Below are 104,840 nucleotides of genomic sequence, written 5' to 3' on the forward strand. Positions count from 1 at the left end.
CCACGCCTCCCGGGAGGCGTACGGGTCGGGGTGCAGCATGAACTCGTCCGTGCAGACCACCCCGGCCTCGTACGCCTGCTCCAGGGCTTCTTCCCTGGTGGCGGCCGTGGGCGTGCGGAAGCTGTAGTCGTAGAGCAGGAAGAGGGGGGCCACGATGAGCGGGCCGCCCGGCCCCGCCCAGACGGGGTAGGGGTCCTCGGGCGTGTGCACGCCGAAGGAGCGGCAGATCTCGACCAGCCGCCGGTAGCGCGCCTCGCCGCGCAGGGGGTGCGGATCGTCTCGTACGGTCCACAGTTCGTGGTTCCCGGGCGCCCACACCACGGTGGCGTAGCGCCGGGTGAGCAGGTCGAGCACCCAGCGGAGATCGTCCAGCGACTCGCTCACGTCGCCGGCCACGATGAGCCAGTCGGCGGGACTGTCGGGATAGAGCTCCTCGACGATCCGGCGGTTCTCCGGGAATCCGACATGGAGGTCGCTGATACCCATGAGGTTTCCGTGCGGCATTCCGTGAGTGTGCACGGTCGAACACGGCATGAACACCCCTTCCCTACCCCTCAATTGACGGGAACGAACCCCTGTTCGGGCACATGGCAGGGAGATGACAATGCCCGCCCGGTCACCCGGCAGTGCCCCCGCAGGCACCGGCTGTAGGACCCGGTGGATGGCAGCAGCCTGGGAGAGAACCGGGGTTACTCCGGGTCAGTCCGGTTGACCTGGCACTTCGTTCCTGGTCGTGGCGGGGCGACGGCGCGAGCGTGGGAGCTGTCAGACCGAAACAGCGACCCGAGGGAATGCCGTGCTCACAAAGCTCCTGCCCGCGAACGTCGCGACCGCCGAAGCCACCACCGACCCTGCCGACGTCTTCCTCTACCCCGAGGAGGAGCACCTGATCCGCAACGCCGTACCCAAGCGGCGGCTGGAGTTCGGGACCGTCAGGTGGTGCGCCCGTCGCGCCATGGGACAGCTGGGCCTGCCGCCCGCTCCCGTGGTGCCGGGCCGGCGGGGTGTCCCGCAGTGGGCGCCTTCGGTCGTGGGATCCATGACCCACTGCGCCGGTTTCCGGGGTGTGGCCCTCGCCCGCAGCGCCGAGTTCGCCTCCGTGGGCGTCGACGCGGAGCCCAACGCCCCCATGCCGGAAGGCGTCCTCGACTCCATCGCCCTGCCCGATGAGCTCCGCCTCGTACGGGAGCTGGGGCGGGCGGTGCCCGAGGTGGCGTGGGACCGGCTGCTCTTCAGCATCAAGGAGGCCGTCTACAAGACCTGGTTCCCGCTCACGGGCCAGGAACTCGACTTCACCGACGCCCTGGTGAGCGTCGACCCCGGACAGGAGACCTTCCAAGCCCGGCTGTTGCCGGATCCCTCCACGCTCTCCCCGGCCGGGCCGACCGCGTTCAGCGGCCGCTGGTCGGCGGAGAACGGCGTACTGCTGAGTGCCATAGCGGTGCCGGCTGCCCGGCTCGCCGCCGTCGGCGCTCCGGTACGCAGAAGCGCTCCCCGCATCTGCCGTGCGGGGAGCGCTTTCTGAACCGCTAGCCGTGGAGGTCGGTCATCCCCACCGGTCGTCGTCCGGTACGACACCGAAGTCCGGGGTGTCCCCATCGGGCGCGACGGCGGCCACGGACTCGGCGGACGCGTTCGACACCAGCGGGCCCACCATGGCCTGAACTCCCAGCGCTAATACCACACTCGTCACTACAGTCAAGCAAATCGAAGATACCTTAACGGAAATAGTTCTCACGACTTCCCCCAGTCGAAGATCGAGTTCCACTCCACCCGCACCGCCGGACGCTTCCGACTCAGTGGCTCCGGGTGATGCGAACAGACTGCTTGATCTCGATCAGCCACGCCAAGGGCGGTACGTTGGCGTAAAGTTACGTGGCAGCAATTACACCGATCAGCGGGGGCTGGCATGTTTACTGGGGAGGGCTCGGATTCAGGGTTCGCCGAGCTGGACGACATCAGCGCCACCGCGTACGGTCTCGCGGTCGAGCGCGGCCGCTTCGTACGTGATCAGATCGCCGGGCATCTGTCCCTGACGCCCGAAGAAGTCGTACGGGTGGAACAGGTGCTGGTCGGGGTGCGCCTGCTGCAGTCCATGCCGGGGAACGCCGACGAGCTCACCCCCGTCACACCCGATGTCGCGGCCGCCTCTCTGGTGGGGCCCGCCGAACGGCACATACGCGACCTGCAGCAGGCGGTCACCGACGTCCGGGCCAAGCTGCTGTCCCTGACACCCCTGTACTTCGAGGGGCGCCGCCTGCGCAACCGGCTGGAGGCCTTCGACGTCATCACCGACGTCTCCCGGATCCAGGCGATGCTCGACCACCTGAGCCAGAGCTGCAAGAGCGAGCTGCTCACCGTCCAGCCCGGCGGCGCCCGCCCGGCGGATCTGCTCGCGCAGGCCAGGGACTCGGCCCTGTCCACCCTCTCCCGCGGTGTCCGGATCCGGACCATCTACCAGCACACCGCCCGCAATGACCTGCCCACCCGCTCCTACGTCCGCGAGGTCAGCGAACAGGGCGCGGAGATCCGCACCGCGGACGAAGTCATCGACCGGCTGATCATCTACGACCGGGAGGTCGTCTTCCTGCCGGAACGCACCCACGGCAACAGCGCGCCCGGTGCGGCCATCGTCCGCGAGCCCACGCTCGTGGCGTTCCTCTGCTCCGTCTTCGAGTACCTGTGGGACGGCGCGTCCCCCTACGTCGTCGAGTCCCAACGCTCCCCGGCCTCCTCGGACGAGCTCAAGTGGTCGATCATCCGGCTGATGACCAAGGGGTACAAGGACGAGATGGTCGCGCGCCGGCTCGGCATGTCCGTGCGCACCTGCCGCCGCCACATCGCCGAGATCACCGAGGAGCTGGAGGCCACCAGCCGCTTCCAGGCGGGCTACAACGCCGCCCGGCAGGAAATGCTCTCCGGGGGGTCGGTCCCCTCCCTGTCGTGATCCCGGCAGCGTGGTCTCAGCGGCCGCCGCCCTCGACGTGGGGCACCTCGCCGTTCGCCCTCTCCCGGTACGCCCTCTCCTCGTCGGCCGTCTCGTCGAGCGCCTCCGTGATCGCGTCCACGCAGTCCTGGTCGAGCATCGTGGTCACGTGGGCGTCCTGGAGCCGGCCGAAGCCCGCGTCGTACACCGCGGCACTGACGACGTAGCCGTCGGCGACCGGGAACGTACGGAAGATCCACTCGTCCCCGGTCCCCGCGGTCCCGTCCGGCCGCTGGACCCGCACGGCCCTGCCGTCCGGACCGAATCCGAACTCGGTGAACCGGAACTGCATGCCCTGGCCGATGGCCTTGCTGTAGGCCTCCTTGAGGGTCCACAGCCGCACGAGCGCGTCGTTGCGCTCCGCCTCCGGCATCCCGGACAGCAGCACCGACTCGTACGGAGTGCAGATGTGCCGGCCCAGCCCGCCGGCGTGCATCTCGCGGTCGGCCCGCTCCGCGTCCACCCCGATGAGGCCCGTGGTCGTCAGCCCGACGAGCAGCAGGTCCTCGGTGTGGCTGAGGCTGATGTCGATCTGGTCGCAGCCGCGCAGGTACGGGCGTCCGGTCGGCCCGTAGGCCAGTTCCAGGTCCGCGGGATCGCTGTCGAGCACCGCGCTCGCGGCGTACTTCAGGAGCATCCGGGAGGCGGTGTAGCGGCCGCGGACGTCGGCGTGCGTCAGGTCGAGGTAGCGCGTCCAGTCCCGGCCGAGCAGCTCGCGCAGCCCCTCGCCGGACGGCACGCGCGGCTCCAGGTCCCTCAGCCACGCGTAGACCAGCGCCGTCCCGTGGGTGGCGAGGTCCTCCCGTACCCGGTCCCACGAGTCGCCGCCCGGCACCACGGCGACGGGCTCACCGAGCGGGGGGCCGAGCGAGGGGCTGCCCGGGGCAGTCATCCGTACTCCTTCATGAGGGTGTGGATCTCCCGGAGGCGGTGCGCCTCCAGCAGACGGTGTACCGGTACCCGGTGGCCGGACTCCTCCAGGAGGGCCACCAGGCGCAGGAGGTTCAGCGAGTCCCAGCCGGGCAGGTCCACCAGTGCGGTGTCCGCGCCCTCCGGAATCGCGATGTCCAGGCCGAGGTCGTCGCGGACCGTCCGCAGGAACTCGTCGAGGCTATCGAGGCTCATCGGTTCCCCTTCCCCCCGGGGTTTCGGTGATGCGCACGTGCGCGGGTACGTCCGGTACCCGCGCGAGGTCGTGGTGGAACTCCACCGCCGCGCCGGCCGGCCCGCCGGTCCCCACCGGCGTGAAGCCGCAGGACGGGTAGAACTCGCGGGCGCGGTGGTTGCGCGCGGTGGGGACGTACCGGGCGCTCACCCCGGACAGCCCGAGCGCGCGGACCCGGTCCAACAGCACGGCGAGGCAGGCCTGTTCGACCCCGCGGGCGAGCACCCGGCAGCTGAGCCAAATGTTGTCCAGGTGGAGCACTCCTTCCGCGAAGGTCCCGAGCACTGCTCCGACCAGGCCGTTGTCGCCGAACCGGTCCGCGCTGCGGGCGGCGAGCAGCAGCCGTGCCGGGTCGGCGGCCATGGCCCTCAGCTCGGACTCCGGGTGGCCTCCGCCGGCCAGGTTGAACTGGTTGGTGCGCAGGGTCAGCTGGGACATCCGGGCGAACTCGTGCGGGCGGGGCTCGGCGAGGGCGACCCGGACCTCCAGCGCCCGCAGGAACTGCTCGTGCGAGCCCGAACCGGCGTGCAGCTCCCGGCGTTCGCGCTGCCGGTGGTACTCGCCGGGCCGGGCCCGGTCCTCGTCGGTCAGCCGCGGTGTGTCGAACCAGCCGTCGGCCAGCAGCCGGGTCACGTGCAGCGCGGGTTCCTCGTCGAGCGCCACGACGGCCACCCCGGGCGCCCCGTGCCGCACCTGGGCGCGCTCGGCCGGTGAGTCGTCGGCGAAGACGAGGGCGTCCGTGCCGAGGTCCAGCTCTCGTGCGATGTCGGCCAGATTGGCGTCCTTGGGCTCCCAGTTGGCGTTGATCCGTACGAAGTCCCGCTCGCGCAGCACCAGATCGGGGTGGCCGTTCAGCGTCCGCAGGACCGGGCCCTCGTCGTTCTTGCTGCTGACCGCGAGGAGCACGCCTTGGGAGCCGAGCTGTTTGACGCACTTCTGGAAGGCTCCGAAGGCCTCCCCGCGCAGGGTTCCGGCCGCCGCGATGCCCTCGGGCCCCTCCTCGCCGAGCACCCCGTCCCACAGGGTGTTGTCGAGGTCGAGCACCAGGCACTTGCGGACCCGGCCGGCCAGTGCGCGGGCCAGGTGCCCGACCTCGCGGGCGTAGGCGGCGAGGAGTTCCGCACCGAGCCGGACCTTGGCGTGACGGGCCAGCCGCGGGTCGGTGACCGGCCCGCCCTCGCCGATCAGCGGGTCCAGGTCGATCACCACGAGCCGGCCACCGTGATCGGACTCGGTGAGCCGCAGCAGCCGGGCGTTGAACTCCCGCCACACCGCCCCCAGAAGGGCCCGGGAGCGGTGGTCGATCAGCTGGTGGCTGTGGCCGCGCGGCAGCGGGACCGTGTTGAGCACCAGGGTCCCGGGGGCCCCTTCGGCCAGCGCGGCGCAGCGATCCAGCACCTCTTCGGCGGCGCGTTCCACGTCCTCGGGCCGCCACACCGCGGGGACCTGTGCGAAGACGGTCTCGGCGTCCAGCAGACACAGGGTGAGGTCCGGCCGGGCCGTCCACAGCTCGCTGCCGGGGTCGGTCAGGTCGCGCAGGTACGTGCCGTGCTCGCCGAGCACCGGCTTCAGCAGCAGCCCGTGGCGGGCCAGTTCGCCCCGGAGCGGGTCGATGACGTGGCCGACGGTGGACTGGCCGGTGACCGCCACCGTCATGACGGGGGTCCGCGGGTGGTGGGCCAGCACGGCCTCGGCGTCGAGTCCGCCGAGCAGCCGGCCGGCCGCCGCAGCGGACACCGCCCCTCCGCTCGTCCCGGAACCGGCCCCGGCCCCGGGGCCGCCCGGCCCGCTCTCCTGCGCGAGCAGCCCGGGCACCTGGTCGTACGCCATCTCCAGCACACCCTGCGCACGCAGTTCGCGCAGCCGGTCCAGTCCGGTCGTCATCGACGCCTCACACCTTCTCCAGGGCGAACCCGGCCCGGATCCACCTGCTGGACTCCACGCACAGGGCCAGCGCCCGGTCCCCGACCGCGAACTGCGGCAGCAGTCGCTCGAGTTGCAGGAAGGGCAGGGCGTTGCCCGTGTTGCCGGTCTCGGACACGCAGGAGACCTCCCGGGCGGGGCCGGCCGGCAGCCGTTCGACGATGCGCGCGGTCATCCGCTCGGACAGCTGGGGCGGCAGCAGGAAGCCGATGTCGTCGAGGCTCCATCCGAGCCCCCCGAGCAGCTCCCAGAGGATCTCCACGGAGATCTTCGGCACGTGCTCCTCGATCGCCTTGTAGTCCTCGGCCAGCATCCGCCGGTCCGAGTCGCGGTCGGTGGTTCCGTACCAGTCCAGGAGCTGGCCGGGCGGACGGCCCTGCCCGGTCCAGGAGTTCAGCACGGCCCGTACGGCGACCCGCTCGCCCTCCGGCTCGTCCGTGAGGACGGCGGCGCCCGCCCCGTCCCCGAAGAGGACGTAGTTGACCAGTTCCTCGGTGGGCATCCGGGCGGTGTCCCGCCGCGGCGACAGGAACCGGTGCGTGACGTCCCCGCCCAGGATCAGGCCGGCCCGGCGGCCGCCGAGGATCAGGGTGCGGCCCAGGTCGAGGGCCTGGACGGCGCCGGAGCAGCCCGCCTGGATCTGGTAGACCGGCAGGTGGTCGAGGCCCAGCCGGTCGGCGACCTCGCTCGCGGTGGTCGGCAGGAGCAGGTCGGGGGTCGCGGTCGCGAGCACCACGAACTCGATGTCGGCGGGGCCCAGTCCCGCGGCGCTCATGGCCTGGGCGCCGGCTTCGGCGCACAGGTCGGCGAGCGAGCCGCGGACCTCTCCGGTGATCGGGTCCCAGCCGAAGTGCCGGGTCCTGGTGCCGACGAAGAGGTCGATCCACTCCTCGCTCACGCCCAGCAGCGCACCGAGCGCGGTGTTGTCGACGGGGTCGCCGGGCAGCGCCGTGCCGGTCGCCGCGAGGTAGGCCGTGGCGCGGTCGGCCCCGTCGGTCGCGTCCGCCCCGTCCGTCGCCCGCGTCATGCCGACCTCGCCAGGAGCATGTCGTCGAGGAAGGCGGCCAGCGAGCCGACCGAGCGCAGCGCGGGCAGCATCTGCTGGACGGAGACCTCGCCGACGCGTGGCAGCCTGGCCTCCACCTGGTTCTTCAGCTGCATGATCATCACCGAGTCGAAGCCGAGGTCCTCGTAGAGGCGGGCTTCGCGCACGACGCGTTCCGGGGGGTAGCCGCCGACCTCGGTGACGGCCTGGACGACGGCGAGCAGCACCGGATCGTCGTCGTGGGCCCCGGTCCCGGGCGGGGCGGTGACGGACGGGGCGGTGACGGACGGGGCCGTGACGGCCTCCGCGTCGGCCGGCCGGGGGGTGTCGGACCGGGCGGTGCGTACGAGTGCCTGCCGGTCCCAGTGGCGCTGCGCCGACGAGAAGACGTACGGGCTCAGCGCTTCGACGACCCGGTGCCCCGGTGCGTACAGCTCCTCCCAGAGCGGGTCCAGCCCGCCCCGGTACAGGGCGGCGACGGTCTCCGCGAGCTCCCTCCCGGTGGCCTCGGCGCCCGGGGCGGGGTGCAGGAGCTCCGCCCCCGCCGCGCGACCGCCGCGGGCGGCGATCTGCAGGAGCGTGCCGCGCGGGCCGATCTCGATCAGATGGGTGGGGGCGACGTCGGCGACGAGCGCGCCGAGCGCGGAGTCCATGAGCACGGGCTCCTCGATCTGGTCGGCCCAGTAGCCGGCGTCCATGAGCTCGTGGCGCAGCATCCGGCCGTGCCGGGTCGAGGCCACCGGCACGGCGGGCGGCTCGCAGCGCACCGATTCGGTGCGCAGGCCGGCGGCGGCCGGGGCCATCAGGGGCGAGTGGAAGGCGTGGGAGACGGGCAGCGGTTTGACCCGTACGCCGCGGCCCGCGAGCGCCCGCCCGATCCGCTCCAGTGCCTCCAGCGGTCCCGAGACCACGGTGTCCGCAGGGCCGTTGAGCGCCGCGAGGACCGTGTCCGGCTCCCCCGCCAGCAGCTCGGCGAGCCCTTCGGGACCGGTGGCGGCGGCCAGCATGCCGCCGCCCGCGGGCAGTTCGCCCATCAGCGCGCCGCGCCGGACCACCAGGCGGGCCGCCTCGTCGAGGGAGAGGGCCCCGGCGGTCACGGCGGCGGCGTACTCGCCCAGGCTGTGGCCGAGGACGGCCGCCGGGGTGATCCCGAGGGAGGTGAGGGTACGGGCCAGCGCGTAGCCGACGGCGAACAGCGCCGGCTGTGCGAACGCGGGGCGGTGCACCCGTTCGTCGCCGCTGAGGATCAGCTCGCGCACCGACGTGCCGAGGTGTGCGGCGAGCGCCTCGTCGGCCTCGGCGAGATGGCGCCGGTAGGCCGGGGAGTCGCGGTGGAGCCCGGCCGTCATGCCGGGGAACTCGCTGCCCTGGCCGGTGAAGAGGAAGGCCACGACCGGCTTGCCCCACGGGCGCCCGCCGCTCCCGGCCGCGTCCTGGGGGCCCGCCGCGCGGCGCAGCTGGGCCACGAGCTCGTCGGTGTCGCGCACGGGGACCGCGAACCGGTGCGGCAGGCCGGTCTTGATCCGGTTGCTGCTCCAGCACAGGGCGGCCGCGCCGCCGCGCGGCCGGCCGGCCACCGCCTCGGCCTGCGCGGCGAGGTTGCGGCGCAGCGCCTCGGGGGTGTCGCCGGAGACGGTGAAGACGCCGACGGCGTCGCGCGTCCCGCCCGTACGGGCTCCCGCGGCGCGCGGGATCCGGGGCGCCGAGCCGAGCACGGCGTGGGCGTTCGTGCCGCCCATGCCGAAGCTGCTGACGCCGGCCAGGCTCTCCCCGCGCGGCAGCCGCATCGGGGACTTCAGCAGCCGCATGCCGCGTTCGCCCAGGCGCAGCCGCGGGTTCTCGCGGTCGGCGAACAGGCTGGCGGGGACGATCCGGTGGTGCAGGGCCAGCACGGTCTTGATGAGGCCGGCGATGCCGGCCGCGCCCTCGGTGTGGCCCAGGTTGCCCTTGACGGAGCCGATCGCGCAGGGGGTCTCGCGCGGGACGCCGTGGACCGCGCCGAGCGCCGCGCACTCGATGGCGTCGCCGAGTACGGTCCCGGTGCCGTGCGCCTCCACGAAGGCGACCCGGTCGGGGGTGACCCCGGCGCGCCGGTACGCGGAGTCCAGCACGCGCTGCTGCGACCAGCGGTTGGGGGCGATCACCCCGTTGCTGCGGCCGTCCTGGTTGACGGCGCTGCCGCGCAGGACGGCGTAGATCCGCTGTCCGTCGGCGAGGGCGTCCTCCAGCCGGCGCAGCACCACCAGGCCCACGCCGTCGCTGCGGCCGATCCCGTCGGCGTCGGCGCTGAAGGGCTTGCAGCGTCCGTCGGATGCGGCCAGGCCCAGCTGGCCGTAGACCATGCCCAGGGAGGGCGAGAGCACGATGTTGACCCCGCCGGCCAGGGCGGTGTCGCACTCCCCGGTCAGCAGGGAGCCCGCGGCGAGGTGGACGGCGACGAGCGAGGACGAGCAGGCCGTGTCGACGGCCAGGCTCGGTCCGGTGAAGTTGAAGTGGTAGGAGATCCGGTTGGCCGCCATGCCGGCGCTGCTGCCGGCGCCGAGCAGCGGGGTGACGCGGGCGAGGTCGCTCATGGTGAGGCGGCCCCATTCGCCGCCCATCACGCCGACGAACACCCCGGTCTCGGTGCCCGCGAGGTCGCCGGGGGCCAGGCCCGAGTCCTCCAGCGCCCGCCAGGCGCAGGGCAGCAGCAGCCGGTGGTGCGGGTCCATCGCGGCGGCCTCGCGCGGGGTGACGGAGAAGAAGTCGCTGTCGAAGACATCGGCGTCGTCGAGGAAACCGCCGCTGCCGCTGACGGCGGGGAAGTCCCTGGCCTCCCAGCGCTGCGCGGGGACGGGGCCGATGCCGTCGCCGCCGCGCATCAGCAGGTCCCAGTACGCCTGCACGCCCGCCGCCCCGGGGAACGCGCAGTCGATCCCGACGACGGCGATGTCCCCCATCAGTGCCGGCCCTGCGCGTCCGGCGAACCGGCCGGGAGCGCCGTCGACAGGTAGCCGACCAGGCTGGTCACGGTGGGGTGGTCCCAGAGCAGCGTGGGCTCCACCTCCAGGCCGAACTCGTCCTCCAGGTCGCCGCACAGGCTCAGCGCCGCCACCGAGTCCATGCCGTACTCGGCGAGCGGCACGCTCGGGTCGATGGTCTCGGGTGCGCGCCGCAGGTAGAGCGAGAGCCGGGCGTACAGCCACTCGTGCGGCAGCACGCCGTCGATGGCCGCGGCGGGCCGAGCGGTGGGAACGGTCATCGTGGGACTCCTTCAGTGCGTACGGCGCGTCCGCCGGCCGGCCGGGTCGACCGGTCAGCCGGGGATGGGCGTGGAATAGAGGTCGTAGCTGATCTGGGTGCTGAAGCGGAGCTGGACCTCGTGCCGGATCCGGGTCTCGCACTCCCCCGGAAGGTCGGCGACGCGCGTGCCCAGCCGCCGGGCGATGCGGTGGAGTGCGGCGGCGGCCCAGGACGGGTCGGCGAGGAACGGGTCGGGGCCGTAGCGGCCCTGGTCCCACAGCCCCAGCACGGCGGCCGCGGCGAGCAGCAGCGCGTACCGGTCCATGAGGGCGAACTTCGCGGGCTGGGCGGTGGCCGCAGCACCGGCCGCGTCCAGTCGCAGCACCCGGGCCCGTACGTCGCGGAACTCCTCGACGAGCTGCCCGGCGAGCGTGCGCAGGGCGCTCTCGACGGGGCCTGTGCCGTCGATGCCGGCGCTGACGGCGAGCATGGTCGCGCTGAGGGAGTCCCTGCCGCACGCGAGGCTGAGCCGGTCGGTCCGCAGCGGCGGCAGGTCGCCCCGCAGCCGGAACAGCCCGGCGGGCGCTTCGTCCTCGACGAACCAGGAGGCCCGTGCCAGCCGCGGCATCTGCGGGATGACGGTGGCCTGGCAGGCGACGGTCCCGGCGTGGCCGAGGCTGAGCACCGGTACGTCCCTGACGTGCTTCTGGAAGATGCCGAGGGTGCCCTCGCGGGTGTAGAAGCCGGAGCCGAGCACGATGGACAGGTCGTACATGGTCTCGGTGAGCACGCGGGGCAGCAGGTACTTGAGCGCCGCCGAGTAGACGCTGGTCTCGGCGGGCAGCAGGTGCAGGGCCCGGGTGGCGACCACGGCGAGGGCGTCGTACAGCAGCAGGTTGACGAAGGCGTTGGTGAGCGCGGCGCCGGTGCGGCCGCCGTCGCCGCGGCCGCCCGACTGCCAGCCGCCGGAGCGCTCCCGGTCGAAGCGGACGGCGGTGCGCAGGCTGGTGTCGAGGGCCGCGACGGCCGTCGCGGCGATCACGGTCCGGCTGATCTGGAAGGACCGCAGGGCGGTCGTGATCCCGCTGCCCTCCGGGCCGAGCAGGGCGGACCCGGGCACCGGACAGTCGTCGAACTCGACGCCGGCGAACCGGCAGCCGCGCAGCCCGACGGGGGTCCGGCGGGCCGTCACGGCCGCCCGTGCGTCGGTCAGCTGCCCGGGTTCCAGCAGGAGCACCGAGTGGCTGCGGCTGCCGGGGGCCGGGTCGGTACGGCAGAACAGCACCAGCGCCCCGGCCCGCTCCAGGTCGTTGACCATGGGCTTGCCGCCGCTGATCAGATAGCCGTCGCCGCTGCGGCGGGCGGTGACCTGGCTTCGTACGTAGTCGTTGCTGTGGGCGGTCTCGTGCTGTGCGATGGCCGCCTTGCCGCCGTCGCGCAGCAGCCCGGCGAGCCAGTGCCGCTGCCGGGAGCTCCCGGCGGTCCAGACGTCGGAGGCCGCCATGAAGGTGGTCATGCCGTGGCCCATGGCCAGGCCCACGTCCCGGCGGAAGACCGGGCGCATGATCCTGACCAGGGTGTCCATCCCGTCGAGCCGCCCGCCCAGGGCGCGCGGTATGTACTCGTCGGTGATGCCGAACCCGTCGAGCAGCGCCTCGCCGGCGGCGAAGGGCACCGCGGCCCGGTCGGCCTCCAGCAGCGCGGTGTAGCCGACCGGGTTGGCCGGGTCCGAGGGGTCGCCGAACAGCGACTCCAGCTCGGCCACCCGGGCCCGGACGGTCCGCTCGCGCTGCTGGGCCACTGCCTGGTCGCCGAGGAGCGACGTCACCACCGTCTTCCTCCGTCGGCTCCTTCCGGCCGCAGCAGGTCCTCCCCGAACAGCGCGTCCTCGGCGCGGGCCAGCGCGTACACGTCCGGGGTCAGCACCTCGTACTCGCCGCGCAGGACCCCGTCGAGGAAGAGCTTGCGCATCAGGGTGCGCTGGACCTTGCCGCTGCTGGTGCGGCGTACGGTGCCGGGGCGCACCAGGAGCACGTTGCCGGCCGGGATCTCGAACTCCTTGCCGATCAGGGCCTGCATCCGCTGGGCGACGGTGCGCAGTTCGGCGCTGCCCGCCCCGCGCACCTCCTGGACGAGGACGAGCTGCTCGCCGCCGGCGTCCACGGAGAACGCGGCGCCGGCGCCGAAGGTCAGCGCGGGGCTGACGGTCCGGGCGGCCCATTCGATGTCCTGCGGGTACACGTTGCGGCCGTTGATGATGATGACTTCCTTGAGCCGCCCGGTGACGAACAGTTCGCCCTCTTCGAGCATGCCCAGGTCGCCGGTGCGCAGGAAGTTGCTCTCCTCGCCGTTGAGGCTGGCGAGGAAGGTGTGCGCGGTCTCGGTGGGCCGCCGCCAGTAGCCGCGGGCCACGCTGTAGCCGCGCAGCCAGATCTCGCCGACGGCGCCGGCCGGCAGTTCGCGGTGGGTCAGCGGGTCGACGATGCGGACCTCCACGTCGACCGGGGTGCCGCAGCCGATCAGGGTCTTGACGTTCTGTCCGGATCCGGCGCGCAGCACCTGGTCGCGCTGGAGGGCGGTCCGGTCGAAGTCCCTGCGGACGTGCGGGGTGCCGGGGGATCCGCCGGAGACGACGAGGGTCGCCTCGGCCAGTCCGTAGCAGGGGTAGAGGGCCTCGGGGCGGAAGCCGGCCGGGGCGAACCGCTCGGCGAACTCGTCGAGGCTCTCGGGGCGTACGGGTTCGGCGCCGTTGAGGGCCAGGCGCCAGCGGGACAGGTCGAGCGCGGCGATCTGCTCGTCCTTCACGCGGCGTACGCACAGGTCGTAGGAGAAGTTGGGGCCGCCGCCGACGGTGACGCCGTACTCGTCGATGGCCTGGAGCCAGCGCAGCGGGCGCTTGACGAAGGACAGCGGGGTGACCTGGACGCTGTGGCTGCCGAGCCAGAGCGGGTGGAGGAGGTGGGCGACCAGTCCCATGTCGTGGAAGTAGGGCAGCCAGCTGCCGAAGACGTCCTCGCGGGTGGTCCGCAGCACCTTCTGCAGGGCGGCCTGGTTCGCCAGGAGGTTGCGGTGCGAGACGGTGACGCCGCGCGGTTCGGAGACGGAGCCCGAGGTGTACTGGAGGAACACCAGGTCGTCGGGGCGGGCGTTGACGGGCTGGAAGGCGTCGGCGTCGCCGATGCCGGGCACGTCGCTGACCACGCACACCGCGTCGGGGCCGGCGTTGCGGGCGAGCCACAGCGCGACCTCGGGGGCGGCGGCCGTCTCGGTGAGGACCACCTTCGCGGCGGTGTCCTTGAGCACGGCGGTGGTGCGGTTGAGCCGCTTGTCTCGGCCGGCCTCGCCCGGCATGGGTACGGGGACCGCGATGGCGCCGGCGTAGAGGCAGCCGGCGAACGCCTTGAGGAACTCGACGGTGGAGGAGTAGACCAGCAGCACCGGCTGTCCGGTCGCCCCGTGTTCCCGCAGGCAGGCTCCGATCCGTCTGCCCTCGCGGTCCAGTTCGCCGTAGGTGAGGTGCTCGGCCTCCACGCCGCCGGCCGTGTCTCGGAGGAAGACGTGTACGTCCTCGTCGGCGAGTTCAGCCGCCCGAACCCGGAGGAGTTCGGTGAAGGTGGCGAAGCGTGACGGTGACATCCGCGGCATCCCCTCGGGTCAGCGGGCCCGTGGAATGGCGGACCTCGATTCCCCCGGATCCTGCGCGCCCGTGCTTAAGGGGCGCTTGCGCCCGCCGGCCGCGCGGCCAGCGGCAGCCTCGCCCGCCCGCTCCGGGGACCTGCGGACGGCACCCCCTATCCCGTTCAGGGGGGTGGTCGGTGTTCTCCGCGCGCCCCCCGGCCGCCTTCAATGGCGGGCACTGCCCAGGGCCGCCACATGCGCGCCCCGACGGCCGAGGAAACGGGTGGAGCATGACAGTTGCCGATGTCGGTGTCCGAGTGGCCGAGCTAGGAGCGATCAAGGAGTCCGCCGGGCTGGGCCCGTCCCCGAGCGCCTCCGAGGCGCAGCACGCGCGCGGCAAGCTGACCGTGCGCGAGCGCCTCGACCTGCTCTTCGATCCGGGCACCTTCCGCGAGATCGAGCAGTTGCGCCGGCACCGGGCCACCGGTTTCGGCCTGGAGGACCGCAGACCGCACACCGACGGCGTGGTGACCGGCTGGGGCAAGGTCGGGGGCCGCCGGGTGTTCGTGTACGCGCACGACTTCCGGATCTTCGGCGGCTCGCTCGGCGAGGCCCACGCGCAGAAGATCCACAAGGTGATGGACCTCGCGCTGGCGGCCGGCGCCCCGCTGGTGTCGCTCAGCGACGGCGCGGGGGCCCGGATCCAGGAGGGGGTCACCGCGCTCGCCGGGTACGGCGGCATCTTCCGCCGCAACGTGGCGGCGTCCGGGGTGATTCCGCAGATCAGCGTGATGCTCGGGCCGTGCGCCGGCGGGGCCGCGTACTCCCCCGCGCTGACCGACTACGTGTTCATGGTGCGCGACATCGCGCAGATGTACATCACCGGCCCGGACGTGGTGCAGGCGGTGACCGGGGAGCGGATCAGCCACGACGAACTCGGCGGCGCGCAGGTCCACTCCTCCGTCTCCGGCGCGAGCGCCTTCCTCTACGACACCGAGGAGGAGTGCCTGGAGGAGGTACGGCACCTGCTGTCGCTGCTGCCCTCCAACAACCGTGAGATGCCGCCCGCCCTGCCCGCCGGCGACCCGGCCGACCGCCGGACCGGGGCGCTGTCCGAGCTGGTCCCGGCCGACCCGGCACGCTCGTACGACATGCGCGCGGTGATCGAGGAGATCATCGACGACGGCGATCTCTTCGAGGTCCACGCCCACTGGGCGACCAACATCATCTGCGGGCTGGCCCGGCTCGACGGCCACGTGGTGGGGATCGTCGCCAACCAGCCCGCCTCGCTCGCCGGGGTGCTGGACATCCACGCCTCGGAGAAGGCCGCCCGCTTCGTGCAGACCTGCGACGCCTTCAGCATTCCGCTGGTGACGCTGGTGGACGTGCCGGGCTTCCTGCCGGGCAGCGACCAGGAACACGGCGGTGTCATCCGGCACGGCGCGAAACTGCTGTACGCGTACTGCGCGGCCACCGTGCCCCGGGTGCAGGTGATCCTGCGCAAGGCGTACGGCGGTGCCTACATCGTCATGGACTCCCGCTCGATCGGCGCGGACCTGTCGTTCGCGTGGCCCACCAACGAGATCGCCGTCATGGGCGCCGAGGGCGCGGCGGGCATCGTCTTCCGCCGGGAGATCGCCGCCTCGGACGACCCGGAGGCGACGCGCGCGCAGCGCGTCAAGCAGTACCGGCAGGAACTCATGCATCCCTACTACGCCGCCGAGCGCGGCCTCGTCGACGACGTCATCGACCCGGCCACCACCCGGCAGGTGCTCACGGACGCACTCGAGGTCCTGCGGGCGAAGCACGTGCCGCTGCCCGAACGCAAGCACGGCAACCCGCCGTTCTGAGCCCGATGAGCGAGCGGGCCGAACCCGACGTGAAGATCGTGCGCGGCGCACCGGACGGCACCGAACTGGCTGCCGTCCTCCTCGCGCTGCTCGCCGCCGCCCGGCAGCCGGGCGACGGTGGTCCGCAGACCCCGGCGCCTGCGGCCCGGGCCGACTGGGGTCCCGCCCGCGGCTGGCGTCCGCCGGGCACCTGGACCGCCCGGTGAGCCGGACCCACCGCGAGCCGGCCGGACCTCCCGGCCTCCCCCGAAAGGACACCGACCGACGATGACGCGTACGACCCTGACCCCTTCGACCCTGACGGCGACCAGCACCTGGCTGCGCCGCTTCCACCCCGCCGAGGACGCCCCCGTACGGCTGTTCTGCTTCCCGCACGCGGGCGGCTCGGCGAGCTGGTACTTCCCGGTGTCGCGGGCCCTGTCCCCGGACGCCGACGTGCTGGCCGTGCAGTATCCGGGCCGCCAGGACCGCCGCCACGAGCGGTGCGTCGACGATCTGCACGAGCTCGCGGACCGGGTCGTCGCGGAGCTGCGGCCGTGGTGCGACCGGCCGGTGGCGCTGTTCGGGCACAGCCTGGGCGCGTCCCTGGCCTTCGAGGTGGCGCGGCGGATGGAGGCGGCCGGCGATCCCGCACCGGTGGCGCTGTTCGCCTCGGGGCGCCGGGCCCCCTCCCGCCCGCGCGCGAACCAGCTGGTCCACCTGGCCCCCGACGCCGAGCTGCTCGCCAGGATCAAGGGGATGAACGGCACGGACCCGGCGGTCCTGGCCGACGACGAACTGCTGCGCTCGGTGCTCCCGGCGATCCGAGGCGACTACAAGGCCGCCGAGACCTACCGCTACCGCCCCGGCCCCGCCCTGACCTCGCCGATCACGGTGCTCACCGGGGACAGCGACCCCGAGGTGACCGCCGAGGAGGCCGCGGCCTGGGCCGACCACACGGACGGCCCCTTCTCCCTGTACCGCTTCTCCGGCGGCCACTTCTACCTCAACGAGCACGCCACCGAGGTGATCGCCCTGCTCCGGGGCGTGCTCGCGTAGCCCGGCGTTCCGGGACCGGATCGGCGGACAACCCGCACGAGTCGGCGCGTTGGCGTACGCAAAATGATGAAACCCGATCGGCTGTGGGGCGTTAGAGAGGTGGGCCGCCGTTCGCCCGTGGTGCAGACGAGAGTACGAGGAGCACGATGAGAGACCCGAAGCCGGTCGGACGCGGCCGGATGAAGCTGGCAGCCCGATGCCGGGTGGCCACGGAGGCCCCCGCCTTCGGGTTGGTCGTCTTCTGCGCGATCCTGCTCAACGCCGCCCTGATGGGCGTGGAGACGTACAGCGGGCTCGCCGCGGACCACCGGCAGCTGCTGGAGGCCGCGGAGAACTGCTGCCTCGCCCTGTTCAGCCTGGAGATGCTGCTGCGCATCGGCGCGTGCGCGGACCGGCCGAAAGCATTCTTCCGCGACCCGTGGAACCTCTTCGACCTCGCGGTCGTGGCCTCGGCCTTCGTCCCGCTCGTACGGGAGAACACCACCCTGCTGCGGATGCTGCGGCTGGCCCGCGTCCTGCGCACCGCGCGCTTCCTGCCGCACCTGCGCATCCTGCTGATCGCCGTCGGCCGCAGCCTGCCGGGGACGGCCAGCTTCCTGTTCGTCGGCGCGCTGGTGCTGTACGTGTACGCCATGGTCGGCTGGGTCTGCTTCGCCGACTCCGACCCGCAGCACTACGGTTCGGTGGGCCGCGCGATGCTCACGCTGTTCCTGCTGACCACCCTCGACGGCCTGACCGACGCCGTCCGGGCGGGGCTGCAGATCTCCCGGCTCAGCATCATCTACTACGCCTCCTACGCGCTGCTCGCCTCCTTCGTGCTGGTGAACGTCCTCATCGGAGTCGTCCTCAACTCCCTCGACGAGGCGCGCGAGATCGAGGACGCGGCCAACCGCGACCTGAAGCAGCCGGGTCCGCCGCCGACCGACGCGGACGTACGGGACCGCATCGCGACGGCCCGCCGCGCCCTGGACGAGATCGAGGCGACCCTCACCACGGCGGACGGCCGCCCGCCGCGGCAGCTGGAGGCCTCGCACAGCGGGCCCTGAGGGGGCGGGCTCACTCCTTCCCGGAGTCGAGCAGGCGGATGTCCCACGTGCCGTCCGGGCGCATTCGGGTGTCCCAGCGGCCGTGTTGGCCGGTGAGACCGTCGTGCGGGCTCGTCTGGAGCCTCAGGCCCTCGAAACGGACCCGGCCCCGGAACGTGGCTTTCCCGAAGTCCACCGGTCCGTCGAACACGGCACCGGTGGACACCAGCCCCTGCTCCCATGTCGCGGACGCGAAGGAGACGGGTCCGGCGAAACCGGCCCTGCTCAGCCCGGTCAGGCCGCGGAACACGGCGCGGGAGAAATCAGCCCTCCCGGCCACTTGCATCCCGTTGAGGTCGGCCGAGGCCTCCAACACGGCCCGGGCGAAGGAGACCTCGTCCCGGAAGACGCTGCCCGCAAAACCCGCCAGGCCGCCGAAGACCGTACGGCGGAACCTGGTCGCGTGGTGGAAGCGGCAGCGGTCGAAATCGCCGACGCCGAGGAACACCGCACCGTCAAAGGAGGCCGGCCCGGCGAAGGTGGAGCCCCCGAGCCTGGCCCGCCCAGCGAACTGTGCCCGGACGAATGAGGCTCGGGCGAGGAACTCGGCCCCTTCTTCGCTCCAGTCGTCCACGAAGGCCGCGCGGTCGAAGTCCGCCGGACCCAGCCTGACGGGTTGCGAACCCGACTCCCGTAGCACTGCCAGGAGCCGCCGGAGCAGCCCCCGATCGAAGGTGGTGCCCCTGAGGTCCACCGGTGAACCGGGTCCCAAGGTCCCCAGGTACACGTACTCCTCCTGAGGCTCCAGATGGGCCAAGCAGCTGTCGTACCCGGGCAGCCTGATCCCGATGCACCCGGCAGGGAGGGTCTCGGAGACGCCGAGGCCGCAGGTCGGCCAACCGATGCCCTCGACCTGGAGCTCACCCGCTTCCGTCAGGGCGTAGCCGAGTTCGACGGGGTCACCGGTGCACACCCAGCCCTCCGCCTCGCGACCGAGCGGCGCGAGCGAGCGCAGCGCCGTGGGTCCGAGCAGCTCGCCGAGGTCCTCGTACAGGGAGTGGGACAGGGCGATGGCGAGGTCATCCGACAGCAACCGGTGCCGGTTCATCCCGGGGTGTCGGACGATCCGGCGCGCCTCGGACATGATCTGCCCGCGGCTCTCCGTGGCAATGGTCTCAGCCGGCCCCACGGCCACTGCCACACGGACGGAAGGGTGCATGCCCTCCATCCCGCGTCCGCCGAACAGGGCCATGACCCTGGGTAATTCGGACAGCAGCCGTCCGGCCTTGCCGAGGGCACCGGGCGATTCCAGCAGCACGAGCATCGGCGCGCCCTCTTCACCACCGACCAACCGCCCGGGAATGTCCGCGTCCCCCATGAGCCGCATCATGAGTTCTCTCGCCTCCGCGATCGGCGAGCTTCCGATCGGGTACACGCCGTCGTCACCGGGCAGCACCGCCAGGCACACACCGGAGTCCTCCGCCGCGCGGGCCTGCCCGTGCTCGGCCAAGGCGGCCCGGAAGCGCGGGAGTTCCCGCAGGGCGCGGCCCGACAGGAACACCATGCGGTCCGGCCAGACCCCGTGCACGACGCCGACCAGCTCGCCGGCGTGGGAGACCGGGCCGCCGCGGTAGTGCGTCCAGCTCTCGGGCTCGGCGGAGAGCCGGACGAGCTCGCCGTTGCGGGCGCCGTCGTTCGGGACGACCTCGCCCGTCAGCGCCACGGATTCCCCCCGGTCCGTACGGCCGTCGACGCGGACCCGCGCGGTCCCGGTGTCCGCCTCCGCCCAGGGCAACGGCTCCGGCCGGGCGGCCCGGTCCGCCAGGTCCTCGTCGGCCAGCAGCAGGGAGACCCGGGGCAGGGCGTCGTCCCACCACACCGGGCGGCAGGAGACCTCCCGGGCGCCGGCCCGCACCCAGGCGACCGCACCCCGGGAGAGCGGGGCGTCGCCGACCGTGAGCACCAGCCGCGGCGTCAGCAGGGTGCCGACCTCCTGGGGCTCCGGCATGGTGTCGTAGCGCACGCGTACGACCCGCTCCCGCAGGCCCGGCTCCTGCGGCGGCCCGGCCGCGAAGGGCAGGGCCTCGTCGGCCACCGCGCGGCGGCCCGTTCCCCCCGGGGTGACCCGGACCGCGGTGAAGTCGGGTGCGGGCCGCCGGTTGCGGGACATGAACTCCCAGACGCGGCGGCGCACCAGTTCCCGTACGGCGGCCACGTCCCCGCGCAGCTGCGAGCCGAGCAGGGCCTCCCGCACCCCGGGCAGGAACTCGAACTCCACCTCCTCGGTGCGCTGTTCGGCCCCCCAGGGGGCGAAGAGCCCGCCGAGGGCGACCTCCGCGAGGTGGCCGTGCTCCGAGTCCCGCAGCAGGGAGCGCCGCACCAGCGTCATCACCGGCAGGGTCAGCGGTACGGCGGCCAGGTGGGCGGCGAGCTGCTGCGCGGTCGGGGAGGCGCTCGCCCGGAAGCGCTCCACCACCTCCAGCGCGCTGCGGGCGCCGGCGGGTGCGGGATCCTCCGGTGTGCTCGTGGCCCCCGGCTCGGCGTCCAGCCGCAGGCAGGCGAGCCGCCGCCACCGGCCGTCGCCGGAGACCACGCGCACCAGCCGGGCCAGGCTGCCCGAGGCGATGCCGACCACCGGTACGACGGCCGCGACCGCTGCGGCGCCGGCGCGGCGGCGGCCGGCGCCGGACCGCCGGGTGGCCGGGACCCGCTGCCAGGAGCGGGTGGCGGCCGCCGGCCGGTCCGCGCGGACTGCGAAGGGGACGGGCCGGACGGCGCCGCGCGTCCAGAGCCGTTCGGGCAGGACGTTCAGGACGGCGACGGCGTTGTGCGCGCACCAGTGCCGGAGCACGCCCTGTACGGGTGCCTCCCGCCAGCCGCCCGCCACGGTGTCGGAGAGTACGAGGATCAGCCGGCGGCCAGCGGGGTCGGCCAGTTCCAGCGGGTTGCGGGGCGGGCCGCCGCGGCCGCGCGTGAGCATCGGGGTGGCGCCGGGCCCGGTGCCGGTCAGTTGCCAGGTGCGTACGTCGCGGAAGACCCCGCTGCGGGTCAGGACGCCGCGGAGTTCGTCCACGAGGTCCGACCACAGCAGCATCGAGTGGTGCGTGTCGACGACCAGCGCCAGGTCCAGCCAGCGGCTCTCGGCGGGCCGCAGCACCGGGGTCGGCACCATCCGCTCGATGCTGCGCTCCACGGTGAGCTGCTCGTCCAGTTCCTCTCCGGGGCCGCCGATGGAGCGCCGGCCGACGGGGCGCAGGGAGCGCATCAGGGCGAGCGGATCGTCGAGGGAGGCGGCGCGGGGCAGCCGTACGGGCGCGCCCCGGCGGCCTCCTGCGCCGTCGGCCGGCTTTCCGGCGGGGTCGCGCGGGGCGGCCGGGAAGAGCTGGACGGCGGGCGGGCCGTCGTCCGGGCGGTCGGGCCCGGGTGGCGCGAGCGCGTCGGGACCGGCCTCGGGCGGGGCCGGTTCGGGGACGGGCGGCTGCTCGCCCGGCGGGCCGGCGGCGGGCGTGCCGGGCGGGCGGGCCCCGCCGGGGTCCACCCGGGCCGCCAGCCACAGGATGTCGGCGATCTCCTCCACGCCGGCACCGGTGCGCGGGCCGCCGTCCTCGGCGCCCTCGGCGAAGGCGGCGAGCAGCCTCTCGATCACGCCGTGGGCCCGGTCAGGTGCTGCATGACGGTGGCGAGGAAGCGGTCGCGGTCCCCGGGGGCGGACCAGGCGCCGGCGAGGCGCAGTTGGATGGCGTTGAGGAGCTGGTCGGTGGCGAGGTCCCCGTCCTCGGCGCGGTCGAGGAAGCTCTGGACGAGCTCCTGGTACTCCTCGCCCGTCTCGATGTCGACGCCCAGCCGGCGGCGCACGATGCGGGCGAGCTTCTCCGGTCCGGGCGGCTCCAGGTGGAGGCGCACGCAGCGCCGCAGGAAGGCGGGCGGGAAGTCGCGTTCACCGTTGCTGGTGAGGACGACGACGGGGAAGTACCGGCACTGGACGCGGCCCTGGGTGATCCGCACGGCGGCTTCGGGGTCGTCGTCGGTGCCGATGGCGACGGTGGGGTCCTCCTGGGCGAGGCGGGCGAGTTCGGGAATGAGGAAGCCGCCGTCCTCGAAGACGGTGAGGAGGTCGCCGGGCAGGTCGATGTCGCTCTTGTCGATCTCGTCGACGAGCAGGATGCGGGGCCGGTCCTGCGGCAGCAGCGCGGTGCCGAGCGGTCCGAGGCGCAGGTAGCGGGAGATCGACGGGGCGGCGGGGGCGGCGGCCGGTGCGGCGGCGGGGACGGCGGCCGGGCCCGGCGGCGGCGGTGCGTCGGCGGCGGTCGCGGGGTGCGCGCCCGGCGTGCGCAGCTGCTCCAGCCCGGCCTCCTGGAGCCGTCCGATGGCGTCGTACAGGTACAGCCCGTCCCGCAGCACGGTCCGGCTGGTGATCGGCCAGTGCAGTACGGGGCCCAGGCCCAGGTCCGTGGCGATGCTGGCCGCGAGCGTGGACTTGCCGACGCCCGGCTTCCCGGTGATGAGCAGCGGCCGGCGCAGGTACAGGGCCGTGTTGACCACGTCCTTCTCCGCCTCGTCGGGTACGTAGCCCACGCCGCGCCGCCAGGTGCGCTCCCAGGCCGGCCCTTCGCAGCCCGGTGGCTCGTATCCCGGGTCGGGGGTGCCGGTGAAGTCCCGCCAGGGCGGCGGGGATCCGGTCTCCAGGCGGGTGCGCCGGTCCGCGCCGGGGCCGCTCCCGTGGTACAGCCACCAGTCCTTCGCCACTGCCTCTGCCTCCATCGTCCGTGTCGCGGTCTGTCGGTGGTCGGGGGGTCAGGCCAGGGACCGGAGGCCCGGCACGTCGTCGGGATCGTCCCACAGGAGCACCAACTGGTCTCCCCCTGCCGGAGGTTGGCGGGCGCGCGCGGCGGCCTTCGCGGCCGCCCGGCGCACGGCCCGCACGCGTGCGGGCAGGTCCAGTACGTCGAGTGCGCCGGGTCGGGCCGGCCGTCCGGCCCGGCCGGCGCGAGCAGGTCGAGGAGCGCGGGCGCCGGTACGCCGCCCCCGCGCCGCCACACGGCCACCGGGACCCCGCCTTCGAGCACGGCTTCCAGCAGTCCGGCGTGCGGCGCCGCCGCCGTGTGCGCCAGGACGCAGGCGGGCGCCGGGCCGTCGGCCAGTTCCAGCCCGAGCGCGTCCGTGACCTCGGCGTCCTCCACCACCCGGACGGCGTCGTGGTGCCGGCCGCCCTGGGCGCACAGCCACCGCCAGGAGGTGTGCCATTCGGCCCGGGTGTCCGCCCTCTCCTGCGGGCAGCGCACCACCACCTGGTGGAGCTGGCCGAGGGCGCGGGTCCGGCCGGCCGGGCCGTGGGGCACCGGCCACTGGTCGAAGTCGGCGTCCAGCAGCTCGTACGGCACGTGGAACTCGATGCGGTCCACCGCGCCGTTCGTCCGCCGGCCGTCCTCTCCGCCGCCGCCCGACGTCGCCCCGATGAGGGCCAGTTGCCGTACGAGCTCCTCCCGTACGGCGTCCAGCCGGACCGGCGCGTCCTCGGACTCCCATATGTGCTCGGTCCGTTCGCCGTGCAGCCACATCCGGGCGAGGTGGCCGGGGCCGCCGCCGGGCGGCGCCTCCAGCCGTACGTGCACGACCGTCGTGCGCGCCGCAGGCGGGGGCGCGGGCACCGCGGGCAGGCGGAGGCGCTCGCGGGTGGCGTGCACCCAGTCCGTCAGCCGGCCCTCCCAGGCCGCGTCGCCCGCCTTGGCGGCCCGGTCCGCGAGGAACCGTACGAAGGGCACGGCCAGCGGCATCCCGCCGCGCCCGCCCTGGCGCTCGTCCAGGTCCTGGACCACTTCCAGGAGGCTGTCCCCCGGCAGGCCGCCGCGCACCGGGGTGGCGCAGCCGGCCACCTTGAACGCCCACGCGTAGGCCTCGTACGCGCCGCGCGGCAGTTCGCGGCCCTCGAAGAGCTCGCCGAGCCCGTCCCAGGCGCGCTGGTCGAGGCGGGCGGCCCGGGGCAGCCGGGGCCCGGGCAGCTCGTCGTCGAGGAAGGAGCAGGCGTCCCAGTCCCGGTCCACCACGAACTGCGGCAGCTGCCAGCCCTCGCCGCGCTCGCGCAGCTCCTGGAAGGCGCGGTGGATGCTGAGGGCGGCGCCGGGCAGCCCGCTGACGCCCTCCCGCAGGGACCGGTGCCCGATCTCGCCGAGCAGAGCCTCGGTGAAGCGGCCGGCCCCGCGCTCGGCGTCGTTCTGCGCGGCCTCGCCCTCCCGGGAGGCGTAGAGCCGGAACTGGCGGCGGCCCGGCACCGAACTGCCGCCGCCGTAGTCGGTGGTGCCGAAGTTCCACCGGGCGTCGCGGGGCGCGTCGACCCGGCAGGAGTCCACGAGTGCCGCCTGGAGCGGGAAGCGGCGCGGTTTGACCAGGTCGGTCCGCCACCAGCGCAGCGCCGAGTCGAGGTTGAGGTGTCTGATCTGGCCGCGGCTGGCGTCGGCGCAGGGCAGCATCAGCTCCTGGCGGGGGCCGAGGTAGCCGTGGCCGGCCCAGAAGATCCACAGCAGGTCGCCGTCGCACTGCGGGAGTTCGTCGAGCAGCACCGCCTTCACGTTCTCCTCGGTCGCCGGGCGGTGCGTCGTCCGCAGGGCGGCCATGGCCGGCGTGTCCGTCCAGTCGAGGTCGTCCGGCGCGTCGAGCGGGGACAGCAGCAGCCGTACGTTGCCGGCCGGCACTTCGGCGGGACCGGTCAGCCAGCGGGCGAAGCGCAGGGCGTCGCGGGCCGGACCGCGCAGGTTCCAGTGGTGGCTGATCTCGTAGCGCTCGACCCCGGCGACGAGCGCGAAGGTGCGCCGCGGCCCGAGGGCCGCGGGCAGGAAGTCGGCGGGCGTCACCCGATCTCCGCCTCGGCCACCGCCTGTTCGATCCGCTCGTAGAGGGAGTCCTGTTTCCAGTAGGCGCTGTGGCAGGCCGGGAAGGGCTGGCGGCTGCCGACCTCGTGGTCGGTGACCCGCGGGTCGCCGGGGAAGACCGGCCCGGCGAGGTAGGAGAGCACGTCCTGGCGGTCGTAGACGTTGAGCCAGCGCGGGAAGCCGTACGGGAGTTTCGCGCCCGGTTCGAGCGCGGCCAGCGCGCCCAGCTCGTGGAGGAAGGGGGCCTGGGAGCCGACGGTGACGAGCAGTTCCGCCCCGGGGAGGGCCTCGCCGCGGGCGGCGGCGAGGGCGAGGAGGTCCACCAGGGCGATCCCGCCGAGGCTGTGGCCGATGAGTACGGTCGGCGCCGGGTCGGCGGCGATCCTGGCGTGCAGGAACGTGCGCAGGTCGTGGCCGCGGGCCTGGTAGCGCAGGATGTCGCCGAGCGCGGGCGTGGCGCCGACGGTGAGCGAGCCGCGCCAGGCGTTGAGCAGGGGCTGGGTGGTGACCCGCAGGGCGAGCCGGCCCAGGACGGCGGCCGCGCGGGCGCCGGGCACCCGGGCGTCGCCGCCGAGGCGGGTGGTGAGCAGCTCGACGAGGCGGTCCCGTTCGGCGCCGGTGCAGTCGGCCTCGGCTCCGGCACGGGCCAGCGCGGCGGCGGTCACGGCGCGGGCGAGGGCGGTGGCCAGCTCCCGTGCCTGTGGTTCGTCGGCGGCGCGTTCTCCGGCCCGGGCGGCCTCGGCGGAGCGGGCGGTGGTCTCCAGGCCGGCGGCGAAGCCCGCGGCGAGCCCGGTGCCGTGGAGCAGTGCGCCGAGCTCGTCCCCGGCCCGGGGCGGCGCGGGCGGCAGTGCGGCCAGCAGCCCGAGCACCCGGGCCCCGGCGGACTGGACCCCGGGCATCGCGAAGCCGTCGTCCTCGGCGTCGTCACCGTCCGCGCCGTCCCGGCCCTCCCAGCCGGCCTCGGCGAGGACGCGCAGCTCGCACAGCGGGTCGGCGAGCAGGAGCGCCCATTCTGCCGTCTCGGCGTCCACCGGGTCGGGCTCGGCGTCGGGACCGGGCCGCCGCAGTCCGGGGACGGACCGGCCGCCCGCGCCGAGGGTCGCGCCGAAGCGGTCGCCCCAGTAGCAGGATTCGACGGCCGCGTCGGGGAATCTCGCCGTCAGCCGCTCCCGGACCAGGCCGAAGAGGCGGTCGTGCCGCTCGCGCCGTACCCCCGTGCCGTGGACAAACAGAAAACGCATCGTCGCCCCGCCCCCTCGTACAGTCGCCCCCGCCCGCACCATAGCGTCGTGCGGGCAACAAGGTGCGCGGAAGCGGAAGTTCGGAGATCCCGGGGCTCCGGGGCCCCGGGGGTTCAGCGGCCGCGCGGCACCACCGTCGCCAGGACCTGGGGCAGCGGGTACCAGTCGGCGGAGACGATCGAAGCGTGGCGGCCGGCGAGGAGCCCGAGGCGGTCGCGGGCCTGTGCCTCGGTGGGGCGGGTGGAGTCGATGGCGGGGGCGACGTTGTGGGCGTCGGTGGCGATCAGCAGATAGTGGTTGCGGTCGTACCAGCCGGTGTCGACGGAGCCGGAGGCGTACGCGCTCGCGTCCCCGTCGAAGACCACGAACCAGGGGCGCAGCGACACGTCGGCGTAGCGGGTGCGCGGGTCGCCCGCCTCGGCCCGGTGGACGGCGGGGAAGGCGGCGGCCTGGCCGAGGCGGCCCTGGGCGGCGAGGGTGCGCAGGTGGGTGGCGTACTCGCGGTCGGTCCACAGGGTGTCGGAGCCGTTGCCCTCCTCCAGGGTGCCGGGGATCAGCTCCACGATGAACTTCCCGGCGAGGGCGGCCCGGCCGGGCCAGGCTCCGGCGCGGGCTGCCGTGTCGAGGTCGGGGTGTCCGGCCGCGAGCCGGCCGGGGCCGTAGACGGCGTCGCCGAGCTTGCCGGTCAGCAGCGCGTCGAGGTCGGCCGGGCCGCGCCCGAGGTTGGCGGCGAAGCCGTCCTTGAGCTCCAGCTTGAGGACGACCGGCCGGTGGCCGGGGTGGGCGTCGTGCCAGCTGCGGATGTCGGCGAGGCAGCCGGCGAGGTTCTGGTTGCGGGCCTTGGTGCGCAGCTGGGCCGGGGTGGTGGCGTTCTCGCAGTTGTTGTCGTTGCCTGGGGGTCCCCCCGGACGGAGTCTGGGGGAGGGTTGCTGTGCGAGACCCGCCAGGAGCTGCCGAAGAAGTTGGTCCACACGTCGAGTTCGAGCATGGCGGCGCCGGAGTCGAGCGCGTCCGCGAAGTAGGGGTACTTGGCCTGGTCGTAGGCGTTGTGCACGCCGACGCCGGTCGATCCCGCGTACGGGAGGTCCTCGGCGGTGCCCGCGACGCGGGACGCGGCGGCCTGCGCACCGCCCGCCGCACCGGCCGGCGCCGTGCCGAGCACGAGGGCCACGGCTGCCAGTCCGGCGGTCACCGCGCCCGCCATCCGGTTCCGCAATCTCATACCCTGGCTCCTGTCGATCAAGGTGGGGGTGCTCAAGTCGCCTGGAGCGTAGGGCGGTCGGGTGGCCGACGGAAGGCCAAATGATGACGCGTACACGACAGTACGGTCGGCTGTGAGCACGACCACGTCCGGTTCGCGGAACCCGCGCCGTCATCCCCCCATCGAACGAGGAGTCGGACGTGTCAGCGGGGTGGGAGCAGCAGATGGCCAGCAGGGTTCACGGGCGCAAGCGGGGACGGGAACGGGGGCGGGAGCGGAGCACATGGGGCTCCGTGCTCCTCGGCCTGCTCTGCACCCTGGTCCTCGCGGGCCTCGGGTACGCCGCCTGGGAGCTGCGGGGCATCGCCGCCAACCGCGCAGACGGGGACCCCGCCCGGGGCACCTACCAGCAGGACCCCGAACGCGCCGACAAGACCGCGGGCGCCGTACTGGACGGGATCGTCCGGGAGGACCCGGAGGCGGCGACGGACGGCAAGGCCTTCGCCGGGGGCGACGCCCCGGCCAACTGGCGGACCACCGGCTGGCAGCCCTCCGATCCGCTGGCGGCCCGGCCCGCCCCCGCCGAGCCCGCGATCGGCGCGCTCTTCTCCCCCGGCTCCGACGGCGACCCCGACCACCACTGCTCGGCCGTCGTGGTCCACTCCCCCGGCGGCGACCTCATCGCCACCGCCGCCCACTGCGTGTACGGCGGCGGCTTCCGCACCAACCTCGCCTTCGCCCCCGGCTACCGCGACGGCGTGGCCCCGTACGGAGTCTGGGTGCCCACCCGGATCGACGTGGACCCGCGCTGGACCGAGGACCAGGACCCCGACCACGACATCGCCTTCCTCCGGCTGCGCCGGCCCGGCTACCCCGGCCAGCGGCTGGAGGACGTCACCGGGGCCGAGACCATCGCCTTCCGGCCCGAACTGCCGGCGCCCGCCCGCCTCGTGGGCTACCCCAACGACTCCGAGCAGCCGCTGGAGTGCCGCAACACCGCCCGCCCCGCCGGCCCGACGCAGCTGCGGCTGGACTGCGCGGACGTGCCCAACGGAACCAGCGGCGGCCCGGTGCTGACCGACGGCCGCACGCTCATCGGGGTGATCGGCGGCCGCGACGGGGGCGGCGACGACGAGACCTCGTACAGCATCCACTTCGGCGACGACACCCGGGCGCTGTACGAGCGCTCGACCAAGCCCTGACCCCTGCCGCCACGGGACATCACGAGAGATCACGAAGGATCTTTCTAGAAAGGTGTTCCAGTTCCGCGATCTTGCTACGCTCGGTGGCGCAGATTCCGGACAGCACCACGCACACCGACGGGACCGCAGCATGACTCCCAAGCAACAACGCGGCGAAGCCACCGTCGACCTGCTCCTGACCACCGCGCTGCGGGTGTTCGCCGAATCCGGTCAGCAGGGCTTCACGGTGAACGCGGTCGTCTCGGCCAGCGGGGTCAGCCTCGGCAGCCTCTACCACCACTTCGGCAGCTTCGACGGCCTCGCGGCCGCGCTCTACATCCGGTGCATGGACATGCTGTGCGACGACATGGTCGCCGCGCTCACCCGGTGCCGCACCGCCCGCACCGGGGTGCGTTCCTGGGTCGCGGCCTATCTGACCTTCACCCAGGAGCACCGGGACGTCGCGCTGTTCCTGCACGCCTCCGCCTACTCCGGCTACCTGGTGGCCCACGCCGAGGAGATCGGCGCGGCCAAGGCGGAGAAGTTCGCGGCCATCATGCAGTGGCTGGGGGTCCGCATGGAGCGCGGCGAGATCGCCCCGCTGCCGGCCCCCGTGATCGAGGTCCTGGTCATGGGCCCGCTCGCCGAGGCCGCCCGCCGCTGGCTGTCCAGCACCTACGAGATCGACCTCACCGAAGCCGCCCGCCACCTCCCGGAACACATCTGGCGCTCCCTGCGCCCCGAACCCGCCTGACCGTCCCGCCACGGTACGACCACGGTCACGGTCACGCGGCCGGACGTCTCCGCGAACACCGGCGCCGCGAGCAGGCCGACCACGCCCGCCCGAGGACCACCGCACGGTCGTGGGCTTCTGGGTGGTTGTCCGTATCGTCGTCGCTCATGCCGCCGAGTCTCCAGCGCGGGGCGCTCCCGGGTCAGGCACGGACCGGGGCGCCCGGAGGCGACCCGGGGGCGGACGGACTCATACCGGGGGCGCCCGCGCGGGGGGCGTGCCCGGGGAGACCCGTCAGGGGCGGAGAAGTGTCCGAGTGACCTGCGGGGGGGGCGGCAGGGCGGCACCGGCGGGATCAGCGCGGCAGGGACGCGTACGAGACTCCCGTGAGCTTCTCGGAGGCCGCCCAGAGCAGTTCGCCGGACCTGTCGTCGAGGGTCCACTTCGCCCGCCAGGACGGCGCCGGCGCTCCGCGCCAGCCGAACCGCGGGCCGATGAACGCGTCCTGGCGGACCCCGGGCGCGGTGGCCGCGTACAGGGTGGGCAGGGCGCCCGAGGAGGTGGGCTGGGCGACGACCGCGTTGCCGAAGGCCGCCACGCGCGAGTTGAGGGTCGGGCCCTCCACCTTCGAGGCTCCGGAGTGCAGATTGCTGGAGGCGTAGCCGGGGTGGGCCGCGGCGGCGGTGATCGCGGAGCCGGCGGCCGTGAAGCGGCGGGACAGCTCGTGGGTGAAGAGCAGGTTGGCGGTCTTGGAGCGGCCGTAGGCGACCCAGCGACGGTAGCCGCGCTCGTCGGAGAGCGCGTCCGGGCCGCCGCCCTCGACGTCGATCCTCCCCAGCGCGTGGAAGCCGCTGGAGACGTTGACGATCCTGGCCCCGGGGGCGGCCGCCCGGAGCCTGGGCAGCAGCAGCCCGGTGAGGGCGAAGTGCCCGAGGTGGTTGACCCCGAACTGGGTCTCGAACCCGTCGGCGGTGCGCCCGTACGGGAGCGCCATCACGCCGGCGTTGTTGACCAGCAGGTCCAGGGAGGCGTGCCGCTGCCCGTAGGCGGTGGCGAACTCCCTCACGGAGGCCAGGTCGGCGAGGTCCAGCGGCATGAACTCCGCCTCGGCACCCGGCACTTCCGCGCGCAGCCGGACCACCGCCGCCCGCCCGCGCGCCGCGCTGCGGCAGGCCAGTACGACCGAGGCGCCGCGCCGCGCGAGCTCGCGGGCGGTGACGTAGCCGATCCCGCTGTTGGCCCCGGTGACGACGGCCGCCCGGCCGCTCTGGTCGGGGATCTTGCTGGCGTTCCAGCCGGGCATGGCGGCTCCCTCGTGTCGCGGTGGGTTACCGAGGGTAGACCCTGGCCTCGCGGCGGTACCGCGGGGGCGTCGCGTGGGCATCGCACGGGCATCGCGAGGGTGGGCGCGGGCCCCGGATCCGCAGGCCAGTAGGCTGCGGGTCCGCCGTCTTTCCCCTTCCCGTCCCCGAGGTACCGCGCAGTGAGCTCCGCACCGCCCCCCAGAACCGTGACGGTCGTCGGCCTCGGCGCCGACGGCTGGGCCGGGCTCACCACCGCCGCGCGGTCCGCGCTGGCCTCGGCCCAGGTCCTGATCGGCGGGCCGCGCCAGCTGGACCTGCTGCCGGCCGCGGAGTGCGCCGGTGAGCGGGTGGCCTGGCCGAGCCCGCTGCGGCCGGCCGTGCCGAAGCTGATGGCCGAGCACGCGGGACGCCGGATCGCGGTGCTGGCCAGCGGCGATCCGATGTTCTACGGGATCGGCCGCGCCCTCGCCGAGGAGCTCGGCCCGCGGTCCCTGCGGGTCCACCCGCACCCGTCGTCCGTGTCGTACGCCTGCGCCCGCCTGGGCTGGCCGGTGGAGGACACCGAGGTGATCACGGTCGTCGGCCGCCCGGTGGCCCGGATCGCGGCCGCGCTCCACGACGGGCGCCGGGTGCTGGTGCTCAGCGCCGGAGCGGCGACCCCGAACGAGATCGCTGCTCTGCTTCGAGAGCGGGGCTTCGGCCCGAGCCGGATGCGGGTGCTGGAGCAGCTCGGGTCCGAGCGCGAGGACGCGTACGAGGGCAGCGCCGACAGCTGGGACCACGCGCCGGGCGACCCCCTGAACGTCGTGGCCCTCGACTGCCGCCGCGACCCGGCCCACGCCGCACCGCGCCTCGGCGCGACCCCCGGCCTGCCGGACGCCGCGTACGAACACGACGGCCAGCTCACCAAGCGCCACGTCCGGGCCGCGACCCTGTGCGCGCTGGCCCCGGCCCCCGGCGAGCTGCTGTGGGACATCGGCGGCGGCTCCGGCTCCATCGGCATCGAGTGGATGCGCACGCACCCCTCGTGCCGGGCGGTGGCGGTGGAGCGGGTACCGGAGCGGGCCGCGCGGATCAGCCGTAACGCGGCGGCGCTCGGCGTACCGGGCCTGCGCGTGATCGTCGGCGCCGCGCCGGCGGCCCTCGACGGACTCCCGGCCCCCGACGCGGTGTTCATCGGCGGCGGGCTCACCGCGCCGGGCCTGCTGGACGCGGCCTGGGCGGCGCTGGCCCCCGGCGGCCGCCTCGTCGTCAACACCGTCACCCTCGAATCGGAGGCGGTCCTGACCGACCGCTACCGCCGCCACGGCGGCGAACTGGTGAAGCTCGCGGTCGCGCACGCCGTGCCGGTCGGCGGATTCACGGGCTGGCGGCAGGCGATGCCGGTCACCCAGTGGTCGGTGACGAAGCCTGCCGAGCCGGCCACCGCATCCAAGGAGAAGGATCGAACATGACCGTGTACTTCATCGGTGCGGGCCCCGGCGCCGCCGACCTGATCACGGTGCGCGGTGCCCGGACCCTGGCCGCCGCCCCGGTCTGCCTGTACGCGGGCAGCCTCGTACCGCGCGAGCTGCTCGCCGAGTGCCCGGCGGACGCCCGCCTCGTCGACACCTCGCAGCTGAACCTCGACGAGATCATCGCCGAGTGCGTACGGGCCCACGCGGCGGGCCGGGACGTGGCGCGGCTGCACTCCGGCGACCCGTCCGTCTTCAGCGCCGTCGCGGAGCAGATGCGCCGGCTCGACGCGGCCGGCATCCCCTACGAGGTCGTGCCCGGCGTACCGGCCTTCGCCGCGGCCGCCGCCGCCCTCAAGCGGGAGCTGACGGTGCCCACCGTCGGCCAGACGGTGATCCTGACCCGCATCGCCCAGCAGGCCACCCCGATGCCGCCCGGCGAGGACCTGGCCACCCTGGGCCGCAGCGGCGCGCTGCTGGTCCTGCACCTGGCCACCCGCTACGTGGACCGGGTCGTCGACGAGCTGCTGCCGCACTACGGTGCCGAGTGCCCGGCGGCGGTCGTGGCGATGGCCAGCCGCCCCGACGAGCTGATCCTGCGCGGGACCCTGTCCGACATCGCCGCCCAGGTGAAGGAGGCGGGCCTGGTCCGCACCGCCGTCATCCTGGTGGGCCGCACCCTGGGGGCGGAGCAGTTCCGGGACAGTCACCTGTACTCCCCCGAGCGCGACCGCCATGTCTGCTGAACCGCCCTTCGTCCCGGCCCACCACGTACTGATCCTCGGCGGTACGACGGAGGCCAGGCAGCTCGCGGAGGCGCTGGCATCCGACCCCTCGGTCCATGTGACCACCTCGCTCGCGGGCCGGGTCGCCTCGCCGGCGCTCCCGCCCGGCGACACCCGGATCGGCGGCTTCGGCGGCATCGCGGGCCTCGCGGGCTGGATCATCGGCTTCGATGTCACGCACGTGGTCGACGCCACCCACCCGTTCGCGGAGCAGATGAGTTTCCACGCCTCCGAGGCGGAGGCGCTCACGGGCGTCCCGCTGCTGGCTCTGCGGCGCCCCGGCTGGACACCGCAGCCCGCCGACGACTGGACCTTCGTGGACTCGCTCGCCGACGCGGCCGCGCTGCTGCCCGGCTTCGGCACCCGCGCCTTCCTCACCACCGGCCGGATGGGCCTGCACGCGTTCGCGCACCTCACCGACACCTGGTTCCTGGTGCGTTCGGTGGACCCGCCGGACGGTCCCGTGCCGCCGCGCCTGGAAGTGCTGCTGGACCGGGGCCCGTTCACCCTGGAAGACGAGCGGGAACTGCTCGCCCGCCACCGGATCGACGTGCTCGTCACCAAGGACAGCGGCGGCTCGGCCACCGCACCCAAACTCACGGCCGCCCGCGAGGCCGGCATCCCGGTCCTGGTCGTACGCCGCCCCGCGGTGCCGCAGGGCGTGGCGGAGGCGGATTCGGTGGCCGCGGCCCTGCGGTGGCTCGGGTCGGTGGACTGAACCGGGCCGGGCCCGGAGGCGGTTCGCGCTCCGGGCCCGGTCAGAGGTACTCGGCCGCCGCCCTCACGGGTAGCGGCGCGGGGTCCACGTGATCCGCGACCCGTCGGGCCGCTCGGTGATCTGCGTCTGCGAGGAGCCGATCAGCAGGATCGTGCGCATGTCGACCTCGGACGGCTCCAGTTCGGCGAGCGTGACGATCCGCACCGACTGCTCCGGCCCGCCCACGTCGCGGGCGACGACCACCGGGGTCTCGGGTGCGCGCAGTTCCAGCAGCAGCTCGCGCGCCTGCGCCACCTGCCAGGTGCGGCTGCGCGAACCGGGGTTGTAGAGGGCGAGCACCAGGTCGGCCGCGGCGGCCGCGCGCAGCCGCTCCGCGATGACCTCCCACGGCTTGAGCCGGTCCGAGAGGGAGACGGTGGCGTAGTCGTGGCCGAGCGGGGCGCCGGCCGCGGCGGCCGCCGCGTTGGCCGCGGTCACGCCCGGCAGGACCCGTACGGGCACGTCCTCGTACTCCGCCTGCCCGGCCACCTCCAGGACCGCCGTGGCCATGGCGAAGACACCGGGGTCGCCGCCGGAGACCACGGCCACCCGCTGCCCGCGCCGGGCCAGGTCGAGGGCGAACTCGGCGCGCTCCGACTCCACCTTGTTGTCGGAGCCGTGCCGGATCTGGCCCGGCTTCACGGGCACCCGGTCCAGGTACGTCGTGTATCCGACCAGCACCTCGGCGTCGGCCAGCGCGCGCCGGGTCTGCGGGGTGAGCCACAGCGGGCCCGCCGGGCCGGTGCCGACGACCACGACCTCGCCGGGGCCGGACGGCACGCTGCCCGGGTTGCCGATGCGGCTGGGCACCACGGCGACGGCGAAGTACGGCACGCTCGCCGGATCGGTGTCGGCGAGCCGGCCGGTCCGCTCCCCCTCCATGGTGGCGCGCTCGACGTAACGGGCCTCGGCGAGACGGCCGCTGTTCTCCATCGCGCCCCGCACGGCGGGGAAGGTGCGGCCGAGCTTCATCACGACCGCCGAGTCGGTGGCGGCGAGACGGGCGGTGAGCTCCTCCTCGGGCAGGGTGCCGGGGAGGATGGTCAGGACCTCCTCGCCCTCCACGAGCGGGGTGCCGAGCCGGGCGGCGGCGGCGCTCACCGAGGTGACACCGGGGATGACCTCGGTCTCGTACCGGTCCGCGAGCCGCTTGTGCATGTGCATGTACGAGCTGTAGAAGAGCGGGTCGCCCTCCGCGAGCACGGCGACGGTCCGGCCGGCGTCCAGGTGCGCGGCCAGCCGGGCGGCGGCGGCCTCGTAGAACTCGTCCATCGCGCCCTGGTAGCCGCCGGGGTGGTCGGTGGTCTCGGTGGTGACCGGGTAGACCAGCGGCTCCTCGATGTGCGTCTCGCGCAGGTGCGCCGCGGCGATCGAGCGGGCGATGGAGCGCCCGTGCCGGGCGCTGTGATAGGCGACGACATCGGCCTCGCCGATCACCTGGACGGCCCGCAGCGTCATCAGGTTCGGATCGCCGGGCCCGAGCCCGACCCCGTACAGGCGCCCCCGCAGGGCCTGGTCGGCGCTCATTCGGCCACGCTCGCGATGGCGTTGACGGCGGCCGCTGCGATGGCGCTGCCACCCCGCCGACCGCGCACGATCAGGTGGTCGAGCCCCGAGGGGTGGGCGGCGAGGGCGTCCTTGGACTCGGCGGCGCCGATGAAGCCGACGGGTACGCCGATGACGGCGGCCGGGCGCGGAGCGCCCTCCTCGATCATCTCCAGCAGCCGGAACAGCGCGGTCGGGGCGTTGCCGACGGCGATCACCGAGCCCTCCAACAGGCCGCGGTCGCGCCAGACTTCGAGGGCGGCGGCGCTGCGCGTGGTGCCCATCTTCGCGGCGAGGTCCGGTACCGCCGGGTCGGAGAGGGTGCAGATCACGTCGTTGTCAGCGGGCAGCCGCTTGCGGGTGACCCCGCTGGCGACCATCTGGACGTCGCACAGGATCGGCGCGCCGGCCTCCAGCGCGGCGCGGGCGCGCAGCACCACCTCGGGGGTGTACCCGAGGTCCTGCGGGAGGTCGGTCATTCCGCAGGCGTGAATCATGCGCACCGCGACCTGGGCGACCGAGGCGGGCAGGCCGGAGAGGTCCGCCTCGGCGCGGATCGTGGCAAAGGACTGGCGGTAGATCGCGGCGCCGTCCTTCTCGTACTCGAACACGGTGTACTCGCTCATTTCTGCACTGAGTCGGGGAGGTTGTCACGTACGTGATCTGCGTGGCGGGCGTCCGCGAGGACGGGGGCGAGCTCGCGCTCCGGTACGCCGCGTCGCGGTGCGCGGCCTTCGAGGTGGAGGTCGTATCCGGCGGGGGTGGCGACCAGGTCCACCCAGGCGGCGCCGCGCGGATGCCCGCACCGGCGCTCGCAGCCGGACCAGTGCACGGGCAGCGGCCCCCGGGCATGTTCCATGACGGCCCGCGCGTCGGCGCGCACGTCGGCCAGGGACTTGGCGCAACCGGGCCTGCCCGTACAGGCGGTGACGGATCGCCAGGGGCTGTCGGGAGCGGTGACCAGCCCCGCGTCGGCGAGGCCGGCGAGCGCGGCGGCGGCCGCCGGGCCGGGTGGACCCGGGAGCCTCGGAACCACCACTCCCCGCCAGGGAGTCAGCCGGAGCCGGTCCGTGAGGTCGGCGAGCCGGCGCCACTGCGCGGTGCTGAGCCGTCCGAGGGGCGCGAGGACGGAGAGCGAGGCCGTGCCGTCGGGGCCGGGCACGACGCCGGGCTCGGGCGGGCGGCCGGACGGGGCGGACCTGGCGGACGGGGCGGACCGGTCCGGCGTCGCCACGACGGCGTCGCCGACGCCGGCATCGGCCAGCCGCTCCACCAACCGGGCACCGGACAAGGCGTGTTCGGGAGCCAGCTCGGCCACCCGCCAGACCCGGGTACCGGCCTCGCGCACGGCGTCGAGGAAGTACTCGGCGGCCGCCAGCGCGGCCCGCGGCGCGTCCTGCGCGGAGACGAGCACGGCTTCGCGCGGGTCCCCCGCCCATAGCAGGGCCCTCCCGCCACCGCACGGGACGAGGTTCACGTCCGCGTCGAGCGAGGTCACATCACCCCGGCCGTCGTCGAGGGCGAAGAGGAACCGCCCGGACAGCCCGGCCGCCGCTTCGCTCGCGCAGAGCAGCGCGTCCAGCTCCGCCACCCAGGGGGACACGTCGGGCAGGCCCAGCCGGTCGAGGCCGGTGAGCGGCGAGCAGACGATGTTGCGTACCCGCTCGTGCGTGGGCGCGGGCAACAGCCCGGCGGCGGCCAGCAGCTCGGCCAGTTCCCCGCCGCAGCTCTCGCCGAGGCCGCGCAGCTGTACGTTGCCGCGCGAGGTGAGGTCGACGTGCCCGTCGCCGAGCCGGTCGGCGGCATCGGCCAGCAGCCGCGCCGCGGCGCCGCCGAGCAACCCGCCGGGAATCCGCACCCGCGCCAGGAACCCGTCGTCCGCCGCGTGCAGCCGCAGCGCACCGGGGCAGGCGTCACCACGATCCCGTATGACGGGTTCGTCCCGCGATGCGGCGGAAGGTGGCTGGGGCATGGCGGCGAGCATACCCACGATTCCCCTCCCCCGACCTGTGTCCATCACCACCCCCACCAGCCCCGACACCCCTCCAGCCCGGCCCGGCCCGGCCCGGCCAATCCAGCCCCGCCGGCGTTTGAGGCGCGGGGGCCCGGGGGCAGAGCCCCCGCAACGGCGCCGCACCGACCCACCTACCCGCACGAGCCAGCGCGGCCACCCGCCCGAGCCAGCGCAGCGCCCCGGCAGAGCCCCCGCAACCGCGCCGCGCCGACCCACCCCAGCGCACCCACCCGCTCACCCCTAAGATGACCTTCCGGCGGACCACACGGCCCGCCGTCGCCGAGGACGGCGACATGGGAGGAAGCCCGGTGCGATTCCGGCGCGGTCCCGCCACTGTGAACCCGGCAGAGCCACACCGCCGGGCAAGTCAGGAACTCCCGCTGTCCTCACTGCCCGGGGCGCGGAAACCCCGAGGAAGGCCTGCCGCCGCATGATCCTGCTGCTGTCGACGTCCGACACCGATCTGCTCAGCGCCCGCGCGGCGAACACGGCGGACGGCCTCGTCCCGTACCGGTTCGCGAACCCCTCCCGCCTTCCCCTCGACGATCTCCCCGGGCTCCTCGACGGCGTCGACCTGGTCGTCGTACGCCTCCTCGGCGGCCTCCGCGCCTGGCAGGACGGCCTCGACCTGCTCCTCGCCCCCGGCCAGACCCGCCCGGTCGTGGTCCTGACCGGCGAACAGGCCCCGGACGCCCAGCTGATGGAGGCCTCCACGGTCCCGATCGGCATCGCGGCCGAGGCCCACGGCTACCTCGCGCACGGCGGCCCCGCCAACCTCGACCAGCTGGCCCGGTTCCTCTCCGACACGGTCCTGCTCACCGGCCACGGCTTCGAGCCGCCCGCCGCCGCCCCCACCTGGGGCCCCCTGGAACGCGACGCGCAGCAGACCGCAGAGGCGGCCCCCGAGACGGGGGCCGAGGCGGCCCCCAAGGTCGCCGTGCTCTACTACCGCGCCCACCAGATGAGCGGCAACACCGCCTTCGTCCACACCCTCTGCGAGGCCATCGAGGCGAAGGGCGCCCAGCCCCTCCCCCTCTTCGTCTCCTCCCTGCGCACGCCCGAGCCGGAGCTCCTGCAGGCCCTGGAGTCCGTGGACGCGATCGTCACCACCGTCCTCGCCGCCGGCGGCACCCGCCCCGCCACCGCCTCCGCCGGCGGTGACGACGAGTCCTGGGACGCCGGCGCCCTCGCCGCGCTCGGCGTGCCGATCCTCCAGGCCCTGTGCCTGACCGGTTCGCGTTCCGCCTGGGAGGAGAACGACGAGGGCCTGTCCCCCCTCGACGCCGCCACCCAGGTCGCCGTGCCGGAGTTCGACGGCCGTCTGATCACCGTCCCGTTCTCCTTCAAGGAGCTCGACGAGGACGGCCTGCCCGCCTACGTGGCCGACCCCGAGCGGGCCGCCCGGGTCGCGGGGATCGCCGTACGCCACGCCCGTCTGCGCCACATCGACCGTCGCGACAAGAAGGTCGCGCTGGTCCTGTCCGCGTACCCCACCAAGCACTCCCGGATCGGCAACGCGGTCGGTCTCGACACCCCGGCCAGCGCCGTCGAGCTGCTGCGCACGCTGATCGCCGGCGGCTACGACTTCGGCCCCACCCAGGACATCCCGGGTCTGGTGTCCGGTGACGGCGACGAGCTGATCCGCGCCCTGATCGAGGCCGGCGGCCACGACCAGGACTGGCTGACCGAGGAGCAGCTGGCCCGCAACCCGGTCCGCATCCCGGCCGCCGACTACAAGCGCTGGTTCGCCGAGCTTCCGGCCGAGCTCCGCGAGAGCGTCGAGCAGCACTGGGGCGAGGCCCCGGGCAACATGTTCGTGGACCGCTCGGCGAACCCCGAGGGCGACATCGTCCTGGCGGCCCTGCGCCGCGGGAACCTCCTCATCCTCATCCAGCCGCCGCGCGGCTTCGGCGAGAACCCGATCGCGATCTACCACGACCCGGACCTGCCGCCCTCGCACCACTACCTGGCCGCGTACCGCTGGATCCAGGCGCGCGCGGAGGACGGCGGCTTCGGCGCCGACGCGATGATCCACCTGGGCAAGCACGGCAACCTGGAGTGGCTGCCGGGCAAGAACGCCGGCCTGTCCGCGGCCTGCGCGCCGGACGCCGCGCTCGGCGACCTCCCGCTCATCTACCCGTTCCTGGTCAACGACCCGGGCGAGGGCACCCAGGCCAAGCGGCGCGTGCACGCGACCCTGGTCGACCACCTCGTCCCGCCGATGGCCCGGGCCGAGTCCTACGGCGACATCGCCCGCCTCGAACAGCACCTGGACGAGTACGCCCAGATCTCCGCGATGGACCCGGCGAAGCTGCCGGCGATCCGCGCCCAGATCTGGACCCTGATCCAGGCCGCGAAGCTCCACCACGACCTGGGCCTCGAAGAGCGCCCGGACGACGAGGGCTTCGACGACTTCCTGCTGCACGTCGACGGCTGGCTGTGCGAGGTCAAGGACGCCCAGATCCGCGACGGCCTGCACGTGCTCGGCGGCGCCCCGACCGGTGGGGCCCGGGTCAACCTGGTCCTCGCCATCCTGCGCGCCCGGCAGATCTGGGGCGGTACGACGGCCCTCCCGGGCCTGCGCGAGGCGCTCGGCCTCGACGAGTCCAAGGCCACCCGTACCTCGGCGGACGCCGTCGAGGCGCAGGCGCGCGCCCTGGTCCAGGCGATGGAGGACGCGGACTGGGCCCTCGACGCCGTGTCCTCGGTCGCCGCGGACCAGGCTCCGGAGGTCGCGGCGGTCCTGTCCTTCGCCGCCCGCGAGGTGGTCCCCCGCCTGGCCGGCACCACGGACGAGATCGCGCACGTCGTCGCGGCCCTCGACGGCCGCTTCATCCCGGCGGGCCCCTCGGGTTCCCCGCTGCGCGGTCTGGTCAACGTCCTGCCGACGGGCCGCAACTTCTACTCGGTCGACCCGAAGGCCGTGCCCTCCCGCCTCGCGTGGGAGACGGGTCAGGCCCTGGCCGAGTCCCTCCTGACCCGCTACCGCACGGACAACGGCGAGTGGCCCGCCTCCGTGGGCCTGTCCCTCTGGGGCACGAGCGCGATGCGCACCTCGGGTGACGACGTGGCGGAGGCCCTGTCCCTCCTCGGCGTCCGCCCGGTCTGGGACGAGGCCTCGCGCCGCGTCACGGGCCTGGAGCCGATCCCGCTCGACGAGCTCGGCCGGCCCCGCATCGACGTGACCCTGCGCATCTCGGGCTTCTTCCGCGACGCGTTCCCGCACGTCATCGGCCTGCTGGACGACGCTGTCCGGCTGGCGGCCTCCCTGGAGGAGCCGGCGGAGTCGAACTTCATCCGCGCCCACGCCCAGGCGGACCTCGCCCTCCACGGCGACGAGCGCAAGGCGACGACCCGTATCTTCGGCTCGCGCCCGGGCACGTACGGAGCCGGCATCCTCCAGCTGATCGACTCCCGCGACTGGCGTACGGACGCCGACCTCGCGGAGGTCTACACGGTGTGGGGCGGCTACGCGTACGGCCGCGGCCTGGAGGGCCGTCCGGCGCGCGACGAGATGGAGACGGCCTACAAGCGCATCACGGTCGCCGCCAAGAACACGGACACGCGCGAGCACGACATCGCGGACTCGGACGACTACTTCCAGTACCACGGCGGCATGGTGGCCACCGTCCGCGCCCTGCGCGGCACGGCCCCGGAGGCGTACATCGGCGACTCCACGCGTCCGGAGACCGTGAAGACCCGCACCCTGGTCGAGGAGACCAGCCGGGTCTTCCGCGCCCGCGTGGTCAACCCCAAGTGGATCGAGGCGATGCGCCGCCACGGCTACAAGGGCGCCTTCGAACTCGCCGCGACGGTCGACTACCTGTTCGGCTACGACGCCACGACGGGCGTGGTGGCGGACTGGATGTACGACAAGCTCACCGAGACGTACGTCCTGGACCCGACCAACCGGGCCTTCCTGGAGGAGGCCAACCCCTGGGCCCTGCACGGCATCGCGGAGCGCCTCCTCGAAGCCGAGTCCCGCGGCATGTGGGAGAAGCCGGACGCCCGGATCCTCGAAGCCCTGCGCCAGGTCTACCTGGACACCGAGGGCAACCTCGAGGGCGAAGGCGAGTAGAACCGCCAAAAGAGGCCGCCTCCCCACCCTCGAAGGGTGGGAGGCGGCCTCTCGCGTTGCCCGGCTACCCGACTACCCGGCTACCCGGCTACGCCTTGACGGTCTGGTTCAGCGCGACGAGCGCCTGCGCCCACCGCACGTACTTCAGCTGCCCGAAGTCGGCGACGGTCTTGACCCCGAACGCCTCGTGCAGCAGCTCGCCGTCCTTGTCGCTGACGCCCTTGAGCGCGGCCACGGGAGCCGCGAGCACCTCGGCGAGCGGCTTGTCGGCCCACGCCTTGTCGAGCACCTTGTCCAGATCAATAGCCACGAGTGTCCCTCCCGGAACGCCGAAACCAAATACCGTGGCAAACCTAACCGAATCAGACATTCCCCCCAAGCTCCGACACCGCCGACATTCACTCAGACGTTCGCAACCGCATCACCCGCCCCCACCCGAACGAGCCGGACACGGCTGCGGGAACCACCACGATCCGCTCAAAGCCGGAGTACGCCGAGTCGCCCCGGCTCCAGGGGACCCCCCCTGTAGCCCCCGGCGGGTGCGCGCGGCGGGGAACCTTGGGGGTGTCACCTGAAGCGGTGAAAAGTCCCTTATCCCAGGGGCACCACGGGTAGGGCACTGCTGATCTCGTGCAGGGGCCCGGGACGACCGGCCCCCGCACCCCTGGACGAAAGGCCCACCCCGTCGTGACGCAGCCGTTTCAACTGCCGGATTTCTATGTGCCTTATCCGGCGCGACTGAACCCCCACCTGGAGGACGCGCGGGTCCACACCAAGCGGTGGGCGCGCGACTTCGGGATGCTGGAGGGTTCCGGCGTCTGGGAGGAGAGCGATCTCGACTCGCACGACTACGCGCTGCTCTGCTCGTACACCCACCCCGACTGCGACGCCGAGGCGCTGTCCCTGGTCACCGACTGGTACGTGTGGGTGTTCTTCTTCGACGACCACTTCCTGGAGACGTTCAAGCGCTCGCAGGACCGGGCCGGCGCCAAGGAGTACCTCGACAGGCTGGCCGCCTTCATGCCGATGGACCTGGCCGCCGGCTTCCCCGAGCCGACCAACCCGGTCGAGGCGGGCCTCGCGGACCTCTGGGCGCGCACCGTCCCCGCGATGTCCGAGGACTGGCGGGAACGGTTCTCCTTGTCCACGAAGAACCTCCTCGACGAGTCGATGTGGGAACTCGCCAACATCGACATCGGGCGGGTGGCGAACCCCCTCGAGTACATCGAGATGCGCCGCAAGGTGGGCGGCGCCCCCTGGTCGGCCGGCCTGGTCGAATACGTCGCCGCCGAAGTCCCGGCGCGCGTCGCGCACTCGCGCGCGCTCGGCGTGCTGCGCGACGCCTTCTCCGACGCCGTGCACATCCGCAACGACCTCTTCTCCTACCAGCGCGAGGTCGCCGACGAGGGCGAACTCTCCAACGCCGTGCTGGTGTTGGAGACCTTCCTCGGCTGCAGCACCCAGGAGGCCGCCGAGGTCTCCAACGACCTCCTCACCTCCCGCCTGCACCAGTTCGAGCAGACCGCGCTCGCCGAACTGCCCCAGCTCTTCACCGACCACGCGATGAACCCGGCGGAGATCGCGGCGGTCCTCGCCTACGCCAAGGGCCTGCAGGACTGGCAGTCCGGCGGCCACGAGTGGCACATGGTCTCCAGCCGCTACATGAACAAGGAGGCCAGGGCCTCCGCCCCGCTCACCCTGCCGTTCCTGCCGTCCGGGCTCGGCACCACCGCGCTCGACCTGAAGTCCGTCTTCACGCAGCGCTCGGCGGACCTGCGCCGCCGTTCCTTCACCCACGTCCCGTTCGAGCGCACCGGGCCGTCCGTGATCCCGGACATCCACCTGCCGTTCACGCTCACCCTCAGCCCGCACCTGGACCACGCGCGCGAGGGATCGGTCGACTGGGCCCGGCGCATGGGCCTGCTCCAAGCCCACCCCGGCGATCCCGGCTCCGCCATCTGGACCGAACAGAAGCTGCGGGGCTACGACTTCGCGCTCTGCTCGGCCGGCATCGACCCGGACGCCACGCCCGACGCGCTGCTCCTCAACGCCTGCTGGCTGACCTGGGGGACGTACGGCGACGACTACTACCCGGTGGCCTTCGGCCAGGCCAAGAACCTCCCGGCCGCCAAGGCGACGACCGCGCGGCTGATCGCGATGATCCCGGTCGACCACGCCGAACAGCCGCCGCCGCTCACGGCGATGGAGCGCGCGCTCGCCGACCTGTGGGTCCGTACGAGCCGGGACATGACCCGGGGCGTCCGCGCCGAGTTCCGGGCGACCCTCGTCAGCATGCTGGAGAGCTGGGTGTGGGAGATGGACAACCAGGTCCAGAACCGCATCCCGGACCCGGTGGACTACGCCGAGATGCGCCGGCACACCTTCGGCTCGCACCTCACCATGTACCTGTGCCGGCTCGGCCAGGCGGGCCGCGGCATCCCCGAGGAGATCTACGCCTCCGGGACCATCCGGTCCCTGGAGAACGCGGCGGCCGACACCGCGTGCCTGATGAACGACATCTTCTCCTACCAGAAGGAGGTGGAGTTCGAGGGCGAGGTCCACAACCACGTCCTGGTCACCCGGAACTTCTTCGACATCGGCTACCCGGAGGCCCTGCACATCTGCCACTCGCTGATGACCCAGCGCACGGAGGAGTTCGAGCACATCGTCGCGAACCAGCTGCCGCTCCTCTACGACGACTGGAAGCTGAGCGCCGAAGCCCGCGCCGGGCTCGACGCGTACGTCGGCGAGCTGAAGGACTGGCTCTCCGGGATCCTCAACTGGCACCGGAAGTGCCGCCGTTACCGCGAGGAGGATCTGCACCGGCTGGGCTCGGGCCTGACCACCGGCGTCTGGAGCTCCGGCTTCGGCATGTCGGCGGCCCGGATCTCCCTGCCGGCCTGACCGGCCGGATGCGGGGCGGGGGCGGTCCGCTCGCCCGCCCCCGCCCCGCATCCGCCCCTGCCCCGCTCTCAGAACTCGTCGCCCGTGTGCGGCAGTACGGGCGTGCGCAGGGCCGCGTCCAGCGCCGCGGCCGCGCCCGGCGTGTGCTCCCGTACCAGCCCGGCCTCGACCAGCTCGGCGACCCGCGTTCCGCCCAGGTAGCAGGCGGCCAGCTCGCGTACGTCCAGGGCCAGGTCGGCGGCGGCCTCCGCGGGCTCGTACGCCGCCCCGTCCGGCCCCGCGTCGAGCCGGAACCGCCCGGTGTTGCCGGGCAGCCGTACGTCGTGCACCTCCAGCACCACGTCCACCGGCGCGGCCCACGACCGCGCCGTCAGCGCCGCGCGTACGTCGACCAGGCGCAGCCAGAGCGCCGGGTACTGGGCGGTGACCCGCACCTGGTCCCGGTCGGCCGCGAAGTGCAGCAGCGGGTCGTCGGCCGGGCGGCCCCACGCGCGGACCCGGCCGGTGAGGTCGAGGGCGGCCAGGCACTCCCACAGCGCGGCGGCGACGGCCGGGGTGTCGGCCTCCAGTTCGTCGACCCGGACCAGTCCCTGGGGCGCGCGGGCGGGCCCGCCGCCGTCCTCGGGCTTCGTGCGGTAGAGCACGTAGCCGGCGATCGGCTCGCCCGGCTCCCCGAGGACGATGATCCGCGGCGGGCTCAGTTCCTCGTCCTCCTCGTCCTCTTCGGTCAGCCACTCCTCGCGCCAGCGCGGTGCGCTGCGGGTGGGGCGGCCGGCCCGCCGGGCGCGGGCGGACTCGTGGAAGGGCCCGATGACGGCGAGCGCCTCCTCCGGGTCGACGAGCCGCAGCGGGCGCCGGTCCGGGTCGATGCGCAGGGCCAGCGGCCGGGTGGAGTCGATCTCGATGGTGACGCCGGTGGTCGCGCCGCCGTAGCCGAAGCGGCCGTAGATGGCGGCCTCGGAGGCCCACAGGGCGGCGAGCGGACTGCCGGTGGCGGCCGCGCGCTCCAGCATTTCGGTCATCAGCCCGGTGAGCACGCCGCGGCGGCGGTGGGTGGGGGCGACGCAGACGAAGGTGAGCCCGGGGCAGGGCAGGTCCGCCCCGGGCACCGAGAGCCGGAAGTCGTGCGCGGCCATGAAGCCGACCAGGGCGTCCCCGTCGTAGGCGCCGATCCGCAGGCACCGCACCAGCAGCGCGTGGTGTCTGGCGCGGGCCTCCTTCTCGGGCCGGTCGTGGAAGACGAGGTACGCGAGTTCCAGAGCGCGGTCGATGTCGGCCTCGGGTACGTCCTGGATGTCCACCATGATCGCGAGACTAATCGGTCATCGAGGACTGGTCATTCCATAAAGGTCGGAAAATCCGTGGCCACCATGATCATCCGTGGGTACGGTGTGCCGTCGGCCGTCATGAGGAGAGGATCAGGGCTTGATCGAGGGAGAGCTCGTCGCACTGCGCGCACTGCGCGCGGAGGACGCGGAACACCATCTGCGCTGGCGCAACGACCCCGAGGTGGTCCGTTGGGCGACCGCCGGGGACCCGTGCTTCGGCCCGGTCACACGGGAGGCGCTGACGATGTTCTTCGAGCGGATGCTGATGCTCTCGCCCCGGGAATCGGCGGTGTTCACGGTGGAGACCGTGGCGGACCGTCGGGTGATCGGCACGGTCGACTACCGCGACCTGGACCCCTGGGCCGGAACGGCCACGCTCGGGATCACCATCGGCGAGCGGGAGTACTGGGGCCGGGGACACGGCTCCGAGGCGATGCGGCTGCTGGTCGACCACCTCTTCGGCACCTTCCCGCTCACCCGGCTCCAGCTCGACACCTGGAGCGGGAACGAGCGGGCGGTCCGGGCGTTCACCCGGCTCGGCTTCCGGGAGGAGGGGCGGCGGCGGGCCGCCGTGCTGCTGGCGGGCGAGCGGTACGACGAGGTGCTGTTCGGGATGCTCCGGGAGGAGTGGCGGGCCTGACCCCGCCCGTGGTGCCGCCGTGATGCGCCCGTCGGGCGCCCGCGGTGCCGTCGACCGCGCCGCGACGGAAGCGGGCGGGGCCGTCGCGACGGCCGTACGATCCACGGCGACGCCCGGCACGGCTCGACGCCGCGGCTTCCACGTCCCGGACGGACACCCGAGCCGCCCAGCCCCGTACCCGAGAGACGAAGGTAGCCGCCATGGCCCGACTGCACTCCTACGCCACCCGCGTCACCTGGACCGGAAACCTCGGTACCGGCACGAGCCACTTCCGTGCCTACTCGCGGGCGCACGAGGTGGCCGCCGGGGACCTGCCGGTGATCCTCGGCAGCGCGGACCCGACCTTCCGCGGCGACGCATCCCGCTGGAACCCCGAGCAGCTGCTGCTCGCCGCGCTGTCCCAGTGCCACATGATGTCCTACCTGCACTTCTGCGCCGTCAACGGCGTGGTGGTCACCTCGTACGCCGACGAGGCGACCGGGACGATGGCCACCGCCGGGGACAGCGGGCAGTTCACGGAGGCCGTGGTGCACCCTCGGGTCACCGTCAGCGAGGAGTCGATGGTGGCCGCGGCGATCGAACTGCACGAGGAGGCCCACCGGGCCTGCTTCATCGCCAACTCGGTGAACTTCCCCGTCCGGCACGAGCCGACGGTGACGGTGGGCTGAACCGCCCCCGCCGGCTACAGAGCGACAGACGACAGGCGACAGGCGACAGGGCCTAGCTGCCGGCGGGCCCGGTCCAGGAGGCCGGGACGCGGCCGATCCGGACGCGCTGGGGGTGGTCGCCGACGGGGACGGACACCCGCTTGGTGCCGGTGGCGAAGTCGATGGCCGTGACCCGGTCGGCGCCGCTCTCGGAGATCACGCAGGCCGTCCCGTCACCGTCGACCGTGGCCCAGTACGGCTTGGCGGCGGGCACGAGCGGCCCCTCGGCGAGGGTGGCCCGGTCCACGACGGTGGCGTAGTCGTCCATGGTGCCCGCGATGCACAGTTTGGCCCCGTCGGGGCTCATGGACATGCCGTGGTGGCGGGAGTCGTTGACCCAGGTGGTGCGGTCGGTGCTGGTGGCGGGGTTCTCGGGCAGGGTCTTGAGGCGGGTGATCCGGTCGGAGGCCACGTCGTACTCCAGGAAGCCGTTGAAGAACGACACCTGGAAGTAGAGCTTCGACTCGTCGGGGCTGAAGGACACGGGGCGCACGGCGTCGGACAGGTCGCGGCGGCCGAAGGCGTCCAGCCGCTCCCGCATGTCGATCACCCGGACGGTCCGGAAGGTCTGCGCGTCGACCACGGTGATCTTCCGGTCGCCCTTCGTCCAGTCCAGCCAGGGCGCGTCGAGTGCGGTGTTCACCTCGCCGATGGAGCTGTTCCACAGGAAGCGGCCGTCGCGGGTGAAGGTGTTCTCGTGCGGCTTGTCCCCGGTGCCGAAGGAGCCGACCTGGCGGCCGGTGGCGATGTCCAGGACGTGCACGGTGTTGGAGGTGGAGGCCGAGACGGCGATGCGGGTCCCGTCCGGGGAGACCGCCATGTGGTCGGACCGGAAACCGGACACAGGGAAGCGCCAGTTGATCCGGCCGGAGGTCACGTCGATGGACACGACGTCGGCGAAGCTGGGGCGGGAGACGACGACCGCGGAGCCGTCCGGGGTGGTGAACATGTCGTCGACGAACTGGTCGTGGCCCTCGCCGGCGCTCTCCCTGATGCCGAGGAAGAAGGCGAGCTTCACGGGGTTGAGGTGGATCTCGCGCAGCCGCTCCGCCTTGTCGGGGATCACGTTGATCCGGCCGACCTTGGCGAGGTCGCCGGTGGAGGCGAGGACGTCGGCGGTCCCCTCCCAGTTGTTCCCCACGAAGAGCACCTCGCGCAGGCCGCCCGCGGGCGGCGCGGGATCGGCGGGGGCGGGGGCCTGCGCGAGGGCGGTGAGCAGGGTGGCCGCCGCCAGCACGCCCAGGGTTCGCACGGTACGCAACATCCGCTCAACTCCGGTGTGGACAAGGGATGGAGAGGGCGCTTCCGGTGAGGACACCCCCTATTACCGGCCGGTAAGATAGGGGGAACGCCGAAAGGGCGCAACCCCTACGGGTGGCGCCCTTTTCTCACCTTCGGCCCTCACTCACCCCTTCAAGCGACGGAACCGATCCTGCTGATCACGGTGTTCGCGACGTCCGGGTGGATCGGGATGTGCGCTCCGGTGAGGGCCGCGCCGCTGCCGCCGCGGCGGTTCGCGACGATCTCGGCGGCGATGGACAGCGCGGTCTCCTCCGGGGAGCGGGCGCCGAGGTCCAGGCCGATCGGGGAACGCAGCCGGGCCAGTTCGAGCTCGGTGACACCGACGTCGCGGAGCCGCTTGTTGCGGTCCTCGTGGGTGCGCCGGGAGCCCATGGCGCCGACGTAGGCGACGGGAAGCTTGAGGGCCAGTTCGAGGAGCGGGACGTCGAACTTGGCGTCGTGGGTGAGCACGCACAGGACGGTCCGGCCGTCCACGGCGCCGGCCGAGGACTGCTCCTCCAGATAGCGGTGCGGCCAGTCGACGACGATCTCGTCCGCCTCGGGGAAGCGGGTCTTCGTCGCGAAGACGGGCCGTGCGTCGCACACCGTCACCCGGTAGCCGAGGAACTTGCCGATCCGCACGAGGGCGGAGGCGAAGTCGATGGCACCGAAGACGATCATCCGCGGCGGCGGGACGCTGGACTCGACCAGCACCTTCAGCGGCTCTCCGCAGAGCCTGCCGTCGGCGCCGATCTCCAGCACGCCGGTCTTTCCCGCGTCGAGCATGGCGCGGGCCTCTTCGGCGATGGTGCGGTCCAGCTCGGGGTGTCCCCCGAAGCCGCCCTCGTGGGCGCCGTCCGTACGGACGAAGACGGCGCGGCCCATGAGCTCGGCCGGGCCCTCGGCTATCCGGGCGACGGCCGCGGCCTCGCCGCGGGCCGCGGCGGCCAGGCCGGCCGCGAACACCTCCCGTACGGCAGAGCCCACGGGGACCGGGGTGACGAGGATGTCGATGATCCCGCCGCAGGTCAGACCCACGGCGAAGGCATCGTCGTCGCTGTAGCCGAAGCGCTCCCGGACGGTCTCGCCGTCCTCAAGCGCCTGCCGGCACAGCTCGTACACCGCACCCTCCACGCATCCGCCGGAGACGGAACCGATGGCCGTGCCCTCGCTGTCGACGGCGAGTGCCGCCCCGGGCTGCCGGGGTGCGCTCCCGCCGACCGCCACGACCGTGGCGACGGCGAAGTCACGTCCCTGCTCGACCCACCGGTTCAGTTCTTCGGCGATGTCCAGCATGGGGGCCTCCTCGGAGAGGTTCGGTTCCAGTATCGGATACGTGGAGCGTGCGGTACTTCGTACGGTTCGGGCCGGCCGGGTCAGCCGACCCCGAGCCAGCTCTCGATCGGGTTGAGGGCGAAGAAGACCAGGAAGATTCCGGTCAGCGCCCACATGAAGCCGCCGATCTCACGGGCCTTGCCCTGAGCGATCTTGATGGCGACGTAGGAGATGACGCCCGCGGCGACACCGGCGGTGATCGAGTAGGTGAACGGCATGATCACGACGGTCAGGAAGACCGGGATCGAGGTCGCGCTGTCGGCCCAGTCCACGTGGCGGGCGTTCTGCATCATCATCGCGCCGATGACGACCAGGGCCGCGGAGGCGACCTCACCCGGGACGATCTGCGTGATCGGGGTGAAGAAGAGGCAGGCGGCGAAGAACAGGCCGGTGACCACGGAGGCGAGACCCGTGCGGGCCCCCTCGCCGACGCCGGTCGCGGACTCGACGAACACGGTCTGGCCGGAGCCGCCCGCGACGCCACCGATGGCGCCACCGGCGCCGTCGATGAAGAGGGCCTTGGACAGACCCGGCATGCGGCCCTTGTCGTCGGCCAGCTTGGCCTCGGTGCCGACACCGATGATGGTGGCCATGGCGTCGAAGAAGCCGGCGAGCACCAGGGTGAAGACGATCATGCCGACCGTCATGTAGCCGACGTCGCCCCAGCCGCCGAAGGAGACGTCACCGAAGAGCGAGAAGTTCGGCATCGAGATCGCGGAGCCGTCGAGCTCCGGCGGACCGTTCTTCCAGGCCTTCGGGTCGATGTCGACGACGGCGTTGAGGATCGCGGCCAGGACGGTGCCACCGACGATGCCGATCAGGATGGCGCCGGGCACCTTGCGGGCCTGGAGCATGAAGATGGCGACCAGGGTGATGCAGAAGAGCAGGACGGGCCAGCCGGAGAGCTCACCGACCGCGCCGAGCTGGACCGGGGGACCGAACTCCGGACCCCTGCCGACGAAACCGGCCTTGAAGAAGCCGATGAGGGCCACGAAGAGGCCGATGCCCATGGTGATGGCGTGCTTGAGCGCGAGGGGGATCGCGTTCATGATCATCTCGCGGAGGCCGGTGACGACCAGGAGACAGATCACGACGCCGTACACCACGCACATGCCCATGGCCTGCGGCCAGGTCATCTGCGGGGCGACCTGCGAGGCGAGCACGCCGGACACGGAGAGGCCGGCCGCGAGGGCCAGCGGCACCTTGCCGACGAAGCCCATGAGGAGCGTGGTGACGGCCGCGGCGAAGGCGGTGGCGGTGATGATCGCCGATCCGTCCATCACGGTGCCGGCGACGTCCTTGCCCGAGAGGAGCAGGGGGTTGAGCAGCAGGATGTACGCCATGGCCATGAAGGTCGTGATACCGCCACGGACCTCGTTGCCGACGTTGGAACCTCTGTGCGTGATGTGAAAGTAGCGGTCGAGCCAAGAACGCCCCGCGGGATTACGGGAGCCGTCGCCGGCATCCTCCGCGGTGGTCTTGGTCTCTACAGACGACTGGGTCATGGTGCCTAACTCCCAAGGTTCAAAGGGGCACCCGCTTGGGGATTGGAGATTGCGGGATTTGGTGTGTTTGGCTGCACGACCCGGGGTGACGGCCCGAGGCGACGCGATTGTTCACTGCGTGTACTGCGGGTAGTGCGGGGGTGACCGCTGGTACTACGTGGGGGTTTTCGCAGGGGTACTGCCAGGTGAAGGGACCGCGAGCGGTGCGGTGCTTCGTATGTACTCCGGACGGTGCGCTGTGAAGTGTGACGTTCCCAAGTCGCACCGCCCGGAGAGTCTGAGGGGGTCCGGGGGCCTCGCGACCCCCGGACCACGCCGGTCTAGAGGGTCCCGGTGAGGGCTTCCGGACGGATCGGCGTCTTGTTGATCTCCAGACCCGTCGCCTGCCGGATCGCCGCGATGACGGCCGGGGTGGACGAGAGGGTCGGGGCCTCGCCCATACCGCGCAGGCCGTACGGCGCCTTCGGGTCGGCGAGCTCCAGGACGTCGACCGGGATGGTCGGGGTGTCGAGGATGGTCGGGATCAGGTAGTCCGTGAAGGAGGGGTTGCGCACCTTCGCGGTCTTCGGGTCCACGATGATCTCTTCCATGATCGCCACGCCGAGACCCTGGGTGGTTCCACCCTGGATCTGGCCCACCACGGAAAGCATGTTGAGCGCCTTGCCGACGTCCTGCGCGGTCGCCAGCTCGACGACCTTGACGAGGCCGAGCTCGGTGTCCACCTCGACGACCGCGCGGTGCGCGGCGAAGGTGTACTGGACGTGGCCGTTGCCCTGGCCGGTCCGCAGGTCGAAGGCCTCGGTGGGCGCGTGACGGAACTCGAGCTCGAGGTCGATGGCCTCGTCCTCGAGGATGTCGGCGATGTCCGCGAGGACCTCGCCGCCGTCGGTGACGACCTTGCCGCCTTCGAGCAGCAGCTCGGCGGTGGCCCACGCCGGGTGGTACGAGCCGTTCTTGCGGCGGCCGATCTCCAGCAGGGCCTCGCGGACCGCCTCGCAGGTGTTCTTCACGGCGCCACCGGTCATGTACGTCTGCCGCGAGGCGGACGTGGAACCGGCGGAGCCGACCTGCGTGTCGGCCGGGTGGATGGTCACCTGCGTGACACCCAGCTCCGTACGGGCGATCTGCGTGTGGACGGTGATGCCGCCCTGGCCGACCTCCGCCATGGCCGTGTGGACCATCGCAACGGGCTCGCCGTTGATGACCTCGAGGCGCACGCGGGCGGTGGAGTAGTCGTCGAAGCCCTCGGAGAAGCCGACGTTCTTGATGCCGACCGCGTAGCCGACGCCGCGGACGACGCCCTCGCCGTGGGTGGTGTTGGAGAGGCCACCGGGCAGCGCGCGGACGTCCGCGTTCTCGCCGGCGGACTCCCACTGGCGCTCCGGCGGCAGCGGGCGGGCCTTGACCCGGCGCAGCAGCTCGGCGACGGGCGCCGGGGCGTCCACGACCTGGCCGGTCGGCATGACCGTGCCCATCTCCATGGCGTTCAGCTGGCGGAACTCGACCGGGTCCATGCCCAGCTTCGCCGCGAGCTTGTCCATCTGGGCCTCGTAGGCGAAGCAGGCCTGGACGGCGCCGAAGCCGCGCATCGCGCCACAGGGCGGGTTGTTCGTGTAGAGCGCGATCGCCTCGATGTCCACGTCCTCCAGGACGTAGGGACCCACCGAGAGGGAGGAGGCGTTGCCGACGACCGCCGGGGAGGCGGACGCGTAGGCGCCGCCGTCCAGGACGATCTTGCACTTCATGTGCGTGAGCTTGCCGTCCTTGGTGGCGCCGTGCTCGTAGTAGAGCTTCGCCGGGTGACGGTGCACGTGACCGAAGAAGGACTCGAAGCGGTTGTAGACGATCTTGACCGGCTTGTTCGTGGCCAGGGCCAGGAGGCAGGCGTGGATCTGCATCGAGATGTCCTCGCGGCCACCGAAGGCGCCGCCGACGCCCGAGAGCGTCATGCGGACCTTCTCCGGCGGCAGGCCGAGGACCGGGGCGATCTGCTGGAGGTCCGAGTGCAGCCACTGGGTGGCGACGTACAGCTCGACGCCGCCGTCCTCGGACGGCACGGCCAGACCGGACTCCGGGCCGAGGAAGGCCTGGTCCTGCATGCCGAAGGTGTACTCGCCCTCGACGATGACGTCGGCGCGCTTGCGGGCCTCTTCCACGTTGCCGCGGATGATCGGCTGGCGGTGCACGATGTTCGGGTGCGGGACGTGACCGATGTGGTGGTCGTCGCGGCCCTCGTGGATCAGCGGCGCGTCCTCGGCGAGGGCGGAGGCCTCGTCGGTGACGAGCGGCAGCTCGCGGTAGTCGATCTTGATCTTGGCGGCCGCGCGGCGGGCGGTCTCCGGGTGGTCGGCGGCCACGAGGGCGACCGGCTCACCGTGGTGACGTACCCGGCCGTTGGCGAGGACCGGGGTGTCCTGGATCTCGAGGCCGTAGTTCTTCATCTCGGCCGGCAGGTCGTCGTACGTCAGCACCGAGTAGACGCCGGGCATGGCGAGCGCCTCGGAGATGTCGATGGAGACGATCTCGGCGTGGGCGACGGTGCTGCGCAGGGTCTGGCCCCAGAGCATGTCCTCGTGCCACATGTCCGAGGAGTACGCGAACTCACCGGTGACCTTGAGGGTGCCGTCCGGGCGGAGAATCGATTCGCCGATGCCGCCCTTGTTGTGCTTCTGGGTGACGTTCGTCGGCGTACCGGCGGGCGCGGTGCGGGTGTTCTGAGCCATGGTCAGACCGCCTCTCCCTGACGGGCGGCCGCGAGGCGGACCGCGTCGAGGATCTTCTCGTAGCCCGTGCACCGGCAGAGGTTGCCGGACAGGGCCTCACGGATGTCCTGGTCGGACGGGGAGGAGTTCTCCTCCAGGAGCGCGTCCGCCTGGATGAGCAGACCCGGGGTGCAGAAACCGCACTGCACGGCGCCGGCGTCGATGAACGCCTGCTGGATGTTCGAGAGCTCCACGCCCTCACCGGTCTGCGAGTCGCCCGGCTTGGCCTGCCACTGCTTGGCCGCGTCCAGGGACACGCCCTTGCCGCCGCAGCCGCCGCCGGTGCCGCAGGCACCGCCGTGGCCGTGCTCGTCACGCTGCTTGGAGAACTCCGCCAGGCCCTCGACGGTCACGACGTCGCGACCCTCGACCTGGCCGGCGGCCACGAGACAGGAACAGACCGGCACGCCGTCGAGGCGGACGGTGCAGGAACCGCACTCGCCCTGCTCACAGGCGTTCTTCGAACCGGGCAGGCCCAGGCGCTCGCGCAGGACGTAGAGAAGGGACTCGCCCTCCCACACGTCGTCGGCTTCCTGCTGACGGCCGTTGACAGTGAAATTGACGCGCATGATTACGCAGCCCCTTCAAGCGAGCGGCCGTTGCCGGTACCGCGGTACTGCTCCCAGGTCCAGACGAGCTGGCGGCGAGCCATGATGCCAACCGCGTGACGGCGGTACTTCGCCGTGCCGCGGACGTCGTCGATCGGGTTGGCCGCGCCGGAGGCGAGGTCACCGAACTGCTTGGCGATCGACGGGGTGATGACCTTGCCGGACTCCCAGAAGCCGCCTTCTTCGAGCGCGGCGTTCAGGAACTCCTCGGCGGCCTTCGCCCGGATCGGGGTCGGCGCGGCCGAACCGATGCCGGTGCGGACCGTGCGGGTCTCCGGGTGCAGCGCCAGACCGAACGCGCAGACCGCGATGACCATCGCGTTGCGGGAGCCGACCTTGGAGTACTGCTGGGGGCCGTCCGCCTTCTTCACGTGGACGGTCTTGATGAGCTCGTCGGCGGCGAGCGCGTTGCGCTTCACACCGGTGTAGAACTCGTCGATCGGGATCAGGCGAGAGCCGCGTACGGACTCCACCTCGACCTCGGCACCCGCCGCGAGCAGCGCGGGGTGGGAGTCGCCGGCCGGCGAGGCGCAACCGAGGTTGCCGCCGACACCGCCGCGGTTGCGGATCTGCGGGGACGCGACCGTGTGCGAGGCGAGCGCGAGACCCGGGAGCTCCGTCCGGAGGTTCTCCATGATCTGCGTGTACGGGACGGAGGCGCCCAGACGAACCACGTCCTCGCCGACCTCCCACTCCCGCAGGAGACCGATGCGGTTCAGGTCCAGGAGGTACTCCGGCCGACGGTGGTCGAAGTTGATCTCGACCATCACATCGGTGCCACCCGCAATCGGCACAGCTGTGGGGAACTCGGCCTTAGCGGCGAGCGCCTCCTCCCAGCTGGCGGGGCGAAGGAAGTCCATGTGCGGCTCTCTTCTTCTTCATCGTGTCGTTCACTTCAAGCCAGGAGGCCTACGGCCCTCGACTGGTCGTTCACGTGCTGTTAACGCGGTGTGGACTCAGTACACCGGCCCCCCGTCCCCCGGGTGCAGTCACTGAAACCATGAAGGAGTTGGCTGACGACCTCCCTCGTCTTGTAGATTCGTATGAAAGGCAGGATGCGACGACCTGCCCGATTTCCAACGGCAACATTCGAGACAGATCGGCGGCGACATCATGCGGCTGCGCGCACTGCTGGAAACCGAGGCGCTGGGGCTGCGGCTGCTCGGCGGCGAGGAAGAACTCGACCGGACGGTCCGCGGGGTCATGACGACCGACCTACGTGATCCCAGCCGGTACCTCTCGGGGGGTGAACTCGTCCTCACTGGCCTGGCCTGGAGACGAAATTCAGCCGACTCCGAGCCGTTCGTACGAATCCTCGCGAGCGCCGGTGTCGCCGGTCTCGCGGCGGGCGAGGCGGAGCTGGGCGACATCCCGGATGATCTGGTCTCGGCCTGTCTGCGCAACCGGCTGCCGCTGTTCGCCGTGAACGAGGACGTTGCATTCGCCACGATCACCGAGTACGTCGTACGGCAGGTATCGGGCGAGCGGGCCGGCGATCTCGCGGCCGTCGTGGACCGCCACCGCCGCCTCATGACCTCGGGGCCGGCCGGCGGCGGCCCCGACGTGGTGCTGGATCTGCTCACCACCGACCTCGATCTCCGGGCCTGGGTGCTGTCCCCCACGGGCCGGCAGATCGCCGGGGCGGGCGAGCCGCTGGCGCCGGGCGTGTGCGCAGCACTGGCGAGCGAGCACCTCGCGGCGGTCCGGACGGGCCGCAGGGGCCCGCACCGGATCTCCATCCAGGGTATTACGTACTCGCTCTTCCCGATCAGGGGACACGGGCGCGGCGCGGCCGGTCCGGCGGCCCGGGACGTGCGCGAGACCGTGCTGTCGGACTGGCTGCTGGCGGTCGAGGCGGACGCCGGCGACTGGCCCGCCGAGCGCCTGGACCTGCTCCAGGGAGTGACCCAGCTGATCGCCGTGGAGCGGGACCGGCGCGACGCGGCCCGCACGGTGCGCCGCCGCCTCGCACAGGAGGTCCTGGAACTGGTCCAGACGGGTGCCGCGCCCGCCGAGATCGCCGCCCGTCTGCGGGTCGCGGCCCCGGTGCTGCTGCCCGGGCTGGGCGCCGCCCCGCACTGGCAGGTCGTCGTGGCCCGGGTGGACTGGGAGGGCGGGGACATCCCCGGCGGCCCGGTGGCCCAGTCGCTGCTGGAGGAGATCCTCGTCGACCCGTCGGTCTCGGGGCCGGAGCCCTCGGACCGGATCGCGGTGGCCCATGCGGGTGACGAGGCCATCGCGCTGGTGCCGCTGCCCTCGCTGTCCGGGGACGCCGGCGAGGACAAGGGCCCGGACTCCGCCCTGCACGCCGACGAGCTCCTCGCGGCCGTACGGGACCCCCTGGCGGCCGGTCTGGCCGACGACGGCCGGCTCACGCTGGGCGTCAGCGCGGCCGTGCACTCCGCGGAGGGGCTGCGCGGGGCGCTGGAGGAGGCCCGGCACGCCCGCCGGGTGGCCGCGGCGCGCCCGGGCCGGGTCTGCGCGGCCGGCCACCACGAGCTGGCCTCGCACGTGCTGCTGCTGCCGTTCGTCCCGGACGACGTGCGGCGCGCCTTCACGGCCCGGCTGCTGGACCCGCTGCGCGACTACGACAGGCGCCACCGCGCGGAGCTCATCCCGACGCTGGAGGCCTTCCTGGACTGCGACGGTTCGTGGACCCGCTGCGCCACGCGGCTGCACCTCCACGTCAACACCCTGCGCTACCGGGTCGGGCGAATCGAGCAGTTGACGGCGCGGGACCTGTCCCGGCTGGAGGACAAGCTCGACTTCTTCCTCGCACTGCGCATGAGCTGAGAAGATCCGCCCCGCGGCCGGAGGGGTCCGGCCCGTGGGACGGCTGATGATCCGTCCGGACTTTGTGAAAGAGTTCACCCGACCCCTTGGCCGATGCCGCCGATCCGTGCTCTCATTTCGCCCCAGGGCTCAACGATGTGCTGCTTGGTTGCTTTGGGGAGGGCAATGTGGCGGATACCGCCATGTCGGGTGCCGGAACAACCGGAGGGGACGACCCCCTCCAGCGGGCGATATGGCGGCTGCGCTCGCGCGGCTGTTGGACCGACGCGGCGGCGCTGCTGACGCCGCACCTCGCGGATGCGGGTGCCGCGGTCCAGCGCACCGCGCTGCTGGTCGAGCGGTGCCTGTTCACCGGCCAGGGCTGGGCCGAGGCCGAGGACGCGCTGCGGGTCGCCGAGGCGGTGGCGCAGGACGACGACCACCGGGGCGCGGCCGCGTGCGAACGGGGCCAGCTGGCCTACGCGGCCACCGTGCTCGGGGTACGCGACCGGGCCGACGAGGCCCGCTCCGCGCTGGGCCGGGCGGCGGCCCTGCTGTCCCCGGAGTCCCGGACCCGCCCGCTGCTGGACTTCCGCCGCGGGCTGGTCGCCGAGCACCTGGCGGACGCCCCGCAGTCGGCCCGGCCGGCGTACCACCGGGCGCACGCGGGCGCGGAGGCCCACGGGGACACGCTGCTGCTGTCCTTCACCTGGCGCCACCTGGCCGCGCTCTCCCTGCGGGACGGCGAGGTGGCCGAGGCTCGCAAGGGCTTCGCGGAGTCCCTCCGCATCCGGGAGGACCTGGGCTTCCTGATCGGCACGGCCCCCGCGCTGGCCGCGCTGGCCGAGGCCGAGCCGGAACCGGAGGCCGCCAGGCTGCGCGCGGAGGCCCGCCGCCTGTTCCACCTCCTGGGCGGCATCCCCACCTGGCTGGCGGACCAACTCCACCCCGCCCCTTCGCCTGCGGCGTAGCCCCACCGGGCTCCGCCGTTTGAGGCGCGGGGTGCGGGGCGGAGCCCCGGTCAGGAGCCGGCGAAGTGTTCGCGTACCAGGGACTCCACGACCGGGAGGTCCCGCGCGATCAGCGCTTCCAGCAGCGCCGAGTGCTCCGCCGCATCGGCGACGAGATCCGCCCGCCGAACCCGCGGAGCGCCCGGCAGGGGCCACTGCGCCCGCCGGTGGAGCTCCTCGGCCACCTGCACCAGTTGCGCGTTGCCCGCGAGCCGCAGCACCGCCCGGTGGAAGGCCCGGTCCGCCTCGGCGTAGCCCGGCAGGTCGCCCGCCGCGGCCGCCTCCGCCGTGGCGGCGGCCTCGGGGCGCAGGGCCTCCCAGGCGTCCGCCGGCGCCGTACGGGCCAGCCGGAGCATGACGGGGACTTCGAGGAGTGCCCGGACCTCGGCCAGCTCGGCCAGCTCCCGCGGGGTGCGCGACAGGACGCGGAAGCCGCGGTTCGGCAGGCATTCCACCGCCCCCTCGACCGCCAGCTGCTGCATCGCCTCGCGCACGGGCGTCGCGGAGACCCCGAAGCGCTCGCCGAGGGCGGGGCCGGAGTAGATCTCCCCGGGGGCCAGTTCGCCCTCGATCAGGGCCGCGCGCAGGGCGTCGAGAACCTGCCCGCGCACCGAATGGCGCAACACCTTCCGTGTTTTTTGTGCCGGTACCCGGGCTCGGGCCGTGTCGTGCACTCGGTCCTCCTCCGGATCGCGACCTGACCTGAGGATACGGCCTGGCCGAGATCGGGTAAGGTAAGGCTAACCTGTTAACGATCGTGTGATTCGGTGGTCCACCCATGGCCGTCACTGTCGTGACCCCTTGCCTGCACGCCCCCTCCGCCCCGGCCGGCTCTCCGGTGGCGGATGCGTACGCGCGCCTGGCCGAGGTCTACAGCGGCTTGCGGGTCGACGAGCGGACCGCGCACGACCCCGTCCCTCGCGGTGCGGGATGGGTCGGCGCGGACGAGCTCGCGGCCGGCGGACCGGCCCTGGACGCCTTCCTCGCCTGGGACGGGGCCCAGGTCCTCAGGGACTACGGGACCCAGGCCCGCCCCGACGTGATCGCGGGCTTCGGGCTGCACCGCTACGCGTGGCCGGCCTGCCTGCTGATCACGCTGCCGTGGTTCCTGCACCGGCGGGTGCCCCACCTCCCCGTGGACGCGGTGGCCTTCCACCGGACCCTCGGCCGGATGTCCGTGCGCGTCGAGAGCTTCGCCTGTCTGCCGGACGACCCGGCGGCCGTTCTCCCGGGGGCCCGTGTCGTGCCCGACGAGGAGGCGCTGCGCGGTGAGGTGCGGGCTGCGGTGGCCCGGCACCTCGGGTCCGTGCTGGAAGGTTTCGGCCCGCGCATGCGGCGCGGCCGCCGCGCCCTGTGGGGCATGGTGACCGACGAGGTCGTCGAAGGCCTCTGGTACGTCGGCGAGCTGTTCGGCGAGGAGCGCCGGGCCATGGCCGAGCTGGAGGCGCTGCTGCCCGGCTCGACCGCCCCGTACACCGGGGGCGCGGGGTTCCGTACGCTCACGGGTCCCGACGGCCGCGCGCTGCCCACCAGGGACCGGGCCGGCTGCTGCTTCTTCTACACGATCCGGCCCGAGGACACCTGTGTCACGTGCCCCCGGACCTGTGACGCGGACCGCGTCGCCCGGCTCACGGCGGCCACCGCCGACTACTGAGCGTGAACCCGCCGTTAACCCACCCGTAGGGGTGGCCGTAATCGAACTCGACTCCGCCTCCACGGGCGTCAGTTCGAGTCACAACACCCTATCCGGCGGGCCGCGCCCCCCGATGGCGTCCACTTGCCCCGAAACCCGCGTGCACGGCTCACCGGCTACGCCACTATGGCGCCCGGAAGGCCGCACAGCCGCATGGACGCATACGCGAGGCAAGGGACATCCGCATGAGACTGACCGACATATCGCTGGACTGGCTGCTGCCCGGCAGCCTGCTGATCCTGGGCGTACTTGCGGCAGTTGCGGTCTTGGCCCGTGGCAAGCGCGAGAGCGAGAAGGCCGCGGCCGACGACAGCTGGGAGCGCAGCGAGGAACGGCGGCGGCGCAAGGAGGCCGTCTACGGGACCGCCTCGTACGTCCTGCTGTTCTGCTGCGCGGCCGTCGCCGCCGCGCTGTCCTTCCACGGACTGGTCGGCTTCGGCCGGCAGAACCTCAACCTCTCCGGGGGCTGGGAGTACCTGGTCCCCTTCGGCCTCGACGGCGCCGCCATGTTCTGCTCGGTGCTCGCCGTCCGCGAGGCCAGCCACGGCGACGCGGCCCTCGGTTCGCGCATGCTGGTCTGGCTGTTCGCGGGCGCGGCCGCCTGGTTCAACTGGGTCCACGCCCCGCGCGGCATGGGCCACGACGGAGCCCCGCAGTTCTTCGCCGGGATGTCGCTCTCGGCGGCCGTGCTCTTCGACCGCGCCCTCAAGCAGACCCGCCGGGCGGCGCTGCGCGAACAGGGCCTGATCCCGCGGCCGTTGCCGCAGATCCGGATGGTGCGCTGGCTGCGCGCGCCCCGGGAGACCTTCGGCGCCTGGTCGCTCATGCTGCTGGAGGGGGTACGCACCCTCGACGAGGCGGTGGACGAGGTGCGCGAGGACAAGAAGGAGAAGGAGCAGGACCGCCACCGCAGGCGGGAGCAGCACCGCCTGGACCGCGCCCACATCAGGGCGCTCGGCCGCCAGCACCGGGCCTTCGGCCGCGCCCGTGGCGGCCGCCAGGTCGAGCTGCCCGAACTGACCCAGGGAGCGGGCTCCGCGCCGGTCGGCGCGGAGCCGGCCATACCGGAAACGGGACAGCTGCCCCTGCGCCGCCGGCCCTCCCTGCAGGCCGTGAACGGAACCGAATCCCTTGACGTGACCGGCACCCGGACGGTGGACCTCACCGCCGAGGACGACACCCAGACCATTCCCCGGCTGGACTCGTTGGAGCGCAAACTGAAGGACCTGGAGCAGCAGTTCGGCTGACCGGTCCCGATCGGGGAAGACCCCGGAGGGCCCGCCTGCTCAGGCGGGCCCTCCGTCGTACGGTGCGTCGTGATGCCCGTCGAGCTCGAACCACACCACCTTGCCGCTGCCCAGGGCCAGCGCGTCCACGCCCCAGTCGTCGGCGAGGGCCTGCACCAGCACGAGTCCCCGGCCGTGCGTACCGTCGTCGGCGGTCGGTACGTACGGCCGGGGCCGGCGTGCGGCGTAGTCCCGGACCTCCACCCGTAAGCGTGTGGCGGCGAGACTCGCGGACACCTCCGCGCCCCGGTCGGTGTGGACGAGGGCGTTGGTGACGAGCTCGGTGATCAGCAGCTCGGCCACCTCGGCGGCGTCGCTCCGGCACCGGTGGCGCATCAACTCCCGTAAGGCCCGGCGGACTTCACTCACCGCTTTCAGGTCGGCCCGGCGCACGCTCCGGGTGATCCGCAGCGTGTCCACCGCTCCCCCGTCCTCACCGGCGGACGGTTCGCGCGGCACCGGCCTCCCTCTCCGCCACATCTTCCCGTTCTTCGCCCCCACCCGCACGGCGATGTCCCTCCCCGCGTCCATGCTCTCGAACAGGTCTACGGGATGCATGCCCCCCGGGGGGTTCCGCACTCCTGCGGGCTTACGGGAGGGGCACGTTGCGGAGGTTGGATCGAGCCATCTGGATCATGCGGCCCACACCGCCGTCCAGCACGATCTTGCTGGCGGATAGTGCGAATCCGGTCACCATCTCGGCACTGATCCTCGGCGGAATCGACAGGGCGTTGGGGTCCGTCACCACGTCCACCAGAGCGGGTCCCTTGTGCCGGAAAGCGTCCCTCAAAGCCCCTGTGAGCTGCTTGGGCTTCTCCACGCGGACCCCGTACGCACCCGCCGCGCGGGCGATCGCGGCGAAGTCGGGGTTCTTGTTGGTCGTCCCGTAGGAGGGCAGGCCGGAAACCAGCATCTCCAACTCGACCATCCCGAGGGATGAGTTGTTGAAGAGGACCACTTTGACGGGGAGGTCGTACTGCACCAGGGTGAGGAAATCTCCCATCAGCATCGAGAAACCGCCGTCGCCCGACATCGACACCACTTGACGGTTGCGGTCGGTGAACTGTGCGCCGATGGCCTGCGGGAGGGCGTTGGCCATGGAGCCGTGGCTGAAGGAGCCGATGATGCGCCGTTTGCCGTTCGGGGAAAGATAGCGCGCCGCCCACACATTGCACATGCCGGTGTCGACGGTGAAAACGGCGTCCTCGTCGGCCAGTTCGTCGAGGACCGAGGCCACGTACTCGGGGTGGATCGGGGTGTGCTTCTCGACCTTGCGCGTGTAGGCCTTCACCACCCCTTCCAGGGCGTCCGCGTGCTTCCTCAGCATCCGGTCCAGGAAGCGGCGGTCCGTCTTGACCTTCACCCTCGTGTTCAGCGCACGCAGGGTCTCCCGTACGTCCCCCCAGACGGCGAGGTCCAACTGGGAGCGGCGGCCCAGGTGTTCGGGGCGGATGTCCACCTGGACGATCTTCACGTCGTCGGGGAGGAAGGCGTTGTACGGGAAGTCCGTGCCGAGCAGGATCAGCAGATCGCACTCGTGGGTGGCCTCGTAGGCCGCGCCGTAGCCGAGCAGCCCGCTCATGCCGACGTCGTACGGGTTCTCGTACTGGATCCACTCCTTGCCGCGCAGGGCGTGCCCGACGGGTGCCTTGACCCGGCCGGCGAACTCCATCACCTCGGCGTGCGCCCCGGCCGTGCCGCTGCCGCAGAAGAGCGTGACCTTGTCCGCCTCGTCGACGAGGCGGACCAGCTTCTCGATCTCACCGTCGCCGGGCCGCACCGTGGGGCGGGCCGTGACGAGGGCGTGCTGCACCGCCTTCTCGGGCGCCGGCAGGGCGGCGATGTCCCCGGGCAGCGCGACCACGCTGACCCCGCTGCGGCCGATGGCGTGCTGCACGGCGGTCTGGAGCAGCCGGGGCATCTGTGCCGGATTGGAGATCAGCTCGCTGTAGTGGCTGCACTCGCGGAAGAGCTGGTCGGGGTGGGTCTCCTGGAAGTAACCGAGGCCGATCTCGCTGGAGGGGATGTGCGAGGCGAGCGCGAGGACGGGAGCCATCGAACGCTGGGCGTCGTACAGCCCGTTGATCAGGTGCAGGTTCCCCGGGCCGCAGGAGCCCGCGCAGGCGGCGAGGCGGCCGGTGATCTGGGCCTCGGCGCCCGCCGCGAAGGCGGCCGTCTCCTCGTGGCGCACCTGGATCCAGTCGATGTCACCCGTCCGGCGGATCGCGTCCACCACCGGGTTGAGGCTGTCGCCGACGACTCCGTACATCCGCCGCACGCCGGCGCGCACGAGGATGTCGACGAACTGCTCCGCCACGTTCTGCTTGGCCATGAGGGGCACCCTTCCCGGTCACCGGTCCGGTCTCTCCGACACGCGTGCCTCCCATCCAGCCATGTGCGCGCCGGTTACGCCTCCCAGACCGCGGCGGCCGTGCGGTCGTCGGCGTACCCCTTGAGGCGGAGCTGGACGTCCGCGAGGAAGGCCGCGAGGCCGGGCGGCTCCGCCTCGCTCCAGCGCGCGCCGAGCTCCGCCGTGAGGGCGGCCTCCTCGCGCATCGGCTCCGCCAGGCCGCCGGAGCACAGCAGCAGGGTGTCGCCGGGCCGGGCCACGGACGCGCGGAACCGGAACGCGGCCTCGGCTTCGTCGTCGGGTCCGGGGGCTGCCCGGGGTCCGGGCGGAGCGACGGGTTCCAGGTCCTGCCACTGGCCCGAACGGAGCCGGAACAGCCCTCCCGCACCGGAACCGAAGCACACCCGGGTGCGGCACTCCGGGTCCACCGGGAGCAGCAGCCCGCGCAGCCCGGCGGTGTACGCGGTCTCGTCGAGCCCCAGCTCGGCGGCGCGGGCCCGCAGCCGGCCGTAGCCCCGGTCGGTGAGCCGCTGGAGGCCCGAGCGCAGGGCGTCGCGGCGCCCGGCGCGGATGTCCTCGGCCAACCGGCCCTGGCTCCGCCCGACGGCCGCCGCGACCGTGCGGCACAGCTCGGCGGCGGCCTCCGCGGCCCCGGGCGCGGCCCGGTCCCCGCCGGCCAGGGCCACCAGGACCAGGGCGTCGTCGCCGCTGCCGAAGCGGGCGGTGAGCAGGAAGTCCCGGCGCACCTCGCCGCGGAAGCGGGCGGAGTCCCCGCGCAGGGAGGCGGCGCGCAGGGTGTAGGTGCCGTAACGGGCCCCCTCCAGCACGGTGTCCGGGGTCAGCGCGTCGAGGGCGGCCGGGTCGGCGGGCGGGAGCGCGCCCGGTTCGGCGGCGTAGGTGGGCGCGCGGTCGCCGAGGTGGTGCACCTCGGGCCGCCGCTGCGCCGGGGCGTCCGCCGCGGGTTCGGGCACGGGCCCGGGCGCGGGCACCTCCTCGGTCCGGTCCTGCGGGCGCGGCGCCTGCGCCCGCCGGACCGGCAACTCCGCCCCGGACACGGGCGGCACGTCGACACCCCCGAGCGCGTACCCGGTGGCGCCGCCCGCACGGGGATCCCGAGGCGCGGCGGGCCCCGGCGGAGGCGGAACCGGGACCGGGCCGCCCGCAGGCGCGGACGGCGTCGGGGGCACGGACGGCGGAAGCGGGGCGGAGGCCACCGACGGCGCCGGGGCCGTGGGCGGGGACGCCGGCGGAGCCGAGGCCGTGGGCGGGGCCAAGGGCGAAGGCGATGGCGGAGCCGTGGGCGGGGACGACGGCGGAGCCGAGGCCGTAGGCGGGAGCGGAGGCGGGCCCGAAGACGGGGCGGAGGCCGGTGGCGGGGCCTGAGCCGTGGCCGGGGCATCAGGCGAGGCTTGAGCCGGGGCCGCGGGCGGGGCCTGGGCCGTGGGCGGCGCCGGGAAGGGCGACGCCGGAACCGGGGCCGGGAAGGGCTGGGCCGTGGGCGGGGTCGCCGGTGTCGTGCCGGGGGCCGGGGGTGGCGGGGTGTACTGCTCGGCGGGCGGGGGCTCCGGCGCCGGGCGGGGGCCCGGGAGCAGGGGTGGGGGCGGGGGCGGGCCGTACCGCTCGCGGGGCGACGGCACGTCCGGCGTCGGCGGCGGCCCCTGGGCCGGGCGCGGGCCCGGGAGCAGCGGCTGGGTCCGTCCCGGGCCGCCGGGTCCGTCGCCCGGCCCCGGCACCGGCGGCCGGGCGGGCAGGCCGGCGTCCGGAGCCGGGCGTGAGCCCGGAACCGGCCCCCGCCCCGGCTCCGGGTCCCGTTCCGGCGGAGCCGGGACCGTGGGTACGGCCGGGTCCGTCGTCACTCCGGCCGCCGAGCGGAACCGATGGTCCAGGGTGTCCCTCGGGTCGGCTTCCGGCCCCGCGTCCGGGTCCTCGTAGAGCTTCTGCCACCAGTCGTCCGCGCCCTGCTGACTCATGCCCTCATTCTCGGCCTCCGGCACGGGCGGAAAACGCCGAACGCACGAAAAGGGTCCACCGGGCCGCCGCCCGGTGGACCGTTTCCGCACTACCCGTACGGCCTAGCGCACGTCGTACGCCCGAGCGACCGTCTGGGTGACCGTCGCGCCCTTCGCGTCGGTCAGTTCGACCTTCAGGGACACCGGCTTGCCGGAGGCTCCGGCGTGGTCCACGACCGCGGTCCACCGGCCGCCCCGCTCACCGACCTTCGCCTGCGTCCAGTTCTCGCCGTCGTAGGAGTACGACAGCTTCGCCGACTTCAGCGCGCCGGGCACGTAACCCGCGTGCCCGGTGACGCTGAGCCCGATGCTCTGGCCGTTCGCCGCCGCGACCGTCTTCAGCCCGTCCAGCGGGGCCGCGTACCGCGGGAAGAGGACCGGCAGGCCCTGCGAGTACGCCGACGCGTCCAGCTTCGAGGTGAAGCCCCAGGTCGTCTGCACCGAGGTGGACCGCTGCCAGACCCGGGCCGGCGGGCCGATCTTCTCGATGCTCTGGGTCAGTTCGTAGCGGCTCTCCTCGGCCGGGATCTCGAAGACGCCGAAGGGGTACCAACTGTCGCCGATGACCTCGCCGTTGCGCTTGAGCTGGAGTCCGCCGATGTCACCGAAGGAGCCCGGCTGCGCGGCGTGGCCGCTGTCGCCCCACATGGCGGGGGCGAAGCCGATCAGGTTGCCCTGCCGCTCGGCGGCGAGGGTCTCCTTGCCCGAGGCGTCGCGCGGGGCGACCGGCCCGGTGATCCCGTCGTACCAAGTCGCCTTGGTCTTCTGGCCCTTGGCGTAGGTGTGCTGCTCGCCGACCATGAACTCGCCCCAGGGGAAGCTGCTGGAGAGCAGCTGGTCCCAGGCGGTGTCGCCGGCCGAGTAGTACTCGGTCCGCGTGCCGGGCGCCGCGACGGCCTCCATCGCGCCGAAGTAGACCGCGCTGCCGTTCGGCCGGTAGGCGCCGGCCATGTCGATGAAGTCGGCCGCCACGCCCATGGAGTTGTACGTGGACTCGACCTGGCCGAGGTCGCGGTCGCGCACGCGGTACGTACGGCTGCCCTTGACCTCGCCCGTCTCGGGGAAGGCGAGGGAGTAGACGTACGGGCTCTTCGCCGTGGCCTTCCACGACAGCGTGACCTTGCCCGTCTTCAGCCTGGCCAGGAGCGCCTGCCCCTCGGCGGCCTCGATGGCCATGGTGGGCAGCGCGCCGCCCGCGTAGCCGGTGAAGGCGACCCAGCGGCCCGGGGCCTCTCGGTGGGCGAGCACCGCCTTGGCGCCGGCGGCCCTGGCGTTCTCCGCGACCTCGTACAGGGCGCCGTCCACCGCCTTCACCAGGACGACCGCGCCCTTGGCGCCGGCGGCGGCGAGCTCCTCGGGGGTGCCGGAGCCCGCGTCGACCAGCGGGGCGCTGCCGGTGCCGTCGAGGTTGTCACTGCCGGTGGAGGCGGTGATCGGGTGCAGCACCGGTCCGCCGACGGCCTTCAGCTCGGAGATCAGCGGCGCGGCCGCCCGCCAGTAGCTGCCGAACTCGAAGTCGCCGTCCTTGGCGCGGCCTTCGACGGAGGCGTAGAAGCCGCGGATGGTCCGGCCGCCCGCCGCCGTGCCCGCGTGCAGCCAGGTGTCGTCCCAGCTGCGGGCGAAGCCGAGGGTGGTGTTGCGGGCCTCGACGGGCTTGTCGGCCTCGATGGCCAGGCGCCCGGCCTTGCGGGCGTCGAGCACGATCGTGGTGTCCTTCTTCAGCTCGACCTGGGGCCGGCCGAGGTAGGTGAGGGAGTCGATCAGCTCGGCGCCCGCGCCCGCGTCGGGGGTGCCGACGAAGGCGGAGAGGAAGTAGGCGCCCGGGCGCACCCGGTAGACCTGGTCCACGGAGCCGTCGTTGAAGCGGCGCTCACCGCTGGCGTCGTCGGTGCCGATGACGTCCAGGGAGGAGGGTCCGGCGGCCGGCTTGCCCGCGCGGTCGACGAGCTTGACGCGCAGGGTCACCGTCTCGGGCTCCACGTAGAGCGAGAAGGGGGTGGAGACGCGCACGCCGTTGGCGGTGGCGACGACTCGGCCGGTGACGTCCCCGTACTGGGAGCGCTCCAGCTTCGCGGCCGGGTCGAGGGCGAGCGGCACCTTGACGGTGGCTCCGGCCGGGACGGTGACGGTGCGCTGGTCGAGGCGGGCGACCTGGCTGCGGACGGCGGAGCCGTCGTTGCCGGTGACCTTCTCGACGGCGAGGTTCAGCGTGACGGGGCTCTTGCCGAGGTTGGTGTACGGGACCTCGACGGTGGTGCGGTCGCTGCGGTCCTGCGGCCAGTTGTACGCGCCGCCCTGGACGGCGGGGGCGCTGGTGACTGTGGTGTCGATCGCGGCCTTCACGTCGAGGCGGCCGCCGCCGGTCTCCCGTACGTCGCCGGGGACCCCGGTGTTCGCGGATCCGACGAGGGCGGCCTTGATCTGCTGCCCGGTCCAGTCGGGGTGGCGCTGCTTGACGATGGCGGCGGCGCCCGCGACGTGCGGGGTGGCCATCGAGGTGCCGGACATGGACTGGTAGGCGTACACCCCGCGGCCGCCCGCGGCGGCGGCGGAGATGCCGACGCCGGGGGCGGCGATCTCGGGCTTGAGGGTGTGCTGGAGTCCGGCCGGGCCGCGGCTGGAGAACGTCGCCGTGGTGTCGTCGCGGTCCACGGCGCCGACGGTCAGCACGCTCGCCGCGCAACCGGGCGAGGAGACGGTGTTGTTGCCGGGGCCGGAGTTGCCGGCGGCGATGACGAACAGCGGGCCCTGCTGGGAGAGCCGTTCGGCGGCGGCGGCGAGCGGGTCGTCGCAGGCGGTCTGGGAGGGGTCGCCGAGACTCATGGAGACCACGTCGGCCTTGGACTCGACGGCCCACTCCATGCCGGCGATGATCCACGAGTCGAGGCCGTAGCCCCCGTCGTTGAGGACCTTGCCGCTGAGCAGTTCGGCGCCGGGGGCCACGCCCCTCTTGGCTCCGCCGCTCTCGGCTCCGGAGCCGCCGACGGTGGAGATGGTGTGGGTGCCGTGACCCTGCCGGTCGGCGTCGGTGTCGGAGTCGGTGAAGTTCTTCGACGCCGAGACGCGGCCCTTGAGGTCGGGGTGGTCCAGGTCGGTGCCGGTGTCGAGGACGGCGACCTTGGTGCCCTTGCCGTCGTATCCGGCGGCCCAGGCGGCGGTGGCCGCCACCTGCTTCGTGGAGCGCTCGAGGTTCGCCTGGACCTTGCCGTCCAGCCACAGCTTCTTCAGCCCGCCCGAGACGGAGCGCGCGCGGGCGTCCGTACCGGTGACGTCGGCCCAGAAGGCGGCGGCCTGCTCCTTGTCGGCGGTGAGGGCCACGGCCCCGATGGAGCCGAGGACGAGCGAGCGGTCCGCGCCGCGGGGGGCGGGCGGGGCGCTGCGCGCGACGTTCACGGAACCGTCGTAGACCGCGATGAGCGGGAGCTTCTTGGTGTGCGCGTCGTCGTAGCCCTGCCGGACCAGGCCGGTGACGTTGAAGAGCTCGTGGTCGACCCGGCCCGCGGCGAGCGCCTTGACCGCGCCCTCGGGGTACACGTACAGGTCCTTGCCGGACTGCTTCGTCTGCACGAGCGGCTGCGAGCCGTCCTCGCGCGGCATCGCGGTGGCGGCCGTGCGGCCGACCGCGTCGGTGGAGACCAGGATCCGGTCACCGGTGACGAGGGTGACGGTGACGGGGGCCGTGGGCTGCTTTCCGGCCGCCTCGCTCCCGACGAGTGGTCTCTTTCCCGCTCCAGGCGCTCCGTCGGTCGGCTGCGCCGTCGACGGGCCGACGGCGGTGACGGCAAGGACGGCCGCGGTGGCCGCCCCGAGTGCCGTACGCGATATCGGGCGCATCGCTCTCCCCAGGTGAATTCCGGCCAACTGTTGCATTGCACGGCAAAGCTGCCGCGTAAATGGCTTCTGGCCAGCGGATGTTGGTGCTGCGGTGGCGCCACCTTGGCAGAGGGGCGGGGGGTGCGGCGATGATGTCCGCGGCGGGTTTGCGCCGTGGCCGCTTCCCGCCAGGCGCTGTGTTGAAAGGTGGTGGACGGGTTGCTGGGTGCCATAGGCCTCGACGAGGGCCAGGAGTCGGCGTACCGCGTGCTGGTGGCGCTGGGTGCGGCGGAGGTGCCCGACCTCGCGCACCGGCTGACGCTGCCGGTGCCGCAGACCGAACGGGCCCTGCGCCACCTGGAGCGGCACGGGCTCGCGGCGCAGTCCTCGGCCCGGCCCGGCCGCTGGGTGGCGGCGCCGCCCGGGGTCGCGCTCGGGGCCCTGCTGACGCAGCAGCGGCACGAGCTGGAGCAGGCGGAGCTGGCGGCGGCGCTGCTGGCGGAGGAGTACCGGGTGGAGGCCGCCGAGCCGGCGGTGCACGACCTCGTGGAGGTGGTGCAGGGCGCGAGCGCGGTGGCGCACCGCTTCCACCAGCTCCAGCTGGGGGCCGAGAAGGAGGTGTGCGCGCTGGTCAGCGGCCGGCCCCAGGTGGTGACGGGGACGGACAACGAGGCGGAGGACCGGGCCTCCGTACGCGGGGTCGACTACCGGGTGGTGATCGAGCGCGAGGTGCTGACCCTGCCGAGGGGGATCCGGGAGGCCTCCACGGCCCTGGCGCGGGGCGAGCAGGTCCGGGTGACGGGGCAGGTCCCGACGAAGCTGGTGATCGCGGACCGGACGCTCGCGATGGTCCCGCTGACGGCGCGCGGCGCGGAGCCGGCGGCGCTGGTGGTGCACGCGTCGGGGCTGCTGGAATCCCTGACGGGCCTGTTCGAGGCGGTGTGGCGGGAGGCGCTGCCGCTGCGGCTGGGGGCGGCCGGCTCGGCGGAGGAGTCCGGGGGCGCCCCCGACGCCACGGATCTGGAGATCCTCTCGCTGCTCCTGGCGGGCATGACGGACGCGAGCGTGGCCAAGCACCTGGAGCTGGGCCTGCGGACGGTGCAGCGGCGGGTCAAGGGCCTGATGGAGCTGTCCGGGGTGACGACACGGCTGCAGTTGGGCTGGCACTCGTACGAGCGGGGCTGGGTGGCCCGATAGGCGCTGGTCGGTCAGGCTGGGCAGATGGATCTGCCTCAGCTGCTCCTGGTGGGGCTGGTGCTGCTGCTCGGGGTGGTGGGGGTGCTGGTCCCGGGCGTGCCGGGCACCTGGCTGGTGTGGGCGGGGCTGCTGTGGTGGGCGCTGCACGTGCGGTCGGCCCTGGCGTGGTCCCTGCTCGTCTCGGCGACGGCCCTGCTGCTGGTGGTCCAGGTGGTGAAGTGGCAGCTGCCGCCGCGGCGGGTGCGGGGGCTGGGGGTCACTCCCCGGATGGCGGTGTTCGCGGGGGCGGGCGCGGTACTGGGCTTCGTCCTGATCCCCGTACTGGGGGCGGTCCCGGGCTTCGTGGGCGGCATCTACCTCTGCGAGCGGCTGCGCCTGGGAGCACACGGGGAGGCGTTGGCGTCGGTGCGGGCGGTGATGCGGGCGGTGGGGACGAGCGTGCTGGTGGAGCTGTTCGCGTGCCTGCTGGTGGTGGGGGCGTGGGCGGGCGCGGTGGTGGCGGGCGCGTAGCCGTGGCGGGCCCGGAGGACGCGAAGGACCTGGAGGACGCGAAGGCGTCGGGGAGAGCTTCGATCCCGCTCTCCCCGACGCCCCGGGGCGGCCGCGGCGCCGTCAGGTCGCCCGCGGCCGCCGCCGGACCTGTCGTCAGACCACGAACCACACCTTCTCGATGCGGTCCGGGCCGACCTCGTACATCGCGACGGCCGATCGGGCCTCGCCGCCCATGAAGCCGGTGACGCGTTCCTGGTCGATCACGATGCGGCCGTGCACGACGCGGGAGACGAGCTCCGCGTGCAGGTCGGGGCTGGACTCGAAGAGGGCGGCGTAGCGCTCCTCGAACGCCGGACCCGAGCGGTCGGCCATCACCTCATCCGACGGGAAGGCGTGCACCGGCACGTCCTTCACGTAGAAGCCGAGAAAACCCTCCAGGTCACGCGCGTTGTACGCGGCGAGCTGGCCGTCGACGATCTCCTCCGGAGACATCCGGCGAGTTCCTTTCCTCATCCCGCCGGCACCAGGGTGCGGCGGGAGCGTGTACGGATGACGAGCAGCGCGCCCGCCAGTGCGATGCCACCGGCCACGTGCAGCATGTCGACCAGCAGCAGACCGGAGGGGATCTCCAGCAGCAGGCCGACGAACTGCTCACCGAGGCCGAACACCACACCCAGATAGAAGATCATGCTCGCCCGGACCTGGCCGAGCCGGTCCACCGGGGCCGGCTCCAGGATCCGGGCATTGGTGAAGTGGATCCAGTAGGCGTTGACGAAGGTCAGCACCACGTACAGGGCCATGTGCACGGCGAAGGCGGACCGGCCCGACACCGCGCTGACCACGCCGCAGCCGGTCAGGACCGCGGCGAAGACCAGTGCCCAGCGCTGCGCGAGGGCGGGCCGGCGCAGCAGCGGTGCCGTCACCCAGAACGCGAGGCCGTAGAAGAACCACGCACCGGAGAAGGCGATCCCGGTCGGCACCAGGTCCTGGGCCTCGGCGAGCACGCTCGCGTAGACCATCATTCCGGAGAGGCTGACCAGGAAGCCGATCTGGAGCAGGTTCCACGGCCAGAGCTGGGGCAGCCAGTAGCTCTTGACGGCGTCCGCCCCGCGGGCGAGGACGTTGCCCCAGCCGAGGTCGAACCCGCCCGTGTCCGTGGCCCCGCGCCGCTCCAGCCGGCGGGCCAGCAGCGACAGCACCAGGACGGAGGCGGCGAGGTCGAAGACGAGCGCCACCACGAGGGTCCGGGAGGTCCAGGCCGGTACGGCCGCGCAGATCACGGCGGCGAACACCATGGCGCCCTGCGGTGAGGTCACCATCTGCAGTACCGCGCCCTGCGAGCTGGAACCGGAGGCGTCGGCGAGCAGCCGGTAGGCCAGCACCGAGCTCGCGCCCACCAGGGCGAACCGGACCGCCGTCCACACCAGGACGAAGTCCGGGCCGGCCGTGCCCAGCCAGGTCGTGAGCAGGAACACGACCGCCAGGACCAGCTGGAGGCCCTGGAGCAGGGCGAACTTACGGTGGATCAGCCCGCGGTCGGCCCATACGCCGACCAGCAGGGCGCCCACCACGCCCAGCACCTGGCGCTCCATGCCCAGCAGCCCCACCAGCGAGTCGGACTGGGTCTGGGCCGCGAAGCTGGGCACCAGGAGCAGCCACAGCACCGTCGAGCCGAGCGAGCTCAGCAGGATCGTCGAGAACGTCGCACGCATCATCGTGTCCTTCACCGGTTTCACCGGCCCAGGACGGCGACGCCGCCGTCGAGCAGCAGGCGCAGCGGCACGCTGACGCCGAAGGTGTCGCGGACGGCCGTGGCCAGCCGCAGCGCGGTCAGCGAGTCCAGCTCGCCGACGGCGTCCCGCTCCCCGCAGATCCTGGTGACGAGCGCGTCCAGCGCCGCGGGGTCGATGTGTTCCACGCCCTCGACCCGGTCCGGCAGCGCCGCGTTGCCGCGGTCGTAGCCGTCGGGGGCCTCGTGCGCCGGTCGGGGCAGCCGCGCGAGCGGGCCGGCGGTGCGGCTGCCGGCCGCCTCGTCGCCGAGCAGTTCCGCCAGGACCGCCTCGTAGACCTCGGCGACGTCCCGTACCGCCGCCCGGCCGAGAACGGAGGCCGCGGCGTTGAAGTTGACCCGCATCCGGCGCGTGAACAGGTCGGCGTTGAAGGTGACGAGCAGTGCGAAGTCCGAGTGCTCGAACCACTTCAGGTCGCCGATGACCGCTCCGCCGTCCGCGCCGAGCTGGTCGGCGTAGGCGCTGAAGTTGACGAAGTTGAACGCCGTCTCCACCAGGCGCCGGCCGCCCATGGCCTGCTGGATGGAGGCGTACGCGTAGCGCCGGTGCGGCAGGTGCTCGTGACCGATGCGGTTGACGTCGGCCAGGAGCTCCGGCCAGGAGCCCCCGGTGCGGGCGCGCAGGGGCACGATGTTCAGGAACAGTCCCACCATGCGCTCGGCGTCCATGTGCTCGGGCCGGCCGTGGCCGAAGACGCCGGTGGTGACGTCCTCGGTGCCGGTGATGAGCGACAGGGCCCGGAAGTGGGCGGCCAGGCAGACGTCCTTGACGGACACCTGGTGGCGGGCGGCGAGCTCGGACAGCCGCGCGTAGCGCGACTCGTCGAGCAGCAGCTCGGCCTCCGCCCAGCGGGCGCCGGGTTCGGGCAGGCGCGGCAGCTTGGTGTAGGCGGCGCCCTCCAGGAGGCCGGTCCAGTAGGCGCGTGCGGCGCTGTCGTGCTGGGCGGCCAGCTCCAGGGCCACGTAGTCGCGGTAGGCGAGCGGCGCGGGCGCCGGCGCGGTGCGCGGCTGTCCGGCGAGCACCCGGCGGTAGTCCTCCAGCAGCCGGGCCATCAGCCCGGAGAAGCTCCAGCCGTCGATGACGGCGTGGTGGAAGCTGACCGACAGGTGGAAGGAGTCCGCGGACGCCCGGTGTACGAAGAAGCGCATCTGCGTGGGCGCGCTCCACACGAAGCCGGTGCTCTTCTCCGCTTCGAACCAGGCGTCGACGGCGGCGTCGCGGGCGGACGTGCCCAGGTGGGCGAGGTCGTGGACGGTGAGGTTGACCTGTCCCCGCGCGTGCACGAGCTGCAGGGGCACGCTGTACCCGGTGAGGGCGAAGGAGGTCTTGAGGATCTCGTGCTCGTCGACCATGGCGGCCAGGAGGTCCTGGAGCACCGCCTGGTCGAAGGGGAGGTCGATGCGGTAGCGGATCAGGTCGTGGAAGACGGCCTGGGCGGGATCGGTCTCCGTGTGGAAGATCATGCCCAGCTGGAGCCGGGTCGCCGGGTAGGCGTCCGCCACCCCGGCCGGGACCGCGTCCCGGTCCTCCGCGGGGAGCAGGTCGAAGGGACGGCTGGGGGCGGCGTCGGCGCTGGGCGCGGCGGCCCGGCCGATGAGGCCCTGGTCGCTGAGGGCGCGGATGGTCTGGACGCGGAACAGGTCGTTCAGCGCCACCTCGAAGCCGGCCCTGCGCAGGGCCCCGACCAGCCGGATGCCCTGCAGTGAGTCACCGCCGAGGCCGTGGTAGGTGTCGTCGACGCCGACCCTGGGCACGCCCAGGACCTCCTGCCAGACGGCGGCCAGTCGGGTCTCCGCGTCGTCACGCGGTGCGGCGTACGCGTGGGCGGCCGCGGCCAGGTGCTCCTCCGGATCGGGCAGGGCCCGCCGGTCGGTCTTGCCGTTGATGGTCAGGGGCCACTGCTCCACCTCGATCAGGAAGCTGGGCACCATGTACCCGGGCAGCCGGTCGGCGAGGTGGGCGCGCAGCTCCGCGGGGTCGATGGGGGCGCCGGACGCGGGCACGTAGTACCCGGCCAGGGCCTTGCCCCCGGTGCGCCGGGTGAAGGCCAGCACCAGGGAGGAGTCGACGCCCGGGTGGGAGGTCAGCGCGGCCTCGATGTCGCCCGTCTCGATGCGGTAGCCCTGGATCTTGACCTGTGCGTCGCCGCGGCCGAGGTACTCGACCTCGCCGCCCGGCATCCTGCGGGCCAGGTCGCCGGAGCGGTAGGCCCGGACGGGGCCGTGGCCGAGGTCGAGTTCGACGAACCGCTTGGCGTTCTCCTCGGGTCGGCCGAGGTAGCCGAGGGCCACTCCGGCGCCGGTCACGACGAGTTCGCCGGTGGTGCCCACGGGGACCGGGCGGCCGGCGGGGTCCAGCAGGTACATGCCGAGGTCCGGAATGGGCTCGCCGATCATGCTGCCCGGGGCGGTGGTGTCGGCCGCGGTCACCGGGCGGTGGGTGACGTGCACGGTGGTCTCGGTGATGCCGTACATGTTGACCAGCTGCGGCCGGGAGTCGCCGAAGTGGGCGAACCAGTCGGTGAGCGAGGCGAAGTCCAGGGCCTCGCCGCCGAAGACGACGTGGCGCAGGCGGATGTCCTCCCGCCCGGCCCGCGCCATGATCGCGTGCTTGACCTGGGTGAACGCGGACGGCGTCTGGTTGAGGACGGTCACGCCCTCGGTGACGAGCAGGTCGGCGAAGTCCTCCACCGAGCGGCTCACCCAGTACGGGACCACGACGAGGCGGCCGCCGTACAGCAGCGCGCCCCACAGCTCCCACACCGAGAAGTCGAAGGCGAAGGAGTGGAACAGCGACCAGGTGTCGTCCTCGCCGAAGCCGTACCAGTGCTCGGTCGCGCCGAACAGGCGCAGCACGTTGCCGTGGGTGACCAGCACGCCCTTGGGGCGGCCGGTGGAACCGGAGGTGTAGATGACGTAGGCCGGGGACTCCGCGGTCAGGGTGTGTCCGGGGGCCTGGTCGGTGCCGTCGCCGACGAGTGCGGCGAGCGCCTCGGCGGTGCCGGCGATGGTGGCGCGTTCCGGGAAGAGGCCGCACACCTCGGGGGTGGCGACGATCAGCCGGACGTCGGCGTCCTCGACGGTCGTACGGATGCGGTCCTCGGGGTAGCCGGGATCGATGGGCACGTAGACGGCGCCGGCCTTGAGGGTGGCCAGGATCGAGAGGACCATTTCCAGGTCGCGGTCCAGGGCGAGGGCGACGAGGTCGCCGGGGCGGACGCCGCGCTCGGCGAACCGGTGGGCGAGGGCGTTGGCCCGGCGGTCCAGTTCCCGGTACGTCAGGGTGCGGCCGTCGCAGGTGACGGCGGTGGCGTCGGCGTGCTTGGCGGCCATCGCCTCGAACCGGTCCACCAGGGTGCGGTGGCCTTCGAGTTCGGGCGTCGCCGGGCGGGCGGGCGCGGGCAGCAGCTCGGCCCGCTCGGCCTCGGACAGCGGGACGGTGTCCGTCCAGGCGGTGTCGCCGCCGGCCGCGAGGGCCTGGAAGCAGCCCAGGTAATAGCCGAGGTAGCGGTCGATCTGCTCGGCGGCGAACTGGCCGGGGTCGTAGCCGATGCGGTACTCCCAGCCGCCTTCGTAGGCGTTGGCCCCGACGTACACCACGAGCGGGGCGTTGGTCTGCTCGAAGTAGTCCACCGAGACGACAGCCGGCTCCCGGTCCCGCGCGTCCGGCGCGTGCGCGGCGTCCCGCTGGTGCACGTGGAAGTTGGTGAAGTTGAAGAGCACGTCGAAGGCCGGGCCCCCGTGCAGCTTCTGGATGGCGGGCAGCGGGTACCAGCGGTGCGGCTGGACGCGCTGTTCCAGCTCGAAGCAGCGCTCGGCCAGCCACCGCCAGCTCTGCTCGGGGTCCAGCCGCAGCCGGAAGGGCAGGGTGTTGAGGAACATGCCCAGGGCGTGCTCGGCGTCCTCGACCTCGGGGCGGCCGTTCGCGACGAGGCCGGTGGTGACGTCGTACTGGTTGGCTATCAGGGACTGCACGCGCAGGTGCGCGGCGAGGAACACGCTCTTGAGCGGCACCGACCACTGGGTGGCGCGCTCGCGCAGCGCGGCGAGCAGGCCGTCGTCGAGCGGGCGGGCGCTGACGACGACTTCGGCGGCCGGCTGCTGTCCGCGGGCGCCCTCGCCCAGCCTCGGGACCTCGGTGAGCTGGCTGCCGGCCAGTTCCGTGGTCCAGAACTCCCGCTGCGCCGGGTCGCGTTCGGCGGCGTCCTCCAGTTCGGCGTAGCGGCTCTGCAGGGCGGGTACGGGGGCCGCGGCGGTGGTGCGTCCGGCCAGCCGGTCGCCGTAGCCGCGTACCCACTCCTCGACCAGGGAGGCGACGCTCCAGCCGTCGAGGATGGCGTGGTGGAAGCTCAGTCCGAGGACGACGCGGTCGGTGCCGGTCAGGAAGAACCGTGCGCGGTACGCGGGTCCGGGGCCGGCCGGGTCGACGGGGCGGCCCTTCTCGGCCTCGGCCCAGGCGGCGACGGCGGCGAGCGGATCGGCCTCGGTGCGCAGGTCCACGACCGCGGCGGGCGGGTTCGGGGTCTCCTCGACGACCATGTGCGGCCGGTCGAAGGACTCCAGGTCGAAACGGGCCCGGAGTACGGGGTGCCGCTGCGCCAGGTCGCTCCACGCGGCGATGAGTTCGGGCTCGTCGAGGCGCGGCACGTCCACGTGGTAGCGGAAGATGTCGTGGTAGACGGGGACGTCCGGTTCGAGGCTGCTGTGGTAGATCATGCCCTGCTGGAGGGCGGAGGCCGGCCACGCGCGGACCGGTTCGGCGTCGGCGGGTGCGGCGGCCCCGTCCGCGGCGGCGGGCTCGGCCGGGCGGACCACGGCGGCCAGGTCGGACAGCACCTGGTGGGCGAAGACCTCGCCGACCGACACCTCGTACCCGGCCTGGCGCAGTGCGGCCACCACCCGGATGGCGAGGATGGAGTCACCGCCCAGGGCGAAGAAGCTGTCGCGGGCGCCGACCCGGGTCACCCCGAGGGCGTCGCTCCAGATCGCGGCGAGCAGCCGTTCGACCTCGGTGGCCGGCTCGGTGAACTCCCGCGCGGAGTCGTCCTGCTGACGGGGCTTGGGCAGGGCGGAGACGTCGCGCTTGCCGTTGTGGTTGGTCGGGATGGCGGGGACGGTGACGAAGAACTGCGGCACCATGTACGAGGGCAGTTCGGCGGCGAGCGCCACCCGCAGGGCCGCTTCGTCGAAGTCCGGGCCCGCGACGACGTAGGCGCACAGGGCCTTTTCGCCGCGGTCGCCCTCGACGGCCGTGACGGCGCACTCGGTGACGCCGGGCGCGCCGCTCGCCAGGTGTTCGATCTCGCCGAGTTCGATCCGGTAGCCGCGGATCTTCACCTGGGTGTCGAGCCGGCCGAGGTATTCCAGGATGCCGCCGGGCAGCCAGCGCGCCAGGTCACCGGTGCGGTAGATGCGGCCGAAGCCTTCGGGGCCGGTCACGAACCGGTCCGCCGTCAGTTCGGGGGCGTGCAGGTAGCCGCGGGCCAGGCCGACGCCGGAGATGCACAGTTCGCCGGGGACGCCCAGGGGGGCGATGCGCCCGTCCCGGGTGCGGACGATCAGCCGGATGTTGTCGATGGGGCGGCCGATCGGCACCGAGCGGGTGGAGTCGAGGGTGTCGCAGTTGAACCAGCTGACGTCGACGGCCGCCTCGGTGGGCCCGTAGAGGTTGGCCAGCAGGGTCTGCGGGAGGGCGGTGTGGAACAGCTCCACGTGGGCGGCGGCGAGCGCCTCGCCGCTGGCGAACACCCGGCGCAGCGTGCCGAGGCTGCCGGAGGTGCCCGACGCCTGGGTGTAGGTGAGGAAGGCGTGCAGCATGCTGGGGACGAAGTGCATGGTGGTGGCCCGGCTCTCGGCGATCCGGTCCGCGATGCGCGCCGGGTCCCGCTCGGCGCCGTTGGGCAGGGTGGCGACGGCCGCGCCCGCCAGGGACCACCAGAAGATCTCCCACACCGACACGTCGAAGGTGAACGGCGTCTTGTGCAGGATGATGTCGTCCGGCCCGAGGGGGTAGCCGCGCTGCATCCACCACAGCCGGTTGACGATGGCGCGGTGTTCGACGACGACGCCCTTGGGCTTGCCGGTCGAACCCGAGGTGTAGATCACGTAGCAGGCGTCGCCGGGGCCGGTGACGGGGTCGAGGTCGCTGTCGTCCGCGGCCAGGTCCGCCGGGTCCGTGACGTCGAGGACGGGCCGGTCGCCGAGGACGCCCGCGGTCTCGGAGGTGGCCAGCACCAGGCCGGTCCCGCTGTGGTCCAGCAGGTACTGGATGCGGTTGTCCGGCAGGGTGGGGTCGATCGGCAGGTAGGCGCCGCCCGCCTTGAGCACCGCGTAGATGGCGGTGAGCATGGCCGCGGAGCGGGGCACGCAGACCCCGACGATGCTGCCGGCGCCGACGCCGCGCTCGCGCAGCGTCCGGGCCAGCCGGTTGGCGTCGGCGTTGAGGCGGGCGTAGGTGGTGCCCGGGCCGTCGGCGACTGCGATGCGTTCGCCGTGCTCGCGGGCGCCCTGCTCCAGGAAGGAGTGCAGCAGCCGGTCCTCGGGGAAGGGCGCGTCGGTGTCGTTGAATCCGGCGATGAGGGCGAGGTCGGCGGCGGAGGGCGCGCGCAGCTCGTCGGTGGTCGTCGCGGGGGCGGTGGTGAGGGTGTGCAGCAGGGTGCGGTACGTGTCCAGCAGCCGGCCGGCGGTCTCGTCGGTGAAGAGGGTGGGGTCGTAGCGCAGGCCGACGCGGGCCCGGTCCGTACCGGTGGTGAGCGTGAACAGCAGGGGGGTGCCCGCCCGTTCGGCGTCCTCGGGGCCGAGGTCACCGTCCACGGCGATCATGAAGTCCGTGGGAAGGCTGTCGCCGCGCTCCAGGATGTGCGCGACGGGTACGTCGAGGTTCCCGGCGGCCTCCAGGTAGGCCGCGCGGACGGCACGGAGCACGTCCTTGGCCTCGGCGCCGGCCGGGAGGCGGACGTCGAGCGGGAGGGCGCGGTTGCGTACGGCGCCCGGGGCCGCGGCCGGGGCGGGCGGCGCGGGCACGAAGACGACCACGTCGTCCCGGTCGGTGGTACGGGCCACCAGGAGAGACAGGGCCGTGGCGGCGACGGTGCGCAGCAGGACGGCGTCACCGGAGGTGATGCGGTCCACGGCGGTGACGGTGGCGGCGTCGAGGGTGACTGCGGCCGTCCGGGGCTCGCCCGCGCCGGGGCGCAGGTGGTCACGGATGACCTGGACCGGCTCCGTCCAGTTCTGTCTGCGGGTCTCCCAGTACTCCTGCTGCGCGGGGTGGGCGAGGAGTGCTTGCTGGGCCTGAAGTGCGCTGGTCATTCGAGGTCCTTCTAGAAGGTGAAGTCGGCGTGGGCGGAGGTATCCGTCGTGGGTTGCTCCACCCGGCCGGACAGCGGGGCGTGCGGCGAGCGGTCGAGATCGTCGATGAGCCCGGCCACACTGTCGAGCAGGTACTGCGCGGATGACGCGGCGAACAGGGCGGTGCTGTACTCGAGTTCGAGCACGATGCCCTGGGGCCGCTGGAACGCCTGGAGGTTCAGGTCGAACCGGCACGTGCCGGTGTGCAGCAGGTGCACGTCGGCCCGTACGCCCTCCCGGGCGACGGTGTGGAAGTCGATGTTCTGCAGGGCGAAGAAGGCGTCGACCAGCGGCAGCCGGGAGGTGTCCCGCTCCGGCCGGAGCCCGGCGACGACCTGGTCGAAGGGGAACGACTGGTGCTCCAGGGCCTCCTGGTGGCGGTCGTGCGCGACGGTCAGCAGGTCGGCGAGGGTGGCCGTTTCGGGCACGCTCAGCCGCAGGGCCGCGGTGTTGACGAACATGCCGACGACCTGCTCGACCTCGGGGTGGACCCGGCCGCTCATGGGGCTGCCGCACACCACGTCGCGCTGTCCGGACAGCCGCATCAGCGCGGCGGTGTAGGCGGTCAGCAGCACCGCGTACGGGGTGGTGGACGAGGCGGCGGCGATCCGGGCGACGGCCTCGGCCCGCTCCGGGGTCAGGGGCAGCCGCTCCACGGCACCGGCCTCCGCGCGCACGGGCGGGCGGGGGTGGTCGGTGGGCAGTTCGAGCCGGGGCGGGTCGGCGAGCACGCCGAGCCAGTAGCGCTCGTCCGCCGCGTGCGAGCCGTCGGCCAGCCGGTCGGCGAACCACCGGGAGGCCTGCGCGTAGCCCCACTTGGGCTCGGCCAGCGGTCCGCCCGAGAGCAGCTCCGCGAGCTCCTCGGCGAGGATGCGCAGGGAGACCCCGTCGAAGACGATGTGGTGGACGTCGAGGTAGAGCCGGTGCCGGGTGTCGTCGAGCCGCACCAGCAGGGCCCGCAGCAGGGGCCCCGTGCCCAGCTCGAAGGGGCGTACGAAGTCGGCCAGGACCCGGGCGTCGTCCGGATGGGCGGCGAGGTCGGACTCCGTGAGGTGGACCGGCCCGGCCGGCCGGACCTCCTGGCGGACCCCGTCCGGGGTGGTGCGGAACCGGGTGCGCAGGGCGTCGTGCCGGCGTACCAGCTCGGTGAGCGCGGACCGGACCTCCGCGGGGGTGAGCCGGCCGTCGAGGTCCACCCGCAGCGGGACGTTGTAGGCGACCGAGGCCGGGGCGACCTGGGCGTGGGTGTGCATGCCGTGCTGCTGCGGGTGCAGCACGGTGGGCGTTCCCTCGGGTACGTGGGCGGGCGGCCAGGCCGGCCCGGGCGCGGAGGCGGGTGCGGCGGCGTACCGGCCGACGGCCTCCGTCATCGCCGCGAGGGTGCGGTGTTCGAACACCTCGCGGAAGGGGAGCCGGATGCCGTCCCGGGTGGCGAGCCGGCCGATGAGCGCGCCGACGGAGAGGGAGTTGCCGCCGAGGGCGAAGAAGTCGTCCTGCGGGGTGAGGGCCCGTCCGTTCAGGCGCAGCACGGTGTCCCACAGCACGGCGAGCGGGCGCATGCCTGGAGGCAGGGCCGCGAGGGCGGAGCCGTCGGGGGCGGAGCCGTCGGGGGCGGTGGCGCGGCCGGCCTGGGCGGGCGACGGGAGCGCGGCCTTGTCCACCTTGCCGTTGGCGTTGAGCGGCAGCCGGTCCATGACCACGAGGTGGTCGGGCCGCAGGTACTCGGGCAGGCGCGCGGCGAGCTCCTCGCCCACCCCGGCCGCGGTGGCACCGTCCGCGAGGACGACGTGTCCCACGAGGTGCTTGCCGCCCTCGTCGGAGGCTACGGTCACACAGGCGTCCCGGACGCCGGGGCAGCCCAGCAGGACCGCCTCGACCTCCTTGACCTCCACCCGGTGGCCGCGGATCTTGACCTGGTCGTCGACGCGGCCGTGGAAGTGCAGCAGGCCCTGCGCGTCGGTGCTGACGCGGTCGCCGGTGCGGTAGTACCGCTCACCGCCGATGGTGACGAACCGCTGCGCCGTGAGCTCGGGGCTGCCCAGGTAGCCGCGGGCCAGCCCGGACCCGCCGGTGTAGAGCTCGCCCTGCGCACCCGGCGGCACCTCGGCGCCGGACGCGTCGAGGACGAGCACGGTGGTGCCCGCGACGGGACGGCCGATCGGGAAGGCACCGGGCTCGTCGGTCCCGATCTCGTGGGTGGTGGTGAAGGTGGTGTTCTCGGTGGGGCCGTAGCCGTTGATGATCCGCAGGCCCGGATGCGCGGCCTGCAGGGCGCGCACGTGCCGTACCGAGAGCACGTCGCCGCCGACGAGGACGGCGCCCAGGCCGGCGAAGACCTCGGGATCGGTGTCCACCGTCTGGTTGAAGAGCGGCGCGGTCATCCACATCACGGAGACCGCGTGCTCGCGCAGGGTCTCCTTCAGGGCGGAGGCGACGAGCAGCGTCTCGGTGTCCGCCACGCACAGCGTCGCCCCGTTGAGGAGGCAGCCCCAGATCTCGAAGGTCGCGGCGTCGAACTCCAGGGCCCCGGTCAGCAGCAGCCGGTCCTGCGGAGTGAAACGGTAGAAGTCGCTGTCCCTGACCAGCCGGACGATGCCGGACTGTTCCACCAGCACCCCCTTGGGGCGACCGGTGGATCCGGACGTGAACATCACGTACGCCAGCGGGGAGCGGTCCTGCGGCCGCGGCGCGGCGGCGGTCGGCGCGGTCCGGCCGGCGAGCCGGGCCTCGGCGACCAGCTCCTGCGGGGTGACGGTCCGCATCCCCTCCGGGACCGCCGGGGCCAGCGTGTCCTCCAGGCCGGGCGCGCACACCAGCAGGTCGGCCCCGCAGTCCTCCAGCATCATGCGCAGGCGCTCGCCGGGGAACCCGGGGTTGACGGGCAGGTAGGCGCCCCCGGCGAGGACGATGGCCAGGGTGCACACCACGGCCTCCGCCGACCGCGGGAAGGCCATGGCGACCAGGGTCTCGCGGACCACGCCGCGGGCGGCGAGACCGGCCGCCAACAGGCCGGCGCGCTCGTGCAGTTCGGAGTAGGTCAGCCGGGTGTCGCCGTCGATCACGGCGAGGGCGTCGGGGCTGCGGCGGACCTGTTCGGTGAACAGGTCTTCGAGCAGCCGATGGCGGAGGTGCGGCAGGACCGCCGTATCCATGAGAGGGGACCTTTCCGGTGGAAGCCGCGGGCCGGCACATGCCCGACTCGGGCGGCGATGGCCTGAATCAGGGCGTGGCTCAGCGGCGGACGTTGCGTGCGTACATCTCCGTCGCGGCCGGCGCGCGAGGGGCGCCGGGCCGGGCGGGCAGCGGACATGCCGATCGGAGGGCACGGGGAATCCCGTACCTGTCGGGCGATCGGAAGGCTTAGCCAGGGAAGCAGACGGTTCGGCCTGCGATCACACCTGGAACTCCGGCGGGACACAACAGAAATGAATGCCGGGTGAAGATGTCATGCCATCTTGGCGGAAGGCGTGCGGCGCCATTTTCGGTTCCCCCTGCGTCACATAAGTCGTGATCAACTTAACAGTCGCACAGCAGAAATCGGCGACTGCCGGCCAGAGACGGCGTGAACCGTACGGTCGCGGTCGGACGGCACCCGCAGCCCCCTCACCGACCCCCCGACCCCCTCCCCCGAGCCCGCCCGTCCAGAGGCGCGCACACCCCCCTCCGGGCCCGGCACAGGGCGGAACCACTGCTCCCAGAGGCAGAGTTGACCCTGGTCGAACCGCCTGCCGATTGGCCGGGGGCCGCACACCTCGACCGCGGCCGGGGCGGCCCGCCGCACCCCTTCCCACCTGCCCGGAAGGACGACGAGGGTCCCGATTTGCCCAGCTGCCACCAAGCCCGGAACCAAGCTCGCCGCGACACCAGAGTGGCCGAAAACAAACCGCCGTGCCGCTGCGCTCCGCGCGGGAGGAGCGGCGACGGCGGGGGGGGGCTCGGCCCGGAGTGGTCGCGGTCGACTCCACGATCGTGCGTTCTCACCAGCACGCCGCCAGGCCCGTCGAAAGGGCCCGGCCGGCGAGCCGCGCGATTCGCCACAGCCTGCGGCGCTGCGGAGCGGGGCCGAGCCAACGTGTTGCTGGCACTCCAGTTGGAGAGTGAGCGATCGGCTTGGCATGGCTGAGCACCGCGACGATGGCTGACGTAGGCGGTCCCCCTCAGCTGGTTGCGAGACGCCTTGGACTCTGCCGACGCGTCATCTCGCGCGTTCCTTCAGGAGGCTGCCGGCGAAGTCGAGCCAAGCATCGCGGGGCAGCCGGCCCCGGGCGTTCCATGCGATCTGCTGCTCTGCCGCCCACTCCTCGACTGCCTGCTGAGGAATGAGATTGTCCGGCCCCAGGTACTTGGTCAGACGGGCAGCTGAAGCTGGTAGGAGGCCAGAACCCGGGCGTCCAAGGCTCCGTTGTTCTTGACCTCGACTCCCTCGTCCTCAGCCCAGCGCCGTGCCGCCTTGGTGAGGTTCGGGTCGGTTCGCCTGCGGGAGGCCGCGCGGAACTCGGCGGTGTGGTTGCCGCAGCTCACGGGAACGCCGCGGGCCACTTCTGCCTGCCTGAGTCCCGTGACGAGATTTCCGCACTTGCAGAGGTAGTCCCGCAGGGATCCCGCTCGTTTCTTCGGGTTGGCGTAGGGAGGACCGGCCGGCGCCAACCAGCTGTCCGGATGTGGGGGTACATCCTTCAGCTGCCGCAGGCCGACTGCGACCTTCGCAGGCTTGGGGAGCCGCCGAGGCTGGTAACGCTCCCCCAAGAGGGCCTTCTCCGTGTCCGCTGCAGCGGCGTCGGACCCACGTTCGGCATAGGCGGAGAGATCGGGCAGTGGGTGAAGGCCTAGTGCTTCGATGCGCTTGAGCACCGCGAGCGCCGTCTGCCACGCCGGCCGGGCTGCGGGGCGAGCGGGATCGGGGCTTCCAGCTCGAGGGCGGGAAGGTGAGTTCGCAGTTCGTGGAACAGGGCCGTGGCCTTGGCCGAGACGTTCTCGCTGCACAACTCGCAACCGGACCGTAGCGCCTTCGCGGTGCGGCGGTTCGGGGGCGCCGTCCAGTGGCGGTGCCCTTTGCCGGCGATGCACCGCCAGGTCACTTCGATCTTGGAACCCACTGGCGTATTTTGCGGGGTGCGGCCATCAGGCCCACTGACCCACTGATCAGCGAGTTCTGGATACCAGGATGCGAGGCTGTTCGACTGGTCGGCCAGATCAGAGTTGCACACCGGGCAGCCGTTGATGCCGGCGGCTCCGACGCCCCTTGCTCGCAGGCCAGTACGACTCTTGGGCGGCTGATCCCAGGTATGTGTGGTCAGGTACCACTCTCCGGTACCCGGCCTGACAGCCGGCACCTGATGCCACCACGTCACGGGTGAGTTGCTGCCGTAGCTGATCGATGCCGCCACCGAGGAGGCCTTTCGGGCGCATCCGGACGCGGCGATCATGCTGAGCTTCTCCGGGATCGGCCCCCAGGTCGGTGCCCGCATTCTCGGAGAGATCGGCGACGACCGGACCCGGTTCGCAACGGCTGGAGGGCTGAAGGCGTACGCCGGCTCGGCCCCGATCACCCGGGCCTCCGGCAAACGCCGCTACGTCGGACGCCGGTTCGTCAAGAACAACCGGCTCAACCACGTCGGCCACCTGTGGGGCCTTCGCCTCGCTCAGCGGTTCACTGGCGCGGACGCCCACTACCGGCGCCGCCGGGCAGGAGGGGACTGGCACATGCAGGCCCTGCGGCACCTGTTCAACCGCATGCTCGGCCAACTTCACCACTGTCTCCTGGCACGCGTCCCCTTCGATGAAGCGACCGCGTTTCCCCCTCCTGCCCCGGCAGGGTGATCGCGGTCCATGACAGGCTGTCCCTTTCTGAGCGCGGAGGGGGAGTCATGGCAGAGGTTGGGGGATGGATCTGGGAACGCAACCTGCGGTCGTTCCTGGAGCTGCTGTCGCACTACGTGGGCTACGGCTTCGATGCCACCGACTGGGAGACGGTGGCACTGGCGGTCGAGGGGACCGACGACGAGCGGCCCGACGGCTGGTACGCGTACCCCCTGGTCGGTGAGCAGCGACAGGTCGAGGTTCGGCTTGCCCGTGCGGTCGGCGGTGACGAGCTCATGGTGGCCGTGAAGGGAGCCCTGACGCCCGAACTTGAGGTCCGGGCGGACACCCTGCTGGCCGCCTTTGCAGCTGGATGACCAAGGTCAACTTGACGGCTTAACTGCATGAGGTGTCTTTCCGGGTGGACAAGCTGCTGGCCCTGGTCCGGGAACTCAACGCCAACCACGCCGACGAGCACCCCTACGCCTGCCAGATGCTGCTGCGCGCGATCCTCGACCACGTCCCGCCGGCCTTTGGCCAGAGCAAGTTCCAGGCAGTGGTCGCCAACGTGTCCTGGGGAACGACCGACAAGGCGTACGTCAAGAGGCTCGCCGAGTTCCGCAACCCCGCAGACGACGTACTGCACCGACAGATCAGCGCCCAGCCCAGCCGCATCGACATGCACGACCTCCCGCCGCGCGCTTACGTGAACGCGCTTCTTCAGGGCGTACTCGTCCACCTTCCCGCCGTCCCGCAGCCCCAGGGATCCAGCAGCCAGTCCTCGCCGTCGAACCCGCGGTCGAGCCCCTGAGCAACTGTGTCCAGCTCCAAGACCGCGCCGCACGGCGAGCACGGTCACCGGCGCCACGGCGGGGGCTTGCGTGCAGCTGTCAGGTGCTCGTGAGATCCACCCATACCCACGGTTCGTGGTGCCACGAGCGCAGCTCGCCGACGATCAGTTCGACCGTTGTTCCCACCGGCGGCAGGTCTTGCGCCAGCAGCCTCACGCCCGGCTCGCCGTCGCGGCGGATGGTGTCGAGTGATGCGCCGACTGGCTCGTAGTCGTCGAGCTTCGCCGTGATGCCCCATGGCTGGTGGCTGGTGATGGTCGCTCGGACCCGATCACCCGGGTGCAGGTCGCTGAGGGGCCGCTTGGGCTTGTCTGACATGGCAGCATCATCCCTCCACGCCTAGGACCTTCGGGGGATCCCGGCTAGGGCCTCGGGCCGATGCGGGTGGGGGTGGTGGGTGCGAGGCTTGCGGGTATGAGGGCGTTCGAGGGTTTCAGCGAGTCGGAGTCGGCGTACCTGCGGTCCCAGCACCTGGGCCGCCTGGCCACCGTAGATGCGGCCGGGCAGCCGCAGGTGAACCCGGTGGGGTTCTTTCCCCAGGAGGACGGAACCCTCCTGGTGGGCGGGATGGCCATGGGCCGTACGAAGAAGTGGCGCAACCTGCGGCACGAGCCGCGGCTCTCCCTGGTGGTGGACGACCTGGTGAGCACCAGCCCGTGGCGGGTCCGGGGCATCGAGATCCGCGGGCACGCCACGCTGGAGACCGGCCCGCACGAGCTCGGCCCGCACTTCAGCCCGGAGGTCATCCGCATCCACCCCGACCACGTCCATGCCTGGGGCCTCTGACCGGCATGAGCGAGCGGCGGCGCACCATCCGGCCCCGCCAGCCGCCGTTTGAGGACCGGGGTTCGGGGCGGAACCCCCGGCGGGGCCCCGCGGAACCCCCGGGTGGGGCTCCGCGGGGCGGCGCGGGTCAGGAGCGGGCGCCGCGCTTGGCCGCGTAGTTGGCGCGGCCCTCCGCCGACTTGAGGCGCCAGTCACGGCGGATCTCCGACCGCAGCCGCGCATCCGTCTTGGCCACGATCCGCTGGTTCTCCCGCAGCAGCTTGCGGTAGCTGTCGAGGCGGCGCTCCGCCAGCTCCCCCGAGTCCACGGCGGCCAGCACCGCGCACCCCGGCTCCGCCTCGTGCGCGCAGTCGTGGAAGCGGCAGTGTTCCGCGTACTCCTCGATCTCGGAGAAGACCTGGCCGACCCCGGTCTCGGCGTCCCAGAGCCCGACGCCGCGCAGCCCGGGCGTGTCGATCAGTACGCCGCCGCCCGGCAGGGCGAGCAGGTTGCGGGTCGTCGTGGTGTGGCGGCCCTTGCCGTCGACCTCGCGGGCCTCCTGGACCTCCATGACCTCCGCGCCGAGCAGCGCGTTGGCCAGGGTGGACTTGCCGGCGCCGGAGACGCCGAGCAGCACGCTGGTGCCGCCCGCGACGACGGCGGCGAGGACGTCCGTGCCCTCTCCGGTGACGGAGGAGACGGTCAGCACCTGGACGCCCGGCGCCGTGGACTCGACGTCCTCGACCAGGTGGCCGAGCGTCACCGGGTCCGGGACGAGGTCCGCCTTGGTGAGGACGACCAGCGGCTGCGCCCCCGATTCCCAGGCCAGGGCCAGGAAGCGCTCGATGCGTCCCAGGTCCAGTTCGACGGCGAGGGATACGGCGATGATCGCGTGGTCGACGTTGGCGGCGAGGATCTGCCCCTCGGACCGCTGTGAGGAGGTGGACCGGACGAAGGCGGTCCGGCGCGGCAGGTACGCCTTCACGTAGCGCGGGTTGCCCACGGCCTCGACGGCGGCCCAGTCACCGGTGCAGATGACCCGCAGCGGGTCGTGCGGGGTGACGAAGGCGGTGTCGGCGCGGACGATGCCGTCCGCGGTCATGACGTCGCACTGACCGCGGTCGACGCGTACGACCCGGCCGGCCACGAGGCCCTGTTCGGCGTACGGGGTGAACTCGGCCGCCCACGCGTCGTCCCACCCGAAGGGGGCGAGGGCGTGCGAGAGCGCGGCCTGCGGAGAAGAGGAGGAAACGGAGGAAGGAGCGGGGAAAGACGAGAAAGACAAGGGGAACCCTTCACAGGGTGGCCCCGGCCGCGTGCGCTCGCTCGGTGGCGGCGCGCGAAGAGGTGTGAGGTCAGCCGGAGACCACAGAAGTGACATTGATGGTCTTCTGAGTGCGGGCAGCGCCCTGCGCAACGACAGTCATCAATGAACTCACCTCCGGGTCATGCACGTTGCTGAGGTCCTCCACCGGCTCGGCGGGAACGGACCCACCGTAACAAGATCCCGCACGGCGAGGCCACTTCTTTTTCACGCTGTTCTTTCACGGCCCCGCCGGGTACGTCGCCTGGGCGCGGCCGACGCCCGCCTCGAGGTCCAGGGTCCGGGAGGAGCCGGCGTCGCGCAGGGCCTCGGGGACCTCGCAGCTGCCGCTGCCGCTCTCGCAGCGGACCCGGAAGCGGGTGGCCGTCGGCACGATCAGGTCGAGGCGGCCGGAGCCGACCCGGGCGCTCACCCGGTCCGGCGGGGTGGCGAAGGCCGCGTCGGCCCGGCCCGAGCCGATCCGGATCTCGGCCTGGGGCCCGGTGAGGCCGGTGGCCTGGAGGGTGCCGGAGCCGATCTTCGCGCGCAGCGCTCCGCGCAGCCCGACGAGTTCGACCCGGCCGGAGTCGACCTCGGCGTCGACGGCGCCGCCCAGACCGCTGAGGAGGACCCGGCCGGAGCCCGCCGTCACCTTCACGGGGATGCCCTCCGGCACGGTCACCCCGAGCCGGACCGAGCAGGGCCCGGCGGCGGGCCAGAACTCCTCGCCGGGGCAGCGGGGGGTCAGCCGCAGGGTGTCGCCGAGCCAGCTCTGCTCGATGGTGGGCGCCCTGAGCGACCAGCCGATCGTGGCGCGGTAGCCGACCTCCCGGTCGGCGCGGGGGGTGACGGTGACGTCCGCGTCGCCGCCCACGATCTCCAGCGCGCTCACGGGGCGGCCGCCGCTGTCGCCGATGAGCGTGTCGCTGCGGGTGTTCCCGTAGGACCAGGCCTGCCAGGCGGCCGGTGCCACGACGAGGAGCGCGCTCAGGAGCGCGGCGACGGTCCAGGCGAGCCGCTGCCCCGGGCGGTCCCGGTCCGGGGCCGGGGCCGGGGCCGGGGCCGGGGCCGATGTGCGGGCCCGCGTGGAGGCGGGGGCGTCGGTCGACGTGGCGGCCGGCGACGCGGCGGCCGGCGTCACGGCGTGCCGTCCAGGAAGCGCAGCACCGCCAGGACCCGGCGGTGGTCGCCGTCGGCCGGCGGCAGGTCGAGCTTGGTGAAGATGTTGTTGATGTGTTTGGCCACCGCGCTCTCGCTCACCACGAGTTCGGCCGCGATCCCGGCGTTCGAGCGTCCCTCGGCCATCAGGGCCAGTACCTCCCGCTCGCGCGGGGTGAGGCGCTTCAGGGGGTCCGGCCCGCCGCCACGGCGCAGCAGGAGCTGGGCGACGACCTGCGGGTCGAGTGCGGTGCCGCCGGACGCGACGCGCCGCAGTGCGTCGACGAACTCCTCGACGTCGGCGACCCGTTGCTTGAGGAGGTAGCCGATGCCGGCGCCGCTCGGGGTCGCGAGCAGATCGGCGGCGTACCGTTCCTCCACGTACTGCGAGAGCAGCAGCACCGCCGTGCCGGGGCTCTGCCGGCGGATCATCAGGGCGGCCCGGACGCCCTCGTCGGTGAAGCCGGGCGGCATCCGTACGTCCACGAGCGCCAGCTCGGGCCGGTGTTCCTCGACGGCGGCGAGCAGTCCCTCGGCGTCCCCGGTCTCGGCGGCCACCTCGAAGCCGGCCATTTCGAGGACCTTGACGAGTCCTATCCGCAGCAGGACGGAGTCCTCGGCGATCACAGCCCGCACGGCAGCTCCACAGTAATGACGGTCGGGCCCCCGAGAGGGCTGTTGATCATGATGGTTCCGTCGACCGACCCTACGCGTTTGCGCAGGCCGACCAGGCCGGTGCCGCGGGCCGGGTCGGCCCCGCCGACCCCGTCGTCAGTGACGGTGACCCGCAGCAGTTCCCCGTGGCGGGCGGTCCCGCCGGGTGCGGCCGCGCGCACGACCCGTACCGAACAGCGGTCCGCCCGGGCGTGCTTGGCCACGTTCGCCAGGGTCTCGGAGACCACGAAATAGGCGACGGCCTCCACGGTGGCCCCCGGCCGCGTGCCGATGTCCACGGTCAACTCCACCGGGAACGGGGCGCGGGCGGCGATCCCGGACAGTGCCGCATCGAGCCCGCGGTCCTCCAGTACGGCCGGATGCAGGCCCCGTACCAGGTTGTTGAGCTCCTCGATGGCCTCCTTCGCCTGGCGGTGCGCCTCGTCGATGACGGCCTTGGCCTCGGGCGGCAGATCGGGCAGCGTGGCGCGCGCGATGCCGAGGTTCATGGCGAGGGCGACCAGCCGCTGCTGGGCTCCGTCGTGCAGGTCCCGCTCGATCCGCCGGCGTTCGAGATCGGCGGCGTCCAGCACCCCGGCCCGGCTCTCCGCGAGGTCCTCGACGCGCCGCTCCAACTCGCGGGCCCGGTTGGGGCCGAGGAGCGCGGCCGCGGCGAAGGCGTCGAGCCGGGCGAAGAGGGCGGCGAGCCAGGGCGCGGTGAGCACCAGCAGGACTCCGCCGACGGTGACGAGGTCGTAGTTGCCGGTCCAGCCGGGGGTACGGGTGTCCGCGGGCAGGAGCCAGAACCAGCCGTAGACGGACGCGGCCGCGACGCCGAAGCCCCAGGCCAGCACCACCAGCGCGCCCGCGGCGGCGGCGAGCGGGCTGACGAGCAGGTGGTAGCCGTACTGCCGCCAGGTCGCCTCGGAGCGCACCCGTTCGGCCAGCCCGCGCAGGCTCGACCAGCGGCTCTCCCGTACGACCTCCGGCACGTCGAGGCCGAGCAGCGCCCAGAAACGGCTGCGCTGGAGCGCGGTGAGCAACGGGCAGAGCCCCAGCACCACGAGCAGCAGGACCGGGCTGAGGCGGGGCGCCATGGCCACGTAGGTGAAGCCGAGGAGCGCGGGCAGGGCCGGCGGGATCGCGGCCGTGGTGAAGACCGTGTTGCGCCGGGCCCACGCCGACCACGGTGTGTGCGCCGCGATCCAGGTGTACGTACGCCTCAGCGCGCCGCGAAGTGCCATGCCCCATACGGTAATCGCACTGGTCAGGGGCTTTCCATCACGCTTGCACCCGGCCGGGGGTGTACCTGGCACCACCACCGGTTCGGACCGTGGGGCCAGTGATCTCGCCGGCGCGGCGGACGAGGCTGGTGGTGTGCCCGGGGGACGGACCGCCGGGCCGGAAGGAGACCCGCACCCATGGCACTTGTCGCCCCGCAGGCCCGCACCTGGCGCACCCCCCGGCCGGCCACCGTGTTCACCTGTGCGGGGGTGGCGCTCCTCCCGTGGGTGCTGGTGCTGGCGAAGACGACGCCGCAGACCACCGAGGTCTCGAACTGGGCCACGGCGTGGATCGGCCTGGACCTGATGCTGGCCGCCGGGCTGACCGGGACCGGGATGCTGCTGCGCAGGGGCGACGCGCGGGTGTCGCCGGTCGCGGCGGCGACGGCCGCGCTGCTGGTGATGGACGCCTGGTTCGACGTCACGACCTCGGCCGGGACCGGCGGACAGGGCATGGCTCTGCTGCTGGCGGCGGGCGCGGAGCTGCCGTTGGCGCTGGCGTGCGCCATGGTGGCCGCCCGCGGCAAGGGCTGACGCCGCACCGACGGCCCTGTGGGACTCGGGCCCCCGCGCGGGGCGGTGTCCGTTTCGTTCAAGACGCGCGCCACCCGGCCTGCCTAGCCTGCCGTCATGACTCCACGACTCGACATGATCGGCCTGGTCGTCTCCGACATGGCCGCCTCGCTCGCCTTCTACCGCCGCCTCGGGCTGGACGTCCCGGCCGGGGCCGACGGCCTGCCGCACGTGGAGGCCGCGCTGCCCGGCGGGCTGCGGATCGGCTGGGACACCGAGGAGACCGTCCGCTCCTTCGACCCGTCCTGGACCCGCCCCACCGGCGACGGCCGCCGGGACCTGGCCTTCCTGTGCGACTCCCCCGCCGAGGTGGACGCCCTCTACGCGGAGCTGACCGCGGCGGGGTACCCGGGCCACCTGAAGCCCTGGGACGCCGTCTGGGGGCAGCGCTACGCCGTCGTGCTCGACCCGGACGGCTGCGGCGTCTCCCTCTTCGCCCCGGCGGAGCCCGCCGCGTAGGCGGTCAGCGTGGTCCCGGCCAGCGCGCGCACCTCGCGGGCGAGGTGCGCCTGGTCGGCGTACCCGGCGGCGCAGGCCACCTCGGCGTACGGCATGCCCGCGTCGGCCAGCGCCAGGGCGCGGCGCAGCCGCAGGATCCGGCCGAGCGTCCGGGGCCCGTACCCGAAGGCGTCCAGGGAGCGCCGCCGCAGCTGCCGCTCCCCGAGGCCGACGGCCGCGGCGATGCCGGCGACCGCCTCCCCCGCCCCGAGCCGGGCGGCGACCTCCGCGGCCAGCGGGTCGGGCGGTGCGGCCCCGGCCGCACGGCGCGCGGCCAGCGCCTCCAGTCCGGCGCGCGGGTCCCCGTACGCCGCCACGCGCCCCGTGAGGCGCCGTACCTCCCGCGCCGGCCACAGCTCGGCGAGCTCGACGCGGCGGTCCCGCAGGGCGTGGGCCGGTACGCCGAGCAGCGCGGGCGCGGTGCCGGGCGCCAGCCGGATCCCGGAGAAGGCGCCGCCCGGGACCTCCCCGGCGGGATGCGGGCCGGTGTCGGGCCCGGCCACCAGCAACCGCCCGTCGGCCCACAGCAGGTCCATGCACCCGTCGGGCAGCACCATCCGGCCGGTGCCCCGCGCCCGCCACAGCACGGCTCCGGGCACGGCCGCCGACGGCGCTTCCTCGTACACCCCTCAAGGGTAGGGCGAGGATCTACGGCCTTCCCGTGCACCGGTCAGTGTTTGCGCAGCCGCGAGGAGTAGTCCTCCGGCGGCAGGAACTTCGACCACCGCTCCGGGAACTCCGACGGCATCCCGCCGTCCTCGTCGTCCTCCGACTCGCCCTCGGCCAGGGCCCGCCAGGCCGCGGCCCGCGCGATCAGCTGCGCGGCCTCCAGCTCCCGGGCCCGCTCGTTGGCCTCGCGCGCCGCCGCCGTGGCCACGGACGGCCAGACCCGGTCGATGGCGGCGTTCACGGCCGCGCCGACCAGCACCGCGAAGGCCGAGATGCCGATCCACAGCAGCACCGCCACCGGCGCCGCCAGCGATCCGTAGATCGTCGGCCCCTCGACGGTGTTGGTGAGGTAGATGCGCAGCAGGAACGAGCCCAGCACCCACATGGCGAGGGCCACCAGCGCCCCCGGCACGTCCTCGATCCACGGCGAACGCACCGGCACGGACACGTGGTAGAGCGTCGTCAGGAAGACGATGGACAGCAGGGTGACGGTCGGCCAGTACAGCACGGCGATCACGCTGGTGCCCCAGGGGACCAGCTCGATCACGGCGTCCGGCCCCACCACCATCAGCGGCAGCACGATCGCGCCGATCACCAGCGCGATGACGTAGAGCACGAAGGCCAGCAGCCGGGTCTTGACGATGCCGCGCTGCCCGTCGAGCCCGTACATCACGGTGATGGTGTCGATGAAGACGTTCACCGCGCGGGAGCCCGACCACAGGGCGAAGGCGAAGCCGAGCGAGATCAGGTCGGGGCGGCCGCGTCCCGTCACGTCGTCGAGCATCGGTTTGGCGATGTCGTTGACGCCGCGGTCGGAGAGCACCGTGCCGACCGCACCCAGGATGTTCTCCTCGATGCTGGCCACCGTCGTCTTGCCGGTCCAGCCGTCGACGTAGCCGAGCAGGCCCAGCAGGCCGAGGAAGAGCGGGGGCAGCGACAGCAGCGTGAAGAACGCCGCCTCGGCCGCCAGACCGAGGATGCGGTACTCGATGCACGAGTTGACGGTGTCCTTCAGCAGCAGCCAGCCCATCTTCCGCTTCGAGACGTTGCGGTAGAGGGCGCGGGCCCGGTGGAGCCGTCCTGGGGGTCCCGGGATCCGCTCGGGTGTTTCTTTTGCTGGCTGCACGTCCTTACGGTATCCGCATGGCAGCCACCACCCACACAGTCAGCAACCAGGCCCCGCCTCTGGTGGGCTACGACGTCTACGGCGGCGATCGGGCCCTCACCGAGGGCGTCGAGCGTCACCTCGCATCCGCGGAGCCCGAACTCCTCGGCGAGGTACGGGAGGAGCTCACCGCCCTCGGGCGCGCGGCAGGATCCTCACAGGCCCAGGAATGGGGTGTGCAGGCGAACGAGAACCCGCCGAAACTGCGGACGCACGACCGGTACGGGAACCGGATCGACGAGGTGGAGTTCCACCCGGCCTGGCACCGGCTGCTCGGGCACGCCGTGACCTCCGGGCTCACCGACGCCTGGGGGCGTCCGGCCGGGCATCTGCGCCGGGCGGCCGGGTTCTTCCTGTGGTCGCAGGCCGAGGCGGGCCACGGCTGCCCGGTCTCGATGACGCACGCCGCCGTACCGGCGCTGCGGGCCGATCCGGCGCTCGCGGCCGAATGGGAGCCGCGGCTGACCTCGCACGTGTACGAGGAGGGACTGCGGCCGGCCGGGCAGAAGGCCGGCGTGCTCTTCGGCATGGGGATGACGGAGAAGCAGGGCGGCAGCGACGTACGGGCGAACACGACGGCCGCGGTGCCGCTGGACGCGTCCGGCGAGTACCTGCTGACCGGGCACAAGTGGTTCTGTTCGGCGCCGATGTGCGACGGGTTCCTGGTGCTGGCGCAGGCGCCGGGAGGACTGACGTGCTTCCTGGTGCCGCGGGTGCTGCCGGACGGCACGCGCAACGTCTTCGCGATCCAGCGGCTGAAGGACAAGCTGGGCAACAAGTCGAACGCGTCGAGCGAGGTGGAGTTCGACGGTACCTGGGCGCAGCGGGTGGGCGAGGAGGGCCGGGGGGTGCGGACCATCATCGAGATGGTCGCGGCGACCCGGCTGGACTGCGTCATCGGCTCGGCCTCGCTGATGCGGCAGGCGCTGACGCAGGCGGTCCACCACGCGGAGCACCGCTCTGCTTTCGGAGCACCGCTCATCGACCAGCCGCTGATGCGCAACGTGCTCGCCGACCTGGCCCTGGAGTCGGAGGCCGCCACCACGTTGACGCTGCGCCTGGCGGCCGCCTACGACGCCGGGACCGAGCAGGAGAAGGCCTTCCTGCGCCTCGCGGTGCCCGCCGCCAAATACTGGGTGACCAAGCGCTGTACGCCGATGGTCGCGGAGGCCCTGGAATGTCTGGGGGGCAACGGCTACGTCGAGGAGTCCGGGCTGCCGAGACTGCTGCGCGAATCCCCGCTGAACTCCATCTGGGAGGGCTCGGGCAACGTACAGGCGCTGGACGTACTGCGCGCCCTCCAGCGCGAACCCCAGGCGCTGAACGCCTTCCTCCAGGAGGTCGGCCTGGCCCGGGGCGCGGACCACCGGCTGGATTCGGCCATCAAGGACCTGCTGACGGAGCTCGCCGATCTGGAGGGCATCGAGGCGCGGGCCCGCCGCGTGGTGGAGCGCATGGCGCTGGTCCTGCAGGGATCGCTGCTGGTGCGCTGGGCTCCGCCGGAGGTCGCGGACGCGTTCTGCGCCTCCCGGCTGGGCGGCGACTGGGGGGCGGCCTTCGGCACGCTGCCGCACAGCCTCGACCTCGGCGCGGTGGTGGAACGGGCGCGGATCACGGGCTAGGGAGGAGCCCCCGTCGGGCTCCCCTGCGGTCCCCAAACCGCTCCGAGCCTGGATCCGGGCCCGTCGACCGGTACAGAGGTGGCGCCGCGCCGACTCGGCACCACCTCTGATCCGAAGCCCCGAGGAGGAGCTGTCACGCCGCTCGGCGGCGTCCGGACAGTTTCGGTCGGGTGACCGGGACTTGGCGAGGGTTGCATACCGTTGCAACCTTTGAGTCGGCAGCCGTCCGCCGGGGTGCCGGGGATGCGGAACCCGCACACCCGCCCGGGCGGCTCGCGTCGTACGTCCTGTTCGCACGGGGAGGTTCCGGTGGCCGACACCACAGGCAGCACGGTCGATGTGGCACGCATCTCGGCCATGGACGCGCGGGCGGCGGCGCGTCTGCTCAAGGGCGTGCGGGCGGCCGCGCTGGCCGGGGACCGGCCGCCGGCCGCGCCGAGACCGGAGATCGCGGAGTCCTGGCGGCGGATGCTGGCCGTCGGGGTGCACCCGGACCGGGACGCGCGCTCGCGGATGCTGTCGGCCGCCGAGACCGAGGAGCGGCGGCACGGGTCGCCGCTGCGGGAGGTCCTGCCCGTACTGCGGGAGGGGCTGCTGCCCGCGCTCGACGAGGCGCTGCACATCATGGTCGTCGCGGACGCGGACGGGCGGCTGCTGTGGCGGGAGGGCCACTCCTCCATCCTGCGCAAGGCGGACCGGCTCGGCTTCTCGGTGGGCGCCGACTGGGACGAGGCCGTGGTCGGCACCAACGGGGTGGGCACCGCGCTCGTGGCCCGGCGGCCGGTGCAGGTGTTCTCGGCGGAGCACTTCGTCTCCAGCCACCACGACTGGACCTGTGCGGGGGCGCCCGTACGGGATCCGCGGGACGGGCGGCTGCTGGGCGTGGTCGACGTCAGCGGGCCGCTGGCCACGATGCACCCGGCGACGCTGGCGTGGGTGACCTCGGTGGCCCGGCTCGCCGAGCGGGAGCTGCGGATCCGGCACCTGGAGTCGCTGGAGCGGCTGCGGACGGTGGCGGCCCCGCTGCTGGCCCGGCTGCCGGGACGGGCCCTGGCCGTGGACCCGGACGGCTGGCCGGCGGCGGTGACGGGACTGGCCCCCACGGACCGGATCCCGCTGCCGAAGAACTTCGGGCCGGGCCGGGTGTGGGTGCCGCGGCTCGGCGACTGCGTGGTGGAGCCGCTGCCCGGCGGCTGGCTGCTGCGGGTCGCGCAGGAGCGTGCGGGTACGGCGGCGACACGGATCGTCGTGGACCTCAGCCGCGCGGGATGCTGGTCGGCGACGGTGTACGGGTCCTCCGGGAGCTGGTCGCAGGAGCTGAGCCCGCGCCACGCGGAGCTGCTGTTCCTGCTGGCGGACAGCCCGCGGGGGCGCTCGGCGGCGGAGCTGTCCGCGGAGCTGTTCGGGGACCCGACGCGCACGGTGACGGTCCGCGCGGAGCTGTCGCGCGTACGCCGCCACCTGGCGGGCGTGCTGACCCACCGGCCGTACCGCTTCGCTCAGGACGTGGAGGTGGAGCTGATCCGCCCCGAGGACCCGGCCGCGCTGCTCCCGCACTCCACCGCCCCCGCGGTGATCAGGGCCCGCCTGGGGCGCAGGGGGCCCGGCGTGATTCCCTGAAGGGCATGAGCACCATCACCCTCACCACCTGGTCCCTGGAAATGACCTCCGCGTCGGACCTCGTCCCGGCGGCCGTACCGGGCCCCGAGATCACCATCTCGCGGGCGGAGGTCCCCTCCCCGGAGTTCAGCCGTTTCCTCTACGCCTCGGTGGGCGGCGACGTCCACTGGACCGACCGGCTGTCGCTGACCCGCGCGCAGTGGGTGGAGCAGCTGGACCGGCCGGGGGTGGAGACGTGGGTGGCGTACGACCGCGGCACGCCGGCGGGGTACATGGAGCTCGACCCGCAGGACGACGGCGTGGTCGAGATCATGTACTTCGGCCTCCTCCCGGACTTCCGCGGCCGCCGCATCGGGGGGCACCTGCTGTCCGTGGGCACCGCCCGGGCGTGGTCCCTCGCGGAGCGCTGGCCGGAGCTGGAACCGACCCGGCGGGTGTGGGTGCACACGTGCAGCCAGGACGGCCCGACGGCGATGAGCAACTACGAGCGGCGCGGCTTCAAGGTCTTCAAGACGGAGACGGAGTCCAAGGAAGAGACCCCGACCCCCGGCCCCTGGCCCGGCGCGTAGCCTCCCTCCATGGGCCGGTCCGGCGAGCACGGCCGGATCCGAAGCCGGCTCCGCCGGACCTGGGGCTCCGCCCCGGACCCCGCGCCGCAAACGCCGGCGGGGCTGAAACGCCAGGGGCGGGCGGGGTGACCCCCGTCACGTCATCCCAGCATTCGGGACGAGTTCGTCCGGATCGTGGACAGTAGTGGACTCCTCCAAGAGGCACATGACACGCTTCCGTCATGAATGGAGCTGGAATTGCCTTGGTGAGTCGGCGGCACGTCGACCTCGGCCGCATGTCCAGCGCCATCTGTCCGGCGCGCTGACGGAACCAGCCACGCCGCACATCGTCGCCGTCCCCGCCGCCGCGGACGCGCCGATCACCCGCTAGCCCCCTGAGGCCGATGTCCCGCCCTGCCCGCCGGCAACCCCGGCAACGGCGCGGGAATCAGCCACACCCGCTCAGAGTCGCAGACCTGACAGGGGCACACTGCCGCCGCTCCGCCTCCCCCTGCCCTCGCCTTGAGCCGCCGAAGAAGGACGTACCGCCATGGCCGCCACCCCCGAAACGCCCGCAGCCGCACCCGCAGCCGCCGCGCGCCGCAAGACCGGCCGTCACCGCGGTGAGGGCCAGTGGGCCGTCGGACACCACACGCCCCTCAACGGCAACGAGCAGTTCAAGAAGGACGACGACGGTCTCAACGTGCGGACACGCATTGAGACGATCTACTCCAAGCGCGGCTTCGACTCGATCGACCCCAACGACCTGCGCGGCCGCATGCGCTGGTGGGGCCTCTACACCCAGCGCAAGCCCGGGATCGACGGCGGCAAGACCGCGATCCTGGAGCCGGAGGAGCTGGACGACGAGTACTTCATGCTGCGCGTCCGCATCGACGGCGGCCGGCTGACCACCGAGCAGCTCCGCGTCATCGGCGAGATCTCCGAGGAGTTCGCGCGCGGCACCGCCGACCTCACCGACCGCCAGAACGTGCAGTACCACTGGATCCGGATCGAGGACGTCCCGGAGATCTGGCGCCGGCTGGAGGCCGTCGGCCTGTCCACCACCGAGGCCTGCGGTGACACGCCCCGCGTCATCCTCGGTTCGCCCGTCGCCGGCATCGCCCAGGACGAGATCATCGACGGCACCCCGGCCATCGACGAGATCTACCGCCGCATCGTGGGCAACCCCGACTTCTCCAACCTGCCCCGCAAGTTCAAGTCCGCGATCTCCGGCTCGCCGCTGCTCGACGTGGCGCACGAGATCAACGACATCGCCTTCGTCGGCGTGCACCACCCCGAGCACGGTCCGGGCTTCGACGTCTGGGTCGGCGGCGGCCTCTCCACCAACCCCAAGCTGGGCGTGCGCCTGGGCACCTGGGTCTCGCTCGACGAGGTCCCGGACGTCTACGAGGGCGTCATCTCGATCTTCCGCGACTACGGCTACCGCCGGCTGCGCACCCGCGCCCGCCTGAAGTTCCTCGTCGCCGACTGGGGCCCGGCCAAGTTCCGCCAGGTCCTGGAGGACGAGTACCTGAAGCGCAAGCTGACCGACGGCCCCGCCCCCGAGCAGCCGACCGGCCAGTGGCGCGACCACGTGGGCGTCCACCAGCAGCAGGACGGCAAGTTCTACGTCGGCTTCGCGCCCCGCGTCGGCCGCGTGGACGGCGCCACCCTGACCAAGATCGCGGACGTCGCCGCGCAGCACGGCTCCGGCCGCCTGCGCACCACCGCCGAGCAGAAGATGATCGTGCTCGACATCGAGGCCGACCAGGTCGACTCGGTGGTCGAGGCGCTGGAGTCGCTGGACCTGCGGGTCAAGCCGTCCCCGTTCCGCCGCGGCACGATGGCCTGCACCGGCATCGAGTTCTGCAAGCTGGCCATCGTCGAGACCAAGGCGCGCGGCGCCTCGCTGATCGACGAACTGGAGCGCCGCCTGCCGGACTTCGCCGAGCCGCTCACCATCAACATCAACGGCTGCCCGAACGCCTGCGCCCGTATCCAGGTGGCGGACATCGGTCTCAAGGGCCAGCTGGTCCTGGACGACGACGGCAACCAGGTGGAGGGCTACCAGGTCCACCTGGGCGGCGCCCTCGGCCTGGAGGCCGGCTTCGGCCGCAAGGTCCGCGGCCTCAAGGTCACCTCGGCCGGTCTGCCCGACTACGTCGAGCGGGTCGTCAGGAGCTACGAGGAGCAGCGCGAGGACGGCGAGCGCTTCGCGGCGTGGGTCGCCCGCGCGGACGAGAAGAGCCTCTCGTGAGCGAGCGCGCCGCACCGTTCTACTGCCCGTACTGCGGCGACGAGGACCTGTTTCCGAACGAGACGGGCCACGGCGCGTGGGAATGCAGGGCCTGCAACCGAGCCTTCCAGCTGAAGTACCTCGGGCTGCTGTCCCGCGGTATCCGGTCCGATTCAGCGGAATCAGCGGGAGGGGACGAGATATGACCACCACTCAAGACGCGAGTCTCAAGTCCGTGGGTCTCAAGGCGCTGGCCGAGCAGGCCGGCCGGGACCTGGAGGACGCCTCCGCGCTGGACATCCTGCGCTGGGCGGCCGAGACCTTCGGCGGGAAGTTCGCCGTGACCTCCTCCATGGAGGACGCGGTCGTCGCCCACCTGGCCTCGCGCGTCCTCCCCGGCGTGGACGTGGTCTTCCTCGACACGGGCTACCACTTCGAGGAGACCATCGGCACCCGTGACGCGGTCGACGCCGTGATGGACGTCAACGTCATCACGCTCACCCCGCGCCAGACGGTGGCCGAGCAGGACGCGCAGTACGGCCCCAAGCTGCACGACCGCGACCCCGACCTGTGCTGCGCGCTGCGCAAGGTCAAGCCGCTGGAAGAGGGCTTGACCGCGTACGAGGCATGGGCGACCGGCCTGCGCCGCGACGAGTCCCCCACCCGGGCGAACACCCCGGTCGTCGGCTGGGACGAGAAGCGGCAGAAGGTCAAGGTCTCGCCGATCGCCCGCTGGACCCAGGACGACGTGGACGCGTACGTCGCCGAGCACGGCGTACTCACCAACCCGCTGCTGATGGACGGTTACGCCTCCGTCGGCTGCGCCCCCTGCACCCGCCGCGTGGCGGAGGGCGAGGACGCGCGGGCCGGCCGGTGGGCCGGGCTGGGCAAGACCGAGTGCGGACTGCACGGCTGATGACGACCGAACGTACGGAACTTACGGAGACGAAGCAGATGAGCGTGAGCGACCAGGGCGCCACCGTGTGGCTGACCGGGCTGCCGAGCGCGGGCAAGACCACGATCGCCTACGCGCTGGCCGAGCGGCTGCGCGCCGAGGGCCACCGCGTGGAGGTCCTCGACGGTGACGAGATCCGCGAGTTCCTCTCCGCCGGACTCGGCTTCAGCCGCGAGGACCGGCACACCAACGTGCAGCGGATCGGTTTCGTCGCCGAACTCCTCGCGTCCAACGGCGTGAAGGCGCTCGTCCCGGTGATCGCGCCGTTCGCGGACAGCCGTGAGGCCGTCCGCAAGCGGCACGCCGCCGAGGGCGCCTCGTACCTGGAGGTCCATGTGGCCACCCCGGTCGAGGTGTGCTCCGAGCGTGACGTCAAGGGCCTGTACGCCAAGCAGGCGGCGGGCGAGATCTCCGGTCTGACCGGGGTCGACGACCCGTACGAGGCACCGGAGTCCCCGGACCTCCGTATCGAGTCGCACACGCAGACCGTGCAGGAGTCGGCCTCGGCCCTGCACGCGCTGCTCACCGAGAGGGGTCTGGCATGACCACGGCCGCACACCTGCACACCGATTCCGGCTCCGACGCCCCGTACGCGCTGTCGCACCTCGACGCGCTGGAGTCCGAGGCGGTGCACATCTTCCGCGAGGTGGCGGGCGAGTTCGAGAAGCCGGTGATCCTGTTCTCCGGCGGCAAGGACTCCATCGTCATGCTGCACCTGGCGCTGAAGGCGTTCGCGCCGGCGCCGGTCCCCTTCACGCTGCTGCACGTCGACACGGGCCACAACTTCCCCGAGGTGCTGGAGTACCGCGACCGCACGGTCGAGAAGCACGGACTGCGCCTGCACGTGGCGTCCGTCCAGGACTACATCGACGCGGGCAAGCTGCGCGAGCGCCCCGACGGCACCCGCAACCCGCTGCAGACCGTCCCGCTGACCGAGGCCATCCAGAGCCTCAAGTTCGACGCGGTCTTCGGCGGCGGCCGCCGCGACGAGGAGAAGGCCCGCGCCAAGGAGCGGGTGTTCAGCCTCCGCGACGAGTTCTCCCAGTGGGACCCGCGCCGCCAGCGCCCCGAGCTGTGGCAGCTCTACAACGGCCGCCACGCGCCCGGCGAGCACGTGCGCGTCTTCCCGCTCTCCAACTGGACCGAGCTGGACGTCTGGCAGTACATCGCCCGGGAGGGCATCGAGCTGCCGGAGATCTACTTCGCCCACGAGCGCGAGGTGTTCCTGCGCAACGGCATGTGGCTGACGGCCGGCGAGTGGGGCGGCGCCAAGGAGGGCGAGGTCCCCGAGACCCGCCTGATCCGCTACCGCACCGTCGGTGACATGTCCTGCACCGGCGCCGTCGACTCCGACGCCACCACGCTGGACGCCGTGATCGCCGAGATCGCCGTCTCCCGCCTCACCGAGCGGGGCGCGACCCGCGCCGACGACAAGATGTCCGAGGCCGCGATGGAAGACCGCAAGCGCGAAGGGTACTTCTAGACATGACCAGCACCACCGATCAGGTCGCCGGGCTCGACGACCTCGCGGCGACCACACTGCTGCGCTTCGCGACCGCCGGTTCCGTCGACGACGGCAAGTCCACCCTGGTGGGCCGGCTGCTGCACGACTCCAAGTCGGTCCTGACCGACCAGATGGAGGCCGTCGAGGCCGTCTCCGCCCAGCGCGGCCAGGAGGCCCCCGACCTCGCGCTGCTCACCGACGGCCTGCGGGCCGAGCGGGAGCAGGGCATCACCATCGACGTCGCGTACCGCTACTTCGCCACCGCGCGCCGCCGGTTCATCCTCGCGGACACCCCGGGGCACGTGCAGTACACCCGGAACATGGTCACCGGCGCCTCCACCGCCGACCTGGCCGTGGTCCTCGTCGACGCCCGCAACGGCGTGATCGAGCAGACCCGCCGGCACGCGGCCGTGGCCGCGCTGCTGCGCGTCCCGCACGTGGTGCTGGCCGTCAACAAGATGGACCTGGTGGGCTACGAGGAGTCGGTCTTCGCTTCGATCGCCGAGGAGTTCACCGCGTACGCCTCGGACCTGGGCGTGCCGGAGATCACCGCGATCCCGATCTCGGCGCTGGCCGGCGACAACGTCGTGGAGCCGTCCGCCAACATGGACTGGTACGGCGGCCCGACGGTGCTGGAGCACCTGGAGACCGTGCCGGTCAGCCACGACCTCACCGCCTGCCCGGCCCGTTTCCCGGTGCAGTACGTGATCCGCCCGCAGTCCGCGGAGCACCCCGACTACCGCGGCTACGCGGGCCAGATCGCCTCCGGCGTGCTGCGCGTCGGCGAGGCCGTGACCGTGCTGCCCTCGGGCCGCACGAGCACGATCGTGGGCATCGACGCGCTCGGCGAGAGCGTCGACATCGCCTGGGCCCCGCAGTCGGTGACGCTGCGTCTGGCGGACGACATCGACATCTCGCGCGGCGACCTGATCGCCCCGTCCGCGAACGCCCCGGGCACCACGCAGGACGTCGAGGCGACGGTCTGCCACGTGGCCGACCAGCCCCTCTCCGTCGGCGCCCGGGTGCTGATCAAGCACACGACGCGCACGGTCAAGGCGATCGTCAAGGAGATCCCCTCGCGGCTGACCCTGGACGACCTGTCCCAGCACCCGAACCCCGGGCAGCTCGTGGCCAACGACATCGGCCGCGTGGTCGTCCGTACCGCCGAGCCGCTCGCGCTCGACGCGTACGCCGACTCGCGCCGCACCGGGTCCTTCCTGCTGATCGACCCGGCCGACGGAACGACCCTGGCGGCGGGCATGGCCGGCGAGTCCTTCGCCTCCAAGGCCGAGACCACCGTGCAGGCGGACGAAGAAGGGTGGGACTTCTAGATCATGCCCGCCGACATCTACTCCACCTTCGCCAAGGAGGGCGGCCGCGTGGGCAGCGGCCGCCTCGGCAGCGGCCAGGGAGGGGTGGCGCGATGTGCGCGATGACGTACGCGCACCGCATGCGCGCCCACACCCCCCACGAGCCGTACCTGCCCCCGCTCCACAGACGAAGACGTGCGTCATGAGATGACCGCGTCACGAGAGGAAGTCCTCCCGTGCCTGCCACCGCCAGCACCCGTACCACCCGCACCACCCTGCGCCGCGGGGTCGTCGCCGCCGCCGCGCTGCCGCTCCTGATCGGCGCGCTCGCCTCGTGCGGCTACGGCTCGGAGGCCAAGAAGGACGACGGCGACAAGGCCGCGAACGCCGCCGCGGACGGCGCGAAGCTGTCGGCCTCCGAGGTGCGGATCGGCTACTTCCCGAACCTGACGCACGCCACCGCGC

Annotated in this window: 78 protein-coding genes, 4 pseudogenes and 1 riboswitch (1 of these 83 only partly in view); of the genes and pseudogenes, 38 read left to right on the plus strand and 44 right to left on the minus strand. The window is 73.1% G+C overall.

Annotation, left to right across the window (positions count from 1 at the left end):
• Nucleotides 1–486: the 5' portion of a metallophosphoesterase gene (locus tag AB0D29_RS25410; RefSeq protein ID WP_362857319.1), read on the minus strand. Its footprint begins 342 nt before the window's first position; only the first 486 of its 828 coding nucleotides appear in the window; its start codon is at nucleotides 484–486; its stop codon lies off the left edge, out of view.
• Between the two features lie 310 nt (nucleotides 487–796).
• Between AB0D29_RS25410 and AB0D29_RS25415 the strand changes: the two genes are divergently transcribed.
• Both AB0D29_RS25415 and AB0D29_RS25420 read left to right on the plus strand, forming a co-directional pair.
• Nucleotides 797–1,525 carry a 4'-phosphopantetheinyl transferase superfamily protein gene (locus AB0D29_RS25415; protein ID WP_362857321.1) on the plus strand — a complete coding sequence of 243 codons (729 nt, stop codon included), beginning with the start codon at nucleotides 797–799 and terminating at the stop codon, nucleotides 1,523–1,525.
• Nucleotides 1,526–1,909: 384 nt separating this feature from the next.
• Nucleotides 1,910–2,947 (plus strand): hypothetical protein, encoded by a 1,038-nt coding sequence (locus AB0D29_RS25420; protein WP_362857323.1) that lies wholly within the window; start codon nucleotides 1,910–1,912, stop codon nucleotides 2,945–2,947.
• 16 nt (nucleotides 2,948–2,963) lie between these two features.
• Here the strand turns inward: AB0D29_RS25420 and AB0D29_RS25425 are convergent, their stop codons facing one another.
• From AB0D29_RS25425 to AB0D29_RS25460, 8 genes are read right to left on the minus strand one after another with little or no spacing between them, the layout of a single operon-like run.
• Nucleotides 2,964–3,878: a 4'-phosphopantetheinyl transferase superfamily protein gene (locus AB0D29_RS25425; protein WP_362857325.1), complete on the minus strand. Its 915-nt coding sequence runs from the start codon at nucleotides 3,876–3,878 to the stop codon at nucleotides 2,964–2,966.
• Entirely contained in the window at nucleotides 3,875–4,111 is a 237-nt protein-coding gene (locus AB0D29_RS25430; RefSeq protein WP_362857327.1) for a phosphopantetheine-binding protein, read from the minus strand. Before AB0D29_RS25430 ends, AB0D29_RS25425 begins: the two co-directional genes overlap by 4 nt.
• Entirely contained in the window at nucleotides 4,098–6,035 is a 1,938-nt protein-coding gene (locus AB0D29_RS25435; RefSeq protein WP_362857329.1) for an HAD-IIIC family phosphatase, read from the minus strand. Before AB0D29_RS25435 ends, AB0D29_RS25430 begins: the two co-directional genes overlap by 14 nt.
• A 7-nt stretch (nucleotides 6,036–6,042) precedes the next feature.
• Entirely contained in the window at nucleotides 6,043–7,101 is a 1,059-nt protein-coding gene (locus tag AB0D29_RS25440) for a 3-oxoacyl-ACP synthase III family protein (protein ID WP_362857331.1), read from the minus strand.
• On the minus strand, nucleotides 7,098–10,058 hold the full coding sequence (locus tag AB0D29_RS25445; protein ID WP_362857333.1) for a type I polyketide synthase: 2,961 nt from the start codon (nucleotides 10,056–10,058) through the stop codon (nucleotides 7,098–7,100). Before AB0D29_RS25445 ends, AB0D29_RS25440 begins: the two co-directional genes overlap by 4 nt.
• On the minus strand, nucleotides 10,058–10,360 hold the full coding sequence (locus tag AB0D29_RS25450) for an acyl carrier protein (RefSeq protein ID WP_362857335.1): 303 nt from the start codon (nucleotides 10,358–10,360) through the stop codon (nucleotides 10,058–10,060). Before AB0D29_RS25450 ends, AB0D29_RS25445 begins: the two co-directional genes overlap by 1 nt.
• A gap of 54 nt (nucleotides 10,361–10,414) precedes the next feature.
• Nucleotides 10,415–12,169 (minus strand): acyl-CoA dehydrogenase, encoded by a 1,755-nt coding sequence (locus AB0D29_RS25455; protein ID WP_362857337.1) that lies wholly within the window; start codon nucleotides 12,167–12,169, stop codon nucleotides 10,415–10,417.
• Nucleotides 12,166–13,977 carry a fatty acyl-AMP ligase gene (locus tag AB0D29_RS25460; protein WP_362857339.1) on the minus strand — a complete coding sequence of 604 codons (1,812 nt, stop codon included), beginning with the start codon at nucleotides 13,975–13,977 and terminating at the stop codon, nucleotides 12,166–12,168. Before AB0D29_RS25460 ends, AB0D29_RS25455 begins: the two co-directional genes overlap by 4 nt.
• Before the next feature lie 272 nt (nucleotides 13,978–14,249).
• On the opposite strand from AB0D29_RS25460, the gene AB0D29_RS25465 reads away from it, so the two are divergent.
• From AB0D29_RS25465 to AB0D29_RS25480, 4 genes are all read left to right on the plus strand, one after another.
• Nucleotides 14,250–15,809 (plus strand): acyl-CoA carboxylase subunit beta, encoded by a 1,560-nt coding sequence (locus AB0D29_RS25465; RefSeq protein ID WP_362857341.1) that lies wholly within the window; start codon nucleotides 14,250–14,252, stop codon nucleotides 15,807–15,809.
• 5 nt (nucleotides 15,810–15,814) lie between these two features.
• Nucleotides 15,815–16,015 carry an acyl-CoA carboxylase epsilon subunit gene (locus AB0D29_RS25470; protein ID WP_362857343.1) on the plus strand — a complete coding sequence of 67 codons (201 nt, stop codon included), beginning with the start codon at nucleotides 15,815–15,817 and terminating at the stop codon, nucleotides 16,013–16,015.
• 61 nt (nucleotides 16,016–16,076) lie between these two features.
• The gene (locus AB0D29_RS25475; RefSeq protein WP_362857345.1) at nucleotides 16,077–16,847 is read left to right on the plus strand and encodes an alpha/beta fold hydrolase; all 771 of its coding nucleotides are present in this window, start codon (nucleotides 16,077–16,079) and stop codon (nucleotides 16,845–16,847) included.
• A gap of 146 nt (nucleotides 16,848–16,993) precedes the next feature.
• Nucleotides 16,994–17,893: an ion transporter gene (locus AB0D29_RS25480; RefSeq protein WP_362857347.1), complete on the plus strand. Its 900-nt coding sequence runs from the start codon at nucleotides 16,994–16,996 to the stop codon at nucleotides 17,891–17,893.
• A gap of 10 nt (nucleotides 17,894–17,903) precedes the next feature.
• Here the strand turns inward: AB0D29_RS25480 and AB0D29_RS25485 are convergent, their stop codons facing one another.
• From AB0D29_RS25485 to AB0D29_RS25505, 5 genes and pseudogenes are all read right to left on the minus strand, one after another.
• Nucleotides 17,904–21,518 (minus strand): pentapeptide repeat-containing protein, encoded by a 3,615-nt coding sequence (locus AB0D29_RS25485; protein WP_362857349.1) that lies wholly within the window; start codon nucleotides 21,516–21,518, stop codon nucleotides 17,904–17,906.
• Complete coding sequence (locus AB0D29_RS25490) at nucleotides 21,515–22,618, minus strand: MoxR family ATPase (RefSeq protein ID WP_362857351.1); 1,104 nt, start codon at nucleotides 22,616–22,618, stop codon at nucleotides 21,515–21,517. Before AB0D29_RS25490 ends, AB0D29_RS25485 begins: the two co-directional genes overlap by 4 nt.
• A 284-nt stretch (nucleotides 22,619–22,902) precedes the next feature.
• Nucleotides 22,903–24,483 (minus strand): annotated as a pseudogene (locus AB0D29_RS25495) (hypothetical protein); the annotation flags it as partial.
• 233 nt (nucleotides 24,484–24,716) lie between these two features.
• Nucleotides 24,717–25,979: a hypothetical protein gene (locus AB0D29_RS25500; RefSeq protein WP_362857353.1), complete on the minus strand. Its 1,263-nt coding sequence runs from the start codon at nucleotides 25,977–25,979 to the stop codon at nucleotides 24,717–24,719.
• A 113-nt stretch (nucleotides 25,980–26,092) separates the two neighbouring features.
• Nucleotides 26,093–27,183, minus strand: a pseudogene (locus AB0D29_RS25505) (phosphatidylinositol-specific phospholipase C domain-containing protein).
• Between the two features lie 221 nt (nucleotides 27,184–27,404).
• Here AB0D29_RS25505 and AB0D29_RS25510 point away from each other — a divergent pair.
• Together AB0D29_RS25510 and AB0D29_RS25515 are read left to right on the plus strand one after the other, a co-directional pair.
• The gene (locus tag AB0D29_RS25510; protein ID WP_362857355.1) at nucleotides 27,405–28,382 is read left to right on the plus strand and encodes a serine protease; all 978 of its coding nucleotides are present in this window, start codon (nucleotides 27,405–27,407) and stop codon (nucleotides 28,380–28,382) included.
• A 130-nt stretch (nucleotides 28,383–28,512) separates the two neighbouring features.
• Nucleotides 28,513–29,115, plus strand: coding sequence for a TetR/AcrR family transcriptional regulator (locus AB0D29_RS25515; protein ID WP_362857357.1), 603 nt, complete (start codon nucleotides 28,513–28,515; stop codon nucleotides 29,113–29,115).
• 334 nt (nucleotides 29,116–29,449) lie between these two features.
• Here AB0D29_RS25515 and AB0D29_RS25520 read toward each other — a convergent pair whose 3' ends face one another.
• Complete coding sequence (locus AB0D29_RS25520; RefSeq protein WP_362857359.1) at nucleotides 29,450–30,397, minus strand: oxidoreductase; 948 nt, start codon at nucleotides 30,395–30,397, stop codon at nucleotides 29,450–29,452.
• A gap of 180 nt (nucleotides 30,398–30,577) precedes the next feature.
• Here AB0D29_RS25520 and cbiE point away from each other — a divergent pair, with 180 nt between their 5' ends.
• The 3 genes from cbiE to AB0D29_RS25535 are packed head-to-tail and all read left to right on the plus strand — an operon-like array spanning nucleotide 30,578 to nucleotide 33,355.
• A complete protein-coding gene (cbiE, locus tag AB0D29_RS25525; protein ID WP_362857361.1) occupies nucleotides 30,578–31,852 on the plus strand; it encodes a precorrin-6y C5,15-methyltransferase (decarboxylating) subunit CbiE in 1,275 nt (424 codons plus the stop codon).
• Nucleotides 31,849–32,598: a precorrin-4 C(11)-methyltransferase gene (cobM, locus tag AB0D29_RS25530; protein ID WP_362857362.1), complete on the plus strand. Its 750-nt coding sequence runs from the start codon at nucleotides 31,849–31,851 to the stop codon at nucleotides 32,596–32,598. The genes cbiE and cobM overlap by 4 nt, the downstream gene beginning before the upstream one ends.
• Nucleotides 32,588–33,355 (plus strand): cobalt-precorrin-6A reductase, encoded by a 768-nt coding sequence (locus tag AB0D29_RS25535; protein ID WP_362857363.1) that lies wholly within the window; start codon nucleotides 32,588–32,590, stop codon nucleotides 33,353–33,355. The genes cobM and AB0D29_RS25535 overlap by 11 nt, the downstream gene beginning before the upstream one ends.
• Nucleotides 33,356–33,418: 63 nt before the next feature.
• Here AB0D29_RS25535 and AB0D29_RS25540 read toward each other — a convergent pair whose 3' ends face one another.
• The 3 genes from AB0D29_RS25540 to cobG are packed head-to-tail and all read right to left on the minus strand — an operon-like array spanning nucleotide 33,419 to nucleotide 36,911.
• Nucleotides 33,419–34,921, minus strand: a complete 1,503-nt coding sequence (locus AB0D29_RS25540; protein ID WP_362857365.1) for a precorrin-2 C(20)-methyltransferase — start codon at nucleotides 34,919–34,921, stop codon at nucleotides 33,419–33,421.
• Nucleotides 34,918–35,565, minus strand: coding sequence for a precorrin-8X methylmutase (locus tag AB0D29_RS25545; RefSeq protein WP_362807581.1), 648 nt, complete (start codon nucleotides 35,563–35,565; stop codon nucleotides 34,918–34,920). The genes AB0D29_RS25540 and AB0D29_RS25545 overlap by 4 nt, the downstream gene beginning before the upstream one ends.
• Nucleotides 35,562–36,911, minus strand: a complete 1,350-nt coding sequence (gene cobG, locus AB0D29_RS25550) for a precorrin-3B synthase (RefSeq protein WP_362857366.1) — start codon at nucleotides 36,909–36,911, stop codon at nucleotides 35,562–35,564. Before cobG ends, AB0D29_RS25545 begins: the two co-directional genes overlap by 4 nt.
• Nucleotides 36,912–37,250: 339 nt before the next feature.
• Nucleotides 37,251–37,330, plus strand: a riboswitch (cobalamin riboswitch).
• 53 nt (nucleotides 37,331–37,383) lie between these two features.
• Here cobG and cobN point away from each other — a divergent pair.
• Nucleotides 37,384–41,031 (plus strand): cobaltochelatase subunit CobN, encoded by a 3,648-nt coding sequence (cobN, locus tag AB0D29_RS25555; protein WP_362857367.1) that lies wholly within the window; start codon nucleotides 37,384–37,386, stop codon nucleotides 41,029–41,031.
• Between the two features lie 88 nt (nucleotides 41,032–41,119).
• Here cobN and AB0D29_RS25560 read toward each other — a convergent pair whose 3' ends face one another.
• Entirely contained in the window at nucleotides 41,120–41,401 is a 282-nt protein-coding gene (locus tag AB0D29_RS25560) for a hypothetical protein (protein WP_362857369.1), read from the minus strand.
• A gap of 317 nt (nucleotides 41,402–41,718) precedes the next feature.
• On the opposite strand from AB0D29_RS25560, the gene AB0D29_RS25565 reads away from it, so the two are divergent.
• Entirely contained in the window at nucleotides 41,719–43,935 is a 2,217-nt protein-coding gene (locus AB0D29_RS25565; protein WP_362857371.1) for a germacradienol/geosmin synthase, read from the plus strand.
• Between the two features lie 68 nt (nucleotides 43,936–44,003).
• Here the strand turns inward: AB0D29_RS25565 and AB0D29_RS25570 are convergent, their stop codons facing one another.
• Nucleotides 44,004–45,239: a GNAT family N-acetyltransferase gene (locus tag AB0D29_RS25570; RefSeq protein ID WP_362857373.1), complete on the minus strand. Its 1,236-nt coding sequence runs from the start codon at nucleotides 45,237–45,239 to the stop codon at nucleotides 44,004–44,006.
• A 121-nt stretch (nucleotides 45,240–45,360) separates the two neighbouring features.
• On the opposite strand from AB0D29_RS25570, the gene AB0D29_RS25575 reads away from it, so the two are divergent.
• Both AB0D29_RS25575 and AB0D29_RS25580 read left to right on the plus strand, forming a co-directional pair.
• The gene (locus AB0D29_RS25575; RefSeq protein ID WP_362857375.1) at nucleotides 45,361–45,903 is read left to right on the plus strand and encodes a GNAT family protein; all 543 of its coding nucleotides are present in this window, start codon (nucleotides 45,361–45,363) and stop codon (nucleotides 45,901–45,903) included.
• Between the two features lie 200 nt (nucleotides 45,904–46,103).
• The gene (locus AB0D29_RS25580; protein ID WP_362857377.1) at nucleotides 46,104–46,571 is read left to right on the plus strand and encodes an OsmC family protein; all 468 of its coding nucleotides are present in this window, start codon (nucleotides 46,104–46,106) and stop codon (nucleotides 46,569–46,571) included.
• Nucleotides 46,572–46,623: 52 nt separating this feature from the next.
• Here AB0D29_RS25580 and AB0D29_RS25585 read toward each other — a convergent pair whose 3' ends face one another.
• The 6 genes from AB0D29_RS25585 to AB0D29_RS25610 form a co-directional block, all read right to left on the minus strand.
• Nucleotides 46,624–47,874 (minus strand): YncE family protein, encoded by a 1,251-nt coding sequence (locus AB0D29_RS25585; RefSeq protein ID WP_362857379.1) that lies wholly within the window; start codon nucleotides 47,872–47,874, stop codon nucleotides 46,624–46,626.
• 149 nt (nucleotides 47,875–48,023) lie between these two features.
• On the minus strand, nucleotides 48,024–49,187 hold the full coding sequence (locus AB0D29_RS25590; RefSeq protein WP_362857381.1) for an XdhC/CoxI family protein: 1,164 nt from the start codon (nucleotides 49,185–49,187) through the stop codon (nucleotides 48,024–48,026).
• A gap of 80 nt (nucleotides 49,188–49,267) precedes the next feature.
• Nucleotides 49,268–50,731, minus strand: a complete 1,464-nt coding sequence (locus tag AB0D29_RS25595) for an NCS2 family permease (RefSeq protein ID WP_362857383.1) — start codon at nucleotides 50,729–50,731, stop codon at nucleotides 49,268–49,270.
• 320 nt (nucleotides 50,732–51,051) lie between these two features.
• Nucleotides 51,052–53,454 carry a xanthine dehydrogenase subunit D gene (gene pucD / locus AB0D29_RS25600; protein WP_362857384.1) on the minus strand — a complete coding sequence of 801 codons (2,403 nt, stop codon included), beginning with the start codon at nucleotides 53,452–53,454 and terminating at the stop codon, nucleotides 51,052–51,054.
• A 2-nt stretch (nucleotides 53,455–53,456) separates the two neighbouring features.
• Nucleotides 53,457–54,062, minus strand: a complete 606-nt coding sequence (locus tag AB0D29_RS25605) for a (2Fe-2S)-binding protein (protein ID WP_266573281.1) — start codon at nucleotides 54,060–54,062, stop codon at nucleotides 53,457–53,459.
• Nucleotides 54,063–54,064: 2 nt separating this feature from the next.
• Entirely contained in the window at nucleotides 54,065–54,961 is an 897-nt protein-coding gene (locus AB0D29_RS25610) for a xanthine dehydrogenase family protein subunit M (protein WP_326587260.1), read from the minus strand.
• Between the two features lie 253 nt (nucleotides 54,962–55,214).
• Here AB0D29_RS25610 and AB0D29_RS25615 point away from each other — a divergent pair, with 253 nt between their 5' ends.
• Both AB0D29_RS25615 and AB0D29_RS25620 read left to right on the plus strand, forming a co-directional pair.
• The gene (locus AB0D29_RS25615; RefSeq protein WP_362857386.1) at nucleotides 55,215–56,894 is read left to right on the plus strand and encodes a PucR family transcriptional regulator ligand-binding domain-containing protein; all 1,680 of its coding nucleotides are present in this window, start codon (nucleotides 55,215–55,217) and stop codon (nucleotides 56,892–56,894) included.
• Between the two features lie 182 nt (nucleotides 56,895–57,076).
• A complete protein-coding gene (locus AB0D29_RS25620) occupies nucleotides 57,077–57,844 on the plus strand; it encodes a hypothetical protein (protein WP_362857435.1) in 768 nt (255 codons plus the stop codon).
• Nucleotides 57,845–57,894: 50 nt separating this feature from the next.
• On the opposite strand, the gene AB0D29_RS25625 is transcribed toward AB0D29_RS25620, so the two are convergent.
• Nucleotides 57,895–58,557, minus strand: coding sequence for a GntR family transcriptional regulator (locus AB0D29_RS25625; RefSeq protein WP_362857388.1), 663 nt, complete (start codon nucleotides 58,555–58,557; stop codon nucleotides 57,895–57,897).
• Nucleotides 58,558–58,661: 104 nt separating this feature from the next.
• Here AB0D29_RS25625 and AB0D29_RS25630 point away from each other — a divergent pair, with 104 nt between their 5' ends.
• Together AB0D29_RS25630 and AB0D29_RS25635 are read left to right on the plus strand one after the other, a co-directional pair.
• Nucleotides 58,662–59,537 (plus strand): (2Fe-2S)-binding protein, encoded by an 876-nt coding sequence (locus tag AB0D29_RS25630; protein WP_362857389.1) that lies wholly within the window; start codon nucleotides 58,662–58,664, stop codon nucleotides 59,535–59,537.
• Between the two features lie 224 nt (nucleotides 59,538–59,761).
• A complete protein-coding gene (locus AB0D29_RS25635; protein WP_351587989.1) occupies nucleotides 59,762–60,823 on the plus strand; it encodes a DUF2637 domain-containing protein in 1,062 nt (353 codons plus the stop codon).
• A 39-nt stretch (nucleotides 60,824–60,862) separates the two neighbouring features.
• On the opposite strand, the gene AB0D29_RS25640 is transcribed toward AB0D29_RS25635, so the two are convergent.
• The 4 genes from AB0D29_RS25640 to AB0D29_RS25655 all read right to left on the minus strand — a co-directional run bounded on the left by AB0D29_RS25640 (nucleotide 60,863) and on the right by AB0D29_RS25655 (nucleotide 69,055).
• Nucleotides 60,863–61,420 (minus strand): ATP-binding protein, encoded by a 558-nt coding sequence (locus AB0D29_RS25640; protein ID WP_362857391.1) that lies wholly within the window; start codon nucleotides 61,418–61,420, stop codon nucleotides 60,863–60,865.
• A 31-nt stretch (nucleotides 61,421–61,451) separates the two neighbouring features.
• The gene (locus AB0D29_RS25645) at nucleotides 61,452–63,194 is read right to left on the minus strand and encodes a pyruvate dehydrogenase (protein ID WP_362857392.1); all 1,743 of its coding nucleotides are present in this window, start codon (nucleotides 63,192–63,194) and stop codon (nucleotides 61,452–61,454) included.
• Between the two features lie 74 nt (nucleotides 63,195–63,268).
• Complete coding sequence (locus tag AB0D29_RS25650; RefSeq protein ID WP_362857394.1) at nucleotides 63,269–64,276, minus strand: protein phosphatase 2C domain-containing protein; 1,008 nt, start codon at nucleotides 64,274–64,276, stop codon at nucleotides 63,269–63,271.
• 1,008 nt (nucleotides 64,277–65,284) lie between these two features.
• Entirely contained in the window at nucleotides 65,285–69,055 is a 3,771-nt protein-coding gene (locus AB0D29_RS25655) for a S8 family serine peptidase (RefSeq protein ID WP_362857396.1), read from the minus strand.
• Between the two features lie 198 nt (nucleotides 69,056–69,253).
• Here AB0D29_RS25655 and AB0D29_RS25660 point away from each other — a divergent pair, with 198 nt between their 5' ends.
• Together AB0D29_RS25660 and AB0D29_RS25665 are read left to right on the plus strand one after the other, a co-directional pair.
• Nucleotides 69,254–70,231, plus strand: a complete 978-nt coding sequence (locus AB0D29_RS25660; protein ID WP_362857397.1) for a helix-turn-helix domain-containing protein — start codon at nucleotides 69,254–69,256, stop codon at nucleotides 70,229–70,231.
• Between the two features lie 24 nt (nucleotides 70,232–70,255).
• Nucleotides 70,256–70,741 carry a DUF456 domain-containing protein gene (locus tag AB0D29_RS25665; RefSeq protein ID WP_362857399.1) on the plus strand — a complete coding sequence of 162 codons (486 nt, stop codon included), beginning with the start codon at nucleotides 70,256–70,258 and terminating at the stop codon, nucleotides 70,739–70,741.
• A 135-nt stretch (nucleotides 70,742–70,876) separates the two neighbouring features.
• Here the strand turns inward: AB0D29_RS25665 and AB0D29_RS25670 are convergent, their stop codons facing one another.
• From AB0D29_RS25670 to AB0D29_RS25695, 6 genes are all read right to left on the minus strand, one after another.
• Nucleotides 70,877–71,215, minus strand: coding sequence for a nuclear transport factor 2 family protein (locus AB0D29_RS25670; RefSeq protein ID WP_362857401.1), 339 nt, complete (start codon nucleotides 71,213–71,215; stop codon nucleotides 70,877–70,879).
• Nucleotides 71,216–71,232: 17 nt separating this feature from the next.
• Nucleotides 71,233–72,435, minus strand: a complete 1,203-nt coding sequence (locus AB0D29_RS25675) for a hypothetical protein (protein ID WP_362857402.1) — start codon at nucleotides 72,433–72,435, stop codon at nucleotides 71,233–71,235.
• Nucleotides 72,436–72,455: 20 nt separating this feature from the next.
• Nucleotides 72,456–79,823: an amino acid adenylation domain-containing protein gene (locus AB0D29_RS25680; protein ID WP_362857403.1), complete on the minus strand. Its 7,368-nt coding sequence runs from the start codon at nucleotides 79,821–79,823 to the stop codon at nucleotides 72,456–72,458.
• Nucleotides 79,824–79,834: 11 nt separating this feature from the next.
• Entirely contained in the window at nucleotides 79,835–83,014 is a 3,180-nt protein-coding gene (locus AB0D29_RS25685; protein WP_362857404.1) for an amino acid adenylation domain-containing protein, read from the minus strand.
• 1,195 nt (nucleotides 83,015–84,209) lie between these two features.
• Nucleotides 84,210–84,383 (minus strand): hypothetical protein, encoded by a 174-nt coding sequence (locus AB0D29_RS25690; protein ID WP_362857406.1) that lies wholly within the window; start codon nucleotides 84,381–84,383, stop codon nucleotides 84,210–84,212.
• Nucleotides 84,384–84,688: 305 nt separating this feature from the next.
• The gene (locus AB0D29_RS25695) at nucleotides 84,689–85,330 is read right to left on the minus strand and encodes a zinc-ribbon domain-containing protein (RefSeq protein ID WP_362857407.1); all 642 of its coding nucleotides are present in this window, start codon (nucleotides 85,328–85,330) and stop codon (nucleotides 84,689–84,691) included.
• Between AB0D29_RS25695 and AB0D29_RS25700 the strand changes: the two are divergent.
• From AB0D29_RS25700 to AB0D29_RS25710, 3 genes and pseudogenes are all read left to right on the plus strand, one after another.
• Nucleotides 85,245–85,682, plus strand: a pseudogene (locus tag AB0D29_RS25700) (transposase); the annotation flags it as partial. The gene AB0D29_RS25695 and the pseudogene AB0D29_RS25700 sit on opposite strands and share 86 nt — an antisense overlap.
• Nucleotides 85,683–85,729: 47 nt before the next feature.
• Nucleotides 85,730–86,038 carry a hypothetical protein gene (locus tag AB0D29_RS25705; RefSeq protein WP_362857409.1) on the plus strand — a complete coding sequence of 103 codons (309 nt, stop codon included), beginning with the start codon at nucleotides 85,730–85,732 and terminating at the stop codon, nucleotides 86,036–86,038.
• Nucleotides 86,039–86,070: 32 nt separating this feature from the next.
• Entirely contained in the window at nucleotides 86,071–86,472 is a 402-nt protein-coding gene (locus AB0D29_RS25710; RefSeq protein WP_362857411.1) for a hypothetical protein, read from the plus strand.
• A gap of 79 nt (nucleotides 86,473–86,551) precedes the next feature.
• Here the strand turns inward: AB0D29_RS25710 and AB0D29_RS25715 are convergent, their stop codons facing one another.
• Nucleotides 86,552–86,830: a hypothetical protein gene (locus AB0D29_RS25715; RefSeq protein ID WP_362857413.1), complete on the minus strand. Its 279-nt coding sequence runs from the start codon at nucleotides 86,828–86,830 to the stop codon at nucleotides 86,552–86,554.
• A 96-nt stretch (nucleotides 86,831–86,926) separates the two neighbouring features.
• Between AB0D29_RS25715 and AB0D29_RS25720 the strand changes: the two genes are divergently transcribed.
• The gene (locus AB0D29_RS25720) at nucleotides 86,927–87,298 is read left to right on the plus strand and encodes a PPOX class F420-dependent oxidoreductase (RefSeq protein WP_362857414.1); all 372 of its coding nucleotides are present in this window, start codon (nucleotides 86,927–86,929) and stop codon (nucleotides 87,296–87,298) included.
• Between the two features lie 127 nt (nucleotides 87,299–87,425).
• On the opposite strand, the gene rsgA is transcribed toward AB0D29_RS25720, so the two are convergent.
• The 4 genes from rsgA to AB0D29_RS25740 form a co-directional block, all read right to left on the minus strand.
• Nucleotides 87,426–88,562 carry a ribosome small subunit-dependent GTPase A gene (gene rsgA, locus AB0D29_RS25725; RefSeq protein WP_362857415.1) on the minus strand — a complete coding sequence of 379 codons (1,137 nt, stop codon included), beginning with the start codon at nucleotides 88,560–88,562 and terminating at the stop codon, nucleotides 87,426–87,428.
• A 259-nt stretch (nucleotides 88,563–88,821) separates the two neighbouring features.
• The gene (locus tag AB0D29_RS25730; RefSeq protein ID WP_362857416.1) at nucleotides 88,822–89,721 is read right to left on the minus strand and encodes a DUF4097 family beta strand repeat-containing protein; all 900 of its coding nucleotides are present in this window, start codon (nucleotides 89,719–89,721) and stop codon (nucleotides 88,822–88,824) included.
• Nucleotides 89,718–90,374 (minus strand): response regulator transcription factor, encoded by a 657-nt coding sequence (locus AB0D29_RS25735; RefSeq protein ID WP_362857417.1) that lies wholly within the window; start codon nucleotides 90,372–90,374, stop codon nucleotides 89,718–89,720. Before AB0D29_RS25735 ends, AB0D29_RS25730 begins: the two co-directional genes overlap by 4 nt.
• On the minus strand, nucleotides 90,362–91,636 hold the full coding sequence (locus AB0D29_RS25740) for a histidine kinase (protein WP_362857418.1): 1,275 nt from the start codon (nucleotides 91,634–91,636) through the stop codon (nucleotides 90,362–90,364). The genes AB0D29_RS25735 and AB0D29_RS25740 overlap by 13 nt, the downstream gene beginning before the upstream one ends.
• Before the next feature lie 177 nt (nucleotides 91,637–91,813).
• Between AB0D29_RS25740 and AB0D29_RS25745 the strand changes: the two genes are divergently transcribed.
• Complete coding sequence (locus tag AB0D29_RS25745) at nucleotides 91,814–92,209, plus strand: hypothetical protein (RefSeq protein ID WP_362857420.1); 396 nt, start codon at nucleotides 91,814–91,816, stop codon at nucleotides 92,207–92,209.
• A gap of 96 nt (nucleotides 92,210–92,305) precedes the next feature.
• On the plus strand, nucleotides 92,306–92,707 hold the full coding sequence (locus tag AB0D29_RS25750) for a VOC family protein (protein ID WP_362857421.1): 402 nt from the start codon (nucleotides 92,306–92,308) through the stop codon (nucleotides 92,705–92,707).
• On the opposite strand, the gene AB0D29_RS25755 is transcribed toward AB0D29_RS25750, so the two are convergent.
• Together AB0D29_RS25755 and AB0D29_RS25760 are read right to left on the minus strand one after the other, a co-directional pair.
• Nucleotides 92,638–93,372: a helix-turn-helix domain-containing protein gene (locus AB0D29_RS25755; protein WP_362857422.1), complete on the minus strand. Its 735-nt coding sequence runs from the start codon at nucleotides 93,370–93,372 to the stop codon at nucleotides 92,638–92,640. The genes AB0D29_RS25750 and AB0D29_RS25755 overlap by 70 nt on opposite strands.
• A gap of 44 nt (nucleotides 93,373–93,416) precedes the next feature.
• Nucleotides 93,417–94,541, minus strand: a complete 1,125-nt coding sequence (locus AB0D29_RS25760; RefSeq protein ID WP_362857424.1) for a YihY/virulence factor BrkB family protein — start codon at nucleotides 94,539–94,541, stop codon at nucleotides 93,417–93,419.
• Nucleotides 94,542–94,558: 17 nt separating this feature from the next.
• Here AB0D29_RS25760 and AB0D29_RS25765 point away from each other — a divergent pair, with 17 nt between their 5' ends.
• The 11 genes and pseudogenes from AB0D29_RS25765 to AB0D29_RS25815 all read left to right on the plus strand — a co-directional run.
• On the plus strand, nucleotides 94,559–96,202 hold the full coding sequence (locus AB0D29_RS25765; RefSeq protein ID WP_362857426.1) for an acyl-CoA dehydrogenase family protein: 1,644 nt from the start codon (nucleotides 94,559–94,561) through the stop codon (nucleotides 96,200–96,202).
• A gap of 357 nt (nucleotides 96,203–96,559) precedes the next feature.
• Nucleotides 96,560–97,822, plus strand: coding sequence for a GAF domain-containing protein (locus AB0D29_RS25770; protein WP_362857436.1), 1,263 nt, complete (start codon nucleotides 96,560–96,562; stop codon nucleotides 97,820–97,822).
• A gap of 5 nt (nucleotides 97,823–97,827) precedes the next feature.
• Nucleotides 97,828–98,391, plus strand: coding sequence for a GNAT family N-acetyltransferase (locus tag AB0D29_RS25775; RefSeq protein WP_362857427.1), 564 nt, complete (start codon nucleotides 97,828–97,830; stop codon nucleotides 98,389–98,391).
• A gap of 221 nt (nucleotides 98,392–98,612) precedes the next feature.
• Nucleotides 98,613–98,696: a putative leader peptide gene (locus AB0D29_RS25780; RefSeq protein WP_312847410.1), complete on the plus strand. Its 84-nt coding sequence runs from the start codon at nucleotides 98,613–98,615 to the stop codon at nucleotides 98,694–98,696.
• A 224-nt stretch (nucleotides 98,697–98,920) separates the two neighbouring features.
• Nucleotides 98,921–100,627 carry a nitrite/sulfite reductase gene (locus AB0D29_RS25785; protein ID WP_362857429.1) on the plus strand — a complete coding sequence of 569 codons (1,707 nt, stop codon included), beginning with the start codon at nucleotides 98,921–98,923 and terminating at the stop codon, nucleotides 100,625–100,627.
• On the plus strand, nucleotides 100,624–100,812 hold the full coding sequence (locus AB0D29_RS25790) for a hypothetical protein (protein ID WP_362857431.1): 189 nt from the start codon (nucleotides 100,624–100,626) through the stop codon (nucleotides 100,810–100,812). The genes AB0D29_RS25785 and AB0D29_RS25790 overlap by 4 nt, the downstream gene beginning before the upstream one ends.
• Entirely contained in the window at nucleotides 100,809–101,522 is a 714-nt protein-coding gene (locus AB0D29_RS25795) for a phosphoadenylyl-sulfate reductase (protein ID WP_362857432.1), read from the plus strand. Before AB0D29_RS25790 ends, AB0D29_RS25795 begins: the two co-directional genes overlap by 4 nt.
• 38 nt (nucleotides 101,523–101,560) lie before the next feature.
• Complete coding sequence (gene cysC, locus AB0D29_RS25800; protein WP_362857437.1) at nucleotides 101,561–102,106, plus strand: adenylyl-sulfate kinase; 546 nt, start codon at nucleotides 101,561–101,563, stop codon at nucleotides 102,104–102,106.
• Nucleotides 102,103–103,044 carry a sulfate adenylyltransferase subunit CysD gene (gene cysD / locus AB0D29_RS25805; protein WP_351301351.1) on the plus strand — a complete coding sequence of 314 codons (942 nt, stop codon included), beginning with the start codon at nucleotides 102,103–102,105 and terminating at the stop codon, nucleotides 103,042–103,044. The genes cysC and cysD overlap by 4 nt, the downstream gene beginning before the upstream one ends.
• Nucleotides 103,045–103,046: 2 nt before the next feature.
• Nucleotides 103,047–104,396: a GTP-binding protein gene (locus AB0D29_RS25810; protein ID WP_362857434.1), complete on the plus strand. Its 1,350-nt coding sequence runs from the start codon at nucleotides 103,047–103,049 to the stop codon at nucleotides 104,394–104,396.
• 215 nt (nucleotides 104,397–104,611) lie between these two features.
• Nucleotides 104,612–104,840, plus strand: a pseudogene (locus AB0D29_RS25815) (sulfate ABC transporter substrate-binding protein); the annotation flags it as partial.

Origin of the sequence: Streptomyces sp. NPDC048424 (assembly GCF_040651555.1) — a bacterium.
GTDB lineage: Bacteria > Actinomycetota > Actinomycetes > Streptomycetales > Streptomycetaceae > Streptomyces.

Bases quoted from the DNA above. Each gene is read 5' to 3' on its own strand.
- AB0D29_RS25475 (WP_362857345.1), top strand. From the start codon at position 16,077: ATGACGCGTACGACCCTGACCCCTTCGACCCTGACGGCGACCAGCACC.
- AB0D29_RS25645 (WP_362857392.1), bottom strand. From the start codon at position 63,194: ATGGCCAAGCAGAACGTGGCGGAGCAGTTCGTCGACATCCTCGTGCGC.
- AB0D29_RS25440 (WP_362857331.1), bottom strand. From the start codon at position 7,101: ATGACGCGGGCGACGGACGGGGCGGACGCGACCGACGGGGCCGACCGC.
- AB0D29_RS25750 (WP_362857421.1), top strand. From the start codon at position 92,306: ATGACTCCACGACTCGACATGATCGGCCTGGTCGTCTCCGACATGGCC.
- AB0D29_RS25510 (WP_362857355.1), top strand. From the start codon at position 27,405: ATGGCCAGCAGGGTTCACGGGCGCAAGCGGGGACGGGAACGGGGGCGG.
- cobG (WP_362857366.1), bottom strand. From the start codon at position 36,911: ATGCCCCAGCCACCTTCCGCCGCATCGCGGGACGAACCCGTCATACGG.
- AB0D29_RS25470 (WP_362857343.1), top strand. From the start codon at position 15,815: ATGAGCGAGCGGGCCGAACCCGACGTGAAGATCGTGCGCGGCGCACCG.
- AB0D29_RS25695 (WP_362857407.1), bottom strand. From the start codon at position 85,330: ATGCGGGCACCGACCTGGGGGCCGATCCCGGAGAAGCTCAGCATGATC.
- cysD (WP_351301351.1), top strand. From the start codon at position 102,103: ATGACCACGGCCGCACACCTGCACACCGATTCCGGCTCCGACGCCCCG.
- cobM (WP_362857362.1), top strand. From the start codon at position 31,849: ATGACCGTGTACTTCATCGGTGCGGGCCCCGGCGCCGCCGACCTGATC.
- AB0D29_RS25665 (WP_362857399.1), top strand. From the start codon at position 70,256: ATGGATCTGCCTCAGCTGCTCCTGGTGGGGCTGGTGCTGCTGCTCGGG.
- AB0D29_RS25445 (WP_362857333.1), bottom strand. From the start codon at position 10,058: ATGGGGGACATCGCCGTCGTCGGGATCGACTGCGCGTTCCCCGGGGCG.
- AB0D29_RS25460 (WP_362857339.1), bottom strand. From the start codon at position 13,977: ATGTCACCGTCACGCTTCGCCACCTTCACCGAACTCCTCCGGGTTCGG.
- AB0D29_RS25720 (WP_362857414.1), top strand. From the start codon at position 86,927: ATGAGGGCGTTCGAGGGTTTCAGCGAGTCGGAGTCGGCGTACCTGCGG.
- AB0D29_RS25795 (WP_362857432.1), top strand. From the start codon at position 100,809: ATGACCACCACTCAAGACGCGAGTCTCAAGTCCGTGGGTCTCAAGGCG.
- AB0D29_RS25585 (WP_362857379.1), bottom strand. From the start codon at position 47,874: ATGTTGCGTACCGTGCGAACCCTGGGCGTGCTGGCGGCGGCCACCCTG.
- AB0D29_RS25500 (WP_362857353.1), bottom strand. From the start codon at position 25,979: ATGCGTTTTCTGTTTGTCCACGGCACGGGGGTACGGCGCGAGCGGCAC.
- AB0D29_RS25705 (WP_362857409.1), top strand. From the start codon at position 85,730: ATGGCAGAGGTTGGGGGATGGATCTGGGAACGCAACCTGCGGTCGTTC.
- AB0D29_RS25620 (WP_362857435.1), top strand. From the start codon at position 57,077: ATGTCGGGTGCCGGAACAACCGGAGGGGACGACCCCCTCCAGCGGGCG.
- cysC (WP_362857437.1), top strand. From the start codon at position 101,561: ATGAGCGTGAGCGACCAGGGCGCCACCGTGTGGCTGACCGGGCTGCCG.
- AB0D29_RS25615 (WP_362857386.1), top strand. From the start codon at position 55,215: ATGCGGCTGCGCGCACTGCTGGAAACCGAGGCGCTGGGGCTGCGGCTG.
- AB0D29_RS25590 (WP_362857381.1), bottom strand. From the start codon at position 49,187: ATGCTGGACATCGCCGAAGAACTGAACCGGTGGGTCGAGCAGGGACGT.
- AB0D29_RS25740 (WP_362857418.1), bottom strand. From the start codon at position 91,636: ATGGCACTTCGCGGCGCGCTGAGGCGTACGTACACCTGGATCGCGGCG.
- AB0D29_RS25520 (WP_362857359.1), bottom strand. From the start codon at position 30,397: ATGCCCGGCTGGAACGCCAGCAAGATCCCCGACCAGAGCGGCCGGGCG.
- AB0D29_RS25605 (WP_266573281.1), bottom strand. From the start codon at position 54,062: ATGCGCGTCAATTTCACTGTCAACGGCCGTCAGCAGGAAGCCGACGAC.
- AB0D29_RS25680 (WP_362857403.1), bottom strand. From the start codon at position 79,823: ATGACCAGCGCACTTCAGGCCCAGCAAGCACTCCTCGCCCACCCCGCG.
- cobN (WP_362857367.1), top strand. From the start codon at position 37,384: ATGATCCTGCTGCTGTCGACGTCCGACACCGATCTGCTCAGCGCCCGC.
- AB0D29_RS25670 (WP_362857401.1), bottom strand. From the start codon at position 71,215: ATGTCTCCGGAGGAGATCGTCGACGGCCAGCTCGCCGCGTACAACGCG.
- AB0D29_RS25655 (WP_362857396.1), bottom strand. From the start codon at position 69,055: ATGCGCCCGATATCGCGTACGGCACTCGGGGCGGCCACCGCGGCCGTC.
- AB0D29_RS25630 (WP_362857389.1), top strand. From the start codon at position 58,662: ATGGCCGTCACTGTCGTGACCCCTTGCCTGCACGCCCCCTCCGCCCCG.
- AB0D29_RS25675 (WP_362857402.1), bottom strand. From the start codon at position 72,435: ATGCGTGCGACGTTCTCGACGATCCTGCTGAGCTCGCTCGGCTCGACG.
- AB0D29_RS25770 (WP_362857436.1), top strand. From the start codon at position 96,560: ATGGACGCGCGGGCGGCGGCGCGTCTGCTCAAGGGCGTGCGGGCGGCC.
- AB0D29_RS25480 (WP_362857347.1), top strand. From the start codon at position 16,994: ATGAGAGACCCGAAGCCGGTCGGACGCGGCCGGATGAAGCTGGCAGCC.
- AB0D29_RS25420 (WP_362857323.1), top strand. From the start codon at position 1,910: ATGTTTACTGGGGAGGGCTCGGATTCAGGGTTCGCCGAGCTGGACGAC.
- AB0D29_RS25570 (WP_362857373.1), bottom strand. From the start codon at position 45,239: ATGGTGGACATCCAGGACGTACCCGAGGCCGACATCGACCGCGCTCTG.
- AB0D29_RS25715 (WP_362857413.1), bottom strand. From the start codon at position 86,830: ATGTCAGACAAGCCCAAGCGGCCCCTCAGCGACCTGCACCCGGGTGAT.
- AB0D29_RS25535 (WP_362857363.1), top strand. From the start codon at position 32,588: ATGTCTGCTGAACCGCCCTTCGTCCCGGCCCACCACGTACTGATCCTC.
- AB0D29_RS25545 (WP_362807581.1), bottom strand. From the start codon at position 35,565: ATGAGCGAGTACACCGTGTTCGAGTACGAGAAGGACGGCGCCGCGATC.
- AB0D29_RS25580 (WP_362857377.1), top strand. From the start codon at position 46,104: ATGGCCCGACTGCACTCCTACGCCACCCGCGTCACCTGGACCGGAAAC.
- AB0D29_RS25435 (WP_362857329.1), bottom strand. From the start codon at position 6,035: ATGACGACCGGACTGGACCGGCTGCGCGAACTGCGTGCGCAGGGTGTG.
- AB0D29_RS25635 (WP_351587989.1), top strand. From the start codon at position 59,762: ATGAGACTGACCGACATATCGCTGGACTGGCTGCTGCCCGGCAGCCTG.
- AB0D29_RS25785 (WP_362857429.1), top strand. From the start codon at position 98,921: ATGGCCGCCACCCCCGAAACGCCCGCAGCCGCACCCGCAGCCGCCGCG.
- AB0D29_RS25465 (WP_362857341.1), top strand. From the start codon at position 14,250: ATGACAGTTGCCGATGTCGGTGTCCGAGTGGCCGAGCTAGGAGCGATC.
- AB0D29_RS25685 (WP_362857404.1), bottom strand. From the start codon at position 83,014: ATGGATACGGCGGTCCTGCCGCACCTCCGCCATCGGCTGCTCGAAGAC.
- AB0D29_RS25765 (WP_362857426.1), top strand. From the start codon at position 94,559: ATGGCAGCCACCACCCACACAGTCAGCAACCAGGCCCCGCCTCTGGTG.
- AB0D29_RS25810 (WP_362857434.1), top strand. From the start codon at position 103,047: ATGACCAGCACCACCGATCAGGTCGCCGGGCTCGACGACCTCGCGGCG.
- AB0D29_RS25560 (WP_362857369.1), bottom strand. From the start codon at position 41,401: ATGTCTGATTCGGTTAGGTTTGCCACGGTATTTGGTTTCGGCGTTCCG.
- AB0D29_RS25540 (WP_362857365.1), bottom strand. From the start codon at position 34,921: ATGAGCGCCGACCAGGCCCTGCGGGGGCGCCTGTACGGGGTCGGGCTC.
- AB0D29_RS25780 (WP_312847410.1), top strand. From the start codon at position 98,613: ATGAATGGAGCTGGAATTGCCTTGGTGAGTCGGCGGCACGTCGACCTC.
- AB0D29_RS25595 (WP_362857383.1), bottom strand. From the start codon at position 50,731: ATGACCCAGTCGTCTGTAGAGACCAAGACCACCGCGGAGGATGCCGGC.
- AB0D29_RS25775 (WP_362857427.1), top strand. From the start codon at position 97,828: ATGAGCACCATCACCCTCACCACCTGGTCCCTGGAAATGACCTCCGCG.
- AB0D29_RS25745 (WP_362857420.1), top strand. From the start codon at position 91,814: ATGGCACTTGTCGCCCCGCAGGCCCGCACCTGGCGCACCCCCCGGCCG.
- pucD (WP_362857384.1), bottom strand. From the start codon at position 53,454: ATGGCTCAGAACACCCGCACCGCGCCCGCCGGTACGCCGACGAACGTC.
- AB0D29_RS25515 (WP_362857357.1), top strand. From the start codon at position 28,513: ATGACTCCCAAGCAACAACGCGGCGAAGCCACCGTCGACCTGCTCCTG.
- AB0D29_RS25450 (WP_362857335.1), bottom strand. From the start codon at position 10,360: ATGACCGTTCCCACCGCTCGGCCCGCCGCGGCCATCGACGGCGTGCTG.
- AB0D29_RS25430 (WP_362857327.1), bottom strand. From the start codon at position 4,111: ATGAGCCTCGATAGCCTCGACGAGTTCCTGCGGACGGTCCGCGACGAC.
- AB0D29_RS25640 (WP_362857391.1), bottom strand. From the start codon at position 61,420: ATGCATCCCGTAGACCTGTTCGAGAGCATGGACGCGGGGAGGGACATC.
- AB0D29_RS25610 (WP_326587260.1), bottom strand. From the start codon at position 54,961: ATGGACTTCCTTCGCCCCGCCAGCTGGGAGGAGGCGCTCGCCGCTAAG.
- AB0D29_RS25425 (WP_362857325.1), bottom strand. From the start codon at position 3,878: ATGACTGCCCCGGGCAGCCCCTCGCTCGGCCCCCCGCTCGGTGAGCCC.